Source organism: Alkalimonas amylolytica, assembly GCF_900107845.1.
Taxonomy (GTDB): domain Bacteria; phylum Pseudomonadota; class Gammaproteobacteria; order Enterobacterales; family Alteromonadaceae; genus Alkalimonas; species Alkalimonas amylolytica.
In genome coordinates, this window is the sequence record NZ_FNRM01000004.1 from 73,471 (window position 1) to 188,813 (window position 115,343).

The following is a 115,343-nucleotide window of genomic DNA, read 5'->3' on the forward strand; positions in this document are numbered from 1 at the left end:
CTAGACGAAGGGGACGCACGAAAAAATCTTTGGTGGAGCTAAGCGGGATCGAACCGCTGACCTCCTGCGTGCAAGGCAGGCGCTCTCCCAGCTGAGCTATAGCCCCACACGGGCGTATTCAGCAGTACTGGTTTATCGCTGAACACGGAGCGCATTCTAGGGATCACCCCGTCAGCTGTCAACAGTTTTTTCGGCGCCTTGTTTTGTTCGCATATTTTTTAAACGTGACGCTGAATTTTGCAGCAAAATACACAAGCCAGGGAACTAGTTCACGCTGCTCAGCAAAAGTGGTAGCATGTAGATTGCAGCAGGAATTATTTGCATATGAATACAGGAATGGACTATGTACGAAAAGTACTATGGGTTTAAGGAACGCCCTTTTCAGCTTACCCCAAATCCCAACTGGTTTTTTGCCAGCAAGCTGCATAAGCGCGCCTTAGCGTACCTGCAGTATGGTCTAAGCCAGGGGGAAGGCTTTATTGTGATTACCGGTGATGTAGGTACCGGAAAAACTACCATTGCCAACCAACTGCTTAGCCAGCTCAATCAGGATGAGATCATTGCCAAGCAAATCGTCACCTCGCGCCTATCGCCAGATGATTTGATTCGTATGATTGCATCAGCTTTTAACCTGGTAGTCAGCGAGCACAGCAAAGCCTCTTACCTGGATGCCATTGGTAGCTTCCTAAAGCGGCTGCATTCTCAACACCGCCGAGCTCTGCTGTTAGTGGATGAAGCTCAGAACCTGCCATTGGAAGCCATTGAGGAGCTACGAATGCTGTCTAACTTTATGGCCGACGGCAAGCCTTTGTTGCAAAGCTTCCTGCTGGGACAAAATGAGTTGAACGCAGTCATTCAAGCCCCCGATATGGAGCAATTTCGTCAGCGTATTATTGCTTCCAGCAATCTGACACCCTTGCAGGTTGAAGATACCCGCGCCTATGTTGAATACCGCATACGGCAGGCTGGTGTATCAGAACCATTGCTAGCCGAAGACAGCTTTGCCCTGATTCAGGGCTTTAGCCGCGGTATACCACGTAAAATCAACACGTTGATGGATAGGGTCTTCTTATATGGGTATCTGGAAGAAAAAGCCTTTCTGGAAGCTGCGGACGTACAAGCGGTCATAGACGAGATTATGGATGAAGTAGCCAACTTAAAACCGGTGCACGCTGAAAACCCTACCAGACTCAACGATAACCCAAGCAACAGTGCATCCGCTAATCTGCTGAACGAAATAAGTCAATTACTGGATAACTCGCTGGAAACCAAACTTAAGCTGGCGAAAGAATTGGATCAACTGATTCAAAAACAGCAAAATACACTGAAGAAAAATCCTCCAGAGCAATGATTTGTGGATAGAAAAACAGCTGCACCTGGCAGCTGTTTTGTTCTATTGCTTACTTAGAATCGGTAGTTGTAATTGAGTATCAGTCGGTTTTCACGATAGTCAAAGTCGTCATTGTTGGAATCCCTGCGACTATGCCGGGCGGTCAGGTTAATATCCGAGGCTGACGACAAATCCCGGCTCCAGCCCAACTCATACTGCCAGCTTTTATCTTGCCGGTTATTGTTGCCAAAGTCGTATTGATACGCCCGAACATTGGCTCGCAGGCTGCTGTGTGGCGTTAAGCGCCAGGAGGTTTGAAAACTGGCATTATGACGGCGATCCACCCGATCCAGTTCCTGATAGCGCTGCTCACTGCTAGACAGGTTCAACCCAACGGTCAGGCGGTTTTTGTTGTAACCAATCGCCAATGCACCTTGCCGGTTCAGGATCACATCATCACGGATCAGGGTATCCACATCAAAAAACTGCTGAAGTTGTTCATTGACACCCAGTTCATAGCCGGCACCGGGGAAATTAAAGCAATCGCCTATCCCAGTGGCATCATCCGGACAAACAAAGACCCCTAAATCAATCAGCTCCGTTTCCAGAAAATTTCTGGTGGAAACTCGATCCGTATAGGACAAACGCATGGTCAAAAAACGCAAATTATACTGGCCCGACACTTGCGCTGTTCTGCCAAAATAACGCCGATCCCAGTAACCTGAAAGCGAGGTACGGCGTGATGGTGCCAGCAAAAAATCGGCTGAGACAAAATTACCATCATCCCGGCCTGTTAGCACGGTGTTGTAGTTCACATTGATACGGGATACCCGGCCAAACTGCCACTCAAGACCTGTCCCTGCCGTGGCGTATTCATTGGTAAACGCGGAGTTTCGGACATTGTTTTGCTCATAGCGCCCCTGCACGGTCCAGGCCAGGGATGGAAACAAGGGAATGCCAAACATTAGATCGGCACTGTCGCGCGTTAAGCGGTTGCGCTGCTCACGCTCGGTGCGCGTGACGTTTGTGTTGCCACGCCAATAGATACCGCCATATTGATGATGACGAAAGGTACGTAAGCTTAGATTGTACTGCTCGCTGTTGATATCACCCAAATCATCGTCCTGCTCGGGCCGCTTCGAGTTTACCTTGCGGGCAGAGAGATCCACGGCAAACTGCGCTTCTCTGTGTTGGGCTGTTTCAAGCGCAATAGCCGTGCCATAACGTCTGGTTTTACTAAGCTCACCCGGGTTGGTGATGCGATCACGAAAAATTGCACCGCCTCCCCCAGCACGAATGGTATAACGCTGGCTGGCATCGACGGTCCATCTCAGTCGGCGGTCAAAACCTGATAATACATTCTGCATCAGGTATTCATTAAACGACATGTCATCACGCTCGTCATCACTGTACCAAACGCGTTGATGACTAAGGTCCACTCGGGTCAACATGTTGGGTCCCTGATAACGCCAGCTGACGGCAGGCTCAACTTCCAAAGCACTGCCACGCTGTGTATCGGGTTCAGTACCAAGATCCAACTGATAGCCGTGGCCGGTAATGCCCACTTTGGGGGTAAAGCTGGAGTTTGCCTGCACAGGGAGGACTGCGGTCAGCGCCAGACTGACCGCAACAACCAGTTTGTTTAAACTGCCTGTCTGTTTGGGCGACTTATTCGGAAGGTGAATAGTAGTAGCCATATCCTTTGCCTTGATTACGGTGTGCTTTATTTATGACAAAACCGACCGCTAACTCCTCCGGCAGCAATGCCACAGCTTGTTCTATTTCCGCTAACTTGGTCTGGTTTTCCTCAATCACTATCACCGCCTGACCACACATCGATGCTAATACCGCCGTTTCATTCACGCCTAGTAAAGGTGGCGCATCAAAAATAACCACCCGATCGGGATAACGGGTGGCAAACTCGGTGGCTAGTTTCATCATCTTTTCACTGGCCAGCAACTCCGTGGATAAATGGTGTGGCTTCCCTGCGGCGATCAATTTCAAACGATCAACATTGGTGCTGAGCAAGACATCCTCTACCGATAAATCATCGCCGGAAAGATAATCGGTCAGGCCATACTCTGCCTGGAAGTTCAGCGTCTTGGCAACATTTGGCCTGAGCACATCCGCATCAATCAACAGTACTGTTTTGTCTTTTTCCAACGCCATGCTAAGTGCAAGATTCACTGCCGTGAATGTTTTTCCCTCGCCTGGCCGGGAGCTGGTCACCATAATCAGGTTCGGGTGCTCTAAGGTGGTGCTCAAACCACCAAAGGCATTGTTGAGAAGCTTTCGTTTGATGCTTCGAAGCTCTTCGTTGATCAAGCGGCGCTCAGGGCTGAGTGAGACAAAGTTCTTCTCTTCCAGCTGCTCAAGATTAAGCTGAACGGTCGCGCTATTCAGGTAATCCTTTCTGGACTGCTTTGCCTGTTGCAAGGTGTCATGCCGCTGTTGTTTCTCGGTGGCTAAGCTGGCTGGATCAACGACGACGTCGCCGTCCTTAGACTGCTGTAACTCGGCTTGCTTGTTCACTGCTTTTTCTATGGTACTCATGGCAACAACCTCATTAAAGCACCCACCGGTCGTCCAAGCATCAGATCATTACCAAGTAGAAACAAATAGATACTTAGCAAGGCACCGCTTAAAATCACAAAATAAATAAAATGCTTTCGCACTTGCCACACAATCGACTCCCGATCAATGTGCGAGATGACACCAAACACCGGAAAATGCGAAATCGACTTTAACTGCAAGGTATTGGTCATCACAGGCGAAATCAAACTACGCAAAAGGGCTATGGCCACACCAGCACCTACGCCCAACATCAGCACCATGGTGAAATAGAGTTGTCGATTTGGGCCAGCTGGGCGAGAGGCAACACGGGGCGGGTCAATAATGCGAAACTGCATGTCCATCTCAGAATCGTCTACCCGGCGTGATAATTCAGCAGACTCTCTGCGAGACAACAGCTGCTCGTACTTGGTCCGAGTGATATTGTAATCACGGTTCAAACCCGTCAGCTGCGCTTCAATTTGAGGGACTAAGTCCATACGATCCCGTAAGTCACGCAGCCTGGCTTCATGGTTAGCCAACCGAACCCGACGAGAAGCAATCTCACCTTCTAACTCAGAAATGGCCGTCATCAGACGAACATAAAGCTCATTCTGGGACAAAGCGCTATCGATACCACTGGCAGCGATGCGTCTTAGGGTCTCAATCTCTTCTTGCCGTTGTTGCTCAATGCGCTCAATCAACAACAAGGTTTCACGGACATCCGGATGATTATCGGTAAAGCGCATCCGCAAATTATCCAACTGCACACGTAGCTCTGCCAACCGCGGGTCGAACTGGGTCGATGGCTCACGGCTGTCTTCCGAGCCCCCGGTTAAACGGGTAAGCTCAGTCTGGGCAGCACTTAAACGGGTTTCAAGCTCAGCCAGACTCAGCTTTACCTCTTCAATACGGGTTTGCTCTAACGAAATCCGGTTATAGAAGTTTCCATCAGCCGATAGTATTTCCATATTATTACGGCGAAAATCAGACAAGCGTTGCTCAGCTTCAATCAAGCGGCGCTCGTAATCTGCGATTTGCTGATTCAGGAAGTTTTCTGCCGAAAGTGCGTCGGAGCGAGTTCCCCCTAAGCGCGTTTCGATAAATACATTCAGTGTTTCCTGCACTACACGCAAGGCAATAGCGGGTTCTGGATTGTTGTAGGAAATGCGGTAAATGTTTTCACCCGAGCGGTGTACCTGGCTAAAACCGATATTGCGCTCCAGGCTATCCACCACCCGATCAAACTCTTCCGTCGTTAATGCCCGACGATCCAAATCGGCAGCACGGGCAATTTTTTCAAGATTGGGCCTACTTAATAAGGTTCGCGCCAATAGACGGACTTGCTGATCGGCATTGGTTTGTACCGTCAGACCACGTAAAATTGGATCCAATACGGTACGGGTTTCTACATAAACGCGCGAGTCAGCCTGGTAGACCGGCGGCATGTTATACACTATATACCAGCCTATCGGGCATACCAGCCAAGCCGTGATCACAATGTATCGGCGACGTAACCAGATACCGTGCAAATAAATAAGCACTTGCTGAATCGCAAGATTGAGTTCCTTCATGTACAGCTCCGAACTTCCATTTTAAAAAACGCTGGTTACCAAACCGGATTAAAACCAGGCCTCAGGGATAATCACGATATCACCTGGTAACATATCAACGTTGGCACGAATATCACCATCGCGAATCAGATCATCCAGTCGAACACGGTAACTGACCTGACGGCCATCCACGGTACGAACGAGTTGTGCTCTGTTGCCACTGGCAAAATCGGCCAGGCCGCCTACTTGGATCATCAAATCCAACATGGTCATGTATTGACGGTAATTGACAGCCTGGGGGTTTGCTGCAGCGCCAATCACCCGTACTTGTTCGCTGTAGGGCCCGACAAAACCGGAAACGGACACAGTCACAATGGGATCACGAATGAACTGGCTTAGCACTTGTTCCATATCGCGGGCTACCTGAGTCGGTGTTTTCCCACTGACAGGGATATCTTCGACCAGAGAGGTGGAGATCATCCCGTCCGGGCGAACCAGAAACGAGCCAGACAGTTCAGGGTTACGCCAGACAAAAATACTCAGGTTATCACCAGGACCTACAAGATACTGATAATTTTCAACCGAGGTAGTGAGAGAGTTGTGCACGGTGGCAACAGGCAACGTACTTTTACTGCTACAACCTGCAATCAGAAGTGCGAACACGACCAACAGCAGGCCGCGAATTCCTTGTAATCGTTGTACTTTCATGGATTTGATCCTTCGATTCCTTAGCCAAGCGGTATTACTATAACGTATTTTTTAAGTGGTGATGGAGGAAATGCAAAAAATTATTTCCGTTTCACTCTGGAAATAGTATACTTCTTAGGCTAGATTTGAAAGCCTGCGGTACCAATCTTGCCAGGTTCTGTTGTAATAATGCAAAGGATGCACAAGGACGAATTATGAACAAGGCTACCGGTTACGGAAAAAATTCATTTGCTGATCAGCTGTTTTTAATAGGTGAACTGATACTTTTACTAGCATCAAGTTTAGCAGCCAGCTTCGTGTTTCATCATTTTTTCAGCCCTATCCCCTTTGATGTACGCTTAATCAATGCCGTGGTGTTTGCAGCGGTGGTGATGCTGTGTGCCCTATCGGTTGGTCTGTACGATCAACAGCTACGGGAAAGTCACGGCGGTATTCTCAAGCGCGTTATCATTACCTTGCTGTTCAGTGCTTTCCTGCTGGAAGTGGTTGTTTTCAACCTGTTCAGCTCCATCGCCATAAACGGCTGGTACATGTTACTGGCAAGCACCATAGCTGTAGCGCTTATCAGCAGTTTCCGCGCCTTCTTCCATTACCACGATGTGACCCGCATCAGCCGGCGTCGTGTATTGATTTTAGGTGCCGGTGAACGTGCCTCTATTATTGAACGGCGCATGCGCCGGACCGTCGATCGGCGCAATTTCGAGATTGTCGGTTTTGTCCGGGTAGCCGGTGATAAAGAAGACGCTCTGCAAAACGAAACCGTTCTGGATCTTGATGTGCAGGAAGAACTGTTTCAGTTTGTGATGGAAAATGCCATTGATCAGATGGTGATTGCCTGTGACGAACGCCGCAACATGCTGCCGGTGGAGCACCTGTTTAAGTGCAAAACCCGGGGTATCGATGTGGTTGAGATCCTGGACTTTATCGAACAGGAAACCGGCCAGATTGCCGTCAACCTGATTTACCCGAGCTGGGTGATTTATTCCAACGGCTTTGATAACAAAAAGTGGCTTAAGACCAATCTGGATTACCGTCTGAACTTCTTATTGGGTCTGTTTGTGTTGGCGCTGACTTGGCCAATTATGGTCGTCACTGCCCTTCTCATCTATTTCGAAGACGGCCGACGCACTGGCGCCTCTATTTTTTATAAGCAAGTCCGGGTTGGCATTGATGGTAAGCCATTCCATATCATTAAGTTCCGTAGCATGCGCTCGGATGCAGAAGCCGGCGGTGCCCAGTGGGCCACCAAAGACGATGATCGTGTCACCCGGGTAGGGCGCGTCATTCGTAAATACCGCATTGATGAATTGCCACAACTCTTTAATGTATTTCGTGGTGAGATGGGCTTTGTAGGCCCCCGGCCGGAGCGGCCAGAATTCGTCTGTGAGTTGGAAAAAGACATTCCTTACTATGCCCAACGGCATAATGTGAAACCAGGCCTGACTGGCTGGGCCCAGTTGAAGTATCCTTATGGCTCCACCAGTGAAGATGCGCTGGAAAAGCTGAAGTTTGACCTTTATTACATCAAGCACCGCAGTCTGCTGCTGGATTTAGTCATTCTTATCCGCACTGTGGAGATCGTATTGTTTGGCAAAGGACGTTAACTGGATGCAGTTACCTTCACGACCACTCCAGGCATTAACGATCGATATTGAAGACTACTTTCAGGTTGCAGCTTTCGAAAATAAAATTCAACCGGCGGATTGGGGTAAGTATCCAATCCGCGTGGATCGTAACACCTATCGCATTCTTGATATTTTTGAGCGCAACCAGGCCAAAGCGACCTTTTTTATACTGGGCTGGGTGGCGGAAAAATTTCCAGAGCTGATCCGTGAAATTCACCAACGGGGTCACGAAGTAGCCAGCCATGGTTTTAGCCATATCAAAGCAACCGCCCAAACGCCTGAAGATTTTCTGCAGGACGTCAGCTCAACCAAAGCCTTGCTGGAAGATATTATCGGTGCTGAAGTAACCGGGTACCGGGCGCCCAGCTTTTCGATTTGCGCTGAAAACGAATGGGCCTTTGCCTGCTTAAAAGAAGCCGGCTATGTCTATAGCTCAAGTACCTACCCGATAAAGCACGATCACTATGGCACGCCTTATTGGCCTGCTGAACCTTACTTGCGTAAAGAGGGTTTGTGGGAATTTCCCATGCCCATCCTCACGATGAATGGACGGCAAATTCCCATTGCGGGAGGTGGCTATTTTCGTCTGCTGCCTTACTGGCTTAGTAAAGCGTTAATTCAGCGCTATCTGCAAAATAATACCAGCCCCTATATGTTTTATTTCCATCCCTGGGAAATCGACCATGAACAACCTCGCATTGACGGTGCCAGCTTCAAATCCCGTTTCCGCCACTATGTCAATCTGAAGCGGATGGAGCATAAAGTATCGCGTTTGCTGCAGGATTTTGAATGGAGTACAGTACAACAGGTATTCGAGCAGTATCAAAGCAGTCACAAGGCCTGATATAAGTTCAGGTAAAGGATGCAAGGAATGTATCAACAAGTACAAACACCAGCCTCATCTTCCCGCTCTCACCTTATTATTAGCCTGGCTGTTTTTTTTAGTGGGTATCTGATGGTTTTCTGGCCAAGCTTGGCCAGGATGGAAGGCATTTGGCGCCACTCCGAAACTTATATGCATGCTTATTTGATACTGCCTATTAGCCTGTGGCTGATTTGGCGTCAGCGGGAGCGGCTAGCTGGCTTGCCGATGCAAAGCACTTTGTGGCCAGCGCTGTTCGCTACACCATTCGCCATGGCCTGGTTGCTTGCTTATGCCGTTGATGTGAACTTTGTCAGTCAGTTTGCAGCTATTTTCTTCCTGCAACTGATGATTTGGTCGTTGCTGGGGCATCAAATCCTTCGCATCATCTGGTTCCCGGTCGTTTTCCTGGTTTTTTTGGTGCCGTTTGGCGAAGCCGCCAACCCGATTTTGCAACAAGTAACCGCCGATATGGTGGTACATTTCCTGCGTCTGGTCGATTTTCCTATCTACCGTGAAGGCTTATACATATACACGCCCGCTGCGGTATTCGAAGTGGCCGTCGCCTGCTCCGGCCTTAACTTTTTACTGACCAGTCTGGTGTTGTCCTGCCTCTACTCTTATTTGCATTACAGTCGCTGGTACAAGGCTGTTGCTTTTATTGCTTTGACCTTAGTACTTTCGATCATCGCCAATGGGATCCGAGCTTTTTTATTGGTGGTGATTGGTGAGAAATCCAATATGGCCTATGGCTTTGGTGCTGATCACTATTACTATGGCTGGCTGGTCTTTTTCCTGGTGATCATGCTGGCATTCTGGCTCGGTGCCAAATTTGCCGATGACGATGCCCCTGCGGCCACAGAAAACAAAGTGCCCGAGCAGCGTACAGTCCCCATCAGTAAAACCACACTGGTTTGCCTGGCCCTGACCTTACTGCTGGCCGGCAGCATCAGCCGGAATATTGCCGATACTCCAACACCGGAACAACCTGCCCAACTCGAACAACACAATCAGGACATTGCCGGACAAAGTAATTGGGGCATTCAGTTCTACGATGGCCTGAGCCGAGATCACTGGCTCACCGAACACAGTGTTGAGCTCTTTATGGCCTCTTATGCGCATCGGCAAGAACACGGTGATATGATTACCTGGCACAATACCCTGTATCAGCCTGAACAGTGGAGCATCACGGCTCAACATCATACTGGCTCTTTACTGAATGGTTACGGCATCCTGCAACTGGTTAATACCCGTGGTCAGCAACGTGCTGTGTTGTATTGGTACCAAATGGGCGAACACAAAACCAGCAACCGCGTGGCGATGAAACTGTTGCAATTAGCGGCCTTGTTACGGGGTGATGACACGCCAGGCTATGTCTTCGCAGCTTCGGTAACCGGAGACCAGTCCATCGAGGATATCCGACAGCAACTGCTGGCCGCGAAGCAACAACACCTGGTGGATCTGGCTCCATGAACAGCTCGGTGAGTCAGGGCGTAGTACAAAGCTCGGCTATTTTACTCACCATTCAACTGTTCCAGAAAAGTCTTGGTTTTATTTCCACCCTGATCCTGGCCAGGCTGCTGGTACCTGAGCATTTTGGTATTGTGGCCATGGTGATGATTTGCCTGATGTTGTTTGAAAACATCGCCGATGCAGGAAATCAGCACTACATCATTCAAAAGCAGCAGCTGGATGATGAGGATTTACACACGGCCTGGAGCCTGGAGTTGCTCACCAAGCTGTTGATGTTTGGCTTGATCCTGTTACTGTCACCCTTGCTAGCCAGTTTCTTCTCCATGCCTGAATTAACCAGTGCCCTGATGATTGCCAGCCTGGTATTACCGATCAAGGCCTTGCAAAACCCCGCCCTGATGCTGTTTGCCAAGCAACTGAATTATCGCCCGGTGTTTCGGCTTAGTCTGCTGCAAAAACTGCTGTCATTTATTGTTACTATTGGCCTTGCTTATCTCTACCCCAGTCACTGGCCAGTCATTATTGGCGCTTTGGTATCAGCGCTTAGCTTTACCCTCGGTAGTTATGCCATCAGTCATTTCCGTCCTCGCTTCTCACTGGCCCGCTTTTGGCAGCAATGGGGCTTTTCAAAATGGCTGATGTTGCGTGGTTTGATTGGTTTTGCCCGCTATCAGGCCGATAACCTGATCGTGTCAAAACGCTTTAGCACCGCCGATCTGGGTGGCTACCACTTATTACGCGAACTGACACTGCTGCCTGCCATTGCCGTGATCGTTCCTTGCAGCCAACCTCTGCAGGCCGCCATTGCCGATCAGCGCGACAAGGCCGATTTACTCAGCTACCGCACCCGCATGAGTTTGCTGTTGCTGCTGCTGGTGCTGATCCCAATCACCACCTTCTTACTGGCTTACCCAAGCTTAATCGTCACTACCCTGTTAGGAGCTCAATGGTCTGAGTACGGTGTACTGCTGGCGCCTTTTGCCTTGTTTTTTATTACTTTTTGCATCTTTGATCTGATCAGTAATGCCTTTTTGGCCATAGGCAAAAGCCGCTTGCTGTTCTGGTTTGATGTGGTGTCAACCCTGGTGGTGATTGCTGTCTTGTTATGGCTGGTGACGGGAAGTCTGCTGGAGATGGCCTGGCTGCGGGGCTGGCTATCGGTCCTAACCACCCTTGCTTTGCTTGGGTTGTTGCAGCAGGCTACCCGATTTAACCTGCTGCGCTTGTTGTGGCTGTGCCTGCCTTACCTGCTGTTTGCCGTGCTCGCCTACCTGCTTAGCCAGGCGCCAGGCTTGCTGCCGGATACCGCACCACTGTGGCTTCTGCTTAGCCATGCGGTATTATTTTTCAGCAGTTACAGTCTCTGTTGTTTGCTATACACCTGGCTGGTAAAACACCGGGTACCGGAACTGCAGCATCAAACAGAGGTGGTTATGCAGTTGTCTCAAAAGCTTCGCAAAGCTCGTCAGGCGCTCTGAGCTGAGCGGCCGGCTTTAGCTGCAATCAACTCATGGTACAACTGGCTGTAGGCCAGCTCCATCGCCTGAGCCGAGAAGTTCTGATACACATGGGCACAACCGGCTTCTGCCAGCTGCTGTTTCTGCTCAGGGTTGTCTATCAGGCGTTGCCACAAGGCTGTCAACGCCTCAGTATCACCATAATCGGCCAGCAAGCCGGTGTTGTTGTGTTCAATCAAGCGATCTACACCTGGAATATTAAACGCCGTCACACAAACTTTCGCTGCCATCGCTTCCATCAAGCAGCGCGGGATCCCTTCCAGGCTCGAGGTCAGCACAAAGCAATCAAAGGTCGGCAGCAAGGCCAGCCTGTCATCGCGAAATCCCATAAAATCGACCTTATCGGCAATGGCAAGCTGCTGCGCCAATTGCTGCAGTAAGGCTCGTTCATCACCATCGCCAATCAAAACCAGACGACAATGGGGCTGGCTTGCCAGCAAGGCAGCAAAGGCTTGTAAAGTGGCAGTGAGATTTTTCCGGCTAATTAACTGGCCGATATAGCCAATACGAAATTCATCGGTGGTTTCAGGCTGAGCCTCTGCTAAAGCAGCTTCCACTTCAGCCAGATCAACCCCGTTCGTAATCAACCGCACCCGCTTGGGATTGACCCGATACTGCTCCAGCACCGTCTTTTGAATATCCGGTGATAACGGGCAGACCCAATCAAAGCCATGAAAGGCCTTCCCCCCCAACCAGATATAAGCCCGTAAGCGCTTATCCGTGGAGTTTTCAAAGCCATGCGGCGTACAAACCGAAGCAATACCTGCCCATTTTGCCGCCAACACACCCAGAATATCCGACTTGTAACCATGGGTGTGAATGATATGGATGCCCTGCTGGCGAATCAAATCCACCAAGCGTTTCACCACCCGAAGATCAAACTTAGAGGCCATGGGAATGCGGTGTTGCCGGGCTGTTGGCAAACCAGAACGAAGCAATACATCATCACATGCCCCAGGCTCATCGGTAATCGCCAGATGTTGCTCTACATCGCTGCTGGGTTGAACCGATAACAAGGCATTGACCCAGCGCTCAGCACCGTAGTAACCACTCGGGCAAATCAGTTGCAGCACTTTGATGGTCATAGAGTCGTTTTCCTTGGCAATAAAAAGCGCACGCCGGCCAGGGTTCCCACAGCACGGGCAGCAAAATAAACGGTATAAAACAGCAGCAGATAATGAAAAGCCACGGTGTTGTGCGGCAAACGGTACAAGCGCAGGCTGTACAACAGCACCGGCAGCATCAACAGGGCTACGGCAGGTAAAAACAAGGATGGCACTAAGCTACTCAGCAGCATCGCTAACAAAGCCAACAGCACCCAAAACGGCAGCAAAATACTGGGCCATTCCCGCAACGGCACCTTGCGCCCGGACAGGGATTTCAGATTGTACTCAGAGCGCCAGATTTCCTTTTTAAAACTTTGTGCAAAGGACTTATCTTCGCCCAGATGTATATAGTAGGTTTGGGAAGTGCAATAGAGCTCCCCGGCCTGCCCCAACCGTTCGGTGTAATAGGAGTCTTCGCAAGTCTGCAAATGCTCTGGGAAACCTCCGACATCCTGATGAGAGCTGCGCCTAAGCAGCAGATTGCAACCAGGCAGATAGGCAGCTACTGTATCAACCTTGGTATTGCAAAGTACCGTCCTTATTCTTTCTGTCACTGGCGCACCTTGTGCATCTTTTTGCATCGCCGTAAGCACGACCCGTGTGGGTTGCTCTTGCATCAGCTTTAAGCAGGTAGCCAGCCAGTCCGGGGCCAGCTGAATATCGGCATCCAAAAATGCCAGCCATTCCGATTGACCATAAGATGCACCCACATTGCGCTGCTCGGATATGCTGGTCGCATCCGGCCGGTACAAGATGGTTAGCTTAGGATGCGCTGGGACCACCAAAGGTTCTGAATTTTTGGTTACCACTAAAATTTGATGGACACGCTCGGGGCAGTTTTGCGCCAGAATGGATTCGATGGTTGTCACCAGCATCTCTGGCCGCCCCATATGCGGGATCACAAAATCGACTTTCCCTGCCAGCATGCTCATATGGAAGCATCCATTGTTGGTTTGGTTTGCAACTCAGCGACCTTGCGCACAATACGCGCCGGGTTGCCAACCGCAATAACCCCAGCCGGTAAATCCTCGGTGACCACAGCGCCAGCGCCGATAATGCAACCATCGCCTATGGATGCCATGACAATAGCGCCATTGCCAATCCAGCAATTGGTACCGATCTGCACTTTTTCGAAACGCCCCCCCTGGTCCTTGTAGGGGGTGGAGGGGTCGGCAAAATGATGCTGGTTTTTACCGCTCAGAATATGCACCCCACTGCCCAGCAAGGTGTTTTCGCCGATACGGCACAGCCCGATATTGCATTGCGGGCCTATATAAACCCCCTCCTGAATTTCAGTGCCTTGCTGGGAAAATAAAGCGCCAAAACCGATGTAGCAATCCGCCGCGCAGTGCTGCATGGTCAGCCGATACGCTGCCACCCGAAGATAACTGCCCAGTAAACCAGGCCAAAGCGATAACAGCTGGGCAAAGCCACTGAATAAACTGTCCCTGGCACAAACTGGCCGCAAGAGAAAGTACAGCAGCAACAACGGCGATACCAACAACAACATCAGCAAGCGCACCGCAGCTTTGGCAGCAGACTTCATGCGGATGCCTCTTGCCGTTGTTGCAACAAAGCGGGTAAGTTTTGCAGCACCCCATCCCAGCTGTAGTGCTGTCGTATTAATTCCGGGCCATTAGTCTGTAAAGCCAGTTGCAAACGCGGGCTGGTCAGCACCTGTTCGATGCAGGCAATAAAATCAGCCTCGGTGCTCGCGGTCAGCAAATGCTCACCCGGCTTGCAGGCAATACCCTCAGCACCCAGCGGCGTGGTGATCACTGGCAGGCCGCAGGCCATCGCCTGTAAAATTTTATTCTGCACCCCACGGGCCAGCCGAAAAGGGGCGATAAAGATGCTGGCCTGATGGTAATAAGGCAAAATAGCATCGACATAGCCCGTGACTTCAATCCCTTGGAGTTTTCCCAGCTGCACAATACGGCTGCTGGGTTGCATGCCGGCAATGATAAAACGGGCACCGGGATACTTTGCCAACACCTGCTGCCACATCGACTGCACAAACCAGAGCACCGCATCTTCATTCGGCTTGTAATTCATCACTCCGGTAAACAAAAAAACCGGATCGTCCGGATTGGCTGGCGTTGCCGCCGGGTAAAAGGCCGAGGTATCCAGCCCATTGGCCAGCACACTGACTTTCGATGCATCAGCAAGTTGTTTGGCAAACAGCTGCACCTCGTTGTCAGAAATAAAGAAACAATGATCAAACTGCTGATAGATTTGCTGCTCTGCGTTAGCTACCAATCTGGCTTCACGCTGATACACCCATCGCATCGGCCAGCTGCTGTTGGCCGCATACTGCTGCCATTTGTCGGAATCCAGATCCATAAAGTCCATCAGCAAAGTACAAGGCCGCTTTGCGGAGGACACCAAACCCGCCCGCTGCACATACACCGCCATTGCAGAGCTGGTACAGACCACCGCATCGGGCTGCTCTGTTTGCAGCTGCTGTTGCAAAAGCGCCTGTAAGGCAGGACAAAAGAAATGCGTTTGCGACACAGGCTGTCCGGTCAGCACAGCCGACAGCTTGCGCCAAAGCGCGGAACCCAGCGGTGCAGTCAGCACTGTCACACCCAGTTTTGCTTGCAGATCATTGGCAAAACCAACTTCAGCAGCGTCTTCAACCGGGGCAAAAACGGTCAGTTGATGACCTTGCTCCACCAGATAGTTGATTTGATGGAAGGTGCGGATTTTTTCGCCTTTATCGGCAGGATAAGGTACCCGGTGCGCAAGATAAAAAATCTTCATCTGCCTGAGCTCCGGGCTGCTTTTGGCAGAGTGTGATTGATACAAACAAAGTTCATAGCTTGTCGCCCTTGATGTCCATGGCCAATTGATAGTATTCCCTCTTTGAGACAGATTGTACCCCCTGCAACTGGCCTTTCACAACAGAGCAGCAGGAAAAATACAGCTCAGTCTGGTTTAAATAACGTCAATTCAGACACCCGGCTATCAATCAGTTGATGCACAGCCTGAAACCCATCGCCTTGCAAGCCACCAAGCAACAGCTGTACCTGTGCTTCGGATAAGCCCTCGGGCAAGTCCCTTACTTCAGGAAAAAAAGCGCGCTCAAAGGCGGCTGTATCCAAAGTGAGCACCTTCACATCATCAATCTGGTGCAAGTGCTCTGCAAACCAAATGCCGGCTTTATTGGCCGCAATATCGACAAAGCTATAACCCGACCCGCCATCGGCCGCATCATGAATTTCTTTGAGTCTGCCAATCTGATCGGCCAGGTAAGGATTGCCTACCTGCTTGATAACCGCCGAATACAAAAAGTGCAAGGTGAGATCGCGCCGACCTGCCAGCACAACCCCGGGTAACTTAGGTACCGCCTCCCGTCCCAGCCCGTCATTGGCAAAGCGAATAAAACCACGGTTACCAAAGCCTGTGGCCAAGGCCCAGAGCGCCTGGCGATACTCATATTCCTGTTGGGCTTCAGATGCCGATCGCTCAAGCGCAAGCAAGAGCAACTGTTGGGTAAAAAATGCCAGCCGCCGTTCTTGCGGGTAGGCCTCAGCAAGACGCTCTAAAGCCGCTAAGTAAACGTCGACATCGGGTGCCAACGGCGCTGCAGTGCCTAACAATTCGCGGCCAAGTTGACGCCCGGAATACAGCCGGGGATTTAATTGCAAATCAATGTCACTGACATCAGGTTGACGAAAAACCAGGCGTCCATCGCTCAGGCGGCCCTGTTGCAACAATGCCAACAGCTGTTGATCGGATGGCGAGGCAAAGACGATACGCACAGAAGTACGCAGCATCAACATAGCCAGCATGCCCGGCACAGGCAGCTTGCCCAGTTGACAACTGTCGATGGCAAAACCAGCGCGGGTTTCAGAAAATAAGCAATAGCCATGCAATAAACGCTGTTCAAACGGGCGCGGTAAAGTCATTGCTACATGCACTACCACCCCAAAGTCTCCCAAAGCACCATGGAACACCACAGGATGTAACGTATGGCTGGCTACATTCAATAACGCATCCAATTGCGGCTGTGCCAACTCAACCTCAATCCCATTTTGGCTAAAACGTAATTGCTGCAAGGTAGAGCTTACCAGTTGATGCGAGTCCACCACATCCTGGCTGCTCAGGCTGCGGGAGTCCACCTGACCTTTGGTGGTGATCAGCCAAAACAGCACAACTCCGAGCACACAGAGTCCAATCGTACATTTCACCACAAAGCGCAGTAGCTTTTTCCACATCCGGCCCATTCCTTTTCCAAACTGCTCAGCGCCAGCCAGGCGCGCACTTTTCTCAAAGTGCATGTACAATACTACAGATTTTTGTTAAAAAAGCATCATGCGGTCTTACGTTAGCGCCGCCCCAACAGAAAAGGACGCACTATGTTGAAGCCCATTATTATGGCTGGTGGCTCAGGAACCCGTCTCTGGCCTTTATCCCGCGGCAACTACCCCAAGCAGTTTCTGCCACTGGCTGGCAAACATAGCATGTTGCAGCAAACTTTGCTGCGCCTGAATGGCGTTGAACACCAGCCTCCGCTTATCATCTGCAATGAAGAACATCGCTTTCTGGCGGCAGAGCAAATCCGCCAGCTGGAGCAAGGGGTCATGCAAATTTTGCTGGAACCGGTTGGCCGCAATACCGCGCCAGCAATCGCTCTGGCAGCCTTGCAAGCTTGCCAGCAACAAGACGATGCCATCTTGCTGGTAATGGCCGCGGATCATGTCTTTACCGATGTTGAAGCCTTACACCAAGCGATAGCTACTGCGCTGCCCTTTGCCGAATCAGGAAAAATGGTGACCTTTGGTATTACCCCGACCCAGCCTGAAACCGGTTATGGCTATATTCAGCAAGGCCAGGCGCTGAATGGCGGCGGCTTCACCGTAGCCCGCTTTGTTGAAAAGCCAGGCAGCGCCTTAGCACAGCAGTATCTCGACAGTGGCGATTACCTGTGGAACAGCGGCATCTTTTTGTTTAAAGCCAGCCGCTACCTGGAGGAGCTACAGAAGTTCCGCCTGGATATTTACCAAGCCTGTCAGGACGCTTTGAGCGAACAAACGCCGGATATGGATTTTATCCGCATCAAACAACACGCCTTTGAGCAATGCCCGGCTGAGTCCATCGACTATGCGGTGATGGAAAAAACCGATGCCGCTGTGGTGGTCCCCCTTGATGCAGGCTGGAACGATGTCGGTGGCTTTGCCGCCTTGTGGCAAATATCGGCCAAAGATGAACATGGCAATGTGCTCTCCGGTGATGTGATAGCGCATGATACCCGCAATAGCCTGGTTCGCAGCGATGACAAACTGGTCGCTACCGTCGGCGTAGATGATCTGGTGATCATCACCACCAAAGATGCCGTGCTGGTGGCCCACAAAGACAAAACCCAGGATGTGAAGCAAATTGTCGCAGAGCTACAACTAGCCGACAGGCATGAAGTCAGCTTCCATCGCGAAGTTTACCGGCCCTGGGGTAAATACGACTCGGTCGATAGCGGTGCGCGCTTTCAGGTAAAGCGCATTACCGTCAAGCCCGGAGCTAAACTCAGTGTACAAATGCATCATCACAGGGCCGAGCACTGGATTGTGGTTTCAGGCACCGCCAAGGTCACCATCAACGACACTGAGCAGTACCTGACTGAAAATCAGTCGGTCTATATTCCCATCACCGCCGTGCATGCGCTGGAAAACCCAGGCAAAGTGGACCTGGAGCTGATTGAAGTGCAATCAGGCTCCTATTTAGGTGAAGACGACATCGTTCGTTTTGAAGACCGTTATGGGCGTAGTTAACCGGGGCACAGCCAGCATGCACACAAACACAGTGATTACAGAAAGCGGCGTCAGCTTTGGTACCAGCGGTGCCCGGGGCCTGGTGACTCAGTTCACCCCGGATGTATGCGCGGCCTTTGCCGTTAATTTTGCTCACCTGCTGCAGCAGCATGGCCCTGTCACTGCCATCGGCCTTGGTATCGACAACCGCCCCAGCAGTTATGCCATGGCCCAGGCCTGTGCGGCTGCTTTGCAGGCACTTGACATAGAGCCACAGTATTTTGGTGTCTTACCTACCCCGGCACTGGCCAATTACTGCATGGCCCGGGGCATGGGCTGCATTATGGTTACCGGCAGCCACATCCCCTTTGATCGCAATGGCCTGAAGTTTTACCGGCCCGATGGCGAAATCAGCAAGGCGGATGAGATCCTCATTGTGCAAGGCAAACAATCAGTGCCCCAACTGCATGCACTGCCTGAGTTGGCTGAGCGCCCGGATGCCAGCCAGCATTACCTGGCTCGCTACCAGAATGCGTTTCCGGCTGGCTTTCTGGCAGGAAAAACCATCGGTATCTATCAGCACTCAAGCGCAGGGCGCGATCTCTACGGCCGCCTGTTTGAATACTTTGGTGCCAACACTGTCGCACTGGGGCGAAGTGACCACTTTGTCCCTATTGATACCGAAGCCGTCAGTCAGCAAGACCGCGTCCAGGCCATCGCCTGGACCAAGCAGTATAACCTTGACGCGCTATTCTCCACCGATGGCGATGGCGACAGGCCCTTGCTGGCCGATGAACATGGCGACTATTTTACCGGCGATGTGCTGGGATTGCTGTGCTCACAGTATCTGGCGATCTCCCATATTGCCGTGCCGGTTAGCTGTACCACCGCGCTGGAAAAATCCGGTGCCTTTAGCACGGTTCTGCGAACCCGCATTGGCTCACCCTATGTGATTGCCGCATTAAATGATTTGCCAGCGCCCTGCGCCGGCTTTGAAGCCAATGGTGGCTACCTGCTGGGTTCAGACTTGCCAAAGGTAACAGCACTGCCAACCAGGGATGCGGTGTTACCAGCCCTCGCCACCCTGGCACTGGCAGCAGAGCAACCGCTCAGCAGCTTGCGCCGGAATTTGCCACAACGTTTCACTGCCAGTGATCGGTTGCAGCAGTTTGAACGCTCTCAGAGTGATGCGTTACTGACTCATTTCAAAAGCAAGCCAGCTGCGCTACTGCAACGGCTGGGCTACAGTCAGCCAGCCGTTGAGGCGGCACTGCAAAGCCTTACCCTGGATGAAACCGATGGCTTGCGCTTCACCTTGCCCAATCAGGACATCGTGCATTTACGCCCCAGCGGCAATGCACCGGAGCTGCGTTGTTATGCGGAATCGAATACACCGGAGCAAGCCAATGCACTGGTGCATCAGGTATTGACAGGCTTAGTATCGGGTTAGCTCAGCGGGTCAATACCTGCTGCATCAGCTGCGCCAACTGCCGGGTACGCTCATAACGCGAGTAAGCAGCAATGTTGGCTGGCACCTCGCCAGCCGTTGGTTCAACCGGGATCTGGCCACTTGCCAACTGCAGACGCAGTGCCCTGGCCACAGCAGACACCCCATCGGCACAATGGCAATGCGCCAGCGGCTGCAATGTCTGAAACGTGGAACCTTTATTGGGCGTTAACGCCAGAACCGGCCGGCCTGAGCGGATGTAATCGTACAGCTTGCTTGGGATCTGGTTATTAAATAAAGGCCCCTGGATCAGCAACAAGCTATTGGCCTGCTGCATTTCAGCCAGCGAGTCCAGGTAAGGAATGCCGGGCAAAAAATGCACCAGCTCACGGATCCCCAGCTGCTGCAATAATGCCTCTTGCTCGGCGGTGCCTCCGAAGCCACGAAAGTGCAACGCAAAGTTGTCGGCGTTGATCACGCCCTCACGCTGCAACCCGGCCATGGCATGATACAAGTCCGACGGATCCCGCCCCTGCCCGTACAAAGCACCGCTGTGTAATAACACAAAACGCTGGTCAGTGCGCTCAGGACGCTTGGACAAGCGCTGAAAGTTAACCTCATCAAAGCCATTTTCTATCACCGCAAACTTGCTGAGCGGCTCATCGGCGTAGAGCCGGTGGTACAACCGGGCCGCATTGTCGGTGGTAAACACCGCTTGCTGACAATAACGGATGGTTTGCTGCTCAATCCACTTAGCAATGCCACTGTACCGGCGGGCACTGGCATCGTAGCGGCTTTGCAATGGATCCCGGTAGTCGGCTATCCAGGGCAAACCGCTGTAACGCTGCAACCGATAAGCGATGTAATGGGCAGTAGAAACCGGATAGGTGCTCCAAATCAGATCCGGTTTAAATTGCCGGATGAGTTTTTTACCAGCAGGTATCGCCGTAAGCGCCCAACTCCACCAACGATCCGGTACGCAACTAAAGCCCAGATACTTACCGCGCCAGGACAGATCACGCGCCGCATCAAGCGCCGCGCAGCGCTCAATATGCAAAACGTCCGGGCAACCGGCCGCAGCATCGGTTTGCTGGTAGACCGATGCTTTCACCGTCAACACCACCACATCCCAACCAAAATCCTGCAGATACTCGGCAAACTTATAGGTGCGCTGCACGCCGGCGCTTTGACAAGGCGGAAAATCCAGCGCAATCATCAACAGCCTTTTTTTTGGCTGCACTTCAGTAGCCATTGGTTCCTCCGGCATCGCGCTGGGTACTGCGCAGCAGGCTCAACATAAAACGGCTCTGTGACGTTGGCCAGGGTGACACCCGGTGCAAGCAAAATGCCTGGCTGTCAATGTCGGTGTTACTGCCAGGCACCGTACTAACGGCATAGCGAAAACCCGCTCGCTTCACCATATCGATATGATGATCATCAAAGTCACGGCCATACTGACCATTCGGATACGCAAAACTGACCACCTCTTGCTGCAGCAACTGCTCGAGTTCGAGCTTGCTGCTACGAATTTCCTGCTCTGCGACCGCATCCTGCTCCAACATTAAAATCGGATGATGCACCGAGTGAGCGCCAAACTCCATGCCAGCCTCGGCCATTTGCCGGATTTGTTCTGGCTGTAAAAACTGCCTGGAGTTATGCATCACACCGGTTGCTTGCCGCAAGCTGGCCAGTTGCTGCTCACGCTGCTCTACCGTCAGGTACTTGAGTTTGTCTATCATGGTTTTCGCCAGTCGTAAGCGTTTGGCAAAGGTATTGACCGAATAGTCGGTTGCATTGAGAGTGAGCTGGTGGCAGTTCACCGGCGCATCGATAATGGCTTCTGCAATCTGCTCTTCCCACAACTGGCCATGAGTCAGGCCTGCGGTGGTAATAAAAAAAGTGGCGCTCAGACCATGCTGCTTGAGCAACGGGAAAATATAATGAAAACAGTCGTCGTAGCCATCATCCACCGTGATTACTGCCGCATGCTTTGGCAGCCGCTCTTCGGCAGCCAAACGGCCAGCTTCAGCGAGTGTCAGTACCTGGTAGTAACGTTTAATCCACCCCAACTGGCGCGCAAAGGCTTCCGTGCTTAAAGCTGGTAAATAAGTGATCTGCCCTTCAGGGGCGACACGATGGTAGGTTAGGATGGTCAAAGCATTCTCTGAGCGCTTGCTCATGAACTGCTGAGTACACTTGAGAAAAAATGGCATCATAGTAAAGGTGCATCCATGAATTGCTGGTGCCGCATTGCAGACACATCCCTGCTCACTGGAGGCTCTGTTTTAACACACTAGGCTGATGACTGCCAAGCAAAGCATGCAGCTCAGCCAAACTTTCGCGATAAGCCGCATCATGCCCGATCCGCATATGCCAGGAGCGGGTTCTGCACATAAAGTAATGAAAAAGCCGTAATAGCACGCAACGAGCACGGATCAGGCGATAACAAGCGCTCTGAGTCACTTCCGGCCCTAATAAGCTGTAGCCTTTTAAAAACGCCGATTGCAGTTGCTCAACAAAGGATGAGCGGTAAAAAAAGTGATTGTGCATGCGACCCACTTTTTCCAGAAAATTGATTGGATCAAATAAACTGCAATCCATCCTGTAGTCGGTAAAATCGATCACAGCCAACCGCTCTTTATTGGTAATCATATTATGCGGCGCAAAATCACCGTGACAACCTGCGACAAAAACACCATGTGGCATTCCTTCAGCCTGCGCTGCTTTTGCTAATTGCATGAATGCTTTATTTAGCGAGGCACTCACTCCTGGTGCTTGCTGCTGTAGCAAGTAATCAATCCGCTCCTGACAATAAAGTGCCAAAGGTTCAAAACTTACCGACACCGCTTTATCGGCGGTCATCTGTTGAAACTCACGCAACCAGACACCGGCCAGCTCGGTCATTTGCACTGCAGCTTTCACCGAGCTTTGGCCAAATAAGCGAGCGGCACCGGTGAGTAAGTCTTCCAGCTCGGTGCCTGCAACTTCTTCCGTTAACAAGCTGGCAGAATCAGCATAGAGCTTCACCGGATGGGGAACATCCAGCATCTTCACCCGATCAAACTGCTGACTTAACCGCACCATAATATCGTACTCGTTTTGAATACCGGCTTTGGCTTTGGCTTGGTCACTACTCTCGCACAGTGTTTTCAAATACAGCCTAAACGGGGTACCCTTGCTAGAGCTATGTAAACGGAAAACCGTCGAGAAAGGGGTTTCAATGATCTGATGAGAGTCAATCCGAAACCCTTCACCATACAAGCGAATCAGATCCTGATCCTGGCAGACCTGCTGCAATACATCCTGCGCTTTGGCAGAGTTTGACATGATGTTATTCCCTTAACGGCACACGGATTAACCCTGACATCTGTTTTTAACTAAAACCGATGCAAACGGCTGCTACTTTACAGTTTTATTGCACTCAAAACCAGTCTGAGCAGCAAAGCGATACTGCAAAGCCAGAGTTCATGACACCACCATATAATCAACAAAAAATACCTGACAGCAGCTTTATTCAAGGTTAAGCTAGTTTGTGCCATGCAAAAAAACGGTTCAGGGCAAAACCTGTCACGATATCGAAAAGGGATTATTTCGTGCGTACAACAAAGCGTTTAGCAACCAACCTTATCGTCCACACATCGACCAAAGAGTCCACGCTCTGCAGCCGCGACCATACGGTGTACCGGCTGGATTTGGCCGATCACACTTTAAGCAAGCTGTGCCAGCTACCGGCCAAAGCCCCCGGCCTGGTTGGCTGGTTGAAGCACAAGCTGGCCAGAAGCCGGCTGCGGCAGTGGCTGAAACCACAACTGGGCATTGAACACCTGATTGAAACTGCCGATGGCAACATTGTGATGGTGTACGACCGCATCTATCTGTACCGCCCCAACCAGGGCACAACTTACGCCAGTGTCGTGCCAACATCACATATTCCTGATCTGGTTGGCCCGCTTCGTGGCGGCCTTACCAGCCATCCGGTATCGGGTGCGGTCTACTTTGGCGAATACCTGAATAATCACAGTTGCCCGGTGCGGGTGATTAAAATCGATCCAGCCAGCCAGCAGGCAGACATCTGCTGGCAATTTGCCCGCGACGACATTAAACACATTCACGCTATTCGGTATGATCCCTACCGCAACCGGCTGTGGATCACCACCGGTGACGCCGACCACGAATCAGCCTTTTACTATACCGACGATGAATTTCAAACGGTGTATAAATTTGCCGGTGGCGATCAAAGCTGGCGTGCTATTAGCCTGCTGTTTTACCCGGACTGCATGGAATGGGGCATGGATGCCGGTAAAGATGCGCCGGCCGATGCCATCAACCATATTTATCGCTACCATTTTGCCAGCGGACAGCGTGAGCGTATTGCCACCATTGGCAACCCGGCCTATGCCGCTGTGCCTTGCGCAGATGGCGCTGCCATTATGGCAACGACCTTTGAACCAGGCCGCCAGCAAGCAACACCGGAACAAGCCGCATTGTGGTTTCGTAGTAAAGACGGTCACTGGCAAGAACTGCTGGCACTGGATTACCAGGACAGCCAAATGGCCACGGTAGGCCGCTATGGCATGATTTACCTGCCCAGCGGCACCCTGCCAGCCAATCAGGTGCTGTTTACACCTGTCAACTGTGCACAAAGCCATTTACACTGTTATGCCCTGACGCTTGACTGATAACTTACCACGGAAAGGATACGCCATGCTTCGCTCACTCAAAGGCCTGATCAAAACCACCCTGCAAAAACTAAACCGGCAGCGCTCGGCGCAAAAAATAAAACAGCAAGCCGAGCACATCAGCCAGCAGCAATTGGTGGAGGATTTACAACAACTGGGCCTTCAGCAAGGTGATACGGTGTTTTTGCACTCCTCATTGCGTAGCTTAGGCTATGTCGAAGGTGGCCCTGCTGCGGTGATTGCAGCCTTGCAGCAAGCCGTTTGCTCCAATGGCAATATTTTACTGCCGGCCTACTATTTGCCCGGGGGTACCATCGAAGCCACCTGCCAACTCGATGATTACCAATTTGATCCCCGTATCCACGGCACCCATATGGGCCGATTGCCGGAAACCTTTTTAAAATCCACCGGGGTCAAACGTAGCCTGCACCCAACGCACTCGGTCGCCGCCTGGGGCAAAGATGCCGACTACCTGACCAATGGCCATCACCAGGCACCGTCGGTGTTTGGCGAAGGCTCACCCTGGCAGCGCTTTCTGGAGATGCCACAAGCCAAAGTGCTGGGACTGGGCATCAGCATGGGGCCAGTGACCTTTTATCACTTGCTGGAAGATGAGCTGGGCGAGGACTTCCCGCTACCGGTTTGGGAGAAAGAATACCGCTTGCCCTGCATTGATGACAACAACACCGTCTGGCAGGTCCCTGTGCGCTCTTACAACAAAGAGCTCGCCCGTCAGCGCATCGACCATCCATCCAGAGACGACTTACGGCAGTATTTTATGCAGGAGTTTCAGCAAGCGGGCTACCTGAAAAGCGGCAAGGTTGGCGCTGGCGACAGCTGGTTTATTCCTGCCAGTGACTTTTTGCGGCATTTAAAACAACTGGCCAGCGAAGGTATCACCATTTATAGCGCGGCTGAACAGCTTGAATATGACTGATACAACAAAGATAACAGCCGATGACTATGCATACCTTAATCTATTGCGTGGTGCATCAATCATCCGCGTTATGCTGGTTCACCTGGGATTATCCTGGTTCTATCCGCCCTACTCCTACTACATCGGTATTTTTTTCCCCTTACTGTTTTTTATATCCGGTGCAGTCAGTTATACCAGCTTCAAAAAGCATAAAAATATCACCATACATCTTAAAAAAAGAGCCATCGAAACTCTGGTTCCTTACTATGTATTTTCTGTGCTGGTGGTAACGCTGGGTTTCACCTTAGGTCATAACTACATTAGCTCCACTGACAGCATACTTAGATGGCTACTGGTATCACCCAATCTATCGCAGGTAGAAATACCTATCGGTCAAATCTGGTTTATTAAAACCCTGATCATCATTCATCTGGTATCATCCTTCGTTTTTAAATTGGCTGATTACTTCAAGCAAGCTGTAATGGCCGCTTTCCTGATCTCATTGTTCGCGGTGATTGGCAATGACATCACTCAGTTCAAAGACCGTTTGTTCGAGAACCAATTGATTCAATTGCTCGGGCCTGATGCACTTTGGAACAGCATAGCGCTTCTATCATGTTACCTGGCGGGTTCACTCTTCTACTCGGCAGGGTTCTCACTCAGACAGCACAGACTAGCAACATGCCTTGCGTTTTCGATGCTTGCTGTAGTCGGCTTATACCTTACCGGGTTTAACAGTGACTTTAACTTTCACTTCATGCAGAAGAACTTATTTTATGTCGCCACCGCTATCAGCGTGACTACAGCCCTTTTCGTTGTTCAGAAACCGCTGTTTCATTTGATAAAGCACATGAAACCAATCGAAAAACTCCTGCTGTTTAGCAATGCACATTCCTACGCTCTGTTCTTGCTGCATACGGTTATCTTGTTTTATGTGGAAAGAGTGATGAGTTGGCAAGATTTAAGCGGGAATTATGGTTTAGCCATCGCCAGAATGCTGCTCGTCATTACCCTGTCACTTTGTGTCGCTCCATACTTCTCACGACTAACAAAAGCGATAACGAAGAAACTGCTGCAAGAGCACGCTGTTCTAAGAAAAAAAACGAACCGGACACTTTAAATACAGCGACTTCCCCAAGCAGGCTATTAAGGTACTGCTATCGCATTTTTGCTGAATAACTGGCCAAAAAGCGGGTGCCTAAGCAGTTTTAACCACAGCAACCACCAAAATGGCATCAGCAAGGCAATAGTGCCCACAATCAGCAGTGGCTGGCCTTGCTGAAAATCATACAACTGCTGAAACAGCCAGACCGGTAGCAGGCAGAGCAGTGTCATAGCGCCATTCTGCAGCACCGTCTTGAGAAGTTGCCGTAGACTGAGAGCCAGCAGCACCCGTATCAGCCACACCAGGATACAGGCTTCCATCATGGCTACGGCTACAAAGCCGAGCGCCATCGCCTGCAAGCCTTGTGAGTACAATAAAATGCAAGCCAGTAGAATCGCCAGCGCATTGCCGCTTTCACGCCACAGGGTAAAGTATGGGCGGCCCAGCGCTATCATAAAGCTGTGAAACTGAAAGTGCAGGGTTTTCAACCCAGCCCACACCATCAGTATGCTGGCTATGGGCGCAGCGGCATCCCATTGGTCACCAAATAACAAACGAATTACCGGCAAACTGGTCACAGCAGCAACCGCCAACACCGGCCACGCCAGTGCATTAAACAAAGCGCTGCCCCGAAGATAAGCCGCCGCCAGATCGCCCCCGGTGCGCTTAATTTCGGCAATATAGGGCAAAGACACGATACCAACCCCCATACGCAGACCATCGGATAAGAACTGCACAAAGCCCTGTCCACGCGAAAAGATACCGACCTCAAAGGTTGTTCCCATACGACCAATCACCAAATCCGGCATCACCTGACCTGCCCGCCGCATAAATTCCGCCCCTGTGGTAATCAAGCCCAGGCTGGCTATGCCGGTCATCTGCCGGAACTGAGGCCGGTTGTGCATCTCCTGCGGCCGATACAGGGTGTTAAGTAACACCAGCTGCATGGCAAAACCAAGCGCATAGCCGAGCGCCAGCGCATAAAAGCTGTAGCCCAGCAGAATAAAGCCCAAGGTGGCGATAAAGGATGCCAAAGCACTCAGTAGCTTGATGTTGCGCAGCTCAGCAAAAGCCATGGCTCGCACCAGTAAGGCATAGGGAATACTGACATAGGGCGTGATGATAAAGGTAGACGTCAAGATAAGCAGCAACAGCGGCGCTTCCTCAATGCGGTAATACCGTGCAATCGGCAGTGCCAGCAGTAGAATGGCAGCCGCCAGCAACCAGGACATCAGCATGGTTAAACCAAGGGCGCTGCGCACTTTGGCTTTATCAATCTGTTCTGCCCGCACCAGATAGACCCCGGCTCCCAGGGCTTTGAACTCCGATAGAATCATCACCAAAGCCGCGACCACGGCGTAGGTGCCGATTTCATCCGGCGTCAGCAGGCGCGCAATCACCATGGCCGAGCACAGTGCTATCGCCTGCAACAACACCGAGGTAATGGACGCATTGATAATGGCCTTTTTGACTTTACTCATGCACCACCACTAGCCCTGCCCCAGGCTCTGGCGCTTGGGTGTGCGCAAATGGCGCAGCTGATTCAGGTAAATCATCGGTCGGAAAAAATAAAAAAAGGTCACCGCACTGTCTTTCACCGTGCTCGATCGCAAACAAGACAGCAGCGCACGCAAGCGCATCGGTGCCGCGATAAAATCTGCCTGGGTAATTTCCCGCATCAAAGCTAGCACATTGAACAGGGTTCGTCTGCCAGCCAGGGCATCGCCGCGCGCCTTGTTGCTGGCATAGGGAATATCGGCAAATTCAGGAAACGCCTGCGCAATGCAGCTGGCATGAAATTGCTGTGAAAAATACAAATCTTCAGGCAGCGCCCGCAGAAAATCAAACAGCTCGGCTTGCATGTAGGGGAAAAAAGCCTGGCTGTTGCCATTTAATTGCCGAAAACTGCTGATGGCAATGGCGCGGCGGCTGCGATTCCAAAAGTAAAAGCTTTTCACCGGAATCACCTCACCGGCGAATTTTTCCAGCTCAGCTTGCAACCGCGCTTGCAGCCGCTGTGGCGGCACTAAAAACTCGGGCCGGGCTTGAAAGTAGGCTTCAAAATAAGGATCCATCGGCGCGATTAAAGCCGTTAACGCAGCCCAGTCGCCTTGCTGATAACACCAGTGCATCTGCGGCGTCACGACTTTGGACTGGCTGAGCACATCCCCGCCAAAGCCATCCAACACCAGACCCGGTGTTTTTTGTGTCATGTACTGGCCAACCTGATTGATCCAAAAATGATCGTAGGTTTCAAAACTGGTGCGAATATTTTTTTGCTGTTCGGCATTGTGCAGCCGCTGCTCTGAATTCAGTACCCGGTGCGGCACCTCCAGCCGCTGGCAGAGCTCTCGGGCTATGGTCACATCATCGTTGCTGTGAGGCGACAACACCCGGGTGGTGTAGCTTTCTTTAACCGGCAACCCCAAGGCACAGGCGGTCAACAAAATATGGCGTGAGTCTTTGCCGCCTGTCAGTGGCACATACAGCGGCAACTGACAACCGCGAAGCTTTGCCAGCGCCCGAGCAAACAACTGTTGATAGCGGGCCGCAGTGAAGGGCTGCAGCATTCGTTTAAACTCAGGTCGACGGCTTTCGATGGTCAGGCCGGTGTCATCCAATCGCACGGTCAGCTTGCCTTCGGCTCGTTTAACCCCCAAAAAGGCCGTATCGCTGCCCAGGTAAAAGCCAAGCCGCAGGAAAAGTCCCACCGCTTCGCTATCGGTTTCCAACTGAAAGCGCTCCGCCAGCAACGCCAGCGAATTGCTGATCACCAGTTGCGAGTCCATTTGGCAGTAGTACAAAGGATACAAGCCGAGCCGATCCCCAGAGAGCTCAAAACGTCCCTGCTGCAAAGACCAGCGCACAAAAGCACCGTCATCCGAAGCTTCCCCATCCAGTTGGTAACCCACAAAGCCAGCAGCTGCTCCCTCCAACAGCTCAGGCTGTGGCTGGCAGCGCAAACGGAGCATAAAGTCAGCCTGGGTACCTAAACGTATATCCGATGCAGTCGCCATCTCTAGCTCCATCTCGCTGTCAAAAACGATTAATAATCAAACCAGACTCAACAAGCTTGCTGCTCTTGATACCATTGTCAGACGATTGCTGATAACCAGTCACTTCGTTCCGTGAGTTAATCCGAGCTTATGGCAATTTGATTGCAGTTTAATGACGGCTGCATGAAATAGGCTGGCGCAGAAAAACGGTTGGAGGGGAACAAAAAAGCCGCCTGAATTCGGCGGCTAAAAAGAGGGATGGAGGTTAGGCCATGTACTGCCCACCATTGACCGAAATGGTCGAGCCGGTGATGTAGCCTGCATCATCAGAGGCTAAAAATAGCGCACATCGGGCGATTTCATCCGGCTGGCCCAAGCGTCCCACCAGAATATGCGGTACGATTTTTTCGTTCACAATATCGGCTGGCATGGCATTGACCATATCGGTGGCAATGTAACCCGGGCAAATCGCATTGACGGTAATGCCTTTACGGGCATTTTCCATCGCCAGTGCCTTGGTAAAACCAAGCTCCCCAGCTTTGGCGGCGCTGTAATTGGTTTGCCCTGCCTGGCCTTTTTGGCCATTGATCGATGAAATATTAATAATGCGACCAAAACCACGCTCGCGCATGCCTTCAATCACCGGACGGCACATGTTAAACAAAGAGCTTAGGTTGGTATTGATCACTGCCTGCCACTGCTCCAGCGACATTTTATGAAACATGCCATCGCGGGTAATGCCGGCATTATTGACCAGAATATCCACCGGCCCCAAATCGGCTTCCACTTGGGCAATACCTTGCTGACAAGCGGCAAAATCACTGACATCCCACTGATACACCGCAATCCCGGTTTGCTGATAAAAAGTCTGTGCTGCAGCGTCATTGGCCGCATAGACCGCAGCAACACGGTAGCCTGCTTTTTGAAACGCTTCGGAAATGGCCCGGCCAATGCCGCGGGTGCCACCCGTGATTAGTGCAACTTTTTTCATAACAATTCCTTTGATATTTTCCTACCGATGGGATGTCTAATTTTCCGCTAAAAAAAGCCCAATGTAAAAAAGCTTTTCATCCAGTTGCGGTGTTGATCAGTTCTGAAATGAGCGCCAATATAGCCCAGAGCCTGCTTCAAACCCTGCTTGCTGTAGGTGTAGTAAATGCCCATGACAAATTTTTTAAACTGCTCTCTACACTTTCTAAAATGGTGTATACGCAAGAAATGACTTTTTTTCAAGGCATCCGAATAAAGATCCAGCTTATGCAGAGTTGCCTGCTGCTCGATGGGAGTGATATCCCGAAGAAATCCGTGCTCGCCAATGCGGGTTGGAATGACATCCGCCACCCTGGCTTCAACACCGCCCTCATGTTGCTCCAACCATACCGCCAGTACCATGCCCTCATCCACATACCCCTCGCGATTACGCATGTACTGAGATCCGTGTACCGGGAAAACAAAGTTCCCTAACGAATAAGCGATAACACAGCCTTGATGCACTTCAATGCCTTGCAGTGTATGCGAGTGATGATGCACCACCACCTTGCAATAAGGCGCTAATGCCCGGGACAACTGAACCCGCCAGGGAGCCGGGTAGTTGGTAAACTCCAAATCCGCGTGAATGATCACCACCAGAGCATCGACTCTTTGAGACAAGTGCCTGACGTTACGCAGTAGCTCTTTTTTCTTAAGCACTGCGACTCCGGGCTCATGTTCGCCGGCCGCATAATGGCTGGCATCGGTGACATTGAGTATGCCAATACTAAGGCCACCTCTTTCCAGGGTAAGCATCGCATGGGCTTCGGTTGCATTTGAGCCGGCACCGACAAAAAAGCAATGACTCTGCTGAATGAAGGCCTGCATTTCCAACAAAGCCTCAGCCCCCGAGTCTTTGACATGATTATTCGCCAGACAAAACACATCCACTCCCAGCGCTTGCAGTGAGGGTGATTTGCCGATGGGAACATTCATGCCAACAGCAGCCATTGGGCGAGCCGAGAAAGAGCACTCCAGATTGCACAAGGAAAGATCATAGGGTTGGAAAAGTGCCGCGATATCCTGGAATCCTCGGGTTACAACCTCTTGTGGAGCCCGTTTCAAGCTGGTTAAGCACAAGTCTCCGGCAAAAGCTAACCTGACCATTTTTGGGTGAACCTCCTCAGGGTTAGATTGAACAGCTCTTTTTCCGGGCCTTCAGGCCAGCGTGACAAAAAACACAATAAAGTTAAGCTTAATGCATAAACCAGAACACCAATCAGGGTTAAAGGTATACTCAGCCAGCCGACCACACCAAACTCTTTGATTAGAGGGATTTCACGGAACAACAGTAAAACCAACACCATGATCAAAGTAGCGCAAAGCACGCGCCAGATTTGCGCATACAATAATTTAAAATTTAGTAAACCCAGCCCCCGTTGCGTGAGTTGGATCACCGCCATGCCAATCAGGCTTGAAATAAGCACCCCCCAAACCAAGCCTTCAGCACCATTGAGATGAATGCCTATAGTCAGTGCAATCGATTTGATAATAAGCATATAAAATGAATAGCGACCTAACAAATCGGCTCTGCCAACGGCGGCCAGTGCAGAGACAGCGCACGCCACATTCACCCGGGTAATACCGACAAAAGCCAGGATCTGCAGGAAAAACGCAGCGCCCGCCCAATTCGGGCCCAGCAACAACAGAATGACAAAGTCGGCCAGCAGACTTAACCCTACCGCGGCTGGTATGGCTAAAAACAGGACCGAAGCCAAAATGGTGGTGTACAGCTTTTGGAAGGCGACTTTTTCATCCACTAATTTCGCCAGTGCCGGTAACGACGCCCTGGCCACCGGCATGGCAATCTCAGTGGATGGCATGCCAGCAATTTCTTTGGACACCGTGTACAAACCAAGGCTCTCTGTGCTGCTCAATTTACTAAGCAAAAAAGTATCCAGTTTGATGGAAACCGCCTTCAGCGACTCATAGACAAAAAACCATTTGGAAAAATTAAACACCTTTTCAAAGGAAATCAGACTCAAACGAGGCCGAAAGGATGACATAGCATAGCTCAGGATAACTTTCACCAGAGCACCCACTAAGGAGCCGATTGGAAAGGCCCAATAACTTTTATAGATGAGGGCTATTGAGACAGTGACCAGAAACTCGGATAGTCTGGCGGCGATATTAAACCTAAACTCCCGGTCAAACCTCATCTCGCGTTGAAAATCAACGATCCCGACATTCATAACACCATGAAACACCGCAACACCGGCATAGGCAAAAATCACTGGGTAAATCTCCGGTTCATCAAAGAAGCCGGCCCAAAATCCAGCAGTTGCTGCGATCACTAAGCCCAGGAGCAAACCCCGAATTAAGCTTAAAGTCCATACCGTGTTGTAGTCGTCTACCGTTGAGTTTTTATTTCTGACCAGGGAAGTCAGCAAGCCAAACTCGGTCATCAACTGGATAAAGGACGAAAACATAATCGCCTTAGCAATTAAACCATAGTCCTCTGGTAACAAGACCCGCGCGATAATGATGACAGAGATAATCCCAAGCAAACGCGATGCCCAGCGTACCAGTAAGGTCCACAAGCTGCCTGACGTGACTTTTCGGCCAAGGCTTTGTTCACTCATTCCGGTTGAACTCCCATTAAGCGTTCACTCCTCACGCCAGATGCTCCAGTAACTCTGGTTCGGGCTGGTCACTTACCACATCACGCAGATAGGCGACTCTGCGATACGAGAACAACAAACGGACCAGCTGGGGTTTATCGGTCCAGGATGATAATGCCTGCAGAGCCACTTTTACTTTTTTGCCTGGTGAAACCACTGGGTTCGCCTGCAGATCAGACAAAAAGGAACTCAGCATCAAACGCCATTGCTGCTGTGTCAACCGTCCCCCTAACACGTCTCTTCCTCCGAAAGGCAATGTGCTGGCTTCGCCGCCCAGTTGGCTGATCGTATTACTGTGAAAAGCTTTGGAAAAATACAGCTCAACCGGTAACGTGAACAGAAATTCAAGCATCTCTTTCTGCATAAAGGGCATAAAGGCGGTACTTTGTCCTGACAGATAGCGAATAGAGCTAATCGCGATGCTGCGCCGGCTTCTGTTCCAGAAAAAAAACTGCGCCATGGGGTTGTTTGCCTGATGAAATGACCGTAACTCGGCTATCAGGCGTTGCTGCAAAACCCCCTCATCCACTATAAAGGGGTGGTGCGACTTCCTGAGCCAGCCATTGAAGTAACGGTTGTCTTTTAAAAACGCCTTGATCAAACCGGCCCAATCTGCCTGCTGGTAGCGTTGGTGCATCTCAGCGCTGATCACCGAAGACTGACTAAGCACATCACCACCAAAACCATCCAGCAATACTCCAGGTGGTGCTTGATTGAAGAAGTCCGCCGCCGGAGCCGCCCAGCTATGATCACGGGTTTCCAGATTCGTCTGCCTATTCTTGGTATACTCACTCTGAATCAGGCAATAATCCGGGGCCAGCGTTTGGTGTGGCACGGCAAATAGCTCGGCGAGACGGCGTGCGATCACCACATCATCATTATAGTGCGGCGCCAGTACACTCACGGTATAACAGAGGTCGGGCTGGATGTTCAGGCGGATTAAACTCAGGAAAATATGCCTGGAGTCCTTGCCGCCAGTCAAGGGCATATACAAAGGTTGTTTTATCTCCCGAAGATATGCCAACGACTGCTGCATCAGCTGCTGGTATTTTTCCGTCGTATGCTGATAGCCAACCTGTGTCGGTTCAGGCCGGGTTACCTTCACCTGGATCCCTGAGTCACCGGCGCTCACGGTCAATTTACCCGTTGGTCGATGCAGCGTTCGAAAGGCAGTATCGCTGCCAAGGTAAAACCCCAACCGCAAAAAAATACCGACGGCCTCAGTGTTGACCTCCAGTCTTTGCTCCCGCTGAATCATGCTGACCGAGTTGCTGATCAGCAGCTCATGCTCGCTTTGCATATAATACACAGGATATAACCCCAAACGATCCGTGCTTAGCTCAAAATGACCATCGGCATAGTTCCAACGTACAAAAACACCATCGTCGCAGACTTGATCATCCAGCACATAGCCAACAAAGCCTTGCGGCTCACCTTCAAATGACAAGCGTTGTTGCTGGCAGCGCAGTCGGAGCAGAAAATCTTGTTTTGTGCCTAGTTGTAGTGCTGATAAAGTTTCCATATCGTCAGTCCATGTGATCCATCTGGTAACCTGCAACAGCTGTGTTTCTGCAAGACTTTTTAGGTAAAATAATCCATCAATGGCTTTTGCCGCAGCCACTGCCAAACCCGCCAGTAAAACAACAATTGAACCGCTTGTTCCGGTACAGGTTCCCCTTTTTGCAATTTTGCGAGAAAATCTGGTCGCACAACGGCGTCCTGTTGTTGCCAAAGTTGTGGCTGTGTCAGATAGCGTGATGGCAAAGGCTTGTTCTGGCTAGGGTTTAGCAAGAACAACTTCATTAATTTGGGGTGTTTTTGCAGAAAGTTATAGGCTTTTAACCGGCCCATAAACAGATGATCAGTGACACGTTTCGAATGCAGCAAATGTGGCTTTGAGCCATGCACCACAGGAAATTTCAATGCCGCTGGTGCAACCTGCTGATACACTTCCTGATAAAAAGCGTTGCCCCGTTTTCGCAACGGATCTACCGCCATGGTGGCAAGCAAATAGTCACGGGACATGCCGGGCATGCACACCATGGATTTTTGCTGAAACACCTTAAAGGGATTTAAACCGTACCGATTTCGTGTCCTGTGTGCGTAATTGAATAAGGCCGTGCCATCACTGTCGTTGGAGTACTTGGCCTTCTCCTTTAACCAGGTGCTTTCAAACGCATGCCACATCTCGGTTGCATGCTCCTTACCAAACACCATTTCGGCATGACGCCAGATAGCATGGCCATGCCATTTGATTTTTGTAGCCTGAAACTCGGCAAAGTCATCTTCACTGGCTTTGAGTGTTTTGCCGGGCAGCAATCCCTCCCATAACACACTGGCATCGACAAACTGAGCCACCTGGCTGATGAAAAGAGATAAGCTCGGTACCAGAGTTTCAGAGACTTCCAGGTAATCCAGGTAGGCCTGGCTGGAAAAAAACGCGTGGTCCGGCACCTCGAGGGTATAAGGGATATTTAGATGCCGCGCCACCGCCAGCGCCGATCTGCCATCAAGATCCAGGTTTTCATCGGCATGGGATACGATGATGGCTTTGAGTGGCACGTTTCTTTTCTCAAGCAGAAAAGCAATCAAGCGGGAATCATAACCACCGCTGAGCAAGAGGGTATGCGGTTGGTCCGGACAAGCGCGCAGCGCCAAATCGACACTTTCTTCAAGCGTTTCTACCACCTCTTCGGTAGTGCCAGAGTTTCTTTGATAATTAAACTCCCAGTAACTATAGCTTTGCACAGTGACAGGATCCGGCTCTACCACCATCACAGTAGCCGCAGGTACACGCGATACGCCTTTGGTAAGAGTATCCGGGCCAAAGGTGTATCCAAGCGCTAAAAAGGCTCCCCAACCAGCAGGGTTATGCGCACCATCAAAGGCTCGGGTACAGTCTGCAAACACTACCTCTGAGGAACTGCGTTGCCAATACAGTGGTTGAAGACCCAGGATATCTGAACAAACAACCAATTTACTGGCACTGGCATCCCAGAAAATAGCAGCAAAAACGCCTTCACGCTGTGGCAGTATCCGAGCAGCTTCCTGCCAGGACTCGGGTACTTTTTCGATGGCAGGCAGTGGTGTGCCCAGTACCAGAAGTGCATTGCCATTTAGCTGAAGAAGTTCTTGGGTGGATGCGATGCTGAGCAGAGGGGTTTGCAATTTTTGGTGCAGTGCCATCTGCTTGGTGACAATGTCCGTTACGGCGATAGAGTGCTCTTTCCCTACTCGGATCAATGATTGTTTCATACTATCCCTGTCTCATTATTTTCTTGCTTTGTATTCGTGCAGTTGCCCAAACCAACTCCATATCCGGGCCTAACCGTTAGCGCGCAATCAAAAATTAAGTACACAACAGACTTCAGCTTCGCTTAAAACCACCTGCGATCCTGTTGTCCCTATTAACCTAGCAGGAAATCGCCAGAAATGCCTATATTTCGCGCAAATAGTTTAATTCCCAAGTTATACCGGGCTAACTTGTTATTTTTTAGCTAATAAGCAACAGCGATGACTGTCTTTTGAGAGGCGTTTTGGTGCAATTCAAGCTGAACAATATTTATCCACAGCGGTAATCTTGGTATCATAGCCGGGCTGCCGCATGAAACTGTACTTCAGTCAAATTGCCCACGCTGTATCCACATGGGATCTCCCATGTTTGATTGAAACCAGATGAATTTTTTTGTAAGGAAGCCGTAGTGCAGCTACCAAGAGAAGTCCTCCCCTTGCTCCCAGTGTCAGTAACAACAGCTGCGTATTGTTTATCCCTGAAGCTCCAGCCTGGGCGTGTCTGCGGCGGCAATATAAAAGCCTACCGTTCACAACAAGAACTGGAGGCCTGGTTAACGGATACTGAAGAAAGACCGCAAGAGTGTGTTCAAAGTGCAGACTTTTGCAATCAGGTATTGCGCACTGAGTTCACACATACTTTTATTTGTCTGGATACTTTAAATCCACTTGCAACCAAGGGCTTGGCTTCATGGCTTAAACGCATCAAGGCAGCCGGAGGCCAACTTGGTCGACTGGTTATTCTTCGACGCCTTACCAATGCCAGTCTGCTTCGCAAAGTGACAGAAACAACACTAAGACGGCGCTTACGAAAGCTGATGACAAGCTTGCTGCCCGACCCTGAACTAAGTTTACTACGAGCACTCAGCCCAGCTAAGAGTGCGGCCAACTTTTCCTGTTACCAATACATTGCTGAACGTGTCGCAGATGGAAGTATTAAGCGCTTTCTTCCCATACCGCCAGCCACTCAAGAGGGGCAACGCAGCCTGAATAAGCAACTTGTCGATCATGCAGTTTTTTTTGCTGTCTGGCCAAGTGAAACGACCCCGTCCCCATTGCATAAACTGATGGATAACATACCAGCTTCGCAGTCGGAGGCTGGATTAGAGCTGAAACAGGTTTTGGTGAGCAAAAAAGACAAACTTATCGTTTTCTTAGAAGCAAAGATGCCTTTGATCGGCAAGATCACATTGTCAGAAAGGGCAAGAGCAGATGCACAACAGAATACGGCTGTGTTGATTAGTCTGCGACATCAGACCAAGCTCCTTACCCCAGTAGTCCTTCAGGAAAATGTTATTGATGGCTATTTTTATTCCATCGAAACGGAGTGCTCCGGTCAGCCACTTAAAACACTCAAGGATGCGCACATGGAGCAAGAAGTGATGCTGGGTGTCCTCAATGCCTTTAGCAGGCTTAGCAATGATCCCAGTTCACAGGATGCTGGGCCCTTGATTGATGCCATGCTGGATAAAAGCTATCACCAGCTCGAAGGACTGCTTTCAACAGCACAACTAAGTGTCATCAAAAGCTACTTTCAGCAAAACTTGTCCAAACACATTATCCCTTGCGGTGTAGTACACCATGACCTGAGTCAAAGCAACGTCTTGTTTAACGCAGCCGAGCAGCCCGTTGCCGTCATTGATTGGGATGAAAGTACCTTACAAGCTCCATTGGCCTTGAATCTGCTTTCCTATTTATTTAGTCGCTGCAGTCGGCAGGCAAGCAACCAACGGGATGCTTTTGCGATGGTTTTAAATGCAAACACGGCATCTTCTGAGTTGTCAGAACTAACCAACCAGTCTTATCAACTGTTACAAAGCCCATCGGCACTACACCCTTTCTGGACCAGGCTGCACTGGTTGATCACCCTTGCTCATCAGGTGCAATTTGAAGGCTTTACAACGCGGGCTCATTTATCCGCTGATGCCGGTAAAATCGTCGACGAATTTTTCAGTATTGAGGCTAACAGCGGCTCGCTCCAGATCCAAGCAGACTTATCACAAACGTCCATACTCGCTAACTAGTTTCAGAAGTAGCCAGTCGAGTCGTTGCTGGCTATGTACTTTGATATAGAAAAGCGGTGTTTTTAATGACGCTGTCTGTATCAGCGCTTTGTTCGCAAATACAAGCTACGTATTTCAACACTGATCGGGTGTCGTAACACAAAGATCAGTGTCAACCAGAGCACCGGTACCACAAAAAATAACAAACCTAAGATAAACAATAGACTTTGTTCAGCAATGGTCCATTTGATATCAATAGCAAAAACAAAAGCCCAACACAGTACAGCAATAACCACGGATGGCAAAATGGAGCGAAAGAAAGCCAGTATCTGCAGCTGTAAGTATCTTCTTAGTACCAGACTGGAGACCACCACATCCAGTAACCCTGTCGCAACGAAGGCCCAAGCGATTGCCGTTAGTCCATACGGGAAGGTCTGAATCACCAGAAAAATGAACACAACAAACAATAATAGCTCTTTCAAGAACATCACCTTTTCAGCATGATTCGCAATCAATGCTTGAGGAGATAGCAAGTGAATGGCACGTAACATGGCCCATAATGTCAGAATGCTAGCTGGCGCTGCAGCTGCCAGCCATTGATCTCCAAACATAATCTGAATCGCTGGCAAAGTCACCACGCTAGTGACGCTGAGTACTGGCAAAATCAAGCCAAGCATCAAGTGGCTCGCCGCCGTGTAGGTGTAGGCTAAATCGGCTCCATCGTTTTTCTTTCTCGATAAAAAGGGCTGCACCACCGGACGCACCCCTGCATAAATCGAGTCGGTAACAAAGTTAATAAAACCAAGACCGCGCGAAAACATGGCTACCTGAGCTGTAGTACCAAGCTTACCAATAATAACGTCTGGCGCGGTTAGCTGCATATTGCGAAATGTTTTGCCGAGGGTGCTGTAAATTCCTAAGCTGGCTATAGGTTTCATGTTTTGAAAGCTGGGCCAAACCAGGCTTTGCTGGCGCGTGGCATAAACCCCCAAACTGAAGGTTACGAAAACCGACACAATATGCCCTATCGCCAAAGCGTAATAACTAAAGCCTAGCAAAATAAAGCCAACCGTCACTATCAATTGCAAAGTTGCTGAGCTAATTGCGATCTGGCTGATGCGATCAAACCGATACTCGCGACTTAATAAGGCATTCGGAATACTGATAAAAGGAGCAAAAATGAAGCCAGTCGATAGCATAAAAAAGATGATGCCAAGATTTTCCACCTTAAAGAAATCCGCGACCCAGAATGAGGATAGCATCACCAAAGCACCGAGAGACCAGCTAATTAAAATGGTCAAACCATAAGATGCCTTAATTTTATCGACCGTGAGCTCCTTTTCCCTTACCAGATAAGTATTGGCTCCAAGAATACGAAAATCGGCCATGATCATCACCAAAGCGCTGGCAATAGCAAAAGTACCGATTTCTTCCGGGGTCAGTAAACGGGCTATGGCAATGGTACTTACCAGTGAAATCAGTTTGATCAGGTACTTGCCGGCCGCAGAGTGAAGGATGGCGGTACGGACTGTTCGCATCAGCGATGAACTCCTGCATAACACGTTGCAAAGGCAGCACACATTGCTGCGGCTGCAAAGCGCTGCTGAAAATCATCCTGAGCCGCTTGCTGCATTCCATTGTCACTGTTTGGTGTGCTAACAATCCCCACAATGGCTGTTGTCAGCTCCATTGCGGTATTTTGCGGTAACACCCGACCGCTATAGCCATCCTGCACCACCTCAGGATTTCCGCCCACATCCGACACAATGCAGGGAATGCCAAGGCTCATGGCTTCCAGTAAGGTCATCGAGGTACCCTCACTCAGCGATGGCAGTAAGAACAGCTCCATCAGCGCCATGTAGTCGGTGGCCGGGCTTTTAAAACCGGCAAAAATAACCCGCTCGTTGATCTTTAGCTCACCGGCCAGTTGCTCCAGGTTGTGTCGTTCTGGCCCATCGCCGACCAGCAGCAACACCACATCGGGAAACTCCGGCGCAAGCCTGGCAAAGGCTTCTAACATCATGGCCTGGTTTTTAATCGGGTCTAATCGCGCTACCGTACCAATCACCCGCTGCTCTGGTGATATACCCAGCTCTTGCCGGGCTTTGGCCCGGCCTGCTTCGGTACTGACTAAAGGCTCAATGCCGTTGTAGATCACGTCTATCTTACCTGCCGGAATAAACTCGTACTCCACCAAAGCCGCCTTGGTGGCTTTGGAGATGGCAGTGATTTTGTGGGTGGTCGCAGCCATCAGTTTATTGATCAACCAGGCCTTGCGACGATGGTGATCCGGGAAAAAGCGGCCATGCTCGGTAAAAATGACCTTAGCCTTAGTGCCTAAAGCGGCAAACCAGCCATAGACCCAGGGGGTGTATTGATGGCAGTGCACGATGTCGATGCGGTGCGCTTTAATCAACTGACGGATGCCCTTGATGAGCGCCCAATCAAAGCCAGGCTGTCGGGCCAGCACCTCAATGCCAATGCCTTCTTGTTGCAAAGCCTGGCCAATGGCACCAACGCTGCCTTCGATGCAGCAAATGCGGTGCTCGACCACGCTTTTATCCATACCGCGGATCAGCTGATTGATCACCTGCTCGGTGCCGCCTATGGCCATGTCGTAGGTGATGTGAAGTACCCGCTTCATGCGTGTTCCTTAACTGCCCGCTCATTATCAGATGGAGTTGCCGGCGTCATGTAGTGCTGCCACCAGGCTTCGAATACCAGCAGGGTCCAGAGCTCCTGGGTATAGCGATGATCACCGGCCTGATGCTGCTGCCACAGCTGCTGCACCTGCTGCCGGTGGAAAAACTGAGCAAAGCCTGCATCCTTGGCTTGCAATAACTGATCGCCTATCGGTTTAAGCTCGTGGCACAGCCACTCAGCCAGTGGTACCGAAAAACCCATTTTCTTACGGTACAAAATAGCATCCGACAAAATGCCCTGCTGGCTTTGTTTCAGCAGGTATTTTTTCTCCCGGCCGTGCAGCTTTAAACGCGATGGCACGGTGGCGGCAAATTCGACCATGCGATAATCGAGCAGTGGGGCACGGGCCTCCAGCGAGTTGGCCATGGTCATACGGTCTACTTTGACCAGAATATCGCCCGGCAGATAGGTTTTAAAATCGGTATAGAGTACCCGAGACAGATGATCGTCGCTGTCGGCCGCATCATACGCCTGGGTTGTGACTGTGGCTGAATCGTAGCCCTGCAATTCGCTGGCAAAAGCGGGCAAAAGAAGCCGCTGCCACAATGCCGGGCTAAAGAAAGCATTGGTTAAAAAGAACCCCTGGCCAGGGCTAAGCGCCATGGTACGTAACAAGGTATTGGCTTTACGTGCGGGGGTGCCCGGTAGTTTTGCTGCCAGTTGCGCCAGCGGGTTGGCCATAGATCGAATAAAGCCCGGCAGTTTTTGCCGTAATTGATGTTCGGTCTGATCCACCACGTACTTGCTGTAACCGGCAAAATTCTCATCGCCACCATCCCCCGCCAGCGCCACCGTCACTTGCTTACGGGCCAACTCGGCGACAAAGTAGGTGGGTACAAAGGACGGATCGGCAAAGGGTTCGTCAAAGTAGCGGCTAATCGTCAGGAAGCTGTCGGTGACATTGGCACGCACGGTAAATTCATGGTGATCGGTGCCAAACTGCTGCGCAATCTGCTTGGCGTACTGCACTTCATCGAATTTTTTCGAATCAAACCCAATGGCGCAGGTGGTCACCGGTTGTGCCCCCTGTTTCGTCATACTAGCTTTCGCCATGCTGGCCACCACGGCGCTGGAATCTACCCCACCACTTAAAAAAGCCCCCAGCGGCACGTCGCTGATCATGCGGATTTTCACCGCATCGTCCAACAGCTCACGCAGCTGATGCGACAACTCTTCTTCTGAGGCGGCACTGGGGCTGGCAAAGCTTAGATCCCAGTAGCAGTGCTCGGTAAACTGACCCTGGTGCCACTCTGCATAATAGCCAGGCTTGAGTTTGCGGGCCTGTTTAAAAATACTTTTAGGGTCCGGCACGTACTGGTAAAAGAAATAGTCCTGTAGCGCTTGCGGGTTTAAATCACGCTTAAAAAAGGGCAGCGGCATCAGCGCTTTTAGCTCAGAGGCAAAGGCGAAATAGTCCCCGTCCTGATACAGATACAGCGGTTTTTTGCCTAAACGATCGCGCGCCACAAAGAGCTTTTGCAACTGCCTGTCCCAAATCGCGATGGCAAACATGCCATTGAGCTGCTGCAAACAGGCCGGCCCATGCAGCATATACAAGCGCAGCAACACTTCGCTGTCGGTATGGCTGACAAAGTGCTCGCCCTTTTCTTCCAGCGCGGCTCTTAGTGGCTGAAAGTTATAAATTTCGCCATTAAACACCATCACGTAACGACCACAGGCCGAGTGCATTGGCTGGCTACCGGCGGCGGATAAGTCCAAAATGCTTAAGCGACGGTGCACCAGAGCGATGTGCTGATCAAACCAAAGCCCGCCAGCATCGGGGCCGCGGTGCAAAATCGCCTGCCCCATCTGTGCCAGCAACTGCCCGGTTGTTGTCTCTGGCTCACCAAAGCGGAAAAAACCAGCTAATCCACACATCCTTGTTACTCCCTGCTGCCGTGATTGGCCAGTTGCTGCTGAGATTGCAGCTGTTTTCTAAGCGATGCCTTGGTGACCGGGCCGCGTGGTGCTGGCCGACTCACCGCTTTGCCCTCGCCTGGCTGTTCAGGCATGCCAGCCGGCGCTAGCCGGCCCAGCGCATTGCCGGCCGCTGCAGCGGCCGTTTTGGCTTTGTGCTGCAAGTAATACACGTTGCTGGATGATGCCAGAAATAAAATCATCCAGAACAAAATCTCGGCGCGGGCGCGGTCAATAAAGGTGGCCGCGGCTAAAAAGCCAATTAAACCGCATTCCAGCGCCAGGATTTTGTGGTAAATCTCGGGTCGCCCCTGCTTAATCATATACTTCTTGGTTTTGTGGCTGATACGAAATACCGACAGCAGCATGCCAACAAACACAAACAACCCCAGCCAGCCAAAGTCACCCAGCACCTGGAACCAGGTGGAGTGCGGCACCCGCCGCTCGATGGTGTAATTGGTTTTGGTGGGGTCCAGATAGATGGCACTGACCGTCGAATAGCCACCTACCCCCATGCCAAGCGGGTAGTCTTTGATCATATCAAAGGTACCAAACCAAAAGTGCATCCGGCCCCGGCCATCGCCGCCCCGCTGGCCCTGCTCGTCCGCCTGCAGGGTTTGCATCCGGTTCCAGAACGACTCATCGGTTAAATAAAGCGCGCCGGATAAACCGGCGATCACAATGCCCACCGCCGCCATGCGCTGGCGGGCTTTTTGAATGCGGGAAAACAGCATAAAAAATACAAAGAGTGAACAGCCGGCCAGCACGCCCAAAAAAGCGCCCCGGCTGTTGAGTAGTACCAACACATTCACCACAAAAGCACTGCAGACAAAAACCACAGCCCGGGTTTTCCAGTTGCCCTGCCAGGCGTAATACAGCAGCAAAACCACAGCCGGTACCAAAGCCGCTGCGGCCAGGTTGGAGTCGGTGCTGGTATCAATCATGCCAATACCGGATAAACGGCCGCGATTATCCCGCCCCATGGAATGGCCGTAATAACCCACATAGGCGGCACCAAGCAGATAGACCCAGATAGCGATGTTGAGCAAGCGCTCGGTATTCAGCAGCTTATAAGCCACCAACATCACCACCACCAAACGCCAGAAGTAATCGGTAAAACGACTGTGTGCATCAGGATCAAGTGCATAGAAAAAAGCGATAAAGTGCAGCAGTAAAAAAGCCAGCATCCAGCCAAACACCGGTTGCTTGGTCCAGGGGCTGATTTTACTCAGTTCCTGGTATTTCACCGCCAATGCCAACAACATCATCAAGGCAGTGATAAAGGAATAACGCATGCTGGGAATATCCGCACTCCACCAGCGATTTTCCGGGTTAAACATATAAACCAGCTGGTACAGAAAAAACGCCGCTGCGCCGTTGTAAGCCAGCACCGCAATCAGGCCACCGCCATACAGTAATAAGAAAAACAGCGCAAACTTAGACACAGTGGACCTCCTGCTTGCAACGGCTGGCTGTAACCAAAAGCAATGCCGGGCGAATACGACCTATCATAAGGCAATGTACCGGCGGATACGAGCACCCAGGCCATTGGCCAGCGGCAACGGCAGCTGTTGCCAGGCTTTTTCTGCCAGGGAGCGCAGCCTGGACGGCCCGGCATCGTCGGCACTCAGTAAATGGGTGATGCCGCTGTGCTGAGGTTTGAGCAATTGCCAGTCCAGCGGCACCGGCTCAGCCCCCCACTGCTTTTTAAAGCGATAGGTGCCTTCTTGTGGTGTGGAGCGTCCCATATCAAAGAAGCGCACACCATGGTCAGCCAGATGAGCCTGCAAGGTCCAGTACAGCAGCATATTGGGCGCCAGATAGTTGTAATCGGCCAAGGTCGAGGCCCATGGGATCACCGCCTGTTCGCCCTGCAGTAACACCAAACCAGCACCAACCACCACATCCTGATACCAAACCAAACCAATGACGGCCTGGCCCGCCGGATAATGCTGCAAGATAGCATCAAACCAGGCCACACTATGAGGCGGTGAGCCCAAACGCTTCATGTTGGCACTATAGACCTGATAAAACAGCCGCACGGCTTCGCGATCGGTGCGAACCTCGGCGGTCAGGCCATTTTTTTCTGCTTTTTTGATCTGACTGCGTAACTTGGGTTTGTAACTGGCCAGCAGGGCTTCGGAGCTGGCAGGCAAAACCGTCACCATTCGTACTTTTTGGCTGGAAAATTCTGGATTGGCGACATGCCCATAACGGATTTCAACGGCTTCGGGCTGACGATTCTGCAGTTGTTGCACCAACGCCTGCTCCAGTTCCGAGGAGACGGCCAGTGGCCCGGAGAAGTCACAAAAAGGCTGGGAGATCAGGCGGCAACTAGCCAACGGTCGTTTAAAACGGACATAAGGCAAGATCCCAAGAATTGGCTGCTCTGGCTGGCGGGTATCCCGCACAACCAAACAACCTGGCGTATGGCCATAGGCTTGTTCAACCGCTCTACGCCAGCCACTGTGTATGTATGGGCTGGCGGTAGCCAGAGTGGCAATAAAGGCATCGGCTTCAGGCTGGTCTTCGGCAGCCAGCTCATGGAAAGTGCATGCGTTGATAAGTGGTTCCATCCTAGTCGTTGCATTCATGGCTGTGACGTTGCTCCAAACAGAGTCCGTAATTTATGCTTGCTTTGCCTGGCAAAAGACTCCAGTCGAAAACGCGCTCTGGCATGCTGCAAGCGAAGCTGGCATAAAACGGCATGCGGTTGGCCCAACTGCCGTTTATAACGCTCATCACCCGCCATAAAATCATAAAACTCACGTCCTTGCCGACAGTAATGCTCGATGCACAGACTGTGTCCAACCAGGCCGGGCTTCAACTGCTTGTCGAGCTCTGGCCGAAAACCCGCCAGATAAAAATAAATCCGATTACGATAACGCAACTGATAAAAGGTGGCCAGGTGCTGCTGTCCGGCCATCAGAGTCAACAATTCGGTCCCTGGTGCTTGTGCCGGCTCGCTACTCTGCTCTGCCCAGGCTGCCTTGATAAGCGCCCGATGAAAAGCCAGAAACTCCGGATTAGCAAAACCACTTTGCCCTGCCTCGCTACCCCAGCGCTGTTGATGCCAGGGGCTGATAGCATCAAACCATTGCAGTGCTTGCTGCACGTTTTGAGCTTGTTCCAAACGTAGCTCGCCATACTGTTGATAGCGCCGCTTGCTGCGATTAATTTGATAACGGCAATTAGCCGATAAGCTGGTCAGATAACTTTGACCTGAGTCACGTAACGCTTGTAAATCCACGCCAAAGCATGGTTGCTGCCAATCGATTTGCCGATGCAGTGGAGCTTGCTGCCATTGTTTGGCCTGGTGCGCATCCACACCTGCCAGCACCAACTCATCCCACTGCTGCCACTGCAGCAGACCGTTTAACACAGCGTGATCTACCGGCCCGGTCATTCCTCGCCGGGCCAGCACCGTATTGTATTCAATCCAGATCTGGTCCTGGCTGGCTACACCGGTTTGGTGCAACCGCAGCACGCGGGAGCCGATCAACCGATGGCGACGCTCGAAGCTGCAGCTGAATAAAGCCAGGCCAACCAGTTCATTGGCTGCGAATACCCGCATCACCATCAGATCGGGTTGGTAGGTTTGCAACCAGACACGAACCCATAGCCAGGACACAAAAATGCTACCGTCGGCGTCTGCTTCCAGTTGCTGCCAATCCGTCGCTATCTCAGCGAGATCCTGCAGCGGCTGCCAGCTGGTGCGCAGCGTATGGTCACTCATCACCGTGCACACCAACGCAATGCAAGATTCAACCACTCCATCCGCTTAGCCCCGGATCCGGTAGTAATCCTGATACCAGTCGACAAAACGCTGCACTCCGGTAGCAACAGGTGTCGCCGGTTTAAAGCCAACGGCCTTGCTTAAATCATCGATATCGGCGTAGGTGGCGGGCACATCACCGGCCTGCATCGGTAAAAACTCTTTGATGGCTTCTTTACCCATCGCCGTTTCAATGTGCTGAATAAACTGCATCAGTTCAACCGGTTGATTGTTGCCGATATTAAAAATTTTATAAGGCGCGGTACTTTCCGAAGCGATTGCCGGATCCCAGTTTGGGTTGGCGGGTGGAATGCAATCCTGCACCCGCACCACCCCTTCGACGATGTCATCGATGTAGGTAAAGTCGCGCTGCATCTTGCCCTGATTGAACACCTTGATGGGCTTGTCGTTGGCAATGGCATCGGCAAACAGAAACATCGCCATATCCGGCCGGCCCCAGGGGCCATAGACGGTAAAAAAACGCAGCCCTGTGGTCGGAATGCGGTACAGATGGCTGTAGCTGTGGGCCATCAGTTCATTGGCTTTCTTGGTTGCTGCGTACAGGGACACCGGGTGGTCCACTCTGTCTTGCACGGAAAAAGGCATGACCGGGTTCATGCCATAGACCGAGCTGGATGAGGCATACACCAAGTGCTCTACCTGTTGCTGGCGGCACCCTTCCAGCACATGCAGCATGCCCATCAGATTGCTTTCGCCGTACACCAGCGGGTTTTCTATCGAATAGCGCACCCCGGCCTGAGCCGCCAGATGGATGACCCGTTGAAAAGAATGGCTGCTGAATAGCTCTGCCATGCCTGCCCGGTCGGCGATATCCAGCGGTAGAAAGGTAAAATCGGGATGAGGCAGTAGTTGAGCGAGGCGGTCTTGCTTTAACTGGACGGCATAGTAATCGTTCAGATTGTCTATCCCGATCACAGCGTGGCCAAGTTCCAGCAGACGCTGACAGACATAAAATCCGATAAAACCCGCAGCGCCCGTGACTAAAAACTTCATGCTTCATCCTTGGTTTGAATGGTTATTGGCTAATCCTTGCCACGATAGAGCGGCATTGCCCCTAATTTTTGTTGGATTAACGCTAATCGCTTTTGATAAGCGGCAGAATCCAGGTCGACATAATAGCTTAGAAACTGCTCGTATTGAATACCTTCGTGCAAGGATTCAAACTCTGGTAGCAGGTCACTGTCATCGCGTGGTTGTAAAAAAAACGCTTGCAGGTTTTTGGCCGAGTCTTCGGATTGCAAGGCCAGCTCGGCAAAACGCAAGCCAGCTTTATCCGCCAGTAAGTCGACAAAGCTAAAGCCACTGCGCCCGGGGTTGGTATCCAGCAGTTCTTTCATCTCCCCGGCCAACAACCCCAGCTCGCGGTTGGTGAGCGCTTTGATCACAGCCGAATACACAAAGTGTTGCTGTAAGTCGAAGCGTCCGGCCAGTTGCACCTCACCAGTGCCTGGTCGGGTCAGCACGAGCTTGTGCCCGTCAGCAAGCAACCAGTCAAAGTGAACCGGGCCGAAAAATGCCCCCAAGGCCAGTAGAGCGGCCTGGTTTTCCAGCACAGCACTGACCTCTGCTTGCTCGCTATGAACATAAGCCGCATGAAACACCACACTCAGATAGCTACTCAGTTCCTGCGATTTATGCTGCAGGTAGTGTGCTTGCAGCTGCTGCAAATAGGCTTCAGTGCGGTCCGGCTCATGGTGCAAAAAACGTTGTAAGGGCAAACCTGAGCGCAGCCCGCCTTTCAAGTTATCGGGAATAGCAAAACGAAAGCGCACCCTATTGGGCTCTAATTGCACTTGTTCCACCGCGTAAATCAAGTGGGCTACTTCATCCGAACCCAGCATGCGGCTGGCTTGCCAACTGAGCACCCGCAGTACCCAGGAGCCAGGTATTGAGACAGAACCAAGCTGCACCCGCTCCAACCAATCGCCCTGCTCCTCCGGTACCAAGCTGGCTTGCACATTCAAATGAAGCGCCCCTGCCAGCAACGGATAAGACAATGCCAGCGTAGCTCTGTCGGCTGTCATGCTGGCTTCGGCCTGGACTTTGGGAAAAGCTCGTTGACCTATCGCAATGAGCGCCTGACTCTCTTGCAATGTGATATACAGATGTTGCTGCTGCAAGGCCCTGCCTTTAAGGCGGCTGCCAAAGGTTTCTGCCAACAAAGCCGTTTCAGGTGTAACTGGGTAGCTGTTTTGCACCGAGGGCTTAAAATCAAGCAGCAAAAAACTCAGTAAAGCAAGCAGCAACAGACAACCAAGCAGAATGCGAGTCAGCAGCTTACTCAGCGTAAAGCCCACCATGGACAATGATTGCATCGTGGCCAAGTAGGCTAACCCTTACTGACAGCCGGATAGTGCAGTAAGCGCTCGGCAATCTGCTGGCAAGCGCTACCATCGCCATAAGGATTATGCGCTACACTCATTTGCTGATACCAGGCAGCATCATCCATCAGCCGCGAGACCTCCCGCACAATGCTGTCTTGGTCTGTGCCTACCAGCAAGACAGTGCCAGCAGCAACAGCCTCTGGCCGTTCCGTGGTGTCACGCATCACCAGGACTGGCTTACCCAGCGAAGGCGCTTCTTCCTGAATCCCCCCTGAGTCGGTGAGAACCAGATAGGACTGGCGCATTAAAAAGACAAAGGGTAAGTAGTCCTGCGGTTCAATCAGGTGAATATTGGCCTGCTCACCCAGCAAGCGGAACACTGGCTCGCGTACATTCGGGTTCAAGTGCACGGGGTAGACAAAGTCGCAGTCGGGGTAGGTATCGGCCAGTTGTTTTAACGCCGCACAAATGTTATCAAAACCTGCACCAAAGCTTTCCCGGCGATGTCCGGTAATCAACACCATGCGCCGCTCTTGGCCCCAGGGCAGTTGCTCTGATAACTCTTGCAGCAAGGCCGGTGTTTGTTCGATTTTCCCGACCACCGCCAGCAAGGCATCAATGACGGTGTTGCCCGTAACGCTTATCTGCTCTGGCACCACCCCTTCGCTCAGCAAATTCTGCCGCGCTGACTCGGTGGGGGCAAAATGCAGCTGTGTCAAAACACCGGTTAACTTGCGATTGGCTTCCTCTGGCCAGGGACTAAACAGGTTGCCGGTACGCAACCCTGCCTCGACATGGCCAATGGCAATTTTTTCGTAATAACAGGCAAGCGCGGTGGCAAAGGTGGTGCTGGTATCGCCATGCACCAGCACCAGATCCGGTTGGTAGCTGCGCAGCACTGCTTTTAATCGCTGCAAAATGGTGATGGTGACATCAAATAAATCCTGCCCGGGCTTCATGATGTCTAAATCGAAATCCGGTTTGATGTCAAACAACCCGAGCACCTGATCGAGCATCTGCCGGTGCTGTGCCGTTACACAGACCTTGTTCTCAATGCCTGGCGTTTGTTGCAATGTATTCACCAAAGGCGCCATTTTGATGGCTTCCGGGCGGGTTCCAAACACGATCAGTGTTTTTAGCATAACGATAACCTTATCTGTTGCTGAAGTGTCCATACACGAACGGTAAGAATAAGATGACGATGGTATCAAAATTTCCACCGCTGATGGTAAGAATTTCAGCAGCAAGGCCTCAGAAATCCTCGCTTTGCACAGGGCGAGCTATTGCGCTTTATAGGGCTATCGTTTAGTCTTTGTTCTAGTTAAATGACAGGCATGTCGAACAGCAGCAATGGAGTGCGAGAGTCTGCTAAAGTGGAAAGACCATGCGGATGGAACATCCACTTTTCACCACGCAACTTGCTGGCTCCACTCGACACGCCACCACAATTTCGACCGTCTTTCATCACGGCCTGTATCATAAGTGTATAGCCGCAGTGAATGCAGTTAGGTGAGCAAGGATACGAGCATGCACGATTTCAGCAAAATTTCAGTCATCGGTCTGGGTTACATTGGCCTGCCAACCGCAGCGGTGATAGCCTCCCGGGGCGTTCAGGTCCATGGGGTGGACATCTCTGAGCATGCTGTCGACACAATCAACCAAGGTAAAATTCATATTGTTGAACCGGATTTGGATATGCTGGTTCAAGCGGCTGTTTCGACCGGCAAACTAAAAGCATCGACCGAAGCAGAAGCTGCCGATGTGTTTATGATTGCAGTCCCTACCCCTTTTAAAGGTGATAAAAAGCCTGATCTCAGCTACATTGAAGCGGCCATCCATACCATTGCCCCGCATGTAAATAAAGGTAATTTAATTATTCTGGAATCGACCTCGCCGGTTGGCACCACCGAAAAAATTGCGCAGTGGTTAGCACAGCTACGACCAGACTTACGGATGCCACATGCCAATGCCGAGCAATCCGATGTCTTTATTGCACATTGCCCGGAACGGGTCTTGCCTGGCCGGGTGTTGCAGGAGCTGGTAAGTAACGATCGCATTATTGGTGGCATTAGTCCCCGCTGTGCTCACAAAGCCATGGAGCTGTATCAGCTTTTTGTTCGTGGTGAGTGCCTGGTAACCGATGCCCGCACTGCGGAGATGGCCAAGCTTACTGAAAACTCCTTCCGTGATGTCAACATCGCCTTTGCCAATGAGCTATCGATGATATGTGACCATTTGAAGATTAATGTCTGGGAGCTTATTCAACTGGCAAACCGCCATCCCAGGGTCAATATTTTAAGCCCCGGCCCTGGTGTTGGCGGCCACTGCATTGCGGTCGATCCCTGGTTCATTGTGGACTCAGCCCCAGAGCAAGCCAAAATGATACGCTTGGCCCGTGAAGTTAATGATGCTAAACCTCATTACGTGATGGATCGGGTAAAAAAAGCGGCCGATGAATTCAAAAAACCGGTGATTGCCTGCCTTGGTCTGGCATTTAAAGCCGATATCGATGATCTACGTGAAAGCCCGGCACTGGATATAGCCAAAGAACTTACCGAGCAACGCATCGGCGAAGTGCTGTGGGTAGAACCGAATATTCGTTCGCTGCCCAAAGCATACCAAGCTTTCACCCCCCAACTGGTAAGCTTGCATGAAGCACTGGAGCGCGCCCATATTTTGGTGGTACTGGTGGATCACAAACAATTTAAATCGTTAAAGCCCGGCGATGTGGCTGCCAAAGTTGTGATTGACACCCGCGGTCTGTTTGGTTAATTGCCTGCTCAAGGAGAGGAAAGATGAAAAAAACAACAAGGTTACTGTCCGGTTTAGCCCTGTTGGCGGCTCTTAGCGCCTGCAGTAAAAAAGACAGCGAAGCACACTATGTTACTGCCCAAGAGTACCTGGCGGCCCAGCAGTTCAATGCTGCTGTGATTGAACTTCGCTCGGCTGTGCAGCAATCGCCGGACGATTATCGTTTCCGGTTAGCCCTCGGCAAAGCCTTACTTGGTATCGGCGATACCGCAAGCGCAGAGCGAGAACTTGAGCGGGCTATGCGTTACGGTGCCCCGGAAGAAGACATTGCCTTGCCCTTGATGCAAGCTTATTATCTGGGCAACAATTACCAGGCCGCGATTTCTGCCTTTGAGAACAGCGAAAGCCTGACGGAGCGCGATCAGGCCTTGGTCGATACCTATCGTGCGTTATCCGAGATTGAGTTGGGTGACACCCCCTCTGCCATTGTGCATTTTGAACGGCTGAGCCAATCGGGCTATGCGGATGTTGCTGCCATGGCCCAAGCGCACTTGCATTTGAGTGCACGCGAGGCAGAAGCTGCCATCAAGAGTTTGGACGCCGTTGCAGCTGACAGTGAACTCTATGCAGAAACACGCTATTTAAAAGGTAAGATCTGGCTGGCACAAGATGAGATGCCAGCGGCCATTGAGAACCTGAAAGAGTATGTTGCTCTGGCTCCAAGTAAACTGTTGGCCCGGCTGTTATTGGCTCAAGCCTATGTTCGCGATGGTCAGTTTGATAGCAGTGAGCCCCATTTAGCTCTGTTGCTTCGCGTATTCCCAGAGCAGCCTATGGCTAATTACTTACAAAGCCTGGTCAGCTTCCAGCGCGATGATTTTGAAGCAGCCAAAACACACAGTGAGCGTGCCATCCGGCATGGTCTGGTGGGTACGAGGGCTCGTGTCATTGCAGCCATTTCCTCCACGCGTTTGGGCCTGGAAGAACAGGCATTGCGTCATCTGGAGCCGATTCGTGATCAACTGTACCAAATACCTGATGCCCAGCGCTTGTTCGCATTATTGCAGCTAAGAGCAGGTGAAACAGAAGATGCCAGCAAGATACTTGCGAGTATGCCGGAGCATGAACAGAACCTGCAATTGATCGCCAGTACCGCTTTTGAGCTGGTTCGCAAAGGTTCTCCAGATTCTGCGCAAAGCCTTCTAAGCCAATATCAGAGCCGGGATGATTTGGATGCGGCAGGACTAACCACCATAGGTACCGTCAAACTGGGTATCGAAGGACAGCGGGATGCTGGGATCCGCGATCTGGAGCAGGCACTGCAGCTGGACCCTTCCATTACCCAAACCAGATTAGTACTGGCAATGACCTACCTGCAACAAGGTGACTTTGATAAAGCTTCAGCGCTGGCTGAGGAGTGGATCAAAGATCCTGAAATGCAGGTCGCTGGCTACAACCTGCAAGCCTATGCCAATTTTTTGCAACAACGTTTTGATCAAGCGGTGCAACTCAGTGACCAAGCATTGCGAATCAAGCCCTTGAATCCCTTTTCTTCATTGTTGCAAGCGATGGTCAAGGTGCAACAGCAAGATCTGACGGCAGCGAATCAGCAACTGAAAACCATGCTGGACCAACATCCTCAGTACCTTGCTGGCTTGGAGCAATACTATGCCGTTGGCAAGGCTCGCCAGGACACTGCAGATGCCACTAAACGCATCGATCAGCTGTTTCGTCAGAATGAGCAGATATACCCGGCTCGCTTGCTGCGGGCACGGGTTGCACATGACCAACAGGATTTCCAAAAAGTCATTGATCTGCTAAACGATATCAATCCTCAGCAGCAGCCTATCCCGGTCAGCCACCACTTGCTGCTGATCGAGTCGCATCAGCAGTTGGGGCGCCATGCACCAGCGGTTCGGCTGGCAGAGCGCTGGTATCGGCAGAGCCCGGCCAATATTCAGGCCGGTTACACCTATGCCAATGCCCTGGCGCTAAATAATGAGCGTGAAAAAGCGCTGGAGACCATCAATGCTTTGCTTAAGAATAATCCTGGCCACGAGCGTTTACTGGTAGCACAAATCACCTTATTGGCACAACTGCAGCGGCTTGATCAAGCGGTTGCCGTTATTAGTAATTTGCCAGCCGGTATGGCTAGTAATCCACAGATGCAGTTTATCAAGGGGCGGCTTGAATTGATGCGCGGGGACAATGCAGGCGCTAAACGAGCCTTTCAGGCAAGTTATCAAGAGCTGCCAACGCACGAGACTGCCTTGTTTATTGGCGTTAGTCTGGCCGCCCTTGAGTCTGAAGCGAGTGCAAAAACGTTTATTGAGCAGCATATCGCGCAGCATGGCTCCAATCAGGGCTTGGATACCTATCATGCCACCCTGCTGTTGAAGACTGATTCAGCTCAGTCCAAACAGATGTATCAAAGCGTGCTGGAAAGAGAGCCAAATAATGTGATTGCGCTGAACAACTACGCTTGGTTACTGACGGAGAACGATCAGGCAGCACAAGCCAAGCCATACGCCGAGCGAGCTATGGAGTTGGTACCTAATCACCCGGATATTATTGATACCTATGGCAAAGTATTGCTACGACTGAATCAACCCAACGAAGCTTTAAAGCAATTTGAGCAGTCGTTGAGTTTACGGCCCGATCATGCCGAGGTCATGCTCAATTACGCCGAGGCCCTGGGCAAAACCAATCAGCGAGAAAAAGCGCGTGAAGTGTTGTCACAAGTCCGAAGTGACGATCCAACCGTTTTAGAGCGCTTGGCCAGGCTACAAAGCCAACTGCGCTAAAGCAGATATACAGCGCATCTTGGATGCAACAAAAAAGGGCTTTCATCACAGCCCTTTTCTATGCGCGGCAACCCGGTTTCTAAGACTAAGAGTCAGGCGATATCAAGTGCTAACAGAGTCTCCTGAGTTAGCTCGTCTGTAACTAATTGACACACCGAATCAAAAAATGGTCGGAACAGCGGTTTAATATCACTCACCAGACTATCTTTGTACAGAATAAAGGGCTGGCGCACGCCGTGATAATCTATCAGCTGCCCTGCGGGTTGAAAGTGAATGCCAGGCCGATTCAGATGCTTCATCAATCTTGGTTCCATGATAGCAATCATGGCGTGAATAGTCTGACTCTGTTGATAGTAGGCTGCCAGGGCAAAATACAAACAGATTGCAATGTGTGAAAAGCTCTGCAGCTCGTCCGAAGTAAACTGGTACGCCTGGTGGTCAAGATACACCTGGTGATCCAGTGTTATACGGCGCCGGAATTCAGCCCTAATCGCAACACGGGATACTTCTGCATAGTCACCACGTCTAAGCCCCAGGTTGGTAATGATGCTGCTATCGAGTGCTGGCTGGCAAAAGTGTTCTGAAGGCAGAGATTGCTTATGCCCAAACTCATCAAAAGGTAAAACGCAACGGGCTGTACCCGCTGCCAGCCCAGTGCGCCGGTGACGGATCAGAAAGTGGAGTGAATGCCCATCAAAGCGGTCGCGCTCCAGGGGCTGCTTAAACTGACTTTTATCTTCAAAGCCAAGTTCATCGCAATACACTTGATAGCGGATGTGATACACATCACGCTTTTGAGCTGGTGTTCTTGCTAACACCAACTCAAAATAATCAAAAAAATTATTAATAACCATTCCCTCAATGAATAAACCGCTTGCAGCTCTAGTTTGAAAATTTGTTGCTGCAGCTATGTCGCCCTTACACGCTGGTAAGTTCAATCGAACACATGCGTAATCATCCGTGAGGTTGGTGCACTCTGACACCCTTCCCTAAAACTTCGTACCACTATATCCCAAGCTTGGTAAAAGAAGAATCACTGATTTAGGAAAAACCATCGCTTTTTAGATTAGTCTGAATGAGATGAACAAAGACTGAACCTAAATTCAAATCATAAAAAAGCCAGTCGACGACTGGCTTTTTTTAAATCGCTTGAACTTGTGTTGATTAGGCTGCTTTGTTGCTGCGACGGCGACGAGCGACGAAGCCCATGCCAAGCAAGCCAGCACCTAAGATTGCGATTGACGTTGGCTCAGGTACTGAAAATACACCGCTGATATTCAGGTCTGTGGTACGAACCAGTTCAAGACAGGCTGCATCCACACAAACTGGGATGTAGTTAGGGTCAACGTTGAAATCAGCCCGGAAATTGATAGTGGTTCCGTTACCTTGAGTGTACAAATCAAAGAAGGAATAACCTGAGTTCACATCCATGAAGAAATTCTCAACAAAGGCGTTGCCACCGGCATACCAGCTGAAATCAACAGCAGCATTAAACACTACGTTTGGATTAAAAGCTGACGCACTTGCTGATAACAAATTCAGGCCTAACACCTGAGTACTGGTATTGGTATTCAGATCTTCGTAGAAGAAGCTAAACACGCCAGAGGTGAAGTTAGGAGCAATACCATCAAAGGCTCCGAAAACTTCCTGACCATTGAAAGTACCACCGACTAAGTTACCATCCGCACAAGCACCAACCGGTGCTGGAGGGCAGAAACCTGGAGGCAGGATACCATCGATAAACTCAGCAGTACCTGACACTTGATAAGAGAAGCTAAGCTTCCAATCACTGCCATAACCGGCTGTTGCAGAAGCGCCCAGCAGAGGGAAAAGCTGGCCAATGTCGCCAGAGCCAACATCACTGAAGCCCAATATCTGGCCAATCAAATCATTGGCATGGGTTACAGCACCAGCACCCAAACCATGAGTGTAGGTAGAAGTCACAGGCAAATTAGTGGCACCTAAACCATTAAACTGGGCTGTAGTACCATATCCACTGTTGATTTGGATGGGTGACGCAATTGCTGCAGAACCGAACAGGGCCAGAGCAACGAATCCTAAATTTTTCATAGCTATTTCCTTAAGCGAACATGAAAGTCTGTTGCCTAAAGTAAATGCACATCTCATGCCAACTCTAAAGTATTTTTTTAAATCTTTAAAAACAGCATCTTATAGTGGTAGGCATTGACAACAAAAGCATGAGTGTAAAAAAATCAGACAGCTTCAGCACCAGCTCGAGTGACCGTTCGCTTGGCAATAGCAAACATCAATCGTGGCAACAAACCTTTATTGCCAAAGGGCCGCCAGGTTCTTTTTAATTTATTGCGGTAGGCATCAAAGTGCAGGCCATATGGGGCCGCAACAATATCACCACGTTGCAGCAGAATTTTGAGTGCATAGGTAGCCGCCATGCCTGCGCACAGTTGCACCCCCATAATGGTGGAAGGACCTTTACGGGCTTTAAAATCAACCCGGCTTTTATCGACCAGATAGGGCAGTTGCAGCATGGAGGGTGACAGCCCAATCAGAAATTGGATGTATTGATCCAATTCAGAGCGCCCTTCAAAACAAAAGTACTGCTCGAAGGTCATCTGTCCAGGCATAAAGCACAACAAAGCACTGCCCATGCCCAAAGGAGCTGCAGTAACAATAGGAATCCCTTTGGCGGTACAAGCAGCAAACACCAGCTTGCGAGCTTCCAGTGCAAAAAAGTCCAGACTATCAACGTACAAATCCACACCATCAAGAAACGCATCCACATTGCTGGCATCAATGCCCTGTGGGTAGCTGTCGATAACCAGCTCTGGATTTATATCACGCGCCAGACGCTCCATCACCTCAACCTTGTCCTGGTCGATGGTAGATAACATCGCACCCGCCTGGCGATTGAAGTTGTGAATTTCAAATTGATCAAAGTCTGAAATACTGAAGTGGCTGATACCAAGCCGGGTTAACGTCAATAAATGAGCACTGCCAACCCCCCCCGCACCGGCAATAGCAACTTTACACTGCCGGAGCCTGCTTTGTTCCTGTTCAGTAACCCAGCCTATATTGCGGGAAAATGCCTGGTGATAATCAAACATGAATGCCTCATCGAATCAGCTGAAAGCCCTGCGAAACCTTAGTGTCCGGTTAGGAAGGAGAAGAGAGAGGGCTCAGCGAAAACTCCTGCTCTCTGGCGTTCTCTGCAGCCGGCTTTAGACCACCGGATTGAATCAGATCACGCTCGACGGACTCCAGCAACCGCAGATAACCTGGGCTTAAATTGCTGCGCAAGTCACGTGCATCAATGTAAAAAGGAGCTCGTTTGCCATGGAACTCAATCAGCTTGCCAATTTGCTGAAACTGAATACCCACAAAGGTTAAACTCCGAGCCAGTCGGGGTTCCATCATCACAAAGCCATGATAGCGCTTGGTCTGCATCGCCATGGCGGTCGCCGCCAGGTACAAACAGATAGCAATGTAAGGAAAGCAGCGGAGTTCGGTTTCAGAAAAAACCTGCTCATTAATCGCACCTGTGGCTGCCCCTTTGAATTTATCAATCGCCCGCTTTCGAAAGTTTTCCGGCACAGCCAACCTGGATATCTCACAAATGGACTCACGTGGGAAATTCATCGGCGACAGCTCAGGGTGCTCAATAGCATGCCCACAAAACTGCTCTATAGGCAATAATTCATCCGCGGCATGGGAACCGATAAGCCGCACAGTTCCTGCCAGCGCTTTAGAACCAAGGTGACGCACAAAGCAGTGAATTGCACGCGCATCAAACTCATCACACTCTTCGTAACTTTCTTTAATATCTTCAAAATGCAATTCTTCGCAATAGACTTGATGCCGCAAATGATAGACTTCATGCTTTAAATCATCGGTGGTGGCTATTTGCGGCCGCAAATACTGGGAGAAGTGACGTGAAATCACTTTGGCATCATTGCTGGCCAAGGAGGTCATTGCCTTTTTTACCACCCCACCAATGATGGGCTTTTCAGCAAGGGTTCTAAGTTTTTTCATCGTCCGTCATTGCTGCTTAGCATTAAGTTCTGGTTCATCTTAGTATGGCTTTAGTTTATTGCCTAAGCCAGTTTAATTTTAGCGGAATCACATCGATGGTCGTCTGATAACCAAGCCTGAGCAAATGCAGCTTGGTTTCGAGGGATAAACTAAAATCCACCGATGAAACATCCCCGGTATTAATCAGTACCGTGTTATGCCAGTACTCAGCATGCACGTACTCTCGCGATACTGCATTCATAAAAGTTTGAATCAACATGTTAATGTATGAAATCAGCGGGAAAAAGCGATTTTTTAGCACCGGCTTTTCTTCGGCATCGCTTTTCAAACGAAAACAAACCGCTGGCACATGGCGGCCAGACCAGTCTTTATGCAGCGCATCTTCGGATAAAATCACACCATCGGCCATGACATGATTTTGAAAATCTTTGAAAGAGAACAACAGTGGAATGGACATGGAATAGCGAATGGACTGTGATACTTTCAGCCTGGGCGTCAATGCTTTATTAAACACGACAGGGCCGCCGCCATTGATATCCGTTGCCAGCACGTGCAAATCCAGCTCTAAATCAGCGAAAGTGCGCCCGCCGAGCTTTTCATCCAGCCATTCTTCAAAACGATTACCATCCGATAAACCGCCCGTGCGAAGCAAAGACCAAAATGAAATCTCTCTAAATTGCTTAAAATCGGTATCCATCGCCAGTACTTTGATGTCATCCAGCTTCCAGCCAGCTGCATACAAGGCCGCTACGATGCTCCCCCCTGAAACACCGACCAAATGATTAAAGTGCAATCGCATTTCTTTTAAAGCCATCAGAATACCAATGTAACAACACAAGCGGGTACCCCCTCCAGAAAAAATAGGCACAATTTCACGCTCTAACGGCTTTACCAGCATGGCACTATCCTTGAGATGGTCGATCATTTTTGCAAAAGCGACACAATACGATACACTCAGATGTGATGAGCTGCACAGGTTCAGATCAGAGTTTAGACCAAGGATGATAAAAATGCGTTTGCTACTCGGTTGGATTTTTTTGTTTTGCTGGTCAGTTCAGGCTTCGACTCTGGTCGAGCTGATTCCCCAAATTAAACCTTCGGTGGTTGGCATTGCTATCCACAACCCATCCGCCTCACCCAGAATTAACTTTGTTGGTACTGGCTTTGTAGTCGGCGATGGCAAGCAGGTGGTGACCAATTACCATGTGATCGGCAGAATTCTAGATGAATCCCGACGCGAGGAGTATGTGGTGATTTCTGGCTCAGCCCGCGACATCACTATGCATCGCATTGTGAAGCGGCGCAATGCACCAGAATACGACTTGGCCATTGTTGATATCGAACAAGCATTGCCTGCTTTAAAACTAGCCAAGGATGAACTACAACCTGAAGGTAGTCGAATTGCCTTTACCGGTTTCCCGATCTCGAATGTGCTGGGTCTATACCCGGCAACACACCAAGGCATTATCTCTGCGGTGACACCCATCGCGATCCCGGCAGACAACTCCCGTGACCTGCATATTCAGGCGCTGCGCCGATTGCGTGAACCTTACTTAATCTATCAGCTGGATGCTACCGCTTATCCCGGCAACAGTGGAAGCCCACTGCTCCATCAAGACACCGGAGAAGTGATTGGTGTCATCAATATGGTGCATGTAAAGACAACCCGCGAAGCGGTTTTAAGTGATCCAAGCGGCGTCAGTTACGCCATTCCGGTACGTTACGTCCGGCAGCTGCTGCAACAGCCTTAAAACGCGGGGGCTTTATGCAGGAGTTCTGGGGCCAGCTTGCGCTGGATACAATTGGTTTTGCGCTGGCCGCGACCGGCTATCTGTTCTTCTTCGCACTGCTATTAACCGTCAAAGCACGTAACGTACCACGAACTTTGCTGCTTGGTTATGCCTTGGCTACTTTCTGTTGGGCCTTGGTGTACGCATTCACCACGCAGCCACCTTACCAATCCACTGGCTCTATCTGGTTGGAGAACAGCCGCTTACTGCTGCTGATACTTTTTCTCTATGCGGCGCTGCATGATTATCAGACGCAGATTTCAGAGTTTTTGCAACGGAAGATTGTCTGGTTAAGCTGTGTCCTGCTGCTCGGTTGGACGATCCTGGCCCAGCTCGAGTTGGTCCCTCTGTCCCTTCTGCTAACCGGCCAATTGCTGCTGTGCATCTTTGTGCTGGCCTTGCTCGAAGCCTTATATCGCCGCGCTGGCGATGCTCGCTGGCAATTCAAGCCACTTATTTTCGCGCTCAGTGTCTCAGTACTGTTTGATTTTGTGCTGCTGGCTGAGGGCAGCTTGTTCCAACGGGTGGATGCTCAATTATGGTCGGCGCGAAGTTATGTGCAGTTGTTGATGCTGCCAATGTTGGTCATTGCGGTGCGACGCATTAAAGCATGGAATATTCGGGTCTACATTTCACGTGATATCGTGATGCAAAGCTCATTGGTATTGGCTGCCGGCGTTTACCTCTGCTTACTGGCATTGGCAGGCTTTTATATTCGCTACAGCGGCGGTGCTTGGTCAGAGTTGCTGCAAGCTACCTTTGTCGTGCTTGGCTTTGCGCTGCTGGCTGCCTTGGTTTTATCTGATAACATTCGGCGCAAACTTAAAGTTTTTATTGAAAAGCATTTTTTTGAAAATACCTTTGATTACCGGGCCAAATGGCTGGAGCTGACCCACCGCTTGCGCCAGATTGATGTCAATAAGGACAATGTGCATCTGGAAACCCTGGCGAGTTGGTTGCAAGCTATTGGCTATACCCGGGGAACCTTACTTCGTTACCAACAACAGCCCAAAGTATTAGCCCGGATTAACCGCCCGGAACTGACAGCTGATGAGCATGAAATCCTGGAACGGTACATACAGGATTACCAGCATAACAGCTGGATCATTGATTTAAAGCAAAACAAAGATCCTTTTGTCACTAGCCTGCCATCCCGGACGGCGACCATCTACACGCAACTTATCATACCCATTCATGCCAAGGATGGGTTGTGGGGGCTGTGTTTACTGGATGCTGAGCCCCACCTGCAATTAAAATTGAACTGGGAGCTGAAAGACTATTTGATTGCGGTTACCGAACAGATCGCCAGTTATTTATTTTTACTGGAAGCCAATAACAAACTGATGGAAAACGCTCAGTTTGCAGCTTTTAGCCGGATGTCTGCTTTTGTGGTGCATGATGTAAAAAACATCACAGCCCAGCTGGGCTTGCTGCTGAAAAACGCTGAGCGGCACAAAGATAACCCAGAGTTTATTGAAGATGCCTTTGACACCATAGCGTCCAGTAAGCGACGCATGGACAAAATGCTGGCACAACTGATGAATAAAGAACGCAGCGAGGATAATCAATCGCGCTTTGAAGTATCGGAACTGATTGAACAGCTGATTGAAAGCCGTTGTCAGGGCCAATTACCATTGCCGGTTCTGCGACGCCATGAGCCGATAATGCTGTCACTGGATAAAGAACGCTTTAGCAACGTGCTGTTTCATCTTATTGATAACGCACAATATGCGACCCCTGATGATGGCGAGGTCTGGCTGGAGCTTACCAAAGACGCCGATCAGATGCAGCTGCGCATTATCGACACTGGTAGCGGTATGAGTGCTGACTTTATCCAGCAGCGCTTATTTAAACCCTTCGACTCTACCAAAGGCAATGCCGGTATGGGAATTGGGGCCTACGATGCGCTAATGTTTGTCGAGCAATTAGCAGGTACCCTTGCGGTAACAAGTAAACCAAATTTTGGGACTACCTTTACCATGCGACTTCCTTTAAACTAACCAAGAAAAATGACAAGGATTGTGCAATGAAGACACTGTTAATCGTCGAAGATGATCTGGGTATTCAAAAACAACTGAAATGGAGTTTGCCAGATTATGAACTCGTCTTTGCTGAAGACCGAAGCTCAGCTTTAACCCAGGTTCGTCGTTATGAACCTGCTGTGGTCACCCTGGATCTCGGCCTGCCGCCTGATCCGAGCAATGCATCGGAAGGCTTAGCCTGCCTCACCGACATTCTGGCCATTCACCCCGATTGCAAAGTCATTATCATTACTGGCAATACCGATAAAGAACACGCGTTAAAAGCCGTTAGTCTGGGCGCCTACGATTATTATCAAAAACCCATCGAGCCAGAAGTCCTCAGCGTTATCCTGGCCAGAGCTTTTAAGCTAAGTGCACTGGAACAGGAAAACCGCTATCTGCGTCACTCCGGTTTGCATCAACAGGATATTATCGGCAACAGCGACTCTATTTTAAAAGCCTGCCGCATGGTAGAAAAAATAGCGCCGACAGAAATTACTACCTTGCTGCAAGGGGAAAGTGGTACCGGTAAAGAAGTCTTTGCCCGCAGCATCCACAAACAAAGCCCCCGCGCCGATAAACCCTTTGTCGCTATCAACTGCGCATCCATTCCGGAAAACCTGCTGGAAAGCGAGTTATTTGGCTACGAGAAAGGGGCTTTCACCGGGGCCAATAAAACCACCCTGGGTAAGATTGAATGTGCCAATGGAGGCACCCTGTTGCTGGATGAAATCGGCGATATGCCATTAAGTCTGCAAGCCAAGATGCTCCGATTCTTACAGGAAAGGGTCATTGAGCGCTTAGGTGGCCGGCAGGTAATCGAAGTGGATGTGCGCGTAATTTGCGCCACGCACCGCAATTTAGCGGAGATGGTGGCTGAGCAGACGTTTCGGGAAGACTTGTACTATCGTGTCAGCGAGATGACGCTGTTTATACCACCACTGCGTGATCGTGGCCAGGATGTGGTGATCATAGCTAAAGCCTTGCTGCACAAATTTAATCAAGAGTTCAAGACCCAGGTGCACACCTTTTCTGAAGATGCCATTCAGGCTTTACTTAGTCATCGCTGGCCTGGGAATATTCGTGAGCTGCAAAATAAACTGAAGTCAGCCGTGATTCTGGCAGATAGTAAGCAGATCACGGCCGATGATCTTGGTTTGGCAGCGAGCAGCGAGCAAAGCGCACCCAGGACATTGCGAAAAGTACGTGAAGATGCGGAAAGCCAGGCTATTCGTGAAGCCTATGCTCTGAGTAATGGCAATTTATCCAAAACAGCCGATCTGCTCGGTGTTACCCGGCCAACGCTCTATTCTTTAATTGATAAGTACCGTCTGCTTGAGCTCAGAAACAATGAGCTCACGAGCTAAAACCAACTGAATAACCTGGCGCCTAGCGGCGCTCAGGCTCGAAGTAGCTTTTGCCAAGCACGGCGACCATTGCTCCACGGCTACTTTTAACAATAAGATGCCAGAGCAAAATCGACACAGGCATCTTTAACCAGTGACCACGTAACCAGCAAAGTGTATCTGCCAGTTTATCTTGCCAGTTATCGGTAACAGGATGGCGCGGTGCTAAAACCCGCTTAAATGCAAAATCAAGTATTGCCTGATTCTTTGTAACCCCATGCTGTCTTTCCAACCGCTGATAAAAATCATCAGGAAATGCAGTGGCTAAAATACTTCGACAGTAACGACACGCCAGAAAAAGCTCAGTGCAAAAACCCGTTGCTGTTGCCAGCTCAAATAAAGCATCCCACTGCGCGGGCTGTTTGAATTGCAGAAACAATAAATGCAAGTCCGTCAGATCGCGAAAGCCATTTTTAAATTCTTCATTAAACAGCAAGTGAATGATGCTGTGCAGAGTCATCGCTGGCAGAGTCAATACCTGGTACCCCTGCTCCGTCGTTACCAGGTGTGTTAGAAAGTGACTTATATCCGGCGCCCGGCCAGAAACCGGAGGTACCAAATTGTGGTGAATATCAATGATGGTGCCTCTGCTGTGATGACGGACAGGGGGTATTTCATGGGTCCACTGTCGGTAGTAATGCTGATCATAGGGTGTCATCGGTTCGCCAAAGTAACCATGAAGCGCCAAACGCTGCTCAACGGAAGTAATCGCCTCCTTTGGCACCAGGATATCAATATCGCTGTAAGTCCGCCCCTGCCCAATGGATGCACCAAGCGCCAATGAGTATGCGGCCCCTTTCAAAAAAAGTGGGGTAACTTTGAGCGGTGCCAGCAATGTGACCAGTTCACTCGCTTCAAAAGCAACCTGATTACATTGTTTCCGAGCCAGGATCTCTGCATTTTGTAGATGGTGTCGGGCATAAGCAGGCAGTGCGTCAAACACTGCGGCCTGCCGAAACAGATGGCTATACCGTGCCAACAACTGTTGCTTTCGAAGCAACCGAATAATCAGCACCCAGTCCTGTTTAGGGACCGTTGCGGCGAGCTGCGGCTCCTTTATTAACGCAATGAGCCAACTAGCGCCCTGCATCAATCAACTCCTGTTGCAAAAACTCCGCCACCAAAGCCAGATCATTGTAAAAGATTTCAAATCCAGCCACCCGATCGATGAGCTGGCATAAGGTGACGAAACCATCATTACCAATCACACCATAATTAAAGGCATTCTGAGCCAGCTGCATAAAGCTTTGCGTTTTATCAAGCTTATAAATATCCAACTCGGTATCAGAGCGGTAGTTAGGAAACACCACACCCACTATCTCTGCCGGCTCCTTATTCTGCTGCCAGCTACTTTCTGGCGGTGAAAGATGGATCACATCCCCTTTATGCGTATCGCTTGCTACTGTCGAATAGATAGCGTCAGGAAACCACTGCTTTGCTAGGGTGATGGAGTTATTTTTAAGGCAGATAGGTCGGACAAAGGGAATCACGGTTCGGCTATGCGGTTGTATCAGCGCCATTTCATCCGAAAGTAAGCGCCAACCATGAAATGCCAACCAGGTCGTCAAGGTGCTTTTGCCCGACCCAGGTGGTGCTGGAAACAAAATGGCTTTGTTGTCTTTGGCCAGTACCGCAGCATGAATAATGACGTATTGCATCTCATGGGTTGCAACACACCAGTTCATGCCCCACTCCAGCATGGCGTATGCCTGCTGTTGCTGCAAAGGCTGAAACGGCTCTTGCTGATCGGCAAAAAAACGTGCCTGCGGACGGTAAAATCGTCGTATCCCTTCCGCTTTTTGCACCGAGACAAAATAATCAGGGTAAGAGGCCATGTCTACCAAGCGGCTGCCATACAGCCGCTTCAAATTATCAACTACAAGTGGAATATCGGTTCGAACTTCGAAAGTAAAAGGCGGAAGAAGTAAAGACTGGTGACTAGGCATTCGCTTTCCCGGGACTCTGTGAGGGAAGCTTAAGCATGCGGGATAAAGCGTGCAGTTCTTGTGCCTGAACGCTGGTGTCAGTTTCACCGTTCGAAACCAGCCTTTCTAATTGCTGTGCGGTTAAAGAAACACCGAGCGTTTCACCAGTCACCTGATTGAAAAAGACAGTACCTGAACCATCGGAAAAACTATGGACGACCACATGCTCCAGTAAAACATCATGCAACATCAATGGGTATCTAGCCTAAGGACGACAACTTAACTGCACTGAAATGAGCCTGGATGTCTATTGTTGACTAAATCCTCAAACTCTTTCGATAACACCGCTGTATTATTCTGGCTAGCCAGATTCCACAAATAATTGGCCAAGTCACCCGCAGTTTGCAGTGCAGGACTGCTACCAATCACAGGAAAATAGATACCAAATTGGCCATGGTAAACAGCGTTCATATAGACAGCAGCCATAAAACGGTTGATTTTGGTTGAACCGATAAACTCGCCGTTCACCTGCAACACATCAGCCATTAAAATTTCACCGATTGGCTTAGACGGATTCGGAGGCAAGTCTAAAGGATGCCCTGGGAAAATATCGGTGAAGCGGGCCGATGTCTCCGCAAACGAATTGGCCTGAGAACCATTGCCATTATTACCAAAAAAGCCGGAAGATTTCAGATGTAGGCATTGACCGTTGGCAAAGTCAGAGCCATGGCCTGAAGCAACGATGGACTGCGCAATACCGCCACTACCAGCCCATACGGAGCGGGCAGGCAAGGAAGCAACCACAATGCCAACACCGGTACGCATTAGGAACTTACGTCGGCTCTGGCTGGTTGACTTGGTTACGTTTTGATCCTTCATTTCCATCAAAAACTACTCCTTTAAACAACGTGCCTTGCTTAAGCTTGCTATACGATTTAAAGATGCAAAAATCACACCACAAAAAATTTTTTTTATAATACAGCAAGCTATCTAGTTAACTCTGCAAGAGGTGACTGCCTCTGTAAAATTTTCAGACAGCCAGTATGGACATGACTCATCATAACTCAAAATGATGAATCTGAATAGTTCTTCATCAATGCCCCATAAAAACAAAAGGCTCAATACAGTATTGAGCCTTTCACAGTTAAAAGCAGCGGGAGTTTATAAGGTTACGCCCTTCATCTTGGCTTTATCCCGAATATAGTCTTCCCAGCTACGTGCCTGGCGCGCTAGCGCCGTGTCACGACGTGCCTGCTGAGCTGCAGCTAAAGCCTGAGGATACTGCTCCAGATAAAAATGAGCAGCTACCAAACTCATATGCACCCGACCAGGATTTTCCACATTCAGTTCCAGCGCACGGTTAAATGCGGTAATCGCATTGCGATAGCGCTGGATAGAAAGTAACGCTTCACCCTGACGGCGGAATGCCTCGGCATCATTGTCCAACTGACCAGCCCGACCGTAAAACTCTGCCGCTTTGGCATATTCACGTGCCGCCTGGTAATTGCTGGCAATGGCCATCAGAATTTGACGATTTTCCGGAATAACCCCATCTTTCACTTTTTGCTCAAACAGTGCTGCTGCTTTGAATGACATCTCATTGTTAGCAAAGGTTTGACCAAACATCTGAAAGTGAGTACGTGACTCCAGGTAGCCCAGTATATTGGCTACTCGCAGCGCCGAAAGCGATTTCTGGAACTCTTCCTGCATCTGATACGTATTGCCCAGATAGAACCACCATTGAGCACTATCTGGAAACAAGGTGACCATTTGCTCAAGGACCTGGGTCGCTTCAGGGATACGCTGAGCACCATACAAAGCACTTAACTTGGCTTGATAGTAGTTTTCACGCGGCTCATCAGACAATGCCAAAGCACGATTAATCGGCTGCACAGCGTTATCGTACTGTTCCATTTGCAGGAATGCACCGGCAATACGGAAGTAGACATCATGCCGCTCTTCACCTGTGAAACGCATCCAAGCGCGATAAGCCTCGATAGCCTGCTGATATTTCTCTTCCTGTAGCAGCAAGTTACCAATATTTTCAAGCGTAGCGGCTTGATCATTAAAGCTTAAAATATCTGGCCGAGCTGCACGTTGCAAGTAATCAATCGCTTTGGTGTTGTCAGTGCCAACATACAACTGCCCAATCAAGCGATCCACAAAAGCACGGTCAAAGTCAGAGCTGGTTCGGGTATCCAGTAAAACTTTCAGTGCTTCCTGGATTTGATCTTCATTGTACAAATCAATAGCACGTGTCAATGACCGACCTGTTCGCTCAGTTACCACTTGGCTGCGGCGATCTTTACGCTCCTGGATCCGTTGCTGCTGTTGCGCAGCTGTTTCAGCCAGGCTAGCCGGTACATAGAAAGAACCTGCAGTTAACGCAAATGCGATTGCCAGTGCTGAGCTGAGTTTTGTTAACTTAGTCATCATCAACCTCCGGCCATATCAAGCGTAAAGTCTAGCTGAACTTGCAGGCCATGCTGCTGTTGCGGACGACCATCAACAATTTTTGGCTGATAACGCCAGCGGCGTAACGCACGGATTGCTTCACGGTCGAACACACGACGTGGTTCTGCTTCAATCACTTCAACATTATCAACACTACCATCTTCCATAATGCTAAAGCTTAAACGAACCCAGCCTTGCAAACCGTCACGTGCTGCCTGAACCGGGTAACGCGGCTCAATCCGGACGATAGGTTGAGCATCACCATCGCGCATTAAAGCACCTGATGGATCGCCAATACCACTTGACGCGCCGCCTAAATCCAGACCAGGCATATTAAAGCCTATCGCACCTGACACATCGGTTTGATCCGGAGGCGTCTGTGGTTGCTGCGGTGGCTGCGCCGGTGGTGGCGGCGGCGGTGGCCGGCGTACCTGCGTATCCATATCTGGCGGTGTGGTATTAATTTCTACAACAATCCGCTCTTGCTCGTTATCGCGACGCTCCCCGGTCCCTTTGACCAGGGTCGCCATTAACAAGAACAATAGAAACGTTACCACAGCACCAAGAAATAGCGATGTTAGTAAACGTGCCATAGTATCACTGCTCCCCGGCGATCGTGATGATGTAATCACCTGCCGCTTTGATTTGATCCATGACTTCCATTACCCGACCATGCTGTGTTTCTTTGTCTGCCTGAATGATAATGGTATCAGTTGGCGACTCAGCAACCAGACGTTCAATGTTAGCGGCAACCCGCTCGACATCAACCATCCGACGGTCCATCCAGATCTCACCATTTGGACGAATGGCGATAAAGATGGTGGCGCTTGGTTTTTGCTGGGCCTGAGTTGACTCAGGTTTGTTCACGTCGATACCGGCTTCTTTCACGAATGAAGTTGTCACGATAAAGAAGATCAACATAATGAAAACGATATCCATCATCGGCGTAATGTCGATTTGGGCCTCATCGTCTTCACGAATACGTTTACGTGCCATAAAAATCTCTCTTTAATGATGCGGTAAGCTATCAACCAAGCTTGCTTTTTCCCGCTTTGCTCTGATTTCTAACCGCGAGCTGAAAAAGACCCCGGAAAGTGCAGCTACCATTCCAGACATGGTCGGGATAGTGGCCATCGAGATACCAGACGCCATGGTTCTTGGGTTACCGGTACCCTGGGTAGCCATGACGTCAAAGACGGCAATCATCCCGGTGACGGTGCCCAGTAGTCCGATCAGCGGACACATAGCGACCAGTGTCTTTATCAGCAGCATATTCTGGTCAATTTTTGTTGTTGCTTCAGAAATCCAGGTATCACGGATTTTATGAGCATACCAAGACGTAGTGTCTTCACGGGCATCCCAGCGGGCGATAATCGCTTTCTTTTCCTTTGGGAAAACCGCTTTCAGATACCAGTAGCGCTCTAACATTAAGAACCACATGATGAAGAGCACCAGGGCGACAATGTACAAGACATTGCCCCCGGTATGAATAAAATCCTGTACCGATTCCCACAGCTCAATCAGCTGGAGCATCATTAGGCTTTCTCCTTCTCCGCATGAGCAGCAATAATACCAGCGCTTTGCTCATCCAGTACGTGAAGCACAGATTTAGCTTTGGTCGCAACAATGCTGTGAGCGAAGATCAGTGGCAGTGCCGCAATCAGACCCAGAGCCGTAGTTACCAAGGCCAGAGAGATATCACCTGCCATCAGTTTCGGGTCACCAGTACCGTACAGTGTGATGGTCTGGAAGGTCATGATCATACCGATAACGGTACCCAATAGACCCATCAGTGGTGCAACTGCAGCAAACAGCTTGATCATGTTGATGCCACGTTCAATTTTCGGCGTTTCACGCAAAATGGCTTCATCCAGCTTCAGTTCCAGGTTTTCCACATCGGCAGATTTGTTGTTGTGGTATACCTTCAGAATACGACCCAGTGGGTTGCCATCGGAAGGATTGGACAGATTTTTCAGCTGAGCACGGATCTTGCCACCAATCATGGTCAGTACCACGAAGCGCTCAATCGCAATCAGCAGGCCAATCACCAACAACAGAGTAATCAGGTAACCAACTTCTTTACCCTGATGATAGTATTCAGACAAGGTTGCACGCTGCTGGTTCAAACGCAAAATGCTGTTGCCTTTGGTTGGGTCAACGAACAGATTGGTCAAAGTACCAGGACGGGCATTGTGGAAATCCGACACTGAGTTGTGAACACGGGAAATCGGTGCACGGCCTAGTGGTTGCAGCTGATTGGTATCGGCGTTGTAGTACAGGTAATCACTTGCTGTGGTTACGTGGAAAGAACCGAAACGCGTGACGCGCTGCGTTGAAGTACCACCATCCAGGTTGACCACTTCAGCGTCAAACTTGGAAATTTTGGCAGACTCAACCATTTCTGTCAGCAAGGCAACCCACAGGTCTTCCATTTCCGGAATGGTTGGCAGCTCGGTCGCAGCTGCTAAGCCACGCAGTGGCTCATGGCGCCCTGGGTATTGTGCGCTAACAATAGAGGTAGAAACAACACCAATGGCATCACTGGCACTACCACGGACCATACCGAATAACTCACCCAAAGTACCCTGGGCAGCAATCAGTTCTTGTTCTTTTTGTGCAATCAGAATGTCGTTATCAGCAAATTCTTTTTGCAAACGCTCACCACGTGCTTCCTGGTTGGCCAGAGCGCGACGGGCTTCATTTAATAAACGTTGTTGATCCTGGCGGGCATTGATAAAAGCTTGCTCACGCTCTTGGTTGACACGTCCTTCCAGCTGACGCTCACGCTTTACTTGTTCCAGGATTTGATCCAGCCGGTTGGTGTTGGCTGAAGCATCAAATGCCATGCTGGCAGTAGCAGTCACCGCAACAGCAACGATTAAGGATTTAAATAGGGTTCTCATTTCGTCTTACTCCGCTGCGATTAGTGGTACGCGTGCCATATCAAAGTTAATTTCACGACGGGCCATTTTGATGAAATCGCTAACGCCATTCAAGAAACTATCCGGCAACTGTTCCCAGCTGTTGGTTTGACGGTTCCAGTGCCAGGCATTGCTGCCATCCAGCGACATGGCCATCAGCGCCAGACGGCCCAGATGCACGTAATCTACGGTCAGCTCGTTACCGCCCAGGTTCAAAGTGCCCTGGAACGCAGCCAGCTCAGAGCCATAACCAGCTTCGATGCTGTAGGCTTCCATGATTTGACGGTACTGCTCAGATAATTGCACATCTGAACGAGCCATGACCTCACGCAGGCGCTCAACACGCTCGATACGACGATCGGTACGCAGTGGAATATCGTTCTTCACGAACTCTTCCAACGCATCGATCATTTTAAACATCAGCGGCACAGTACCACGGCGGGTATCTTCCAGGGTGTCGATTTGACGCTGGATGGAGTTGATTTGACGCTGCTGGTCAGTCACCAGCGTTTGCAGGAAATCATTGTAAACTGTCAGGCTATCGGTTTGGTCGACTACTTGACGATATTGATTCAACAGATCCTGAGTTTGTTCGTAAATCGTGTTGATGCGCTCTTGTGAGCGGACGGCTTCACGAATGATTTGGCTATTTTCCTGATGGATTTGTTCTAAGCCGGAATTCGCCATCGCTCCGCCGGAAAAGGCGAAGACACCGGCAAAAGCCGATGCGATAAGACTTTTACTCATTTTATTGTTAAGCATAGTTCCCAACCAATAATTGCTGATTAACGTAACCTGGAGTTTAGGGCTTTTCTCAAACTACTCTCAGGTCAATGACAGTGGCACTTCAACCCAGTGCAATGACCACGAATAGAGAGCCCTGGTTAGAGGGTAAACCATCAGCATCATTACAGCTAAAAAGCCCATTGTCAATACGACAACGGGCTTTGCCACTAATTCAAATGTTGCTTATTTATGCGGTTTTAAGTCGTGTTTATGCGCCATTAAAACACTGCTTTTTTAATGCTTAAACTTTATTAAACAAAGCGCGCAAAAAACAAGCAACACAGTACTTTAGCTGTAGAAGCCGACCATAGCTTCCAAACTGACAGGCTTTATCTTGCTAGCATTGCCTGCACAGCCAAAGGCTTCATAGCGCGCCACACAAATTTCGGTCATGGCTTTGGTTGAAGCCTGCAGGAATTTGCGTGGATCAAACTCGGCAGGATGTTGTGCCAAAAAGCGACGAACTGCTCCTGTTGACGCCAGACGCAGATCGGTATCAATATTCACTTTACGCACGCCGTGTTTAATGCCTTCCAGAATTTGTTCGACCGGCACACCATAGGTTTCCGGAATGTCACCGCCAAACTCGTTGATCACTTTCAACCACTCTTGTGGCACCGACGAAGAACCATGCATTACCAGGTGGGTATTCGGGATTTTGGCATGAATGGCCTTGATCCGATCAATCGCCAGGATGTCGCCTGTAGGTGGCCGGCTGAACTTGTAAGCACCATGCGACGTACCGCAGGCAATCGCCAGCGCATCCACACCGGTGGCTTTCACAAACTCAAAGGCCTCATCCGGGTCGGTCAGCATTTGATCGTGGGTTAACACGCCTTCGGCACCGATGCCATCCTCTTCACCAGCCGTACCGGTTTCCAGTGAGCCCAAACAACCCAGTTCACCTTCAACCGACACACCACAGGCATGGGCAATATCAACCACACTTTTGGTGACAGCAACGTTGTAGTCGTAATCCATCGGTGTTTTGCCATCTTCACCCAGGGAGCCGTCCATCATCACCGAAGAAAACCCAAGCTGAATGGAGCGCTGACAAACCGCCATCGAAGTGCCATGATCCTGATGCATCACCACCGGGATATGCGGAAACTCTTCGATCGCAGCCAGGATAAGATGACGCAAAAAAGGCGCGCCGGCGTATTTGCGGGCACCAGCGGATGCCTGTACGATAACCGGACTGTCGGTTTGATCTGCGGCCAACATGATGGCGCGCATTTGCTCCAGATTATTGACATTAAATGCCGGTACACCGTAGCCATGCTCAGCGGCATGATCCAGCATCTGACGTAATGAAATAAGTGCCATGAGATCCTCTCTCTGTTAGGGTACAAAGTTATCAATGCTCTTTGAGCTTATGTTTTTAATGCTTTAGAGCGCCTGACGCGCCCGTTCTTCCAGTATAGCGACTGCAGGCAGAGTTTTACCTTCCAGGAATTCCAGAAAAGCGCCACCACCGGTCGAAATGTATGAAATTCTGTCCGCTATGCCGTATTTATCAATGGCCGCTAAGGTATCACCGCCCCCGGCAATGGAGAACGCCGGGCTTTCAGCAATGGCCCTGGCAATGGCTTCGGTGCCGGCCGCGAACTGATCAAACTCAAACACGCCGACTGGACCATTCCAGACAATGGTGCCAGCACTTTTCAGCAATTTCACCAGGGCTGCTGTGGTGACGGGGCCAATATCAAACACCATATCATCGCTGGCAATATCGTTAACCGCTTTTAGCATCGCGGGCGTATCGGCACTAAAAGCTTTGCCGGTCATCACATCGGATGGCACCGGAATGCTGGCTCCCCGGGCTTCGGCGGCAGCCATCAGGCGCTTAGCTTCCGGAATCAAATCGTCTTCACACAGGGACTTACCGACACCATGCCCATTCGCAGCGATAAAGGTATTGGCAATACCACCACCAACAATTAACTGATCCACTACGCCAGATAAGGACTCCAGCACCGTTAGCTTGGTGGATACCTTAGAGCCACCAACAATGGCAACCAGCGGCCGTTTTGGATTTTGTAGCGCTTTGGCCAGCGCATCCAGTTCATTCGCCAACAACGGGCCCGCGCACGCAATAGGGGCAAACTTGGCGACGCCATGGGTAGAAGCCTGGGCACGATGTGCAGTGCCAAAAGCATCCATCACAAAAATATCGCACAAAGCGGCCAGCTTTTGGGCCAGTGCATCGTCGTTTTTCTTCTCACCTGCATTGAAGCGTACGTTTTCAAACACCACCAGCTCACCCGGCTTTACATCCACCCCAGCCAGATAATCGCGCTCTAACCGTACCGGTACCGACAATGCCTGCTGCAACCAGACAACCACCGGTTGCATCGAAGCCTCTTCGCTGAAGACACCTTCTTCTGGCCGGCCAAGATGCGACATCACCATGACTGCCGCCCCTTGTGCTAAAGCAAGCTCAATGGTTGGTAATGCTGCTCTTAAACGAGCATCGGAGGTCACTGCTCCATCTTTAACCGGCACATTCAAATCTTCCCGGATCAGCACCCGCTTACCAGCAAGTTCCAGTTTGGTCATCTGTAAAACCGTCATGTGTTTCTCCCTATGAAATAAGTTCTATCAACAGGCCATCATGGCCCTGGCTGTATCCAGCATCCGATTGGCAAAGCCCCACTCGTTGTCACACCAGAGCAGGCACTTTACCAGCCGTTTGTGACTGACCCTGGTCAGGGAACCATCGACGATGCAGGAGTGCGAATTATGATTAAAATCAACCGATACCAAGGGTTCTTCGGTGTAATCCAAAATACCCGCCAGCTGCGCCTTACCTGCGCGTTGCAGCACCTGGTTAATCGCAGCCGGAGTTACATCCTGATGCAGCGTTAAACTCACATCCATCGCCGTGACATTGACTGTTGGCACTCGCACCGCAATGGCCTCAAAGCGCCCGGCTAACTGAGGCAAAATGCGCTCTATCCCGAGTGCAAGCTTGGTATCGACCGGAATAATGGACTGACTGGCCGCCCGGGTACGACGTAGATCGGTATGGTAGGCATCGATCACCTGTTGGTCATGCATCGACGCATGGATGGTGGTAATGGTGCCACTTTCGATACCATAAGCATCGTCCAGCAGTTGCAACACCGGCACCACACAGTTGGTGGTGCAGGAGCCATTGGAGACAATCTGCATCGCTGGCGTCAATCGCTGCTGGTTAATACCAAAAATAACGGTGGCATCAACATCGGCATCGGCCGGGTGTGAGAACAATACTTTCTTGGCACCAGCCTCCAGATGCCACTTGGCATGCTGACGAGAATGAAACACACCGGTACACTCCAGCACCACATCAATGCCAAGCTCTTGCCAAGGCAGCTCGATGGGATCGGCCTCGGCATACAACTGGATCAAATCTCCATTGACTGAAATACCCTGCTCCACCCGCTCTACCTCCGCAGCAAAGCGACCATGCGAGGTATCGTATTTCAGTAAATGCGCCACCCCTTTGGCATCGGCCAACTCATTGATGGCAACCACCCGAATATCTTGCCGACCCGATTCGTACAACGCCCGAACAATGTTACGGCCAATACGACCGAAGCCATTGATAGCAACACGAATAGGTACTTGCGAACTGGGCATCTGTTTCATGCTCCTAAGAAAAAAGGACAGCGCAGGCTGTCCTTGTTTTTGTTACTGTGCCAGCAGCTCACGGGCAGCGGCCAGTACCTTGTCGCTGGTGATGCCAAAGTGAGCAAACAATTGCTCGGCAGGCGCCGACTCACCAAAGCCGGTCATGCCAATGACGTTGCCGTTTAGGCCGACGTACTTGTACCAACCGTCCATAATACCCGCTTCCACCGCAATACGACGACTGACGGCGGCAGGCAGTACTTGTTCGCGGTAGCTGGCATCCTGCGCATCAAACACATCGGTCGATGGCATCGAAACCACACGCACCTTACGACCGTCTTGTTGCAATTGCTGAGCAGCACTCATGGCCAGTTGTACTTCGGAGCCGGTCGCAATCAGAATCAGCTCTGGAGTTCCTTCGCAATCCAGTAGCACATAACCCCCCCGGCGGATCTCAGCCAGTTGCTTGGCACTGCGTTCTTGTTGCGGCAGCCCCTGACGGGTAAAGATCAAGCTGGTAGGGCCTTCCGTCCGTTCAATGGCGGCTTGCCAGGCAACCGCAGACTCGACCTGATCGCATGGGCGCCAATTCATCAGGTTTGGCGTGGCGCGCAAGGCTGCCAGCTGTTCCACCGGCTGGTGGGTTGGGCCATCTTCACCCAGACCAATGGAGTCGTGGGTATAGACAAAGATCACCCGCTGTTTCATCAGCGCTGCCATCCGCACTGCGTTGCGGGCATATTCCATAAACATCAGGAAGGTGGCACCGTACGGCACAAAACCGCCATGCAAAGCGATGCCATTCATAATGGCCGACATGCCGAACTCGCGCACACCGTAATAAATGTAGTTGCCGCTGGCATCGCTGTGCGTCAAGGGTTTTGAGCCAGACCAGATGGTCAGGTTAGAACCAGCCAAGTCGGCCGAGCCACCCATAAACTCAGGCAACAAAGGACCAAAGGCATTCAGTGCATTTTGCGATGCTTTGCGCGTAGCAACGTTCGCTGGATTGGCTTGCAGTTTTTCAATGTAGGCAGCACTTTGCTCAGCCCAATTGGCTGGCAAGTCACCTTGATTACGGCGTTCAAACTCTGCCGCCAGTTCCGGGTAATCGGCACGGTAAGCAGACAGCTTCTGCTGCCAGCTTTGCTCTGCCAGTTGCCCTTTGGCTTTTGCATCCCACTGCGCATAAATATCCGCCGGGATCTCAAAAGGCGCATGCGGCCATTGTAAAAACTCACGACTGGCGGCGATTTCTGCATCGCCAAGCGGTGCACCATGGCAATCATGGCTGCCCCCTTTATTGGGAGCTCCATAGCCAATCACGGTTTTGCAGCAAATAAGGGTTGGCTTGCCGCTTTCTGCCTGTGCCTGCTCAATGGCGGCTTTGACCGCCGCAGCGTCATGGCCATCGACCGACTCAATCACCTGCCAGCCATAGGCTTTAAAACGCGCCGGTGTATCGTCGGTGAACCAACCTTCCACTTCACCATCAATGGAAATACCGTTGTCATCCCAGAAGGCTATCAGCTTGCCCAAACCTAAAGTGCCGGCCAGTGAACAGGCTTCATGCGAGATACCTTCCATCAGACAGCCATCGCCAAGGAAGACATAGGTGAAGTGATCAACCAGATCGTGGCCTGGCCGGTTAAACTGCGCCGCCAGTGATTTCTCGGCAATGGCCATGCCCACTGCATTGGTGATGCCCTGCCCAAGTGGGCCAGTGGTCGTTTCTACGCCAGGTGCATAGCCATACTCCGGGTGACCGGGCGTTTTGGAGTGCAGCTGACGAAACTGTTTCAGATCCTCAATACCAAGCTCATAGCCAGATAGATGCAACAACGAATACAGCAACATGGAGCCATGGCCGTTCGACAGCACAAAGCGATCGCGATCTGCCCAGTTTGGGTTTTGCGGGTTGTGCTTTAAAAAATCACGCCAAAGCACTTCAGCAATATCCGCCATGCCCATAGGGGCACCCGGATGACCTGAATTGGCTTTTTGAACCGCATCCATGCTCAGGGCACGAATGGCGTTGGCGAGTTGTTTACGAGAAGGCATGCTAACTCCTGGGTAGTTGGTAAAAATTGGCTTGAGTCATGGCAAAACCATCACCCTAAACATTGCTGTTATACCGTGAGTATGCGACAGGGTCTTACTGCCCTGCTTTTTGTGCTGCGTATTTTCGCCCAGCCATCGGCCAATGGCAAATTTAAATCGTGCGGCGATGCATGGAAACGTTCGATAACACCACCATCCTCCCCGTCGATACAGCGTCAAAGACGTCTGGCCGTCAATTTTTTCTAGCCAAGACTGATCGATTTCTCTAAAATAGCCGTTATAAATCGGCACCCGCACTGGTAACCCTTTGCAGCGGGAGCTATGTATTTAACTTTTTTCAATGGATAACAGGCCCATGGCACAACATATCTTTACTTCTGAATCCGTATCCGAAGGACATCCGGATAAAATTGCCGATCAGATCTCTGATGCGGTGCTGGATGCCATTTTGGCACAAGATCCAAAAGCGCGGGTTGCCTGCGAAACCTTCGTGAAAACCGGTATGGTGCTGGTAGGTGGTGAAATCAGCACCACCGCCTGGGTGGATATTGAAGAACTGACCCGTAAAACCGTGCGCGAAATCGGCTATGTGCATTCCGATATGGGCTTTGATGCCGATTCCTGTGCCGTACTAAATGCCATTGGTAAGCAATCCCCGGATATCAACCAGGGTGTTGACCGCGCCGATCCGAAAGAGCAAGGTGCCGGTGATCAGGGCCTGATGTTTGGTTATGCCAGCAATGAAACCGACGTGCTGATGCCTGCCCCTATCACCTACTCCCATCGTTTGGTACAGCGTCAGGCGCAGGTACGTAAAAATGGCACCCTGCCCTGGTTACGCCCAGACGCCAAATCTCAGCTCAGCTTCATTTACGAAGATGGCAAGCCAGTGGGTATTGATGCGGTGGTGTTATCCACCCAGCATTGCGATACCATCAGCACCGAGGACTTGCGCGAAGCGGTGATGGAAGAAATCATCAAGCCAGTCCTACCTGGCGAATGGCTGACCAGCAGCACCAAGTTCTTTATTAACCCAACCGGCCGTTTTGTGATTGGTGGCCCTATGGGCGACTGTGGTCTGACTGGCCGTAAAATCATCGTGGATACCTACGGTGGCATGGCCCGTCACGGTGGGGGGGCTTTCTCCGGTAAGGATCCATCCAAGGTAGACCGCTCGGCGGCTTACGCTGCCCGCTATGTGGCAAAAAATATTGTGGCCGCCGGTTTGGCCGATCGCTGTGAAATTCAGGTGTCTTACGCCATTGGTGTGGCCGAGCCTACCTCCATCAGTGTCGAAACCTTTGGCACCAGCAAATTGGAAGAAAGCCAGCTGATTGGTTTGATCCGTGAGCATTTTGATCTGCGTCCATACGGCCTGATTGATATGCTGCAACTGGAGCGTCCTATCTACCTGCCAACTGCCGCCTATGGTCACTTTGGTCGTAACGAGTTCCCGTGGGAACAAACCGACAAAGCAGAAGCACTGCGTCAGTACGCTAAGTAAGCCAGTGGTCAGGCTGCAATCAAGGAGAGCTCAGGCTCTCCTTTTTTCTGGCCTGGTTCCTGCGCATGGCAGCCAAACAACGGTTTCACCCAGCTGTTTTTTGTGTATGATAAGGCAGCCTTGTCTGAGTACTGATGTTCAGACCGCTGTAAAAATAGAAGCTTCAGGGGAACACGGCGCACGCTCGCCCCATAAAAATTACAAGGAAAACCTATGTCCGCACAACAGGCCGCTCCAGCTGAAAAGCAGAGCATGCTCAATCGCGCCCTAAACGCGATTGAAGTGGTCGGGAACAAGCTACCCGATCCGGCTATTTTATTTGCCCTTTTGATGGTGTTTGTTTGGGTCGCCTCCTGGCTACTGTCCGGGGTGAGCTTCAATGAAGTTGACCCACGCACCGGTGATTCCATTCAAATTGCCAACCTGCTGGCAGGCAGCTCACTCACTGAGTTTACCTCACGTATGGTCAATACCTTCGTTACTTTTGCCCCCTTGGGAATTGTGTTGGTCGCTATGTTGGGCTTAGGGGTATCTGAGCACACCGGTTTTATCAACGCTGGCCTGCGTTCTATTTTGAGTGTTACACCAAAAATGCTGCTTACCCCAGTGCTGATTGCTGTTGGTATTCTTAGCCACGTGGCGGTCGATGCCGGTTATGTCTTGGTTATTCCTCTCGGTGCCGTGATTTTCTATGCCGCTGGTCGTCACCCGCTGGCCGGTATTGCAGCCGCCTTTGCTGGCGTCTCCGGTGGCTTTTCAGCGACTTTCTTTATCCCGTCTAGCCTGGACCCTATGCTGGCCGCCTTTACCCAGGAAGCGGTGAATTTGTCGGCGCACCCGGCAGCCGCTGATCTGGTGATCAACCCGCTGAATAACTTCTACTTCACCACCGCTTCTACCTTCTTAGTGATTCTGGTTGGCTGGTTCCTGACTGACAAGGTCATTGAGCCTCGGCTGAAAAATACCAAAGTGGATGCTGATGCGGCCGACCTGCCAGTGATGGATGAACTGACCAACCGTGAGAAAAAAGGCTTGGCATGGGCTGCCTTTTCAATGGTGGCGGCTTTTGTTTTACTGGTTATTTCTGCGCTACCAGAAGGTTCTGCCTGGCGCAGTGACGCCGGTGAACTGGCGGATGCTGCCGCGCCACTGATGCGTTCTATTGTCTCTTTAATCTTCATTTTCTTTTTAATCCCTGGTGTGGTCTATGGCTATGTCGCTGGCACAGTGCGCAGCCATCGCGATGTGGTCGAAGGGATGAGTAAAGCCATGAGTGGCATGGGCTATTACATCGTCATGGCCTTTTTCTGTGCTCAGTTTATCTATGCTTTTGGTCAGTCTAACCTGGGAGCCTTAATGGCCATTAAAGGTGCCAACTGGTTAAAAGAAATGGCGTTCCCAATGGGCTTTACTTTAATTGGTATTGTGCTGCTGACCGGTTTTGTCAATCTGATGGTCGGCTCAGCCTCCGCCAAGTGGGCCTTGATTGGCGCTATCATGGTGCCCATGCTGATGGAACTGGGTGTCTCACCGGATCTAACCCAGGCCGCCTACCGGGTGGGTGACTCCAGTACCAACATTATTACCCCACTGCTGCCTTACTTCCCACTGATCGTAGTGTTCTGCCAGAAGTATGTTAAAAACAGTGGTATTGGCACGCTGATATCCTTAATGCTGCCCTTTACGGTGACCTTACTGATCTGCTGGACCGCTTTCCTGTTGCTGTTCTGGGGCTTTGATATCCCGCTTGGTGTCGGTGCCAGCCATAGTTTCCCGGCTGGCTAATCATTCAACCGCTAATGCAAGCCCTGTCTGTTTGACAGGGCTTTTTACTTTTTATGACTTTGTCAGCTATTTTTACAGGAGAAACAAATAGCTGGCAGCTACTCATTTATCCTGTCATATACAAATACCCTTGTTTTGTACAAAAATAAAACGTTCATGCCCCAAAGCAACTATTCGAAGCCTACCAGCCCCTATAACTGCTTAAAAAACAATCAGATACATTGTCACACCATTTAACAGCTGTCGGTACAAAAACACACCCAAAAAATATAATCACTTGATTTTATTGAACTTTAACAAAATATTTATGATTGGCATTATTTTTGCCTAAATTGAGACCGTGTTTAGCACTGGTGCGCTGCAGCCAGATATAATTAAGCTGTAAATCAGGCCAGCTGAATCGTGCAAACACGATTAATTTACTAAAAAGCCGCTCTGCTACAGAGCAAGTGATCACAATTTCATACGGACATACTATTTTATGAAGAAGTTACAAGTAGCGCTTTTAACTGCCGGTCTTTTTTCAGTTGGCTCAGTTCAGGCTTCACCTATTTCATTTGATTTTTTCAATGCGCACGAGACAACTGAAATTCAGCAAACCGGCAGCTTATCGATGTTTGATGATGCGCTTGGCAACCTGACATCTGTCACGCTGAATCTTTTGGGTGAGTCCATCAGCTCGACCATCCTTGACAACCAGGCCTCCAACGGACAAACTTTCAGCTATCTGTCTCAGTTGAGTTTTTTCTTTGACATTCTGGGGCTGTCAAATAACATCACGCTGCCTGCACCCACCTTCATCACTACTTTGGCAACCACTAATGGCTTTGCGACTCTAGCCAGTGGCACACAACTAGATTTAGGAACAAACACTGAGCAAGGAGCTTACAGCTTCACTTTCACTGATCCTATGGATATCGCAGCCTTTGTTGGTGCCGGTAGCTTTACGGTAAATTGTAATACTCTATCAAGCTCAGGTTTCACTGGTGGTGGCGGTAACATTGATACCAATCAGGTAACCACTGGTGCTTGTGGTGCAGAGGTCATTTATTCCTACAATACCCCAACAACCTCGATCTCTGAACCAATGACGCTGTGGCTGTTCGGTGCCGGCCTGTTTGGCTTTGCCGCTATGCGACGCTTTAGTTAAGCTTCGCAGATACCTGGAAGGTCTTAACATACCGTTTTGAGTTTAACCCGCCCCTGGCGTAATGCCGTTCACTTAAGGTGAGCGGCATTTCAGTATGAAAACTTCTTAACTGATCGGCATTAGTCAGCTGTGCCAGGTTTTTTTATGCTTTCTGGTAGCTTATGTCGGTTTTGTTTACATTTGCTCAGGGCAAAACTCAGTCATATATCGCAATTCACTAATCTATATAAGAAAAAATTTTTGGTCTGCTTTTTGCGTATGAATCGTCATAGCTTTAAAGGAAGTAAATCCGGGTTATCAAGTAAGTCTGGCCCGGCAGACGAAAAGTACAAGGAAAGGATTATGAAAACATTAGCCTTGGGTTTAGCCGCAAGTTGTTTACTGCTGATTTCAACATCAACTATGGCAGCCCCTATCCGGGCATGCTCCAACTCCAGCGTGACTCTGACGGAAGTCAGAGCTTTGGGTGGCGGAACAAACTTATTAAGCCAAGCCGGTGGTTATCAGGCCTCCGCCTGCTCTGGCGTTTACAATACACCATTAAACATCAGCAGTTACAACAATGCCAACCCCAATATTGGCCAACTGTACGATGGCTTGCTGAATGGCGAAAATGGTTACCTGGCACCAGATACCTTTGTTTCACAAGATCAGTTTCTTGATCTGGGTACAGCCAAAGATGCATTTGGTGATCCTGATAAATATTCCGATCCAGGCTGGATCCATTTGGGCAACTTCAATCGCTCAGGTACCTCTTTCTCCTCAGATTACAACAAAATAATCGGTCCTGGTGGTACTTTGAATATATCTGAAGTACTAAACATTAATTTCATCTGCGATGATGGTACAGGATGTCGTCAAGGTACCTGGTCTTTAATCACCTCCAGCGATATTGTCGAGCGTGTGCAAGAGGTGCTGCAAGGGCGATCCACTTTCGATAACCTGGCGTTTTTCTTAAAAGCGGCCAATGACTGGGCGGTATACAATTTCGATTTCCTGTCGATTTTCTTCAATGAGATCGTAACTAACAACAACCCTGTCTTTGATTTTTTAACACCTTATGAGTTTTACGGCACCTTTAACACCCAGGATTTAATGAACCCTAAGAGTACTAACGTCGTTGACATCTCGAACTTTGGTGTCTGGGCGCGGGATCCTTTCGATGAAACCTCTCAGATCCCAGCTCCAGCCACCTTGGCCATTCTGGGATTAGGACTAGTAGCACTGCGCCTGTTTCGCCGTTAATGTCGGAAATTTTTACAGTACAACCAAACCCGCTGCGGCGGGTTTTTCTTTGGCAATTTCCTGCAAATTGCTACCATAGAGTGATAGTCCCTAATCATGGCATTCTATGCGTATACCCCGAATCTTTGTCGACCTACCACTGAACACCTCTTCCATAACACTGCCTGACGAGGCGGCCGCTCATGTCGGTAGGGTGCTGCGGATGCAACCAGGCGATGCCTTGCAGCTCTTCAATGGCGATGGCAATAACTATGCGGCTAGCATTGAGCACGTTAGTAAGAAACAGGTACTGGTTTCTGTTGTGGGATCATCGTCAAATCCAACCGAGTCCAACCTTAACTTGCATCTGGGACAAGTCATTTCGCGAGGCGATCGCATGGACTTTGCCATCCAAAAAGCTGTGGAACTGGGCGTGAGCAGTATTACACCGCTATTCTCTGAACGTTGCGGTGTCAAACTGGATGGCGAGCGGCTGGAAAAAAAGCAACAACAATGGCAAAAAATTGTCCATTCTGCCTGCGAGCAATCGGGCCGCAGCCTGGTCCCTAAGATCCTGCCAGCATTGCCGTTCGCGGCCTGGCTGGCCGAACCGACAAAAGATTTGAAACTGACCTTGCATCCCTGGGCCAGCGACACCATTAAGACATTAACGCCAGCCGATAGCATCCGCCTGATGATAGGCCCGGAGGGTGGCTTTAGTGAACAGGAAATGACAGCTGCGCTGGCAGCAGGTTACCTGGGGATCCGGCTTGGCCCCAGAGTATTACGAACCGAAACAGCTGCCCTAACGGCCATCAGTGCCCTGCAGCTGCAATTTGGCGATCTCGCCTGAGGATCTTATGACAGCACTTAGTATTGGTATTGTGATGGACCCTATTGCGGACATCACTATCAAAAAAGACACCAGTTTCGCCATGCTGCTGGAAGCCCAGCGTCGTGGCTACACCATTCATTACATGGAAATGGCGGATTTGTACGTGCTGGAAGGTCAGGCCCGGGCCCGAACTCGGCTGCTGATGGTGGAGGAAGACCCAACCAACTGGTACCAATTTGGTCAGGAGCAAGATATCGCCTTGGGCGATTTAGACGCCATCTTGATGCGCAAAGATCCACCATTTGATACCGAGTACATCTATGCCACCTACATGCTGGAGCTGGCCGAGCAACAAGGTTGTTTGATTGTCAACAAGCCACAAAGCCTGCGCGATGCCAATGAAAAACTCTACACCAGCTGGTTTAGCCAATACACGCCGAAAACTCTGGTCAGTCGCGACTCAGCACGGCTAAAAGCCTTCTGGCAAGAGCACCAGGATGTCATTATCAAACCCTTGGATGGCATGGGTGGTGCCTCGATTTTCCGGCTGAAAGCCGATGATCCGAATGTTGGCGTGGTGCTGGAAACCTTGACCGCTCACAACAGCCGCTATGCCATGGCGCAGCAGTTTATTCCAGCCATCAGAGAAGGTGACAAACGCATTTTAATGGTCAATGGCGAGCCAATCCCTTATGTACTGGCACGGATCCCTGCCAAGGGTGAAACCCGGGGCAATCTGGCTGCCGGTGGCCGTGGTGAAGTACGGCCGCTCAGCGACAGCGATCGGGCCATTGCCGAAGCGGTTGGCCCCACCTTAAAGGCGAAAGGACTTATTTTTGTAGGTTTGGATATAATTGGTGATAAACTTACAGAGATCAATGTAACCAGCCCCACCTGTGTGCGGGAAATTGAAGCCGAAGCTCCCGTGCATATCACCGGTCAGCTGTTTGATGCGATTGAACAATTGCTCGGTCAATGAAGTACCTAGTCTGTTCCCAGCCAACAATTAGGTTGGCTGGTAGCGAATAAGGAGCGCAGCATGAATACGTTTGAGCATCACTTTTTGATTGCTATGCCATCGCTGCAGGACCCGTTTTTTCAACGCAGCGTCACCTATATCTGTGAACACAATGAAGACGGGGCCATGGGCATCGTCATCAATCATCCACTAAAAGCCACCATAGGCGATTTACTGCAACAACTGGATATCGAGTTTGATCCGAAAAACCCGATCACAGAACAAGCCGTTTGTGCCGGCGGCCCGGTGCAGGCAGATCGCGGTTTTGTGCTGCACAAGGCGCAACCAGGCTATATGAGCAGCATGCGACTGGACGATGATTTGATGATCACCACCTCGAAAGATATCCTGCAACAGCTTACCACCCAGCAAGGGCCAGACAAGTTCTTACTGGCGCTTGGTTATGCTGGCTGGGTAGCTGGCCAACTGGAGCAGGAAATTGCTGACAACTCCTGGCTGGTGATCCCGGCCGATAGCAGCATCATTTTTGACCTGGCCCATGCTTACAAATGGCAAGCGGCTACCAAGAAAATGGGCATCGAAACCTGGCAACTTAGTAGCGTTGCAGGGCATGCTTAATGAGCACGGATAAACACCGCTCGGTTTTAACCTTTGATTACGGCACCAAAAGCATCGGCGTTGCTATCGGTCAGGAACTGACCGGCAGCGCCAGTGTGCTGGCAGCCCTGAGAGCACGCGATGGTATTCCGGATTGGAACCAGATTGAAAAGCTACTCAAAGAATGGCAGCCCGATCTATTGCTGGTTGGCTTGCCACTGAATATGGATGGTACGGAGCAGGACTTTACCGTGCGCACCCGCAAGTTTGCCAACCGGCTGCATGGCCGCTTTGGCCTGCCGGTGGAGCTGCATGACGAACGCCTGACCACCGCCGACGCCAGGCAGCAACTCTTTGCCGAAGGCGGTTTTCGTAACCTCAGTAAAGACAAAGTCGATAGCGTATCGGCCGTGCTGATTTTTGAGAGCTGGTATGAAAACCGAGCCTGACAATCCCCTCATTAAACCCGGTTATTACCAGCACTACAAAGGCCCTTACTATCAGGTGCTGGATCTAGCCCGCCACAGCGAAACCGAAGAATGGCTGGTTATTTACCGGCCGCTTTATGGTGATCGCGCTCTGTGGGCACGGCCGCTTGCAATGTTTTGTGAACAGGTATCACACCAAGGTGCTTTGATCCCTCGTTTTCGTTATCTGGGCGATACCCTGCCGCAATAAACACCTCCCCCTAGCCGATTTGCCGAAAATCCCGCTATTTTGCCACTTATCATCTTTTTTGCTTTTCATGGCCTCGCCATTGCTATGCTCCCCGACATCGACAACAGCGATTGTAAAAGATCGTTACATATTTCAACTTAGCTGATGGTCTGGAGGGTGTTATGTTTGATACAACCGAATGGGCGCACACACTGCAACAAAGTAATCTGACCTTTTTGATCTGGTTTGTGCCGCTGTTTTTAGCGATTTATTTTGTTCCAACCCTGTTAGCGGTTGCCTTTAACCGTCGACATCTTGGCAAAATCGCTTTGGCCAATATCCCGGCCGGTTTTTCTGTCATTGCCTGGTGCGCGCTGATTGGCGTTGCACTCAGTGGGAAATTAATCGAATCAACACGGAGTAAACACCATGAGTAAATCTGCCGCGCATGGATTAGTGGATATTTATGTAGCCCCCAAGCAACTATTTAATGCCTTGCCGGATAAAAAGGGCTGGAGCTGGCTGGCGTTTTTATTGATTATTTTAATAAGCGCGCTCGGTATGTGGTGGTTTTATGCTGGCATGAGCCCGGAGTGGATTGTAGAGCAGCAGCTAGCCGCCGTGTCGCATAACATGACACCAGCAGAGATTGAAGAAAGCCGCGCTTTAATGGGGCATATGGCGGATAAAACTGGCATCTTTACTGTTGGGGGCATCCTGGTAATGACCCCAATTATGTTGGCGATCATGGCCGGTTATTTGATGCTGGTTGGCAATCCGGGGCAAAAACGCCCTTATGGTGACTGGTATGCGATGGCCGTTTGGAGCAACATGCCAGGCATTTTGAATATGTTGGGTTTGATGGTACTGATTGCGATGAGCAGCAACCCGAACATGCCGCTGGATACCGCAAATTACTTGTCAGTCAACCAACTGCTGTTAGGGCTGGAGCCTGGACAAGCCTGGTACACCTGGGCAGAGAGCTTGAACTTAATCTACCTGTGGATCACCGTATTGTTTGCCATAGGCCTGCACTGCTGGAGCCGCTACTCCATGGTCAAGAGCCTGGTGCTTGCGTTCTTACCACTGCTGGTTATTTTCGGCCTCTGGGCTGTGTTTATTTAACCGGGAACGACGATGAAAAAATTGCTGCTCATCCTATTGATTGGTGCAACCCTGGTAGCCCTGATTGCGCTCAGTCAGTACCGCCAGTCGCAACAAGCCATTAGCGTGACCACCGCTCTGGTCACCGAAGGTGCCTTGGCCGATAGCATTCTGGCTTCCGGCAATCTGGAGTTTAATACCCAAATCCAGATCCGCTCTGAGGTCACTGGGCGGGTGCTGGAAGTGTTGGTGGACGAAGGCGAAACGGTGGAAAAAGGCCAGGTTCTGATGCGATTGGACCCTACCGCCTTTGAAGCCGATGTCAGCAGAACCCGCGCTCTGGTGCGCAGCCAGCACATTGATATTAAGCGCGCTAAAGCCCAGCTGGCGGATCTTGAGCGCCAGTTCGCCCGTCAACAGCAAATGCATAGAAGTGGTCTGGTGCAGCAGGAAACCATCGATAGCCTGCAAAGTCAGCTGGATATTGCTCATATCAATGTAGCCGCAGCCCAAGCGGCGCTTGAGCAAGGCAAAGCCAGCCTCACTATGGCCGAAGACAATCTTAGTAAAACCATTTACCGGGCGCCCATTGCCGGCTTGCTGTCCACCGTCGATATCAAACCCGGCGAAACCGTGATTGCCGGCAGTACCAACATTATTGGCTCACCCTTGATGACCCTGGCTGATCCCAGTGCCATTCTGGCGGAACTACGGGTTGATGAAGCCGATATTGCCAATGTGCACCTTGGGCAACGGGCAGAGATCTTTGCGGCGGCTTACCCGCATCAGGCTATCCCTGGCGAAGTGATTCAGATTGCTACCTCAGCCCGCTACATGAATCAAAGCCAAAGCTTGTCGTTTCGGGTCAAAGTATTGCTGCAGCCTGACGATATCGCGCTATACCCGGGCATGAGCTGTCGGGCTGAGATCATTACCTCAGAGCAAGAGACTGGTTTACAAATCCCTATTGCCGCCGTGCAAAAGGACGGAGACCAGAGCTTTGTCTGGACAGTAGTGGATGGCCAGGCCAGCAAACGCTCCGTCTCGCTGGGGCTGGCTACCGACATTGCTCAGGAAGTTCAGTCCGGTTTAAGCCTGGGTGAACAAGTCATTATTGGCCCTGCCCGTACCCTGCTGCGCATTCAGGATGGCAGCCGCATCCGAGCCACCCTGCAGGAGTATTAACATGGCCCGCAATGTGATCCGTTTGCACCAGGTCAATAAAAGTTACCTGATGGCAGACGAAATGTTTTATGCCTTGCGCAATATTGACCTTTGCATTGCAGAAAACGATTACGTGGCCATTATCGGCCCATCCGGCTCTGGAAAATCAACCTTGATGAACGTACTGGGCTGCCTGGATACCCCAACCTCAGGTCAGTACCAGTTGGGTGAACACGATGTCGCCACCCTGAATGAAACTGAACTGGCAGAGCTGCGCAATGAAGCCGTTGGTTTTATCTTTCAAAGCTTCAATCTGTTACCCCGCGCCACGGTACTGGCCAATGTGATGCAACCCTTGGTGTATCGGCTGATGCCCAACAAAACCCGGCAAGCCATGGCACTTGAAGCCTTGCAACGCGTTGGCCTGGCCGATAAAACCGGGCATCTTCCCAACCAGTTGTCTGGCGGCCAGCGCCAGCGGGTTGCCATTGCCAGAGCACTGGTCACCCGGCCCCGCATTTTGCTGGGTGATGAGCCCACCGGTAACCTTGACAGCAAAACCACCAAAGACATCATGGCCTTGTTTGATCAGCTGCATCAGGAAGGTCATACCATCATTCTGGTGACCCACGAGCAAGACATTGCCGAACATTGTCAGCGCGTGATCAGGCTGGTCGATGGTCAGGTGGCCGAGGATATTCGTAACAATCAGGGAGCGCAACTGCATGTTTAAACTGCTTCATGCCAGCTTTGAAGGCACCAAAGCAGCTTTTGCTTCTATCCGCGCACATGCACTGCGCAGTGCCCTTACCACCCTTGGAATCATTATCGGGGTTGCCGCAGTGATTACCGTGGTGGCCATTATGCAGGGGCTTAGCCACAGCATTACCAGCCAGTTGGATGATTTAGGCAGCGATATGGTGACCTTACGCGCCTACACCCCCACCAACCAGCAAATGCTTGGACAGTTCAACCGATTGCACCATGATGATTTTCTGACGTTAAAAAGCCGGGTCTCTCAAGTCGAGGATATGACGGCCACCATGCAAGCCTTTAGCATGGGCTCCCAGGTACACTATGGCCGTAACAGTGCTCAAACCCAAATCATTGGCACCGACAGCAGCTACCAAAATGTGGTGCGGGTGTATCCGGAGCTCGGACGCTTTTTGTCCAGCAGTGATGATGATCGCAGACGCAGGGTTGCTTTTATCGGCAGTTCATTGATCCAAAAGCTGGATTTACCCGACAACCCGGTTGGCGAGTTCATTAATTTATCGGGCGACTGGTTCCGAATTATTGGCGTCGCCGAGAGCCGTGGCAGCTTGTTTGGCTTCGATCAGGACAATTACATCATTGCCCCCTTTAGTACCATTCGGGCATTGAATGGCGAGCGGGCCGCCCGCAACATTGATATCTTATTTCGTCCTGCCGCCGGAGCCAATCCTGAGCAGGTGCAACAACAAATGCGCAGCATCCTGCGACAGCGACATAAACTGGCGCCCGACGATCCGGATCCCTTCGAGTTTATTAGTGCCGAACGGATGATCGACCAGTTCAACAGCATTACCCGCAGCATTACACTGGTAGCAGGTGGTGTGGTCAGCATCAGCTTGTTGGTTGGTGGCATTGGGGTCATGAACATCATGCTGGTCTCTGTGACAGAGCGCACCCGTGAGATCGGTATCGTCAAAGCGTTGGGTGCTACGCCCCAGTTCATTTTGCTGCAGTTTTTAGTTGAAGCTCTGGTGCTGTCATTGTTTGGTGGGATTATCGGTTTGGCCCTGGGTGCAGGTATCGCCAGTTTTATTGGTCTTATGCTGCCGGCGATGCCAGAAGCACTGGTGCCACTGTGGGCTATCCTGTTATCCATTGGCTTTACGACCATGATTGGCGTGGTCTTTGGCTTAGCACCAGCCATTAAAGCTTCCCGGTTAAACCCGATTGATGCGCTGCGTTATGAATAAGCCATCCTCTATCTGGCAGCAACACTGGCGCTTGTGCTGGCAAAGCAGTAAGCCCTACCGCCTTGGGCAGGCGCTTACCTTTGTGCTTTACCTGCTGTTTTACTTAATATATACCCTGCCATTTTTGCAAGATGCAGAGCCGCAGTTGCTGCAACTGTTTTTTGCGCGGTATCTGTTGGAAGCGACCGGTTTTATTGTCTTAAGTCACTTCCTGGTACGGCCACCTTTACGCATCCATTACCAGCGAGGCTTTAGCTTAGGTGGTGTGCTCCAGCTGTTTGGCTGGCTTAGTCTGGCTGCATTTTTACTGGCTTTGATAAGTACCTTTGCATCCGCTATCCCAGCGCTGGCTGAAACCAATATGCAGCAAGTGACTCTTGTCAATAAAGACAGTGTCGATGGCCTGCAAATGCAGTTCTCTCTGACCACCTTAATCACCATGCTGTGGTTGATGCATTTCAGCTTATTTTTGTTCTGGAGCCTGGTGTACCTGGGCTGGCAGATGCGGCAAAGCCGTAAAGCGCTGGAGCAGGAAATGCAGCAAGCCCGCTTGCAGCAGCTGACCAACCAGCTTAGCCCGCACTTTTTATTCAATACCCTAAACAGCATTCGGGCGTTGATTTTTGAAGACCAGCACAAAGCCGCCGATACTCTGACCCAGCTATCGGAGCTGTTCCGGGTGCATTTGCAAGCCCATCTTCGCCCCACCAGCAGCTTGCAAGAAGAGTGGCAGCTGTGTCAGACTTATCTGCACATTGAACAAATCCGCTTAGAGCAACGGCTACAGCTCACAGTAAACATCGATGACAGCCTGTGGCAGCAACCCTTGCCTACCCTGATGCTGCTAACCCTGCTGGAAAATGCCATCAAGCATGGCATTAGCCCGAATCCGGAACCAGGTTTTATTGAGTTAACCGCCCAAAAGCTTGATGCCAGCTGGCAGTTGTCGCTGCGCAACAGCGTCGGGGCCCAATCCAACCAAAGCTCTACCGGCACCGGATTACGCAATTGCCGCAAACGACTGCAGCTGATGCATGGCGACAAAGCCCGGATTGAGCTTGAACAAAGCAGTACTTTCTTCCACCTTACGTTGGAGTTGCCTTATGCTACGCACCCTGATCGTTGATGATGAGCGATTGGCCCGCAGCGAATTAAAGCGTTTGCTAAAAGCTCACCCGGAATGTCAGCTTATCGGTGAGGCAGCCAACGCCAAAGAAGCCTTAAAACTACTGGCACAAGAAGAACCAGAGCTGGTATTTTTGGATATACAAATGCCGGAAGTAACTGGACTGGAGCTGGCCGCCTCCCTGCCACCCCAGATCCGTTTTGTGTTTTGTACCGCCTATGATAGCTATGCACTGGATGCCTTTGGCCTGAATGCGGTGGATTACCTGCTCAAACCCATCGCGCCAGCGCGGCTGGCTCACACCATGCAGCGCTTGCAGGCAGACAAACAACCGGAAGCCAGCAACCCAGCAAGCAACCAGCACTATCTGCCCGAACAGCATGGCATCTTGCTGAAATTTGGCGACATCAACCGTATTGTACGCCTGCATGAAATCATCCGCTTTGAAAGCATCGGCAATCATGCTGCTGTCTATACCCCGCATGGGAAAAGCTTTTTGCACAGTTCACTGGCCCGGATTGAACAAAAGCTAAATCCAGAGTATTTCTTTAAAGTCAGTCGCTCCGATATCGTGCGGATTGACGCCATCGCCCATATTGAACCAGGCATCGCCGCAGGAAGCTTGCTGGCAGTGCTCAATGATGGCCAACAGATTGAAGTAAGCCGGCGCCAGGCACAACAACTCAAGCAATGGTTTTCGGCGTTTTAAATTCAATCTGTACAAAATATCATCAATTTATATGATGCAGCTCAAAGCATTCCTGCCAGCTTTTGCTATACCTAAACTCCATCATCAGCAGACTAGCGGAGTAGCAGCATGGCACAGCAGCATCAGCGGTTGGGTTGTATTATTCTGGCCGGAGGTCAGGGCAGTCGGCTGCGGCCCCTGACCAGCCACTGCGCCAAACCTGCCGTTGCCTTTGCCGGCCATTACCGGGTGATTGATTTTGTACTCAGCAACTGCATCAACTCGGGCTGTGATGAGCTGTGGGTGCTCGGACAATACCAGGTGGACGGTTTGCACCACTACTTGCACCAGCAATGGTCCAAACATCGTTGCCCGGCCGATATTCATATCGTCAAAACCCGAGAAAGTAAACTCAAGGGCACCGCCGGTGCCGTTTTTCAGCAACTGCAACAGTTTGAGCACAGCCAGGCTACTCACCTGTTGGTGCTAAGTGCTGATCATGTGTACAAAATGGATTTTCGCCAGATGCTGGATTTTCATCTGGAGCGAGAAGCCTGCATGACCATTGCTGCCATGCCGGTACCGGCCGAGCTGGCTCCGCAATTTGGAGTGATTGCCATGGACAGCCAGCAGCGGGTTACCGGCTTTTACGAAAAGCCTAAGCCCCACCAAATCAGGCATCTGATCGACAACAATGGCATGGTGTTGGTGTCGATGGGCAACTACCTGTTTAACCGTTACTGCCTGTTTCAGTCGTTGCAGCAGGATTCGAAAAAAATACTGTCCCGTCATGATTTTGGCCACGATATTATTCCGGCTATGTATCCGAAAGAGCCTGTCTATGTGTATGATTTTTCCAGCAACCTGGTGCCGGGTGAAAGCCAGCATTACTGGCGGGATGTCGGTACCCAGGACGCATTTTTTCAGGCACATATGGATTTACTGGGGCCAAACCCAGCGGTCCGGTTGCACAATGAGCATTGGCCATTGTTTGGGAAGGAGCCTATGCCACCGAGCTATTTTGCCGGTTCTGATAAAAGCAGTATCCAGGACAGTCTGATTGGTGCCGGCTGCGAGCTTTCGGCTGCCAGCATCCGCCACTCGGTCATTGGCAGCCATTGCCGTATTCATCAGGGGGCGGAGCTGGAAGATTGCGTGCTGATGGGCCAGGTCGAGGTGGGTGCCAACAGCAAATTGCGCAACGTGATTGTCACTGAGAACTGCCGTATCGCCGGGCACAGCAGCATTGGTTTTAATCCCCGGTTCGACAGCCAGCACTACCAACGGCTGCCGTCCGGACTGGTGGTTGTCAGTAGCGGTCAGGCTGGTATCAGCGCTTTAAATGACTTGCATTAGGACTTGTTCTGCATGAACACTAGCCACCGTGCTGGCGGTACCACTCGCCGATAATCAAAGCGGCCGCCACACTCACATTCAACGACTCAACCTGATCGGTGCCGGGAATACGCAGCAAGGTATCGGCTTTTTGTGCCACCGCTTTGGAGACACCAAACATCTCTTCCCCAAACACCATCACCGCTTTGGCTGGCAAGGTCGCTTGGTACAGCGACTCGCCCTTATGACTGGAGGTGCTCATGAGCTGGTAACCGGCTTGACGGCACAGCAGCAGCGCTTCCGGTAACTTTTCACAGTGCACTGCCTGCACAAACTCGGCGCCACCGGCCGCAGTGCGTACCGACGCCCCCGAATACAGCAACTGCGCCTCCGGCAACAAGATGGCTTTTACCCCAAAATGAGCACAGGTGCGGGCAATGGCCCCTAAGTTGTGCGGATTGCTGACGCCGTCCATCGCCAGGATCAAATCACTGTTGGCGTCTTTTTGCTGGCGCAAATAACGATGCAGCGGCAGCGACTCCGGTTGCTGCACCAGCATCACGATGCCACCATGGTGCTGACTGGCGGCCAGTTTATCCAGCTCGGCATCCTCGACCAGATGGTAGGCTTTTTTCGCTTTGGCCAGATACTTCATCATGGCAGCACACTTAGGGGCCTGCTCAGCATTTAAATACAGCCGGATAATGGCTTCCGGCCGTCTGGCAAACAGCACCTGACAGGCTTTTTCACCATAAATTTTTTGCTCGGCCGCTCTTGGCGAAGGCGCACGCTCAGGCGCTGCTTTCGCTGTTCTGGCGGCAGCTGGCTGCGAAGGCCGCTTGGCTTTTGGGGAGGCTTGTTTGCTGGATTTATCGGCCCAGGGTTTTGCATTCTTTGCTCGGGCCGGGCGAGCAGAAGGACGTTTGGAAGAGGGTGCGCCGGACATATACAACCTTGCGATGCATAAAAACGGTATTGTAGCAGCTGGCATGACAAAACCACCAGAACAGAGTATGCTATCGCCCCCTTTTTATGACTGGTTGTATGCCATGCTCAGCTATCGTCACAGCTTTCATGCCGGCAATTTCGCCGATGTACTGAAACATCTGGTGCAGGTTGCCATTCTTGAGTATCTAAAGCGCAAGGACAAGCCGTTTTGCTACCACGATACCCACTCAGGGGCTGGCCTGTATAGCCTGAGCGGCGAGCATGCCAGTAAGACCGGCGAGTACCAAAGCGGTATAGGTGTGCTGTTTAACCAGGCGGTACCAACAACACTGGAAGACGGCCCGGTTGGGCGTTACCTGCGCCTGCTACACCAGCTAAACCCGGACGGCGAGCTGGAGTTTTACCCGGGCTCCCCATCCATTGCTGCCCAGTTGCTGCGACCACAGGATGCATTGCAGTTGACCGAACTGCACCCGACCGATTATGGCTTGCTGAGCCAGCACCTGGGCAAACGCAAACACTGCCGGATTGAAAAAATGGATGCCTGGGCTGGCATCAAAGCCATGCTGCCGCCACTGGCACGACGTGGCCTGGTCTTGATCGACCCGCCTTATGAACTTAGCCACGAATACGATGATGTGGTCAAAGGCCTGCAACTCGCCTTGCAGCGTTTTGCCACCGGCTGCTATGCCATCTGGTACCCGGTCATTGACCGTGGCCATATCGAGCGTTTTGTGGCCCAGGTTGCTGCGCTGCCTGTAACAGATTTACTGCGGATTGAATGGTGCCCCAAAGCCGACAGCACCGGCTTTGGTATGACTGGCAGCGGTATGCTGGTGATCAACCCACCCTATCTGCTGGCAGAACAATGCCGGGCAATGCTGCCCTGGCTGCACCATCAGCTGGGCAATGCCGGCCCGTCACAAGTGACCCAATTGATTGCGGAGGCTTAACCTGATGCGTGTTTTAATCTGCACTGTTTTTTTGGTCTTTTCCGGCGCCAGCCTGGCTTTTGGTCAGATTGGTCATCGCATGATTTGTGAGCTGGCCTATGAGCAACTGTCTGCCAGCCAGCAACAACGGCTGGACGCCTTGTTGGCGCATACCGATTTTGACAGTTTTCCGCCCGCCTGTGTCTGGGCTGATCAGCTGCGTGGTCAGGAACAATACGACTTCGCAAGGCCGCATCATTATGTCAATATCAGTCGGAAGGATCAGGCCGTGACCATGGATCATTGCCCCGACTATGGCTGTGTGCTGTCGGCCATTCAACAGCACTATGCGTTGCTGCAACAAGACAGCCAGTCGGCCAAAGCGGCCGAGTCGCTGAAATTTCTCAGCCATTTTGTCGGCGATTTGCACCAACCCCTGCACGTTGGCTACGACTTTGACCGTGGTGGCAACGACATCGGTGTGATTTTTATGGGCGAAGTACGCAACCTGCATGGCATTTGGGATACCGGCATCTTGCTGCAACTGGGATTCCGCGATTACCAGGCCAGCATCGACCGGTTACGCCCGCGCCTGCATGAAACCAACTTGCAGCAGTGGCAACAAGGCGATGTGCTGGACTGGGCCAATGAGTCCGTTGCCATCGTCCAGCAGATCTATGCAGAACATCAGCCAGGCAAGCCGCTGGATGAACACTATGCGTTGCATCACCAGCACACCATCGAAACCCGGTTGCTGCAAGCCGCAGCAAGGTTGGCCTGGCTGCTGCAGCAGCTGTGGTCAGAGCCTGAGGCAAGTTAACCGGCAACAGCCAAAGCCCGAATGATAGGCCGCCTGCCCGCCTTAGTGTGCGGGCAGTGCAACACCTGTTCAGTAGCTCGGATCGCCAACACCTGGCCGTTTGCCGCCAGCTCCAACTCTACCCACTGTGTGCCCCGGTAGGATTGGATACTTTGTCCCAGTTGCAATTGGGCCACTAACTCCTTGCTGAGATTCAGTTGCAACTCATCGCAAATGGTTAACTGCCAGTTGGCTTCCTGCTGCTGCAACTGAGCCATGCGGGTGTGCATGGAGCTCGCCTGTTGTAATTGCTCCTGCTGACGTTGCCACAACTGCTGCAACCGCTCCTCACGCCCAACCTGGCTAATTAACATAGCCCTGGGTTCTACCAATCGATGGTACTGCACCTGCTGGTAATCCGCACTGGCCGCCAGTTCAATCTGATACAGATCAGCGCTAGGCGACCACTGCATCCAACTCAGCAACAACAGCATCGCCGCGCAGCCCATCACCAACTGCGATAATTGCCACCAGCTACGCCAGGCAGCTGGCTTTTTGTCCCTGGCTTCGCACTCTGTTATCAGTCGGCGTTTCAAAGCTGCTGGCATCTTATGGGGTTGTTTCGCCTGTTGATACAATGACTGCAATTTGTCATGCTCTGAAGGTATCGGCTTATTCATCATGCTCTCCCAAACGCGCCTGCAAAAAACGACGGGCATAGCGCAGCCGGCTTTTCACGGTTTCATCCAATTCGTTGGTAATACTGGCAATTTGTCCAACTGAAAACCCTTCCAATTGCAGCATCAAAGCCTCTCGCTGCAGGAATGGTAGCAGCCGCAAAGCTTGCTCAAAGCGCTGTTGCCTTGCCACTGGCCAGGATTGAGAACATTCAATCTCTGGTTGTGCCAGCTGCTCCGGGCAAGTTGAGGATAGCCAGCGCTGCTGGCGTTTTAACTCATCCAACAAGGCATTGCGGGCCATGCTGAACAACCAGGTTTTGAAACGGCTGTCTGCCCGAAAGCTGTGCCGTTTCTCCATCACTTTCAACCAGGTCTGCTGGCAAATATCCTGCGCCAGTGCCGGATCGGACTGACGTAGTAAAAAATGGTACAAATCATCGCCACAATGCTGGATCAAGCCATCCAACCATTTCGAGGCACCCGTTTTCTGATAGTGCTGCATCAGTTGGTCCGGACACAAGGTGCCAGCCCAGCTCAGGGATATCGACAGCATAGGCACACTCCTCTTACCAGTCTGTTTTTTCAGCTTAGTTGGCTTCCAACGTAAAATCGAGCTGTACCTGCAGGTTGGTTTGCTTTATGGCTCTGCCATCAACGACTTTGGGTTGATACTTCCAGCGCCGTAAAGCACGCATCGCTTCACGGTTAAACAGATTGGCTGGCTCTGCCGCCACCACTTCAACATCCTGCACATTCCCCACCTCATCGACGCTAAAGCGCAGCTGCACCCAGCCACTGATGCCCTGACGGGCTGCATCTACCGGATACCTGGGTTCTACCCGAACCAACGGATTGGCACTACCATCTCTCATACCAATCCCACCCCGGCTGGGTGGATCTACTTTGAAACCGTCAAATCCAGGCGTAAAACGCGTGGTCAGATCCACCAACTGATCCGTTGGCTCTGAATGAAAAGTCATGACCTCTGGCTGAATGATGTCCTGACGCGGCGGCAGTGGTTGCCGAATCACTGTTGGTCGCTCATCCGGCGTTTGATAGACAGTGACAGGGATGCTTGGCTCAGACGGTGGGCGCACAGCAACTGGTGCCTTAACAAGGTGATGCATCAGTAAAAACAAAGCAAAAGTAACGCTGACAGCGCTGATGGTGCACAGTGAAAAACGGGACAGCTTGGAAGCAGTGAACTGCTCGGGGTAGGTGCAGCTTGTCATAAAAACTCCTCAGTCATGGTGTTATTGCTTAGACGACGGAGGAGTTGAGATGGGGTTAAGTTTTTTTAGCGTACAAGCAAAAAATTAGCGGATCCAGCCCTGATGAATGCGTTTAAAGGTTTCAGTACCAGCACATTCCAGCCATTCAAAGGCCAGCATTTCGCGGTTAATAACGACGGCGCCGGCTTGTTGCATCCGCTGCAACGCTTGCTGTTTGTGCAGAGGATCGCGCGAGCCAACTGCATCCTCCACCAGATACACCTGATAGCCTGCATCCAGCAAGTCCAGCGCACTTTGCAGCACACAGACATGGGTTTCGGTACCCAGCAGGATCAGTTGCTTGCGCTCCAGCTCCTGCAGGCGTTGGCGCACGGCGGTTTCTTTGTAGGCACTAAAGTGCATTTTTTCCAGCACTGCATCCTCGGGCAGTAGCTCCGCTAAGACAGGTACCGTGTGGCCTAAACCTGCCGGATACTGCTCGGTAGCCAGTACCGGTACATCCAGCTGCAACGCAACCTGCAATACCCAGGCAGCGGCATTTTCCACCTCACGGTTTTCCGAAATGGCTGGCGCCAGCCGCTGTTGAATATCAATCAGCAGCACCAGACTTTGATCACGATCTATCAACATAGCGTTCTCCTAAGCAAGCATTCGAATAGAGTGACAAAGCCAGCGACCGATGACCAGCCGACCTTGGTCGTAACTGTGATTTAACTCTGCCCGCGCCACTGGGCGAAGCACTCCGCCTCGTCTTTGTCTTTATTCAGCAGTAAACGGGCCAGTACCTTATCAGCTTCGCCGGCTTCAGCGGATAAACCAATCCAGGCTTCAACGTAATCGCCATCGGCCAGTGAAACTGGGTACAGCTCCTCCCAGCTATCATCCGGGGTTTTTAAGTCGACAAAGCCGCGGCTCAGGTGCAGTTGCTGGTAGTCGGTGTAATCGGCCGCACTCAGATTGTCTGAGGCCAGCTCTTCAAAAATATCAAAGGCATGGTCGCATAGCTCATCCAGCGACCACTGCAAAGGTTCTGTCATGGTGATTTTCCAAAGAATTGCTCTGGCGTTATGATAGCAAGTTTCCCGCTAAGGCACAGCCTGATACTATAGCAACATTGTTGTTGCTTTGATAAACCTGATGACCAGCACTTTGCCCTACACCAGTACTTTGTACCGCTGCCCGCTTTGCCAAGAGCCGCTCACCCCTGAACACAGTGAGCCAAAACAGATCTCCTATCGTTGTGTGAACCGGCACCACTTTGATGTCGCCAAAGAGGGTTACCTCAACCTGCTGCCGGTGCAGCATAAAAACTCGAAGCAACCGGGCGACAGCAAAGCCATGTTGCAGCAACGGCGGCAGTTTTTAGAGTCTGGTGCGTATCAACCTCTGGTCAGCGCATTGGCGGAACAGCTGCAGCATTTGGCACCCGTGCGGATGCTTGATTCAGGCTGTGGTGAGGGCTATTACAGTGCACAGCTCAAAGCAGCACTGCCAGCGACTGAGTTTGCTGGTATGGATATCTCCAAAAGTGCCATTCAGCTGGCTGCAAAGCGCTACCCGGATATTGCCTTTTGTGTCGCCAGTGCCAAGGCCTTGCCTTATGGTGATCAGCAGTTTGATGGCATGCTGGTACTGTGCGCTCCCTTTGAGCTGGCGGAAGTGAAGCGCTGCCTGCGCCCCAGTGGTTATTTAATGCTGGTGACAGCTGCTCCAGAGCACTTATTGCAGTTTAAACAAGCGATTTATAAAGAGGTACGGCTGCACAGTGATGCTGTTCAAGCCTTGGCTGGCTTTAAGCACTTGCAGCGCCAGCACTGCCGTTTTATGCTGCAGCATTTGGGCGCTAATGCTTATTTAAGCCTGTTGGATATGACCCCACTTGGTTGGAAACTTCCGCCAGAACAAAAACAACAACTTTGCCAAAGCTTGACGCAACTACAAGCCGATTTCTATATTGATAGTTACCAGTACGGATCCTAATGGCAATTTGAGCCGTATGGAAGCAAGAATAATTTGAACAGGAGCACGCTGTGACCTACCCCCGCATCCTTGGATTTGCCGGCATTGTGCCATTTTATCTTAGTCTGATAGCGGTGCTGTTATGGCCGCAAAGCCAGTTGGCGCTGGTCGCACTGATTGGTTATGGTGCTGTCATTTTAAGCTTTTTGGGGGCGGTGCACTGGGGCATGGCGATGCAACTGCCGGATCAAACCCAGGCCGGGCGCAGTTATGTATTTAGTGTGGTGCCAGCTTTGCTTGGCTGGCTGGCACTGATCTCACCTTATCAACCTGCGTTGATTGTGCTTGCTGCCGGTTTTGGCTGGGTTTGGTTACGGGAGTACCAGAACCCGCCAGCGGCGATGCCGGCCTGGTATCGAAAATTGCGCGGGGTGCTCACTGCAGCCATTCTGCCGGCCTTGATTTTAGGCGCTATTTTTAGTGGCTAGCCAATAAAGCACCATAGGTTTCTAATCCTCTTCGGTGGTAAGCAGCTCAGTCAGTTGATCGGCTTCGGCCAAATGAATGGCATCAAACACCCTTGACCAGAAATAAGTGCTGAGCTCACTGACAATATTGCTTTCCGCATTGAGCAAGATCACCAGACCCACCTGGCGATCACGTGAGTAGGCCACATCGGCCCGAAAACCACGTACCCAGCCGCCATGATAGACCAGCTCTTCATCACCAAACTGGTAGACCCGCCAGCCCAAGGCATAATGCGCATCGCGAATGAACTGCCGCCAGTGTCCCCGGCGCAAATCCCGCACCGTACGAACCCGCTTATCGGTGATGGTGGCCAGCAAATGCTCTGGCATCACATCCGGATAATGACCCAGCTGCGCCATCACCCAGTGGCTCAAATCCATCGCGCTGGCGTTCACACCTGCTGCGGGGGCAAAGCGGTAATAACTGGGCACGACGGTACTTTGATACCAGCCCCCCCGCGCCCGTACATGCGGCATGGCTTTGTTTTCAGTGGCCATAAAAGGATCCATCCCCACTGAAGCGGTTGGCATTTGCAAGGGGTCAAAAATCAGCTCCTGCATCAGGGTAGCGTAATCCTTTTGCGTGGTTTGCTGCACAATGGGTTCAATCAGGCTGAACAACACATTCTGGTAACCATAGCATTCGCCGGGCGTGCACATGGGATCCAGTTGCCTGAAATGAGGCAGAATACGCTCTGGCAACACATTGGCTTCAATCATGTTGTCGTACGCGTTGGGGATGACCCCTGTGGTTTGTGCCAGCAAGTGTTCCACTTGCAAGGCTTGGTTGTACCGGGCGGAGCGAAACGAGAAATCCGGCACATAATTCACCACAGGATCATCCCAGTTAAAGTAGCCCTGCTCCGCCAGCACAGCCGCCAAGCCAGCCGCCAAGCCAGCCGCAAAGGTTTTGGAAACCGAAGCTATGCGAAATACCGTGAAAGGATCGACCTGATCAGTAGAGCCCCGTGCGCGCACCCCAAAACCTCGTACCCGCACAATCTGATTGCCTTCAATCACGGCGTAAACGCCACCTGGGATCTGATGCTCAGCCAGCTGCTGCTCAAAGTGTCGATCAAAATATTCGGCTACATCAGCAACCGGCGCCGCCTGCAGCGCGGCAATGAAGCTAACACTGATGAACCCAATAAATGTGCTGACAAGTGTTTTCATAAAAGCTACTTAAACTCTGCCGTTTGACGGAACAATGGCTGATCGTTCATAAAAGGGACCTGTTCAGCCACATGACAAGCCATGCAGGCAGAGCGAGCATGCAAAAAACTTCGCTGGATCTTGGTTGTATCGCCTTCGTCCAAGGCTTGTGTCAGCTGCGGCCAGGCCGTTTGCAAAAATATCGCTTTGGCATTGTCAGCCCGGCCAGGTCGGCGGAAGTACCCTAGCTGAATGGCAGCACCCAACTTATCCCAGTGATAACTTGCCAGCGCGTAATTTTCATCCACAATCGCATCGTAGCTGTGCTGATAACGCGCTCCGACTTCAGCCATCGCCCCGGAAAAACCAGCAAACATCTTCTCAATCCGGGCAAAGCGCTCTTCATCAGAGCTAGCTTCCAACAACCAGTGGTTACTGCTTGGTAGTTCTGAGCCTTGAGCCAGATTAAAACCCATCATTAACGTCAGCGCAATCGTCATCATTGGTGCTTTCATCAGTCCCTCCGGGGTTGTTGTACCACTCAGCCTTAAAAGCTTACGCGTTTATACTGGCGGTATTCAGGCCGCCAGAAGTTGGCCTCGATGCTATCCTGCAACTGATTGTCACTGATTTCAAGTGCCAGCCCCTGTTGCTGCGCAACTTTGCCCACAGCAAAAGCAATCCGCTTACTCAGCTCCGCCAAAGCAGTAAGCGATGGCAGCAACTCCCCTTCTCCGGTATTGGCCAGTGGCGAGGCTGCGGCCAGGGTTTCACTGGCCGCCATCAGCATTTCATCGCTGATGCGTTTTGCTTTCACTGCAATCACACCAAGGCCAATGCCCGGGAAAATATAACTGTTATTGCACTGCGCAATCGGATAGCTTTTGCCCTGATACTGCACTGGCTTAAAGGGACTACCAGTAGCAATAATCACATCACCGTCGGTCCAGGCAATGACTTGTTCTGGCTGAGCTTCCACCTGACGTGATGGATTACTCAGCGGGAAAATAATCGGCGTTTTGCAGCCTTTGTGCATGGCACGCACCACCTGCTCACTGAAAAGCCCCGGCTGGCCAGATACCCCAATCAGCACCGTTGGCTCGGCGCAGTGCATCACATCCAGCAACGAAGCATAATCGCCACTGAAACTCCAGTTCGCCAGATCAGCTCTGGAGTGCACCAGCTTTTGCTGGAAATCGCGCAAATCGGCCATGCCTTCAGTTAGCAGGCCAAAGCGATCCACCATGTAAATTCGGCGTCGCGCTTCGGCATCGGTTAAGCCTTCTGCCATCATTTGGGTAATCACTTGCTCAGCGATGCCACAACCAGCCGATCCTGCCCCGACAAAAACCACTTTTTGCTCGGACAACTGCTGCCCTTTTGCCCGACTGGCCGCCAGCAAAGAGCCTACCGTCACCGCTGCCGTGCCCTGAATATCGTCGTTAAAGCAACAATAGCGATCCCGGTAGCGCTGCAAAATCGGCATCGCATTGGGCTGGGCAAAATCTTCAAACTGCACCATCACATCTGGCCAGCGTTTATAAACCGCCCGCATAAACTGCTCGACAAAGGCATCGTACTCAGCCTGGCCAATGCGTTTATGCCGGGCGCCCATGTACATCGGGTCGTTCAGTAACTTTTCATTGTTGGTGCCTACATCCAGCACTACCGGCAGTGTATAGGCCGGGCTGATGCCACCGCAGGCGGTGTACAAAGATAGTTTGCCAATGGAGATACCCATGCCACCAATGCCCTGGTCGCCAAGGCCCAGCACCCGCTCACCATCCGTCACCACGATGACTTTTACTTTGGGCTTGGTAGCGTTGCGTAAAATGGCATCCAGCTGGTCGCGCTCTTCATAAGAGACAAACAAACCACGCTTACTGCGGTAAATATCGGAGAATTTTTCACAGGCATCACCGACCGTTGGGGTATAGATGATGGGTAACATTTCCGGCAAGTGCTGTTGCACCAGACGGAAAAACAGCGTTTCGTTTTTATCCTGAATAGCCCGCAGATAAATGTGTTTGTTGATGGTGCTTTCAAAACTGGAATACTGCATGTATGCACGCTTTACTTGCTCTTCGATGCTCTCGTAGCGCGGTGGCAATAAACCAGTCAGATTAAAGGCCTCGCGCTCTTCTTTACTAAAAGCGCTGCCTTTGTTCAATAGCGGTGTTTCCAGCAAAGCCGGGCCGGCATAGGGAATATAGAGCGGACCTTGTTGCCTGGTCGTCATAACTGCGGTTCCTTATCCTGAAAAACTGTTCATAAGCTGGCGGCGGAGTATACCCGATTGCGCCTGCAGCGGCCAATCATCAGCAAAGCCCAAGCGGGCAGTAGCCACAACAAGGCTCCACCCGAGGTACTCGTTGAACCAGAGCCTCCGGCCTGAGGCTGCACGGTAATGCTGACTTCGGCACTACTGCTGGTCCGTAAATCACTGGCAGTCAACCGAAAGCGCAGGGTTTGCGTCTGAGCAGAGACCGGACTGATAAAGCTGGCTTGCAAAGTCTCTGGATTACTCAGCTGCACCGTTGGGCCTGCTATTTGCAGCCAGCTATAGTGCAAAATTTCGCCATCGGCATCGCTGGCACTGCCTTGCAACTGCACCTGACTACCAGCGCTGACCGTTCGATTCTCACCGGCAGATACCACAGGAGCCTGATTCGGGCAGTCCGGATTCACGTCAAGGAAACTAATGGCTTGCAGCCACTGATAATAATTGCTGTTGCGCGGTTCGCACAAACGGGTATCCAGGTAACTAAAACCCTGCAACTGGCTAAGCTGGGTCAAGCTTGATGGCAAAGTGCCCTGCAGATTGTTGTCGGACAGATCCAGCCAGTTCAGATTGGTTAAACTACCAACGACCGAAGGCAGGCTACCACTGAAAAAATTATCCGCTAATACCAACTGTTGCAACGCACTCAGTTGCCCCAGGGCCGCCGGCAAAGCACCACTGAAGCCATTTTTACTCAAATCCAGCTGCTGCAAGCGGCTAGCGGCCTCAATGCTGGCAGGAATAGCACCAGTCAGGCTGTTACCCGCCAGATCCAGCACGGTTAGCATCGGCAGGACGCCAAAATCAAGCTGCAAATCGCCGTTAAGGTTATTCTGAGCCAGCTCCAATGCGGTAATGTCACCCTGCTGACAGCTTACTCCGTACCAGTCGCAAACCGAACTGTGCTGCAACCAGCCACTGCGCTCAAACCAACCAGGTCCCTCGGTCTGATAGAAGAAGGCCACTAAGGCATCGCAGCTGGCCTGTGGCACGGCACTGACATTTTGTTCTGCGCAGAAATTCGCTTGTTGTGTTTCTACCCGAACCTCACCATCCGGAAATTGCAGGGTGGCAGCTGTGCCGTCAAACCACCAACGGCCGCTATGGATACCATCGCCGGCGAAACGGTCCTGACCGTTGCCATCATCGCGCAGTTCAATAAACTCATCGCCAGGCACCACAGCAATATCAGCGACAGGTGCGGAGCCTAAACAATTGATGCCTAGTAACTGAATATCCAACCAGCTATCCGGTGCTAAATACACACTATCAGTACTGGGTTTTAGCCGTCGAAACAGCTGCTGTGAGGTGCAGTTAAAAGCGCCTCCATTGCCATCAGCCGCCAATGCCATCTGGCCGGTCATGGTGTAACGCTCAATACGGCTGTCGTTGGCGGCTGCCCCTTCAACCAGTAAATGATGCTTCAACCCCTGGGTATCCAGGTCAGGCCGGGCCGACTTTAATAAGGCGGCCAAACCGGTGACCACCGGAGCTGCCATCGAGGTACCGGATGAGCTGGCGTAACCGTTATCCAGGTAGGTGCTAAGCATTTGCACACCAGGCGCCGACAAACTGACATGGCCACGACCAAAGTTACTGAAATCGGCCAACTGACCGTCTCTATCGTGGGCCGCCACACTGATCACATTCGGCAAATCAAAGGCGGCCGGATAAAATGGCAAACTGCTGGCGCTGTTGCCGGCACTGGCCACAAACAAAATACCAGCGTCATGATGCTTTTGCACCGCTTGGTACAAGGCAGAGGAAAAGCTGGGTGAACCCCAGGAGTTGTTGGTGGCAACAATCGGAATGCCATGATTTACTTTTAAATCGAGAATATAATCCAGGCACTCAATGGCGTCGCTGGTAAAGCCCTCACCCAAATCATCCAGGAATTTGCACGGTAAAATTTGCAGTTGCCAGTTGACCCCGGCGATGCCTCTGTTGTTGTTGCCTGCGGCAGCGATAATGCCAGCAATCAAAGTGCCATGACCGTCGTCATCCATCGGATCCGAGCTATCATTGGCGGTGTCGATACCACGAATATCATCGATGTAGCCGTTACCACTGTCATCCTGACCATTGGCTTGCTCTAGCGGGTTCTGCCAGATATTGGCCACCAAATCCGGATGGTTGTAATCCACCCCGGTATCAATTACCGCCACCACCAACTGTTGATTGCCGGTGCTTTCGGCCCAGGCGCCTTCGGCCTGAATCCCCGGCAGTGCCTGTAAATACCATTGCTGAGAATAACGGGGATCATTGGGTTGCTGGGTTTTACGCACTTTGTAATCCAGCTCGACCGAGCGGACACCTGGCATGGCCTGCAGCTCTGCTTGGGCTTGCTGCAGGCTGACACCTGCCGGACGACGCACCACGGCTTGATCGGTGAATTGGCTGAAACGCCTGGCTTGCTGAAGTTGCTGCTGCAGCGGCCCAGTTGATTCAGCCTGAGTCGACTGGGCTTGCAAACGCTCAATGCCCGGTGCAAAGGTCACGATCAACCGCTCAGGATGATAGTCCCTGGCTAGCGGCTCCGCCTGAACCGATGCCAAACTTACCCCCAGCATCAGCCCACCAAACAACCATGCACTTTTGCTCATCACCAACCTCTTTCGATCTACCTCTGTCTAAGCATAGTACCTTAGTATGCGACCAAGCGATCATTTTTCAGGGTAAAGCACACAGCTTTACACAACCTTTACGCTGTATGGTATTGGCGCAAAAAGCAAAGCTTTCTATAGTCTGAATAGTAATAAGCCCAATCATCAGGAGAAGTCTGTGCGCTATTGGATCAGTGCGGCTGTGGTAGTCGCTGTTGTCGTGTTCTTGTGGTGGCCTTCGTCATCCAGCGAGCGCTTAGTCTATCAAACCCAGCCCCTGAGCCGGGGGGATATTGAAAGTGTGGTCAATACTGCAGGGACTACCCGTGCCGTAGTCACGGTAGAAGTTGGTTCGGAAGTCTCTGGCTTGATTACCGCTATTTACGTTGATTTTAACGCTGATGTGGAGCAAGGCCAGCTCATCGCCCGGCTGGATGACCGCAGCTTTCAGGCCCGGGTGCGCCAGGCCGAAGCCGATATTTTGATGAGCGAAGCCAATGTGGCGCAGCAAGCCGCCAATGTGACCAAAGCGGAGGCCGAACTGTCGCGGCTGGAGCGCGCTTATCAGCGTCAGTTGCAATTGATGCAGCAAAACCTGACCAATCAAACCGAAGTGGACAATGCACTGGCCAATTTTGAAGTGGCCAAGGCGCAAATTCTGGTCAGCCAGGCCCAGCTGCAAAGCGCCAAAGCTCAGCTCACCCAGCGCCAGGCACAGCTAGAGCAGCATCAGTTGGATCTGGCCCGCACTCAGATCCGCTCACCGGTCAATGGCACTGTGATTGACCGTCAGGTGGATGTGGGTCAGACGGTAGCTGCCAGTTTATCTGCCCCCACCCTGTTTACCATTGCGCAAGACTTGTCGCAAATGCAAATCGAAGCCGATGTTGATGAAGCCGATATTGGCAAAATTGAAGCCGGCCAACAGGTACGTTTTCAGGTCGATGCCCATCCAGACCGGCAATTCCAGGGCGTGGTCTCGCAGGTGCGAAAAGCCGCTACCAATGTTGCCAATGTAGTGACCTACAAGGTGATTATTGATGCGCCCAACCGCCAGCAACTGCTGCTGCCGGGCATGACCGCCAATCTGAACTTTATTATTGGCCAGCAGCAGGATGTGCAGCGCGTCCCGAATGCCGCCCTGCGCTTTCGTCCGGCAGGTGCCCAGCAAAGCGGCCAGCAGCCGGCTGATCGGACCGCAGAGCTGTTGCGCCAGCTGGATCTACCGGCCGATAAAGAGCGCCAGGTACGGCGCATGCTGCAGGAATTCAACCAAAACCTGCAACAACTGCGCAGTCAGCAAAGCCAGCTAAGCCAACAAAGAGCGGGGCCAATGAGCAATCCACGCCAGGCGTTTCAACAAGCTCGCCAGGCACTGACCAATGAGCTGCGACTGGTACTTAGCGAAGACGAATTCAGCCGCTATCAACACCTGATGGCCGAGCAGCGCCAGCAAACTCAGGGCCGTGGTGAGCAAGGACGAATGGCGGAAGTCTGGGTATTGAATGCCCGGCAAGAGCCAGAGCTGCGCCGGGTGCGGGTAGGCCTGGCCAACGATGAATTTACCGAACTGCTTTCCGGCGAACTCGGCGAACAAGAACAGGTGATCGTGCGGGCGGTGAGGACAGAGCGATGAGCCAAGCGGTCATTGAAAGCCTGGGGCTGACCAAAACCTACCGTATGGGCTCGCAGCAGGTACATGCCCTGGCTGGCGTGGATGTGCACATTCAGCAAGGCGAGTTTATTGCCGTGATGGGCCCTTCTGGCTCGGGCAAGTCGACCTTTATGAATATGCTGGGCTGTCTGGACTCGCCAAGCTCAGGGGAAATCCGTATTCAGGGTGAAAACGTCACGCATTTATCGGCGGCCGAACTGGCTCGCATCCGTAACCGCTACATCGGTTTTGTCTTTCAGCAGTTTAACCTGCTGCCCCGCACCACGGCTTTGGATAATGTGCTGTTGCCGCTGTTGTACCGCAAGGATCACGATGGCAACAACGACTTTGCCAGCGAGTGCCTGCGCCGGGTAGGGCTTGCCGAACGGATGGATCACCACCCATCCCAGCTCTCCGGTGGCCAACAGCAGCGGGTAGCCATCGCCCGAGCATTAGTCAATCAACCGGCGGTGGTGTTGGCCGATGAGCCGACCGGCGCCCTGGATACCGAAACTGGCCTTGAGATCATGCAGTTGTTTCAACAACTGAATCAGGAAGGCAAAACCATTGTACTGGTGACTCACGAGCCGGAAGTAGCCGCTTTTGCCAGCCGGCAACTGATCTTCCGTGATGGCCGTTTGCAAAGTGACAAACAGGTTCAGGCTGAATCGGCCAGTGAGCATTTAGCCCGCTACCGGGCCCAGAAACAACAGGAGGGGCTGGCATGAAATGGTGGATGCTTTGCAAAGTGGCCTGGGTGGCACTGCAGGTCAATCTGATGCGCAGCATTTTAACCATGCTGGGGATTATTATCGGTGTGGCTGCGGTCATTATCATGCTAGCACTGGGCGCTGGTGCTCAACACGAAGTCGATCAGCAAATTAAAAACCTGGGGGGCAATGTGTTTGTGGTGTTTGCCCGGGGGCGCGCCAGCTCGGGCGCCCGAGGTGCCAGTGGCTCGGTGCAAACCTTAACCGAAATGGACGCCGAAGCCATCGAACAGCAAATTCCTCAGGTCAGTGTGGCAGCCCCAACCATCTGGGCCAATGCCCAGGTCATTTACGGCAATATGAACTGGGCGCCCAGTGTGCGCGGCGTCGACAACCGTATTTTTCCGGCGCAGAACTGGCAGCTGGCGCACGGGCGCGAATTTTCCGCTGCAGAACTCAATAGTGCTGGCCGGGTCGCCATTATCGGTGCCACGGTGCAGCGCGAGCTGTTCGGTGCTTCCGATCCGATTGGCCAAACCATTCGGGTCGATCGCACGCCGGTTACCGTGATTGGCGTGTTGGATGCCAAGGGCCAGAATACCCAGGGTAACGATCAGGATGATTTAATTTTTATGCCGCTCGATACGGTGCGTAAACGCATTGCCGGCATGACCCTGGCCAGCCCACGGGCAGTTCGCTCCTTGATTGTGCAGGTGGCCGATGAGCGCGATATGGCGCTGGTCGAGCAAGAGATGGAAGCGCTGCTGCGCCAGCGGATGCGCACCACCGGCACCGATGCGCCCTTTCAGATTAGGAACTTATCGGAAATGGTAGAAACCCGTGCCCGCACCATGCAAATTTTTAACGGCCTGCTGGCTGCCGTGGCCTCAGTGTCTTTGCTGGTAGGGGGGATTGGCATTATGAACATTATGCTGGTGTCGGTCACCGAGCGCACCCGCGAAATCGGCTTGCGGATGGCGGTGGGCGCCGAGCCGGCCGATATTCTTCGGCAATTTCTGATTGAAGCCATGCTGCTGTGCAGTTTAGGCGGCCTGCTTGGCCTGAGCATTGCTGTACTGGTCACCCGAAGCTTAGAGAAATTCGCCGGTTTTACTGCCATCATCCAGCCGGAAGTAGTGCTGCTTAGCATCGGCTTCTCAGCAATGATTGGCATTTTCTTTGGCTACTATCCGGCCCGCAAAGCTTCGAAGCTACAACCAATCGATGCGCTGAGGCATGAGTAACCTGGCATGTAAGCCGCAGCTTAGATGCGGCAACTTTGCTAAGTAGCACAATGATTAACCATGGTTAGCCTAGACGTGTTGGCCTTTGTTGTCTGGCTTTTGTTCGCTCTGGGGGCGTTTTGATGGTCAATGGAAGAGCGCAGTTTCGTGATACGAAATAAGTGACGAGTCACCAAAAGCAGAGCGTCGCGAGACGAACTCATCAGGCAGCGCCTGGCTGGCATTTTTACTGTGTTAAAGCTTGTTTCATGTAGAATACTTCACATCACAACTTTTGCCTTGTATAAATACCAGCCAGGCAGCTACAAAAGCAACCGCAAAAGCCGACATGCCCTGGTATAGGAAGCTATGAATCCAATCCCACACATCCCTAATGATAAACTACTCGACTTACTGCTGGATGTTGTCTGCGTCGTGGATAAAGAGGGGCGCTTTTTATCGGTTAGCGCAGCCAGTGAGCGGGTATTTGGATACCGTCCAGAAGAAATGATTGGCCGCACTGCTTTTGAATTTATCCATCCGGATGATCAAAACACCACCCGCTCAGTTGTTGAACGTATTAATTCAGGCCTGGCAGATGCTGATCATGAAAATCGTTACATCCATAAAAATGGGCAGGTTGTTCATATTATGTGGGCGACGCAATGGCTGGAGACCGAGCAGGTGCGGATCGGTGTAGCAAGGGATATTACCGCACGAAAACGTGCCGAATCCATGCAAGCAGCGATGTATGCAATATCCGCAGCGGCGCACTTGACGAGTGACCTGCAAGTGCTGTTTCAGCAGGTGCATGAACTGATCAAGCCGTTTTTGCCAGCAGAGAACTTCTTTGTGGCGCTTTACGATGCACAGCAGGAACAACTCAGCTTTCCTTATTTTGTGAATCGCGACGATGCGCCCTCCTCAGCCAGATCACTTCAAACAGACACGCTCATTGCTGAAGTAATGCATACCGGAGAAGTCTTGCTGCTAACCCAGGATACTGCCAGGCAAAGGCTAAGTAAGATTGGCGCAGCTGAACAGCATCCTCTGAACTGGCTGGGTGTGCCTCTTATCACAGGCTCGGACACCATTGGTATTCTGGTGGTGCAGAATGACACCTGTGCCGCTACCTATACAGAACAAGACAAAGAGTTGCTGTTATTTGTAGCAAACCAGTTAGTCGCTGCGATGGAGCATCAACGGACAAATTCCCGGCTGGAGTATCTGGCACAATACGATCAACTTACTGAGCTGCCAAACCGGGCACTGTTTTTGGATCGCTTACAAAATACCTTGAAACGAGCACAGAGAAACACCAGCCGGTTAGCGGTCCTTTATCTCGACCTGGATAAATTTAAGCAAATCAACGATACCTTTGGCCATACTACGGGCGACTATTTGCTGCAAGACGTTGCTCAGCGGCTCCAGCAATGTGTGCGGGATTGCGATACCGTCGGCCGCTTGGGTGGTGACGAATTCGCCATTCTGCTGGATGACATCCACGAGCCGGACGATGCCGTTGTGGTGGCGGAGAAAATTATCGCACACCTGAGCAATCCCTTCGTCTTGAAAGAAGTCACCGTGATCACGACCCCCAGCCTTGGCATCGCAATCTACCCTGAACATGGTCAGGATTACCTGCAATTGATTAAGCACGCAGACGAAGCAATGTACACTGCCAAACGCAATGGCGGTCAGTGTTATAACCTTATCCCCGCTAAAGATACTCCTCCTGCCTAGCTTGTATGTCATCACAAAGCACGCTATGTTGGTAAGCTGGGTACCATCAAAAGCACAAAACAACAGCAGCAGCCGACAAGCAAACCAGCATTCCTTGCCGAATCTCAACCATACACTGATTCAAAAAAGTCCTGTAAACACCCATCGTTGAAACAGACGAACCGATGAGATAAAAAGGCATCATGAGAATTCATTATCAGACACTCGCCGCCTGGATTGGGGTGTATTTTTTGCTCACCTTGCTGCCGATGGCCTTGGCACTAGCCTTTGAACGGCCGCCGGTACGTGCTTTTGCCATTGAACTGGGCGTCTTGCTTGGTTTACTGGGCCTGGGTGTCCTGGCGATGCAATTGGTGATTTCGGGTCGCCACCCCTGGTTTGCCCGAGGTATAGGGCAAGACAACTTATTGCAGTTTCACCGCCAAATGGGGATTTTTGCCTGGCTACTGGTGCTGGCTCATCCGGCGACCCTGCTGAGCGCCGAGCCTGCATTTCTGGACTATTTACACCCAGGGGATGAACCACTGCGCGCCTTTTTTCTCAGCGCCACTCTAATCGCCACGACCTTGCTGATTGTTACGTCACTATGGCGTGTCGGTATGAAGCTGCAATACGAATGGTGGCGTGCTCTGCACGGCTTGCTCGCATTTTTTGTAGTCAGCACCGGTATTGGTCACGCCTTGATGGTAAGCAACTATACCGCTGGCTGGCCGGTCAGGATTGCGCTGACAGTTGCCGTTGGCGCCGCACTACTGCTATTGATTGATGCACGCCTGCTACGCCCCTGGAGGCTTAAAACTAAACCCTGGCTTGTAACCAAAGCAGACGCTATAGATGGCGATGCCACTCGCTTAGTGCTGCAGGCTGATAATCACCAGGGGATCCAATTTAAACCCGGCCAGTATGTCTGGATCACTCTGGGTGATTCGCCCTTCTCGTTGCAACAGCATCCGTTCTCAATTCATTCTAATGCTGACTCCCCCACTCGCCTTGAGTTTACCGTCAAACACGCTGGCGACTTTACCAACTCTATCAGTGCTATCAAAGCAGGCAGCCGTGCCTGGGTTGAAGGACCCTACGGTGTATTCACACTGGATCTGAGCAACGATCGTGACACCATCATGGTGGTTGGTGGCGTGGGCATCACCCCCATTATGAGTATGCTACGAAGCTGCGCTACTGCTCACAGCCGTAAAAAGCTTTTGCTGTTGTACGCCAATGAAAACCGAGCCTCGGTGCTGTTTTGGGATGAGCTGATAAAGCTTTCAGAGCACTTGGATCTGAAGGTTGTACACGTCCTAAAAGAACCACCAGAAGACTGGGACGAAGAACAAGGGTTCATTGACGATAAGCTGCTGACCAAATACATCAAGAACGCCCGTAGTCAAACCGATTATTATGTCTGCGGCCCACCGCCGCTGATGAATGGCGTGGAATCGGCACTACGTAAGCGTGATGTGCCCTTGCAGCATATTTTCTCTGAGCGATTTAACCTGGTTTAACCGGCCCACAGGAGGCACCATGTTGCATCGGATAGCAAAACGAGCTGGCACTATCATGGCGATTGCCTTGCTAACCACCACACTACTAATAGCCTGGCTACTTTTTATGTAATACCAGGCCATTTGGGTTGGTATCGCAACCCGGCAATAATCGCCAATTCCCCCGCGTTAGTCCCATTTTGGCTGGTAGCTGCTTAACCAGCGGCCAATTTTATGGCATGGTTGATCGGATAATTAAAAATAAAACAGACAATCAACTCAGGAACCTCGTATGACGACCTCCAAAACTCTGCTGGCGCTGGCCGTCAGTGCGCTGCTCGGTAGCGCTTCACTGCTGGCTGAAGAAGCAAACAAGACAGCAAACGACACAAACGAAACCAAAGGCTGGCAAGTCAATCAGCCGCAGGGCGAGTTTAAAACCGTGACCATTTCCACCAGCCAGGGTACCTGGATGAATGTGGATGTCAGCCCGGATGGCAACACCCTGGTGTTTGATTTGCTGGGCGATATTTACACCATGCCGATCAGTGGCGGTACGGCCACAGCCCTGACCAATGACATCGCCTGGAATATGCAGCCGCGTTTTAGCCCGGATGGCAAGCAAATTGCTTTTACCAGCGATCAGGGGGGTGGCGATAACCTCTGGATCATGGATCTGGATGGCAGCAATGCCCATCAGGTGACCAACGAAAGTTTCCGCTTACTGAATAGCCCGGCCTGGAGCCCGGATGGCGAGTTTCTGGTAGGCCGTAAGCACTTTACCGGCACCCGCTCCTTAGGCGCTGGCGAAATCTGGCTGTACCACAAAACCGGTGGCACTGGCGTGATGCTGACCGCCCGGCCAAACCAGCAAAAAGACCTCGGTGAGCCCGCCTTCTCGCCCGATGGCAAGTACGTCTATTTTTCGCAGGACGACACCCCGGGTCAAACCTTTCATTACAGCAAGGACTCTGAATCCGGCATCTACAGCATTAAGCGTTTTGAACTTGCGACCGGCGACATCGACACCATCATCAGCGGTCGTGGTGGTGCCATTCGCCCGACACCATCGCACGATGGCCGTTATCTGGCGTATATCAGCCGGCGCGATTTTCAAAGCACACTGTTTTTGTACGATACCAGAACTGGCGAGCAGATTGAGCTGTACGGTGGTTTAGAGCGTGACATGCAGGAAACCTGGGCCATTCATGGTGTTTACCCCACGCTTAGCTGGACCCCGGATAACCGCCATATCGTGTTTTGGGCTGGCGGCAAGCTGCATAAAATCGATGTACGCAGCCGTGACATTGCCCACATCCCTTTCCAGGTTGATACACAAAAGCAAATCCAGACCGCGCTGCGGGTACAGCAGGATCTGGACAAAACCGACGTCGATGTGAAGATGCTGCGTTTTGTGCAGGTGTCACCGGATGGCAAACGGGCGGTGTTCTCGGCACTCGGCCATCT

Annotated in this window: 100 protein-coding genes and 1 tRNA gene (1 of these 101 running past the window's edge); 43 read left to right on the forward strand and 58 right to left on the reverse strand. The window is 51.2% G+C overall.

Annotation, left to right across the window (positions count from 1 at the left end):
- Positions 1-30: 30 nt before the first annotated feature.
- A tRNA-Ala gene (locus BLW37_RS09290) sits at positions 31-106 on the reverse strand.
- A 237-nt stretch (positions 107-343) separates the two neighbouring features.
- Here BLW37_RS09290 and BLW37_RS09295 point away from each other — a divergent pair.
- On the forward strand, positions 344-1,351 hold the full coding sequence (locus BLW37_RS09295) for an XrtA/PEP-CTERM system-associated ATPase (protein ID WP_091342175.1): 1,008 nt from the start codon (positions 344-346) through the stop codon (positions 1,349-1,351).
- Between the two features lie 53 nt (positions 1,352-1,404).
- Here the strand turns inward: BLW37_RS09295 and BLW37_RS09300 are convergent, their stop codons facing one another.
- Genes BLW37_RS09300 through BLW37_RS09315 form a run of 4 tightly spaced genes read right to left on the reverse strand, consistent with a single transcriptional unit; the run spans position 1,405 to position 6,141 of the window.
- Positions 1,405-3,027 (reverse strand): TIGR03016 family PEP-CTERM system-associated outer membrane protein, encoded by a 1,623-nt coding sequence (locus BLW37_RS09300; RefSeq protein ID WP_091342177.1) that lies wholly within the window; start codon positions 3,025-3,027, stop codon positions 1,405-1,407.
- Complete coding sequence (locus BLW37_RS09305; RefSeq protein WP_091342179.1) at positions 2,999-3,883, reverse strand: XrtA-associated tyrosine autokinase; 885 nt, start codon at positions 3,881-3,883, stop codon at positions 2,999-3,001. The genes BLW37_RS09300 and BLW37_RS09305 overlap by 29 nt, the downstream gene beginning before the upstream one ends.
- Positions 3,880-5,454, reverse strand: a complete 1,575-nt coding sequence (locus BLW37_RS09310; RefSeq protein ID WP_091342181.1) for an XrtA system polysaccharide chain length determinant — start codon at positions 5,452-5,454, stop codon at positions 3,880-3,882. The genes BLW37_RS09305 and BLW37_RS09310 overlap by 4 nt, the downstream gene beginning before the upstream one ends.
- Before the next feature lie 48 nt (positions 5,455-5,502).
- On the reverse strand, positions 5,503-6,141 hold the full coding sequence (locus BLW37_RS09315) for an XrtA/PEP-CTERM system exopolysaccharide export protein (protein ID WP_091342182.1): 639 nt from the start codon (positions 6,139-6,141) through the stop codon (positions 5,503-5,505).
- A gap of 194 nt (positions 6,142-6,335) precedes the next feature.
- On the opposite strand from BLW37_RS09315, the gene BLW37_RS09320 reads away from it, so the two are divergent.
- Genes BLW37_RS09320 through BLW37_RS09335 form a run of 4 tightly spaced genes read left to right on the forward strand, consistent with a single transcriptional unit; the run spans position 6,336 to position 11,579 of the window.
- Positions 6,336-7,745 (forward strand): TIGR03013 family XrtA/PEP-CTERM system glycosyltransferase, encoded by a 1,410-nt coding sequence (locus BLW37_RS09320; RefSeq protein ID WP_091342185.1) that lies wholly within the window; start codon positions 6,336-6,338, stop codon positions 7,743-7,745.
- Between the two features lie 4 nt (positions 7,746-7,749).
- On the forward strand, positions 7,750-8,610 hold the full coding sequence (locus tag BLW37_RS09325; protein ID WP_091342188.1) for an XrtA system polysaccharide deacetylase: 861 nt from the start codon (positions 7,750-7,752) through the stop codon (positions 8,608-8,610).
- Positions 8,611-8,637: 27 nt separating this feature from the next.
- Complete coding sequence (gene xrtA / locus BLW37_RS09330) at positions 8,638-10,101, forward strand: exosortase A (protein ID WP_171907584.1); 1,464 nt, start codon at positions 8,638-8,640, stop codon at positions 10,099-10,101.
- Positions 10,098-11,579 carry an oligosaccharide flippase family protein gene (locus BLW37_RS09335; protein ID WP_091342193.1) on the forward strand — a complete coding sequence of 494 codons (1,482 nt, stop codon included), beginning with the start codon at positions 10,098-10,100 and terminating at the stop codon, positions 11,577-11,579. The genes xrtA and BLW37_RS09335 overlap by 4 nt, the downstream gene beginning before the upstream one ends.
- Here BLW37_RS09335 and BLW37_RS09340 read toward each other — a convergent pair.
- The 5 genes from BLW37_RS09340 to BLW37_RS09360 all read right to left on the reverse strand — a co-directional run bounded on the left by BLW37_RS09340 (position 11,567) and on the right by BLW37_RS09360 (position 16,944).
- Complete coding sequence (locus BLW37_RS09340; protein WP_091342195.1) at positions 11,567-12,703, reverse strand: glycosyltransferase; 1,137 nt, start codon at positions 12,701-12,703, stop codon at positions 11,567-11,569. The genes BLW37_RS09335 and BLW37_RS09340 overlap by 13 nt on opposite strands.
- Complete coding sequence (locus tag BLW37_RS09345; RefSeq protein ID WP_245785681.1) at positions 12,700-13,656, reverse strand: glycosyltransferase family A protein; 957 nt, start codon at positions 13,654-13,656, stop codon at positions 12,700-12,702. Before BLW37_RS09345 ends, BLW37_RS09340 begins: the two co-directional genes overlap by 4 nt.
- Entirely contained in the window at positions 13,653-14,270 is a 618-nt protein-coding gene (locus BLW37_RS09350) for an acyltransferase (RefSeq protein WP_091342196.1), read from the reverse strand. Before BLW37_RS09350 ends, BLW37_RS09345 begins: the two co-directional genes overlap by 4 nt.
- Positions 14,267-15,487, reverse strand: coding sequence for a TIGR03087 family PEP-CTERM/XrtA system glycosyltransferase (locus BLW37_RS09355; protein ID WP_091342198.1), 1,221 nt, complete (start codon positions 15,485-15,487; stop codon positions 14,267-14,269). The genes BLW37_RS09350 and BLW37_RS09355 overlap by 4 nt, the downstream gene beginning before the upstream one ends.
- Positions 15,488-15,651: 164 nt before the next feature.
- Positions 15,652-16,944 carry a YfiM family lipoprotein gene (locus tag BLW37_RS09360; RefSeq protein ID WP_139243689.1) on the reverse strand — a complete coding sequence of 431 codons (1,293 nt, stop codon included), beginning with the start codon at positions 16,942-16,944 and terminating at the stop codon, positions 15,652-15,654.
- 141 nt (positions 16,945-17,085) lie between these two features.
- Between BLW37_RS09360 and BLW37_RS09365 the strand changes: the two genes are divergently transcribed.
- Together BLW37_RS09365 and BLW37_RS09370 are read left to right on the forward strand one after the other, a co-directional pair.
- The gene (locus tag BLW37_RS09365; RefSeq protein ID WP_091342201.1) at positions 17,086-18,492 is read left to right on the forward strand and encodes a mannose-1-phosphate guanylyltransferase/mannose-6-phosphate isomerase; all 1,407 of its coding nucleotides are present in this window, start codon (positions 17,086-17,088) and stop codon (positions 18,490-18,492) included.
- A gap of 16 nt (positions 18,493-18,508) precedes the next feature.
- Positions 18,509-19,921, forward strand: a complete 1,413-nt coding sequence (locus BLW37_RS09370; RefSeq protein ID WP_139243690.1) for a phosphomannomutase — start codon at positions 18,509-18,511, stop codon at positions 19,919-19,921.
- Between the two features lies 1 nt (position 19,922).
- On the opposite strand, the gene BLW37_RS09375 is transcribed toward BLW37_RS09370, so the two are convergent.
- The 3 genes from BLW37_RS09375 to BLW37_RS09385 all read right to left on the reverse strand — a co-directional run bounded on the left by BLW37_RS09375 (position 19,923) and on the right by BLW37_RS09385 (position 23,245).
- Positions 19,923-21,170: a glycosyltransferase gene (locus BLW37_RS09375; protein ID WP_091342205.1), complete on the reverse strand. Its 1,248-nt coding sequence runs from the start codon at positions 21,168-21,170 to the stop codon at positions 19,923-19,925.
- A complete protein-coding gene (locus tag BLW37_RS09380) occupies positions 21,160-22,098 on the reverse strand; it encodes a polysaccharide deacetylase family protein (RefSeq protein WP_171907585.1) in 939 nt (312 codons plus the stop codon). Before BLW37_RS09380 ends, BLW37_RS09375 begins: the two co-directional genes overlap by 11 nt.
- 88 nt (positions 22,099-22,186) lie before the next feature.
- Positions 22,187-23,245, reverse strand: a complete 1,059-nt coding sequence (locus tag BLW37_RS09385; RefSeq protein WP_091342208.1) for a phosphotransferase — start codon at positions 23,243-23,245, stop codon at positions 22,187-22,189.
- A 266-nt stretch (positions 23,246-23,511) separates the two neighbouring features.
- On the opposite strand from BLW37_RS09385, the gene BLW37_RS09390 reads away from it, so the two are divergent.
- The 3 genes from BLW37_RS09390 to BLW37_RS09400 are packed head-to-tail and all read left to right on the forward strand — an operon-like array spanning position 23,512 to position 26,633.
- A complete protein-coding gene (locus BLW37_RS09390) occupies positions 23,512-24,597 on the forward strand; it encodes a hypothetical protein (RefSeq protein WP_139243691.1) in 1,086 nt (361 codons plus the stop codon).
- Between the two features lie 25 nt (positions 24,598-24,622).
- The gene (locus BLW37_RS09395) at positions 24,623-25,534 is read left to right on the forward strand and encodes an AAC(3) family N-acetyltransferase (RefSeq protein ID WP_091342211.1); all 912 of its coding nucleotides are present in this window, start codon (positions 24,623-24,625) and stop codon (positions 25,532-25,534) included.
- A complete protein-coding gene (locus tag BLW37_RS09400) occupies positions 25,527-26,633 on the forward strand; it encodes an acyltransferase family protein (protein ID WP_091342213.1) in 1,107 nt (368 codons plus the stop codon). The genes BLW37_RS09395 and BLW37_RS09400 overlap by 8 nt, the downstream gene beginning before the upstream one ends.
- A 26-nt stretch (positions 26,634-26,659) precedes the next feature.
- Here BLW37_RS09400 and BLW37_RS09405 read toward each other — a convergent pair whose 3' ends face one another.
- From BLW37_RS09405 to BLW37_RS09435, 7 genes are all read right to left on the reverse strand, one after another.
- On the reverse strand, positions 26,660-28,099 hold the full coding sequence (locus BLW37_RS09405; RefSeq protein ID WP_091342215.1) for an oligosaccharide flippase family protein: 1,440 nt from the start codon (positions 28,097-28,099) through the stop codon (positions 26,660-26,662).
- Positions 28,100-28,108: 9 nt separating this feature from the next.
- On the reverse strand, positions 28,109-29,635 hold the full coding sequence (locus BLW37_RS09410; RefSeq protein WP_091342217.1) for an asparagine synthetase B family protein: 1,527 nt from the start codon (positions 29,633-29,635) through the stop codon (positions 28,109-28,111).
- Positions 29,636-29,879: 244 nt separating this feature from the next.
- Entirely contained in the window at positions 29,880-30,605 is a 726-nt protein-coding gene (gene phbB, locus BLW37_RS09415) for an acetoacetyl-CoA reductase (RefSeq protein ID WP_091342219.1), read from the reverse strand.
- A 47-nt stretch (positions 30,606-30,652) separates the two neighbouring features.
- Positions 30,653-31,750, reverse strand: coding sequence for a CapA family protein (locus BLW37_RS09420; RefSeq protein ID WP_091342220.1), 1,098 nt, complete (start codon positions 31,748-31,750; stop codon positions 30,653-30,655).
- Positions 31,738-33,225: a lipopolysaccharide biosynthesis protein gene (locus BLW37_RS09425; protein WP_091342222.1), complete on the reverse strand. Its 1,488-nt coding sequence runs from the start codon at positions 33,223-33,225 to the stop codon at positions 31,738-31,740. The genes BLW37_RS09420 and BLW37_RS09425 overlap by 13 nt, the downstream gene beginning before the upstream one ends.
- A gap of 31 nt (positions 33,226-33,256) precedes the next feature.
- Positions 33,257-34,786, reverse strand: a complete 1,530-nt coding sequence (locus tag BLW37_RS09430) for an asparagine synthetase B family protein (RefSeq protein WP_139243692.1) — start codon at positions 34,784-34,786, stop codon at positions 33,257-33,259.
- Between the two features lie 59 nt (positions 34,787-34,845).
- Positions 34,846-36,519: an asparagine synthase-related protein gene (locus BLW37_RS09435; RefSeq protein WP_091342226.1), complete on the reverse strand. Its 1,674-nt coding sequence runs from the start codon at positions 36,517-36,519 to the stop codon at positions 34,846-34,848.
- Between the two features lie 410 nt (positions 36,520-36,929).
- Here BLW37_RS09435 and BLW37_RS09440 point away from each other — a divergent pair, with 410 nt between their 5' ends.
- Positions 36,930-38,579 (forward strand): phosphotransferase, encoded by a 1,650-nt coding sequence (locus BLW37_RS09440; protein WP_139243693.1) that lies wholly within the window; start codon positions 36,930-36,932, stop codon positions 38,577-38,579.
- A gap of 80 nt (positions 38,580-38,659) precedes the next feature.
- On the opposite strand, the gene BLW37_RS09445 is transcribed toward BLW37_RS09440, so the two are convergent.
- The 9 genes from BLW37_RS09445 to wecB all read right to left on the reverse strand — a co-directional run bounded on the left by BLW37_RS09445 (position 38,660) and on the right by wecB (position 50,440).
- Positions 38,660-40,096 (reverse strand): oligosaccharide flippase family protein, encoded by a 1,437-nt coding sequence (locus BLW37_RS09445; RefSeq protein WP_091342229.1) that lies wholly within the window; start codon positions 40,094-40,096, stop codon positions 38,660-38,662.
- The gene (locus tag BLW37_RS09450; protein ID WP_091342231.1) at positions 40,096-41,202 is read right to left on the reverse strand and encodes a glycosyltransferase; all 1,107 of its coding nucleotides are present in this window, start codon (positions 41,200-41,202) and stop codon (positions 40,096-40,098) included. Before BLW37_RS09450 ends, BLW37_RS09445 begins: the two co-directional genes overlap by 1 nt.
- Positions 41,199-43,139: an asparagine synthase (glutamine-hydrolyzing) gene (gene asnB / locus BLW37_RS09455; RefSeq protein WP_091342232.1), complete on the reverse strand. Its 1,941-nt coding sequence runs from the start codon at positions 43,137-43,139 to the stop codon at positions 41,199-41,201. The genes BLW37_RS09450 and asnB overlap by 4 nt, the downstream gene beginning before the upstream one ends.
- A gap of 5 nt (positions 43,140-43,144) precedes the next feature.
- Positions 43,145-44,623 (reverse strand): O-antigen ligase family protein, encoded by a 1,479-nt coding sequence (locus BLW37_RS09460; RefSeq protein ID WP_245785682.1) that lies wholly within the window; start codon positions 44,621-44,623, stop codon positions 43,145-43,147.
- Positions 44,624-44,686: 63 nt separating this feature from the next.
- On the reverse strand, positions 44,687-45,754 hold the full coding sequence (locus BLW37_RS09465) for a GNAT family N-acetyltransferase (protein WP_171907586.1): 1,068 nt from the start codon (positions 45,752-45,754) through the stop codon (positions 44,687-44,689).
- Between the two features lie 14 nt (positions 45,755-45,768).
- A complete protein-coding gene (locus BLW37_RS09470) occupies positions 45,769-46,914 on the reverse strand; it encodes a GNAT family N-acetyltransferase (RefSeq protein WP_091342235.1) in 1,146 nt (381 codons plus the stop codon).
- A gap of 45 nt (positions 46,915-46,959) precedes the next feature.
- The gene (locus BLW37_RS09475) at positions 46,960-47,967 is read right to left on the reverse strand and encodes an NAD-dependent epimerase (RefSeq protein ID WP_091342237.1); all 1,008 of its coding nucleotides are present in this window, start codon (positions 47,965-47,967) and stop codon (positions 46,960-46,962) included.
- A 29-nt stretch (positions 47,968-47,996) separates the two neighbouring features.
- The gene (locus tag BLW37_RS09480; protein ID WP_139243694.1) at positions 47,997-49,298 is read right to left on the reverse strand and encodes a hypothetical protein; all 1,302 of its coding nucleotides are present in this window, start codon (positions 49,296-49,298) and stop codon (positions 47,997-47,999) included.
- Positions 49,299-49,303: 5 nt separating this feature from the next.
- Positions 49,304-50,440 (reverse strand): non-hydrolyzing UDP-N-acetylglucosamine 2-epimerase, encoded by a 1,137-nt coding sequence (wecB, locus tag BLW37_RS09485; protein WP_091342240.1) that lies wholly within the window; start codon positions 50,438-50,440, stop codon positions 49,304-49,306.
- Positions 50,441-50,825: 385 nt separating this feature from the next.
- On the opposite strand from wecB, the gene wecC reads away from it, so the two are divergent.
- The gene (gene wecC, locus BLW37_RS09490) at positions 50,826-52,070 is read left to right on the forward strand and encodes a UDP-N-acetyl-D-mannosamine dehydrogenase (protein ID WP_091342242.1); all 1,245 of its coding nucleotides are present in this window, start codon (positions 50,826-50,828) and stop codon (positions 52,068-52,070) included.
- Positions 52,071-52,093: 23 nt separating this feature from the next.
- Complete coding sequence (gene prsT, locus BLW37_RS09495; RefSeq protein WP_091342244.1) at positions 52,094-54,853, forward strand: XrtA/PEP-CTERM system TPR-repeat protein PrsT; 2,760 nt, start codon at positions 52,094-52,096, stop codon at positions 54,851-54,853.
- A gap of 92 nt (positions 54,854-54,945) precedes the next feature.
- Here prsT and BLW37_RS09500 read toward each other — a convergent pair whose 3' ends face one another.
- From BLW37_RS09500 to BLW37_RS09520, 5 genes are all read right to left on the reverse strand, one after another.
- A complete protein-coding gene (locus tag BLW37_RS09500) occupies positions 54,946-55,707 on the reverse strand; it encodes a PEP-CTERM/exosortase system-associated acyltransferase (RefSeq protein WP_091342245.1) in 762 nt (253 codons plus the stop codon).
- Between the two features lie 310 nt (positions 55,708-56,017).
- Positions 56,018-56,980 carry a PEP-CTERM sorting domain-containing protein gene (locus BLW37_RS09505; protein ID WP_091342247.1) on the reverse strand — a complete coding sequence of 321 codons (963 nt, stop codon included), beginning with the start codon at positions 56,978-56,980 and terminating at the stop codon, positions 56,018-56,020.
- Between the two features lie 86 nt (positions 56,981-57,066).
- Positions 57,067-57,936: a ThiF family adenylyltransferase gene (locus tag BLW37_RS09510; protein ID WP_091342249.1), complete on the reverse strand. Its 870-nt coding sequence runs from the start codon at positions 57,934-57,936 to the stop codon at positions 57,067-57,069.
- 49 nt (positions 57,937-57,985) lie between these two features.
- Positions 57,986-58,861, reverse strand: a complete 876-nt coding sequence (locus BLW37_RS09515) for a PEP-CTERM/exosortase system-associated acyltransferase (protein WP_091342251.1) — start codon at positions 58,859-58,861, stop codon at positions 57,986-57,988.
- A gap of 55 nt (positions 58,862-58,916) precedes the next feature.
- Entirely contained in the window at positions 58,917-59,759 is an 843-nt protein-coding gene (locus tag BLW37_RS09520; RefSeq protein ID WP_091342252.1) for a patatin-like phospholipase family protein, read from the reverse strand.
- A 112-nt stretch (positions 59,760-59,871) separates the two neighbouring features.
- Here BLW37_RS09520 and BLW37_RS09525 point away from each other — a divergent pair, with 112 nt between their 5' ends.
- The 3 genes from BLW37_RS09525 to prsR are packed head-to-tail and all read left to right on the forward strand — an operon-like array spanning position 59,872 to position 64,039.
- The gene (locus BLW37_RS09525; protein WP_245785683.1) at positions 59,872-60,612 is read left to right on the forward strand and encodes a S1 family peptidase; all 741 of its coding nucleotides are present in this window, start codon (positions 59,872-59,874) and stop codon (positions 60,610-60,612) included.
- A 14-nt stretch (positions 60,613-60,626) separates the two neighbouring features.
- Positions 60,627-62,651 (forward strand): XrtA/PEP-CTERM system histidine kinase PrsK, encoded by a 2,025-nt coding sequence (gene prsK, locus BLW37_RS09530; protein ID WP_091342255.1) that lies wholly within the window; start codon positions 60,627-60,629, stop codon positions 62,649-62,651.
- 26 nt (positions 62,652-62,677) lie between these two features.
- Complete coding sequence (gene prsR / locus BLW37_RS09535) at positions 62,678-64,039, forward strand: PEP-CTERM-box response regulator transcription factor (protein ID WP_091342257.1); 1,362 nt, start codon at positions 62,678-62,680, stop codon at positions 64,037-64,039.
- A 22-nt stretch (positions 64,040-64,061) separates the two neighbouring features.
- Here the strand turns inward: prsR and BLW37_RS09540 are convergent, their stop codons facing one another.
- The 14 genes from BLW37_RS09540 to tkt form a co-directional block, all read right to left on the reverse strand.
- Entirely contained in the window at positions 64,062-65,168 is a 1,107-nt protein-coding gene (locus tag BLW37_RS09540) for a nucleotidyltransferase domain-containing protein (protein WP_091342258.1), read from the reverse strand.
- Positions 65,155-66,024: an HprK-related kinase A gene (locus BLW37_RS09545; RefSeq protein WP_091342260.1), complete on the reverse strand. Its 870-nt coding sequence runs from the start codon at positions 66,022-66,024 to the stop codon at positions 65,155-65,157. Before BLW37_RS09545 ends, BLW37_RS09540 begins: the two co-directional genes overlap by 14 nt.
- Positions 66,017-66,253 (reverse strand): hypothetical protein, encoded by a 237-nt coding sequence (locus BLW37_RS09550; protein ID WP_091342261.1) that lies wholly within the window; start codon positions 66,251-66,253, stop codon positions 66,017-66,019. Before BLW37_RS09550 ends, BLW37_RS09545 begins: the two co-directional genes overlap by 8 nt.
- Positions 66,254-66,282: 29 nt before the next feature.
- Complete coding sequence (locus BLW37_RS09555; protein WP_216351830.1) at positions 66,283-66,888, reverse strand: hypothetical protein; 606 nt, start codon at positions 66,886-66,888, stop codon at positions 66,283-66,285.
- Between the two features lie 276 nt (positions 66,889-67,164).
- On the reverse strand, positions 67,165-68,436 hold the full coding sequence (locus BLW37_RS09560; RefSeq protein WP_091342263.1) for a tetratricopeptide repeat protein: 1,272 nt from the start codon (positions 68,434-68,436) through the stop codon (positions 67,165-67,167).
- A 2-nt stretch (positions 68,437-68,438) separates the two neighbouring features.
- On the reverse strand, positions 68,439-69,050 hold the full coding sequence (locus BLW37_RS09565) for an energy transducer TonB (protein WP_091342265.1): 612 nt from the start codon (positions 69,048-69,050) through the stop codon (positions 68,439-68,441).
- A gap of 4 nt (positions 69,051-69,054) precedes the next feature.
- Entirely contained in the window at positions 69,055-69,453 is a 399-nt protein-coding gene (locus tag BLW37_RS09570; RefSeq protein WP_091342266.1) for an ExbD/TolR family protein, read from the reverse strand.
- Positions 69,454-69,465: 12 nt separating this feature from the next.
- Positions 69,466-69,990: a MotA/TolQ/ExbB proton channel family protein gene (locus BLW37_RS09575; protein WP_091342575.1), complete on the reverse strand. Its 525-nt coding sequence runs from the start codon at positions 69,988-69,990 to the stop codon at positions 69,466-69,468.
- A gap of 2 nt (positions 69,991-69,992) precedes the next feature.
- Positions 69,993-71,360 carry a MotA/TolQ/ExbB proton channel family protein gene (locus BLW37_RS09580; RefSeq protein WP_091342268.1) on the reverse strand — a complete coding sequence of 456 codons (1,368 nt, stop codon included), beginning with the start codon at positions 71,358-71,360 and terminating at the stop codon, positions 69,993-69,995.
- Between the two features lie 6 nt (positions 71,361-71,366).
- Complete coding sequence (locus tag BLW37_RS09585; protein ID WP_091342272.1) at positions 71,367-72,140, reverse strand: DUF3450 domain-containing protein; 774 nt, start codon at positions 72,138-72,140, stop codon at positions 71,367-71,369.
- Between the two features lie 312 nt (positions 72,141-72,452).
- Positions 72,453-73,490: a class II fructose-bisphosphate aldolase gene (gene fba, locus BLW37_RS09590; protein ID WP_091342273.1), complete on the reverse strand. Its 1,038-nt coding sequence runs from the start codon at positions 73,488-73,490 to the stop codon at positions 72,453-72,455.
- A 63-nt stretch (positions 73,491-73,553) separates the two neighbouring features.
- Positions 73,554-74,738: a phosphoglycerate kinase gene (locus tag BLW37_RS09595; protein WP_091342275.1), complete on the reverse strand. Its 1,185-nt coding sequence runs from the start codon at positions 74,736-74,738 to the stop codon at positions 73,554-73,556.
- Positions 74,739-74,765: 27 nt separating this feature from the next.
- Positions 74,766-75,788: an erythrose-4-phosphate dehydrogenase gene (gene epd, locus BLW37_RS09600; protein ID WP_091342577.1), complete on the reverse strand. Its 1,023-nt coding sequence runs from the start codon at positions 75,786-75,788 to the stop codon at positions 74,766-74,768.
- A 51-nt stretch (positions 75,789-75,839) separates the two neighbouring features.
- Positions 75,840-77,840, reverse strand: coding sequence for a transketolase (gene tkt, locus BLW37_RS09605; protein ID WP_091342276.1), 2,001 nt, complete (start codon positions 77,838-77,840; stop codon positions 75,840-75,842).
- A gap of 355 nt (positions 77,841-78,195) precedes the next feature.
- Here tkt and metK point away from each other — a divergent pair, with 355 nt between their 5' ends.
- The 17 genes from metK to BLW37_RS09690 all read left to right on the forward strand — a co-directional run bounded on the left by metK (position 78,196) and on the right by BLW37_RS09690 (position 93,973).
- The gene (gene metK, locus BLW37_RS09610; RefSeq protein ID WP_091342278.1) at positions 78,196-79,344 is read left to right on the forward strand and encodes a methionine adenosyltransferase; all 1,149 of its coding nucleotides are present in this window, start codon (positions 78,196-78,198) and stop codon (positions 79,342-79,344) included.
- 213 nt (positions 79,345-79,557) lie between these two features.
- A complete protein-coding gene (locus BLW37_RS09615; RefSeq protein ID WP_091342279.1) occupies positions 79,558-81,129 on the forward strand; it encodes an AbgT family transporter in 1,572 nt (523 codons plus the stop codon).
- 481 nt (positions 81,130-81,610) lie between these two features.
- Entirely contained in the window at positions 81,611-82,279 is a 669-nt protein-coding gene (locus BLW37_RS09620; RefSeq protein ID WP_091342281.1) for a PEP-CTERM sorting domain-containing protein, read from the forward strand.
- Between the two features lie 144 nt (positions 82,280-82,423).
- The gene (locus BLW37_RS09625; RefSeq protein ID WP_139243696.1) at positions 82,424-83,524 is read left to right on the forward strand and encodes a PEP-CTERM sorting domain-containing protein; all 1,101 of its coding nucleotides are present in this window, start codon (positions 82,424-82,426) and stop codon (positions 83,522-83,524) included.
- A gap of 106 nt (positions 83,525-83,630) precedes the next feature.
- Positions 83,631-84,356 carry a 16S rRNA (uracil(1498)-N(3))-methyltransferase gene (rsmE, locus tag BLW37_RS09630; RefSeq protein WP_091342285.1) on the forward strand — a complete coding sequence of 242 codons (726 nt, stop codon included), beginning with the start codon at positions 83,631-83,633 and terminating at the stop codon, positions 84,354-84,356.
- 7 nt (positions 84,357-84,363) lie between these two features.
- Positions 84,364-85,317 (forward strand): glutathione synthase, encoded by a 954-nt coding sequence (gene gshB / locus BLW37_RS09635; RefSeq protein WP_091342287.1) that lies wholly within the window; start codon positions 84,364-84,366, stop codon positions 85,315-85,317.
- Positions 85,318-85,377: 60 nt separating this feature from the next.
- The gene (locus BLW37_RS09640) at positions 85,378-85,935 is read left to right on the forward strand and encodes a YqgE/AlgH family protein (protein WP_091342288.1); all 558 of its coding nucleotides are present in this window, start codon (positions 85,378-85,380) and stop codon (positions 85,933-85,935) included.
- Complete coding sequence (ruvX, locus tag BLW37_RS09645; protein WP_091342290.1) at positions 85,935-86,363, forward strand: Holliday junction resolvase RuvX; 429 nt, start codon at positions 85,935-85,937, stop codon at positions 86,361-86,363. The genes BLW37_RS09640 and ruvX overlap by 1 nt, the downstream gene beginning before the upstream one ends.
- Complete coding sequence (locus BLW37_RS09650; protein WP_091342291.1) at positions 86,347-86,592, forward strand: DUF1653 domain-containing protein; 246 nt, start codon at positions 86,347-86,349, stop codon at positions 86,590-86,592. Before ruvX ends, BLW37_RS09650 begins: the two co-directional genes overlap by 17 nt.
- Positions 86,593-86,753: 161 nt before the next feature.
- Positions 86,754-87,008 carry a superinfection immunity protein gene (locus BLW37_RS09655; protein WP_091342293.1) on the forward strand — a complete coding sequence of 85 codons (255 nt, stop codon included), beginning with the start codon at positions 86,754-86,756 and terminating at the stop codon, positions 87,006-87,008.
- Positions 87,001-87,696 (forward strand): YIP1 family protein, encoded by a 696-nt coding sequence (locus BLW37_RS09660; protein ID WP_091342295.1) that lies wholly within the window; start codon positions 87,001-87,003, stop codon positions 87,694-87,696. The genes BLW37_RS09655 and BLW37_RS09660 overlap by 8 nt, the downstream gene beginning before the upstream one ends.
- Before the next feature lie 12 nt (positions 87,697-87,708).
- Entirely contained in the window at positions 87,709-88,860 is a 1,152-nt protein-coding gene (locus BLW37_RS09665; protein WP_091342297.1) for an efflux RND transporter periplasmic adaptor subunit, read from the forward strand.
- Between the two features lies 1 nt (position 88,861).
- A complete protein-coding gene (locus BLW37_RS09670) occupies positions 88,862-89,572 on the forward strand; it encodes an ABC transporter ATP-binding protein (protein WP_091342299.1) in 711 nt (236 codons plus the stop codon).
- Positions 89,565-90,803 carry an ABC transporter permease gene (locus BLW37_RS09675; protein WP_091342302.1) on the forward strand — a complete coding sequence of 413 codons (1,239 nt, stop codon included), beginning with the start codon at positions 89,565-89,567 and terminating at the stop codon, positions 90,801-90,803. The genes BLW37_RS09670 and BLW37_RS09675 overlap by 8 nt, the downstream gene beginning before the upstream one ends.
- Entirely contained in the window at positions 90,796-91,929 is a 1,134-nt protein-coding gene (locus BLW37_RS09680) for a sensor histidine kinase (RefSeq protein ID WP_171907587.1), read from the forward strand. Before BLW37_RS09675 ends, BLW37_RS09680 begins: the two co-directional genes overlap by 8 nt.
- On the forward strand, positions 91,907-92,638 hold the full coding sequence (locus tag BLW37_RS09685) for a LytR/AlgR family response regulator transcription factor (RefSeq protein ID WP_091342306.1): 732 nt from the start codon (positions 91,907-91,909) through the stop codon (positions 92,636-92,638). The genes BLW37_RS09680 and BLW37_RS09685 overlap by 23 nt, the downstream gene beginning before the upstream one ends.
- A 108-nt stretch (positions 92,639-92,746) precedes the next feature.
- Positions 92,747-93,973: a sugar phosphate nucleotidyltransferase gene (locus tag BLW37_RS09690; RefSeq protein ID WP_091342308.1), complete on the forward strand. Its 1,227-nt coding sequence runs from the start codon at positions 92,747-92,749 to the stop codon at positions 93,971-93,973.
- Between the two features lie 19 nt (positions 93,974-93,992).
- On the opposite strand, the gene BLW37_RS09695 is transcribed toward BLW37_RS09690, so the two are convergent.
- On the reverse strand, positions 93,993-94,898 hold the full coding sequence (locus tag BLW37_RS09695; protein WP_091342310.1) for a tRNA/rRNA methyltransferase: 906 nt from the start codon (positions 94,896-94,898) through the stop codon (positions 93,993-93,995).
- Positions 94,899-95,001: 103 nt separating this feature from the next.
- Between BLW37_RS09695 and BLW37_RS09700 the strand changes: the two genes are divergently transcribed.
- Complete coding sequence (locus tag BLW37_RS09700; protein WP_091342579.1) at positions 95,002-95,853, forward strand: 23S rRNA (adenine(2030)-N(6))-methyltransferase RlmJ; 852 nt, start codon at positions 95,002-95,004, stop codon at positions 95,851-95,853.
- Between the two features lie 4 nt (positions 95,854-95,857).
- On the forward strand, positions 95,858-96,652 hold the full coding sequence (locus BLW37_RS09705; protein WP_091342312.1) for a S1/P1 nuclease: 795 nt from the start codon (positions 95,858-95,860) through the stop codon (positions 96,650-96,652).
- Here the strand turns inward: BLW37_RS09705 and BLW37_RS09710 are convergent.
- The 5 genes from BLW37_RS09710 to BLW37_RS09730 form a co-directional block, all read right to left on the reverse strand.
- Positions 96,649-97,311: a hypothetical protein gene (locus BLW37_RS09710; protein WP_139243697.1), complete on the reverse strand. Its 663-nt coding sequence runs from the start codon at positions 97,309-97,311 to the stop codon at positions 96,649-96,651. The two genes, BLW37_RS09705 and BLW37_RS09710, sit on opposite strands and share 4 nt — an antisense overlap.
- Positions 97,304-97,864, reverse strand: coding sequence for a sigma-70 family RNA polymerase sigma factor (locus BLW37_RS09715; protein WP_245785684.1), 561 nt, complete (start codon positions 97,862-97,864; stop codon positions 97,304-97,306). Before BLW37_RS09715 ends, BLW37_RS09710 begins: the two co-directional genes overlap by 8 nt.
- Positions 97,865-97,898: 34 nt before the next feature.
- On the reverse strand, positions 97,899-98,543 hold the full coding sequence (locus tag BLW37_RS09720) for an energy transducer TonB (protein ID WP_091342316.1): 645 nt from the start codon (positions 98,541-98,543) through the stop codon (positions 97,899-97,901).
- 84 nt (positions 98,544-98,627) lie between these two features.
- Entirely contained in the window at positions 98,628-99,173 is a 546-nt protein-coding gene (locus BLW37_RS09725; protein ID WP_091342318.1) for a hydrolase, read from the reverse strand.
- A gap of 80 nt (positions 99,174-99,253) precedes the next feature.
- Positions 99,254-99,580 (reverse strand): DUF440 family protein, encoded by a 327-nt coding sequence (locus BLW37_RS09730; protein ID WP_091342320.1) that lies wholly within the window; start codon positions 99,578-99,580, stop codon positions 99,254-99,256.
- Positions 99,581-99,680: 100 nt separating this feature from the next.
- On the opposite strand from BLW37_RS09730, the gene BLW37_RS09735 reads away from it, so the two are divergent.
- Together BLW37_RS09735 and BLW37_RS09740 are read left to right on the forward strand one after the other, a co-directional pair.
- A complete protein-coding gene (locus BLW37_RS09735) occupies positions 99,681-100,523 on the forward strand; it encodes a putative RNA methyltransferase (RefSeq protein ID WP_245785685.1) in 843 nt (280 codons plus the stop codon).
- 50 nt (positions 100,524-100,573) lie between these two features.
- A complete protein-coding gene (locus BLW37_RS09740) occupies positions 100,574-100,990 on the forward strand; it encodes a DUF3429 domain-containing protein (protein WP_091342322.1) in 417 nt (138 codons plus the stop codon).
- A gap of 21 nt (positions 100,991-101,011) precedes the next feature.
- On the opposite strand, the gene BLW37_RS09745 is transcribed toward BLW37_RS09740, so the two are convergent.
- Genes BLW37_RS09745 through BLW37_RS09760 form a run of 4 tightly spaced genes read right to left on the reverse strand, consistent with a single transcriptional unit; the run spans position 101,012 to position 107,065 of the window.
- Positions 101,012-102,202 (reverse strand): serine hydrolase domain-containing protein, encoded by a 1,191-nt coding sequence (locus BLW37_RS09745; protein WP_091342324.1) that lies wholly within the window; start codon positions 102,200-102,202, stop codon positions 101,012-101,014.
- A 5-nt stretch (positions 102,203-102,207) separates the two neighbouring features.
- Complete coding sequence (locus tag BLW37_RS09750) at positions 102,208-102,696, reverse strand: hypothetical protein (protein WP_091342326.1); 489 nt, start codon at positions 102,694-102,696, stop codon at positions 102,208-102,210.
- A gap of 32 nt (positions 102,697-102,728) precedes the next feature.
- On the reverse strand, positions 102,729-104,420 hold the full coding sequence (locus tag BLW37_RS09755; RefSeq protein WP_091342328.1) for an NAD-dependent malic enzyme: 1,692 nt from the start codon (positions 104,418-104,420) through the stop codon (positions 102,729-102,731).
- 29 nt (positions 104,421-104,449) lie between these two features.
- Entirely contained in the window at positions 104,450-107,065 is a 2,616-nt protein-coding gene (locus BLW37_RS09760; protein WP_091342330.1) for a S8 family peptidase, read from the reverse strand.
- Between the two features lie 178 nt (positions 107,066-107,243).
- Between BLW37_RS09760 and BLW37_RS09765 the strand changes: the two genes are divergently transcribed.
- From BLW37_RS09765 to BLW37_RS09790, 6 genes are all read left to right on the forward strand, one after another.
- The gene (locus BLW37_RS09765) at positions 107,244-108,701 is read left to right on the forward strand and encodes an efflux RND transporter periplasmic adaptor subunit (RefSeq protein WP_245785686.1); all 1,458 of its coding nucleotides are present in this window, start codon (positions 107,244-107,246) and stop codon (positions 108,699-108,701) included.
- Positions 108,698-109,447: an ABC transporter ATP-binding protein gene (locus tag BLW37_RS09770; RefSeq protein ID WP_091342332.1), complete on the forward strand. Its 750-nt coding sequence runs from the start codon at positions 108,698-108,700 to the stop codon at positions 109,445-109,447. Before BLW37_RS09765 ends, BLW37_RS09770 begins: the two co-directional genes overlap by 4 nt.
- Positions 109,444-110,673, forward strand: a complete 1,230-nt coding sequence (locus tag BLW37_RS09775) for an ABC transporter permease (RefSeq protein ID WP_091342333.1) — start codon at positions 109,444-109,446, stop codon at positions 110,671-110,673. Before BLW37_RS09770 ends, BLW37_RS09775 begins: the two co-directional genes overlap by 4 nt.
- 348 nt (positions 110,674-111,021) lie before the next feature.
- On the forward strand, positions 111,022-112,395 hold the full coding sequence (locus BLW37_RS09780; protein WP_091342335.1) for a sensor domain-containing protein: 1,374 nt from the start codon (positions 111,022-111,024) through the stop codon (positions 112,393-112,395).
- 182 nt (positions 112,396-112,577) lie between these two features.
- A complete protein-coding gene (locus BLW37_RS09785; protein WP_091342336.1) occupies positions 112,578-113,897 on the forward strand; it encodes a ferredoxin reductase family protein in 1,320 nt (439 codons plus the stop codon).
- A gap of 271 nt (positions 113,898-114,168) precedes the next feature.
- A protein-coding gene (locus BLW37_RS09790; RefSeq protein ID WP_091342337.1) for an amidohydrolase family protein crosses the window boundary here: on the forward strand, positions 114,169-115,343 show its beginning. The gene runs 2,035 nt beyond the window's last position; 1,175 of the gene's 3,210 nt are visible here — the first part of the coding sequence; the start codon lies at positions 114,169-114,171; its stop codon lies beyond the right edge, outside the window.

Coding starts and splice junctions, on each gene's coding strand:
- BLW37_RS09725 (WP_091342318.1), bottom strand. CDS start 99,173: ATGTTGATAGATCGTGATCAAAGTCTGGTGCTGCTGATTGATATTCAA.
- BLW37_RS09565 (WP_091342265.1), bottom strand. CDS start 69,050: ATGGCACGTTTACTAACATCGCTATTTCTTGGTGCTGTGGTAACGTTT.
- BLW37_RS09670 (WP_091342299.1), top strand. CDS start 88,862: ATGGCCCGCAATGTGATCCGTTTGCACCAGGTCAATAAAAGTTACCTG.
- BLW37_RS09310 (WP_091342181.1), bottom strand. CDS start 5,454: ATGAAGGAACTCAATCTTGCGATTCAGCAAGTGCTTATTTATTTGCAC.
- wecB (WP_091342240.1), bottom strand. CDS start 50,440: ATGCTAAAAACACTGATCGTGTTTGGAACCCGCCCGGAAGCCATCAAA.
- BLW37_RS09785 (WP_091342336.1), top strand. CDS start 112,578: ATGAGAATTCATTATCAGACACTCGCCGCCTGGATTGGGGTGTATTTT.
- wecC (WP_091342242.1), top strand. CDS start 50,826: ATGCACGATTTCAGCAAAATTTCAGTCATCGGTCTGGGTTACATTGGC.
- BLW37_RS09380 (WP_171907585.1), bottom strand. CDS start 22,098: ATGAGCAAGCGCTCAGAGAATGCTTTGACCATCCTAACCTACCATCGT.
- tkt (WP_091342276.1), bottom strand. CDS start 77,840: ATGCCTTCTCGTAAACAACTCGCCAACGCCATTCGTGCCCTGAGCATG.
- BLW37_RS09520 (WP_091342252.1), bottom strand. CDS start 59,759: ATGCTGGTAAAGCCGTTAGAGCGTGAAATTGTGCCTATTTTTTCTGGA.
- BLW37_RS09570 (WP_091342266.1), bottom strand. CDS start 69,453: ATGGCACGTAAACGTATTCGTGAAGACGATGAGGCCCAAATCGACATT.
- BLW37_RS09475 (WP_091342237.1), bottom strand. CDS start 47,967: ATGAAGTTTTTAGTCACGGGCGCTGCGGGTTTTATCGGATTTTATGTC.
- rsmE (WP_091342285.1), top strand. CDS start 83,631: ATGCGTATACCCCGAATCTTTGTCGACCTACCACTGAACACCTCTTCC.
- BLW37_RS09335 (WP_091342193.1), top strand. CDS start 10,098: ATGAACAGCTCGGTGAGTCAGGGCGTAGTACAAAGCTCGGCTATTTTA.
- BLW37_RS09450 (WP_091342231.1), bottom strand. CDS start 41,202: ATGAAGCGGGTACTTCACATCACCTACGACATGGCCATAGGCGGCACC.
- fba (WP_091342273.1), bottom strand. CDS start 73,490: ATGGCACTTATTTCATTACGTCAGATGCTGGATCATGCCGCTGAGCAT.
- prsK (WP_091342255.1), top strand. CDS start 60,627: ATGCAGGAGTTCTGGGGCCAGCTTGCGCTGGATACAATTGGTTTTGCG.
- BLW37_RS09730 (WP_091342320.1), bottom strand. CDS start 99,580: ATGACAGAACCTTTGCAGTGGTCGCTGGATGAGCTATGCGACCATGCC.
- BLW37_RS09775 (WP_091342333.1), top strand. CDS start 109,444: ATGAAATGGTGGATGCTTTGCAAAGTGGCCTGGGTGGCACTGCAGGTC.
- BLW37_RS09695 (WP_091342310.1), bottom strand. CDS start 94,898: ATGTCCGGCGCACCCTCTTCCAAACGTCCTTCTGCTCGCCCGGCCCGA.
- BLW37_RS09545 (WP_091342260.1), bottom strand. CDS start 66,024: ATGCCTAGTCACCAGTCTTTACTTCTTCCGCCTTTTACTTTCGAAGTT.
- BLW37_RS09500 (WP_091342245.1), bottom strand. CDS start 55,707: ATGGTTATTAATAATTTTTTTGATTATTTTGAGTTGGTGTTAGCAAGA.
- BLW37_RS09580 (WP_091342268.1), bottom strand. CDS start 71,360: ATGAGAACCCTATTTAAATCCTTAATCGTTGCTGTTGCGGTGACTGCT.
- BLW37_RS09710 (WP_139243697.1), bottom strand. CDS start 97,311: ATGAATAAGCCGATACCTTCAGAGCATGACAAATTGCAGTCATTGTAT.
- BLW37_RS09470 (WP_091342235.1), bottom strand. CDS start 46,914: ATGAGTGACCATACGCTGCGCACCAGCTGGCAGCCGCTGCAGGATCTC.
- BLW37_RS09300 (WP_091342177.1), bottom strand. CDS start 3,027: ATGGCTACTACTATTCACCTTCCGAATAAGTCGCCCAAACAGACAGGC.
- BLW37_RS09435 (WP_091342226.1), bottom strand. CDS start 36,519: ATGAAACAATCATTGATCCGAGTAGGGAAAGAGCACTCTATCGCCGTA.
- BLW37_RS09315 (WP_091342182.1), bottom strand. CDS start 6,141: ATGAAAGTACAACGATTACAAGGAATTCGCGGCCTGCTGTTGGTCGTG.
- BLW37_RS09720 (WP_091342316.1), bottom strand. CDS start 98,543: ATGACAAGCTGCACCTACCCCGAGCAGTTCACTGCTTCCAAGCTGTCC.
- metK (WP_091342278.1), top strand. CDS start 78,196: ATGGCACAACATATCTTTACTTCTGAATCCGTATCCGAAGGACATCCG.
- BLW37_RS09425 (WP_091342222.1), bottom strand. CDS start 33,225: ATGAGTGAACAAAGCCTTGGCCGAAAAGTCACGTCAGGCAGCTTGTGG.
- ruvX (WP_091342290.1), top strand. CDS start 85,935: ATGAGCACGGATAAACACCGCTCGGTTTTAACCTTTGATTACGGCACC.
- phbB (WP_091342219.1), bottom strand. CDS start 30,605: ATGAAAAAAGTTGCACTAATCACGGGTGGCACCCGCGGCATTGGCCGG.
- BLW37_RS09370 (WP_139243690.1), top strand. CDS start 18,509: ATGCACACAAACACAGTGATTACAGAAAGCGGCGTCAGCTTTGGTACC.
- BLW37_RS09340 (WP_091342195.1), bottom strand. CDS start 12,703: ATGACCATCAAAGTGCTGCAACTGATTTGCCCGAGTGGTTACTACGGT.
- BLW37_RS09525 (WP_245785683.1), top strand. CDS start 59,872: ATGCGTTTGCTACTCGGTTGGATTTTTTTGTTTTGCTGGTCAGTTCAG.
- BLW37_RS09620 (WP_091342281.1), top strand. CDS start 81,611: ATGAAGAAGTTACAAGTAGCGCTTTTAACTGCCGGTCTTTTTTCAGTT.
- BLW37_RS09540 (WP_091342258.1), bottom strand. CDS start 65,168: ATGCAGGGCGCTAGTTGGCTCATTGCGTTAATAAAGGAGCCGCAGCTC.
- BLW37_RS09700 (WP_091342579.1), top strand. CDS start 95,002: ATGCTCAGCTATCGTCACAGCTTTCATGCCGGCAATTTCGCCGATGTA.
- BLW37_RS09640 (WP_091342288.1), top strand. CDS start 85,378: ATGAATACGTTTGAGCATCACTTTTTGATTGCTATGCCATCGCTGCAG.
- BLW37_RS09350 (WP_091342196.1), bottom strand. CDS start 14,270: ATGAAGTCTGCTGCCAAAGCTGCGGTGCGCTTGCTGATGTTGTTGTTG.
- BLW37_RS09680 (WP_171907587.1), top strand. CDS start 90,796: ATGAATAAGCCATCCTCTATCTGGCAGCAACACTGGCGCTTGTGCTGG.
- BLW37_RS09515 (WP_091342251.1), bottom strand. CDS start 58,861: ATGAAAAAACTTAGAACCCTTGCTGAAAAGCCCATCATTGGTGGGGTG.
- BLW37_RS09660 (WP_091342295.1), top strand. CDS start 87,001: ATGAGTAAATCTGCCGCGCATGGATTAGTGGATATTTATGTAGCCCCC.
- BLW37_RS09555 (WP_216351830.1), bottom strand. CDS start 66,888: ATGGAAATGAAGGATCAAAACGTAACCAAGTCAACCAGCCAGAGCCGA.
- BLW37_RS09465 (WP_171907586.1), bottom strand. CDS start 45,754: ATGGAACCACTTATCAACGCATGCACTTTCCATGAGCTGGCTGCCGAA.
- BLW37_RS09405 (WP_091342215.1), bottom strand. CDS start 28,099: ATGAGTAAAGTCAAAAAGGCCATTATCAATGCGTCCATTACCTCGGTG.
- BLW37_RS09750 (WP_091342326.1), bottom strand. CDS start 102,696: ATGAAAGCACCAATGATGACGATTGCGCTGACGTTAATGATGGGTTTT.
- BLW37_RS09665 (WP_091342297.1), top strand. CDS start 87,709: ATGAAAAAATTGCTGCTCATCCTATTGATTGGTGCAACCCTGGTAGCC.
- BLW37_RS09655 (WP_091342293.1), top strand. CDS start 86,754: ATGTTTGATACAACCGAATGGGCGCACACACTGCAACAAAGTAATCTG.
- BLW37_RS09360 (WP_139243689.1), bottom strand. CDS start 16,944: ATGTGGAAAAAGCTACTGCGCTTTGTGGTGAAATGTACGATTGGACTC.
- BLW37_RS09355 (WP_091342198.1), bottom strand. CDS start 15,487: ATGAAGATTTTTTATCTTGCGCACCGGGTACCTTATCCTGCCGATAAA.
- BLW37_RS09395 (WP_091342211.1), top strand. CDS start 24,623: ATGCTTCGCTCACTCAAAGGCCTGATCAAAACCACCCTGCAAAAACTA.
- BLW37_RS09305 (WP_091342179.1), bottom strand. CDS start 3,883: ATGAGTACCATAGAAAAAGCAGTGAACAAGCAAGCCGAGTTACAGCAG.
- BLW37_RS09430 (WP_139243692.1), bottom strand. CDS start 34,786: ATGGAAACTTTATCAGCACTACAACTAGGCACAAAACAAGATTTTCTG.
- BLW37_RS09410 (WP_091342217.1), bottom strand. CDS start 29,635: ATGGCGACTGCATCGGATATACGTTTAGGTACCCAGGCTGACTTTATG.
- xrtA (WP_171907584.1), top strand. CDS start 8,638: ATGTATCAACAAGTACAAACACCAGCCTCATCTTCCCGCTCTCACCTT.
- BLW37_RS09780 (WP_091342335.1), top strand. CDS start 111,022: ATGAATCCAATCCCACACATCCCTAATGATAAACTACTCGACTTACTG.
- prsR (WP_091342257.1), top strand. CDS start 62,678: ATGAAGACACTGTTAATCGTCGAAGATGATCTGGGTATTCAAAAACAA.
- BLW37_RS09295 (WP_091342175.1), top strand. CDS start 344: ATGTACGAAAAGTACTATGGGTTTAAGGAACGCCCTTTTCAGCTTACC.
- BLW37_RS09345 (WP_245785681.1), bottom strand. CDS start 13,656: ATGAGCATGCTGGCAGGGAAAGTCGATTTTGTGATCCCGCATATGGGG.
- BLW37_RS09385 (WP_091342208.1), bottom strand. CDS start 23,245: ATGTCAAACTCTGCCAAAGCGCAGGATGTATTGCAGCAGGTCTGCCAG.
- BLW37_RS09550 (WP_091342261.1), bottom strand. CDS start 66,253: ATGTTGCATGATGTTTTACTGGAGCATGTGGTCGTCCATAGTTTTTCC.
- BLW37_RS09400 (WP_091342213.1), top strand. CDS start 25,527: ATGACTGATACAACAAAGATAACAGCCGATGACTATGCATACCTTAAT.
- BLW37_RS09505 (WP_091342247.1), bottom strand. CDS start 56,980: ATGAGATGTGCATTTACTTTAGGCAACAGACTTTCATGTTCGCTTAAG.
- BLW37_RS09760 (WP_091342330.1), bottom strand. CDS start 107,065: ATGAGCAAAAGTGCATGGTTGTTTGGTGGGCTGATGCTGGGGGTAAGT.
- BLW37_RS09735 (WP_245785685.1), top strand. CDS start 99,681: ATGACCAGCACTTTGCCCTACACCAGTACTTTGTACCGCTGCCCGCTT.
- BLW37_RS09575 (WP_091342575.1), bottom strand. CDS start 69,990: ATGCTCCAGCTGATTGAGCTGTGGGAATCGGTACAGGATTTTATTCAT.
- BLW37_RS09375 (WP_091342205.1), bottom strand. CDS start 21,170: ATGGCTACTGAAGTGCAGCCAAAAAAAAGGCTGTTGATGATTGCGCTG.
- BLW37_RS09615 (WP_091342279.1), top strand. CDS start 79,558: ATGTCCGCACAACAGGCCGCTCCAGCTGAAAAGCAGAGCATGCTCAAT.
- BLW37_RS09320 (WP_091342185.1), top strand. CDS start 6,336: ATGAACAAGGCTACCGGTTACGGAAAAAATTCATTTGCTGATCAGCTG.
- BLW37_RS09685 (WP_091342306.1), top strand. CDS start 91,907: ATGCTACGCACCCTGATCGTTGATGATGAGCGATTGGCCCGCAGCGAA.
- gshB (WP_091342287.1), top strand. CDS start 84,364: ATGACAGCACTTAGTATTGGTATTGTGATGGACCCTATTGCGGACATC.
- BLW37_RS09595 (WP_091342275.1), bottom strand. CDS start 74,738: ATGACGGTTTTACAGATGACCAAACTGGAACTTGCTGGTAAGCGGGTG.
- BLW37_RS09365 (WP_091342201.1), top strand. CDS start 17,086: ATGTTGAAGCCCATTATTATGGCTGGTGGCTCAGGAACCCGTCTCTGG.
- BLW37_RS09755 (WP_091342328.1), bottom strand. CDS start 104,420: ATGACGACCAGGCAACAAGGTCCGCTCTATATTCCCTATGCCGGCCCG.
- BLW37_RS09625 (WP_139243696.1), top strand. CDS start 82,424: ATGCTTTCTGGTAGCTTATGTCGGTTTTGTTTACATTTGCTCAGGGCA.
- BLW37_RS09715 (WP_245785684.1), bottom strand. CDS start 97,864: ATGCTGTCGATATCCCTGAGCTGGGCTGGCACCTTGTGTCCGGACCAA.
- BLW37_RS09420 (WP_091342220.1), bottom strand. CDS start 31,750: ATGGTCAGGTTAGCTTTTGCCGGAGACTTGTGCTTAACCAGCTTGAAA.
- prsT (WP_091342244.1), top strand. CDS start 52,094: ATGAAAAAAACAACAAGGTTACTGTCCGGTTTAGCCCTGTTGGCGGCT.
- BLW37_RS09510 (WP_091342249.1), bottom strand. CDS start 57,936: ATGTTTGATTATCACCAGGCATTTTCCCGCAATATAGGCTGGGTTACT.
- BLW37_RS09560 (WP_091342263.1), bottom strand. CDS start 68,436: ATGACTAAGTTAACAAAACTCAGCTCAGCACTGGCAATCGCATTTGCG.
- BLW37_RS09650 (WP_091342291.1), top strand. CDS start 86,347: ATGAAAACCGAGCCTGACAATCCCCTCATTAAACCCGGTTATTACCAG.
- asnB (WP_091342232.1), bottom strand. CDS start 43,139: ATGTGTGGATTAGCTGGTTTTTTCCGCTTTGGTGAGCCAGAGACAACA.
- BLW37_RS09675 (WP_091342302.1), top strand. CDS start 89,565: ATGTTTAAACTGCTTCATGCCAGCTTTGAAGGCACCAAAGCAGCTTTT.
- BLW37_RS09325 (WP_091342188.1), top strand. CDS start 7,750: ATGCAGTTACCTTCACGACCACTCCAGGCATTAACGATCGATATTGAA.
- BLW37_RS09770 (WP_091342332.1), top strand. CDS start 108,698: ATGAGCCAAGCGGTCATTGAAAGCCTGGGGCTGACCAAAACCTACCGT.
- BLW37_RS09585 (WP_091342272.1), bottom strand. CDS start 72,140: ATGCTTAACAATAAAATGAGTAAAAGTCTTATCGCATCGGCTTTTGCC.
- epd (WP_091342577.1), bottom strand. CDS start 75,788: ATGCCCAGTTCGCAAGTACCTATTCGTGTTGCTATCAATGGCTTCGGT.
- BLW37_RS09690 (WP_091342308.1), top strand. CDS start 92,747: ATGGCACAGCAGCATCAGCGGTTGGGTTGTATTATTCTGGCCGGAGGT.
- BLW37_RS09445 (WP_091342229.1), bottom strand. CDS start 40,096: ATGCGAACAGTCCGTACCGCCATCCTTCACTCTGCGGCCGGCAAGTAC.
- BLW37_RS09705 (WP_091342312.1), top strand. CDS start 95,858: ATGCGTGTTTTAATCTGCACTGTTTTTTTGGTCTTTTCCGGCGCCAGC.
- BLW37_RS09745 (WP_091342324.1), bottom strand. CDS start 102,202: ATGAAAACACTTGTCAGCACATTTATTGGGTTCATCAGTGTTAGCTTC.